The sequence below is a fragment of the Neorhizobium populisoli genome (genome assembly GCF_019430945.1).
Lineage (GTDB): Bacteria > Pseudomonadota > Alphaproteobacteria > Rhizobiales > Rhizobiaceae > Neorhizobium > Neorhizobium populisoli.
Map to the genome: position 1 here is coordinate 281,008 of NZ_JAHYCB010000007.1, position 115,343 is coordinate 396,350.

Genomic DNA, 115,343 nt, shown 5'->3' on the forward strand with positions numbered 1-115,343 from the left:
CGCCGATTTCAGTTTCTCGATCGCCCGGCTTTCGATCTGTCGCACGCGTTCCTTGGAAATGCCAAGTTCCGCCCCGAGCGCCTCCAGCGTCGCGCCGTCATCAGTCAGGCGGCGAGCACGAATAATTTTCTTCTCACGGTCATTGAGCTTGGTCAGCGCGCCCTGCAGCCACCGCAAGCGGCGTTCGCCATCGATCATGCCGGACACCTGTTCATCCGGCAGCGGCTCGGCGCTGGCCAACATGTCTAGACGCTCCCCGCTATCTGCATCGCCGGCTATGGAAGGCGCCTGCAGCGAAGCGTCGTTGCCCGAGAGACGGGCATCCATGGTCTGCACGTCGGCAACGCTGACGCCAAGGGCGACCGCGATCTCTTCGTGGATGGCACGGGCAGTCAAATTGGAATCGCCGCGGGCGAGTTTCGCGCGCAGGCGACGAAGATTGAAAAACAGTGCTTTTTGCGCAGAACTGGTACCACCGCGCACGATCGACCAGTTGCGAAGAATGTAATCCTGCATCGAAGCGCGGATCCACCAGCTGGCGTAAGTGGAAAAACGAACGTCGCGGGCCGGCTCAAACCTTGCCGCCGCTTCAAGCAGCCCTACATAGCCTTCTTGAACGAGGTCGCTCATCGGCAAACCAAAGCCGCGAAACTTCGAGGCCATGGCGATCACGAGACGCATATGCGCAAGAGCGATCTGATTACGGGCATCTTGGTCCTGGTCGTCCTTCCAGCGGACCGCCAGATCGCGCTCCTCCTCGCGGGCGAGATAAGGAGCCGACATTGCGATCTTGATCATGGTGCGGTCTGCGGACATGGCTGTCATCGTGTTCTCCGTGAACGGGCTGATCCAGCAGGAACAACAGGCACAAACTCAACACCGTGCATGGGCCACGAACGGGAGATGATGTTTGGAAGACCTTTTGCCCTTGCTCCCCTCGTTAAGTTACGCGGGGATTCACACCGGCCGATAAGCCGAATATGACGCCCCGCTTTGCTTGTCCCGGAGGCGAGCCGATGCAGCATCAGTTCGCCGTTCCGGCGGGGTAACGCGGCAGGTCGCAAAAAGTTCCAATAAAAAACCCGGCGCTGAGGCCGGGTTTTTTGCATAAGTCCCGAAGGAGTGCGAATTACGCAGCTTCTTCTTCCGGAGCATCGTCTTCTTCTACCGTCTTGCCGCGCTTGGGACCCTTTGCGAGATTGACCTCGACAAGGCGAACGGCTTCGGTTTCGGACATCTTGTTCACGGCAGCGATTTCGCGAGCCATGCGATCGAGAGCAGCTTCATAAAGCTGGCGCTCGGAATAGGATTGCTCCGGCTGGTTTTCAGCGCGGTAAAGGTCGCGAACGACTTCGGCAATCGAGATCAGGTCGCCGGAATTGATCTTGGCATCATATTCCTGGGCGCGGCGCGACCACATGGTGCGCTTCACGCGGGCCTTACCTTGAACAACCTTGAGAGCGCGCTCGACAAAATCCGTCTCGGACAGCTTACGCATACCGATGCTGACGGCCTTGGCGACCGGCACCTTAAGGCGCATCTTGTCTTTCTCGAAATCGATTACGAAAAGCTCAAGCTTCATGCCGGCAACTTCCTGCTCTTCGATAGCAGTAATCGTGCCGACGCCATGAGCGGGATATACAATCGCTTCACCGGTCTTGAAGCCCTGGCGCGCGGGAGAAGTCTTCTTCTGCTGGGTCGTCGTCATTCGTTTTACAAACTCCCTGTTACTCACCCGTTACCGGGCCGGGGGAACCGGGTCTGTCAGGCCCGGATGAGACGGGGGAAACCGTCGGGTCACTCCATACTGGTCCGAAGAACGCGCGCGAAAAAACAAACCCCATCGCGAAACTGCGACCGACAACAGTTCAGTGTTGCAATGTCACGGAGACCGCGTTTGGGTGATCTGTTGCTTTCGTGATGTTTTTTGGGCACGCGAGTGCCGCCTTGTGGAACAGTTCTTATTGTCTACCACAAAAAAGTGCGGAAATCAATAATTTGCTTTTGCATGCGCACAAACGGCAACACCGGCCTTGTGCTCAACAAAAAGGCAGCGCGATTCGAACGGGTTGCCGAGCCATGTGTTTTCGCCGGATCCAGGCGGCCTTAGCGGCGGCCGCTCGATCTATCCTCAGTCGCCCTTGCCGGGCTCGGCGGAGAAATACTGCTCGTACTTGTTTCCGACGCCGTCCATTTCTTTGGCCTCCGGCAGCGCATCACGCTTGACGGTAATGTTTGGCCAGATCTGGGCAAACTCGGCATTTACCTTGAGCCACTTGTCAAGGCCCGGTTCGGTATCCGGCTTGATCGCCTCGGCGGGACATTCCGGTTCGCAGACGCCACAATCGATGCATTCATCCGGATGGATGACGAGGAAATTTTCGCCCTCATAGAAACAATCGACCGGGCAGACCTCGACACAGTCGGTATATTTGCAACGGATACAATTGTCGGTCACGACATAAGTCATGCGGCACCCCAGCGATATCTCGGATCAACGGCACGTCGGCGGAGGAGAGCCGGCACACCGGAAAGCCGGGACAGGCGAAACCTAAACTGTAAAGAGGACAGGAGGCGAGCGATCCGGCTTTTCGACTGTCAGGTAAAGCCTTTGGCTTGGCTTAGCAAGGATAAAGCGTGCCGAAAACTGCCATGCCGCGGGTGATTTTTCTAATCTAGTCGCTATCCGCGTCCGGAAAAAGCAGGTCGATTTCCCGCCGCTCCTTCTTCGTGGGTCGCCCTGCGCCCGGAGCCCGCTGGGCCTGTTCGAAAAGCGTCAGTTTCGCGCGCTCTTCCGGGGGCGGACTCACGTCATCATAGAGAAGCCTGGCTTCCTCGAAAGGCCCGCGCCTTTCGCCACCGGCCTTTACGACCAGAACCACATCGCGTCGCTCGAGTTTCAGCTCGATACGGTCGCCAGTCTTCACATGAGCACTGGGCTGGGAAACGAGTTCGCCATTCACCCGCACATGGTTCGAGCGGATAAGATCCTGGGCGATGGAACGGGATTTCGCCATGCGGGTGAAAAAGAGCCACTTGTCGATGCGCTGGCGTGATCCGCCCGGCAACATCCTTTGTGGCTCCTCTTTCCCCGACATGTTTCCCTTCAGGGCCTCACTTCTTCATCTGCTCCTTGAGAGCAGCGAGCTTTGCGAAAGGCGAATCCGGATCGATCGGCTTTTCCTTGCGCGGCGGCTTGGCCTCGAAGCGAGCGGGCTGCGGCCCTTTGCCGCGATCGTTGCGATCCGGACGGGAACCGCCTTCAGGACGCTCCCCACGGTTCGGCCGGTCGCCGCGATTGTTGTCCGGTCGGCGATTGTTGTCGCGGTTCGGCCGGCCGCCGTCGCGACGCTCCTGATCGCGGTTACCGCTCGGACGGGCGTCCTTGCGATCACCCTCCTTCCGCTCGCCATCACGACGATCGTCACGGCGGCCCTGCGGCGCACCTTCCGCGCCGCCAGCATTGCGCGGCTGGCCGCCATGGCCACGGCGATCGCCATGCTGCGGACGGCCGCCACGCTGGTTGCTTTCACGGCCACCGCCCGGACGCCAGAGAAGAACCGGCTTCGGCTCTTCCGGTTCGGTCGGTTTGACCTCATCGGAAACAGCCGTTTCTTCGGTAGCAACGGCTTCAGCCGGAGCAGCTTCGATCGGAGCGGCCTCGGTCGAAGCATCTGCCTCAACGGGAGCGACTGCTTCCGACGAAGTTTCCGTCGCATCACCTGCATCCGCGTCGTCGCCTTCGGAAGTTTCTACAGCTTCAGCGGAAGGAGCGACGGCGACGACAGCGCCTGCGGAAGCGGCGTCCTGCGTTCCGAGGAACGCCTGCGCTTCTTCAGCCTTCACGCTGTCTGCACGATAACCGAGGCCCTTGAGGATTTCTTCCATATCGTCCGGCGTTGCGCCGAGAATGGAAAGCATTGCGGTCGTCGTCATGAAACGGCGACCGTCATAGGCGCCTTCTGGACGCGACGTCGAACCCGGCTTCCACTGCAGGAGCGGACGAATGAGATCTGCGAGGCGTTCGAGAATATCGATACGCACTGCGCGCTTGCCGAGGAAACGGAAACCCGCAAGCTTGTAGAACATCCGCTCGAAGTTCGGATCGGCGACGACCGACGTGCGGCCTGCCGCAAGCGCCGGGATGAGATCGCCGTAACCCGGCTTGTCGAGACCGTCATTCTTCAGCGCCCAGAGCATCGTGATGAGCTCGGCAGGGGCCGGCTTCAGAAGAAGCGGCATGAAGACATGGTAGGCGCCGAAGCGAATGCCATAACGGCGCATCGAAGCGCGGGCGTCCTGATCCAGCGTCTTGACGTCGTCTGCGACATCGCGACGGAAAAGCACACCGAGATTTTCGACGAGCTGAAACGCCAGTCCCTTGGCAAGACCCTGCAGGTCTTCGGCGCGCGACAGGTCGTCGAGCGGCTTCAGCACGGTGGCGATATGATGATTGACGAAGCGCTCGATGCGGGCCAGCACATGTTCGCGTGCATTGCCCGTCAGCTGCTCGTCGGAAAGCAGGATGACGCGCGGCCGCATGATGTGATCGCTCGCCGAAAGGCGGCCGACCGGCTCGCCCAGCCAGCGCACGAAACCGTCAGACCCGACAGCGAGATCGCTATTGCCGGATGCGTAAAGCCGCGCGGCGCGCGCCTCGAACTCCAGAGCCAGCGCCTTCTGCGCAGCCGTCTGCACGGCCTTGGCATCGGGCCCCTCCGCCCCCGCGACAGGCGTGAACCGGAACCCGGCCAATTGCCCGACGTGATGTCCTTCCACAAAGACATCGCCATTTACACTGATTTCAGCTTCCAGCATCGCATTCTCTCTCAGGCGCTTCATGAGCACAGATGTCCTGCGATCAACAAAGCGTTTCGTCAACCTTTCATGTAGCGCGTCCGACAACCTATCCTCGATTTCCCGCGTCTTTTCCTGCCAGTGTGTCGGATCGGCAAGCCAGCCGGGGCGGTTGGAGACATAGGTCCAGGTTCGAATCTGCGCAATACGGGCCGATAGCGTGTCGATTTCGCCATCGGTCCGGTCGGCACGGCGAACCTGTTCTCCCATGAAATCTTCGTTCACCGTCCCGAACCGCAAAAGATCGGAAAAAAGAGTCGAAATGAGGTCGGCGTGCTGCGCCGGCGTAATACGACGGTAGTCGGGAAGTGCACAAGCCTCCCACAGCTTTTCGACGCGCTCTGGAGTCGTCGCGGTATCCTTTATCTCCGGATATCGTGAAAGATAATCAAAGGCCTGGCTGTCGGTTGCGGGAAGTGCCCGGGCAAGACCTGCCACCGTCGGCGGCGCATCGAGACTGTCGCGCAGCGATCTCAGCGACGAGAAATCGAGATTTTTTGAGCGCCATTGCAGCACTTTCACCGGATCGAAATGGTGGCCTTCGATTCGCTCGACCAGTTCGGGATCGAAAGGATCGACCTGCCCGGTAACGCCAAAGGTGCCATCCCGCACGTGACGACCGGCGCGACCCGCGATCTGCCCGAGTTCGCCGGGATTGAGGTTGCGGAACTGGTAACCGTCGAATTTCCGGTCCTGTGCGAAGGCGACATGATCGACATCGAGATTGAGGCCCATGCCGATCGCGTCGGTGGCAACCAGATATTCGACGTCGCCTTCCTGATAGAGACCCACCTGCGCATTGCGCGTGCGCGGGCTGAGCGCCCCGAGCACAACGGCTGCCCCGCCACGCTGGCGGCGGATCAGTTCGGCAATCGCATAAACTTCTTCGGCCGAAAAAGCGACGATGGCCGAACGTTGCGGCAGGCGGGTGATCTTCTTCTGTCCGGCGTAAAACAGCTGCGACATGCGCGGGCGCTCGACGACGGTTATACCCGGCAACAGCTTTTCAAGGATCGGCCGCATCGTCGCGGCGCCGAGCAACAACGTTTCCTCACGGCCGCGCAGGTGCATGATCCGGTCTGTGAAGATATGCCCGCGCTCGAGATCGCCTGCGAGCTGCACCTCATCGATCGCCACGAAAGCAGCACGCGTATCGCGCGGCATGGCTTCAACGGTGCAGACAGAAAAGCGGGCGTTCGGCGGCGTGATCTTTTCTTCGCCCGTTACCAGTGCCACATGGGCGACACCGACCTTCTCGACCACGCGCGTATAGACTTCGCGCGCCAGGAGCCGGAGCGGCAACCCGATGACGCCGGACCCGTGCGCCACCATGCGCTCGATGGCATAATGGGTCTTGCCAGTATTGGTGGGTCCGAGAACGGCGGTAACGCCGCGCCCGCTGAGCAACATGGGCTGGAAGTTCAAAATCAAATTCCGCACATCAGATAATGCATCCGTCTCCGCCTGGGGCTTAGACGCGAGCCACGCAACACATGGCGATACCTGCACGCAAACGCAAGTCTGAAGATGACTTTTAGGCCCCTCAATCCGCCGAATTCCACCGCTTGAGGCCGCAAATCCTGCCGTTAAGGAACAGACGCGAACGAATCGGCGACGAATCGAAGACTCCAAATGATTCAGTCTTTGTTCACGGCTAGATATTGATGAGAGTCTCCCCTCGGCCACGACATCCTGAATCTGCGTCGGAATCCTTCGTTCATACAATGCGGACTCGAACAGAAGCGCCGATTTCAGAAAGAATCGCGAGAGTCAATGCGTTGATATGGTTAATCATTTTTAACCGGTTACGCCTCTCTGCAAGCTGCCGCATAGCCGACGTTAAGATTCGGGTCAAAGACGGAACGAATCAATGACGAATCGCTGACATCATTATTTTCCCGTTCCGTTCTCACAATATCTAGTGGGTATGTGGGCAAGGCAGGCGCAAGAAAACCGCTCTGTTTCCTTGATCGTCAAGGTGCTTCCATAGCCCGTGTTAACGTTGCCTAACGAACTTTAACCACACGTGAGCGCAACCGTGTTCATTGAAGCGGGAACAAAAATCGACAAGCCACGTTTCCTCGCCAAATCAATGCCGGCCTGATGGAAGCCGGATGATCAAGTGGAGTGGAAACTATGCTCGGAACCGTGTTGCTCATCGTCCTTATTCTGCTACTCCTAGGCGCGTTGCCGAACTGGGGTTATAGCCGAAGCTGGGGTTACGGTCCTTCGGGCGGCTTAGGCCTCGTAGTCCTGATCATCATCATCCTGCTGCTGATGGGCAGGATTTAAAAGTACGGCAAAGCCGTCAGTAACCAGGGAAGGGAAAGTGACATGAAAAAGATTATTCTCGTAGGCTGCATGGTCGGCGCTCTTGCGTCTTGCACCGCGACTGAAAAGGGCACCGCAATCGGTGCAGGCACCGGCGCCGTCATCGGCGGCGCTGTTACCAACAGCTGGGGTGGCGCAGCAGTCGGCGCAGTTGCCGGCGGCCTCGTCGGCGCCGCAATCGGCCATTCGTCGGAACGCCGCGGCTACTGCATCTATCGCGATCGTTACGGCCGCACTTACGAAGCTCGTTGCCGCTAATACCGGACGAGCGGGGAGAAATCCCTCGAACCGGCGCCCGGGTAACCGGCGCCGGTTTTTCTTTGCCTTTCGGCTGTCAAAACTTCGACAAAAATGGCTGGCGTTAACCTCTCGGCCAAAGCCGGAACGAATCGCTGACGAATCGGCGACATTGCTCGTTTCCCGTTTCGTTCACCGCAATATCATGTGTAAAAACAATTTGTTAACCATAGATGGCGACGATCTCGAAGCTGTTTTATCTGCAAGAGCCCTTTGAAAATTAAGCTTTGTAACTGAGCTGGCAAGAGCCACGCAAAAGGTGTGAAATCTCCGAGTTTGAAAGCCGCCTACCAGGCACCTGTCGCGTGCCATTAACGTCTCGGCCAAACCCGGAACGAATCACCGACGAATCGGTGACATCGGGCATTTCCCGTTTCGTTCACCGCAATATCATGTGTAAAAACAATTCGTTAACCATACAAAATAGCTATCTTGGAACCGCTTTCACCGTGAAGAGAGTTTGAAAATTAAGCTTTGAAATGGGCCGGCAATGCCTCGCGAAGCCCGTGACATTTGCGAGCTCGAAAGTCAGGCACACAGCTCCTCGCACCGCGCTGTTAACCTCTCGGTCAAACCCGGAACGAATCGCTGACGAATCGGCGACATCATCTGTTTCCGGGTTTGTTCACCGCAACATCTCGTGGGAAAACAATCTGTTAACCATAAGGGCCGGCTGCCTTTGGCGCAAATTCCCGCACCAAAGGCTTCCAGGAGTTAACGTCGAGATCAACCGGACATGTACTGGCCGCCATTGGCGGTCAGCGTCGAGCCTGTGATGAACCCGGCCTCGTCTGAGGCGAGGAACACGACGCAGCGGGCAATCTCCTCCGGCTCGCCGAGACGACCGACCGGGATCTGCGGGATAATGCGCTCGTTCAGCACCTTTTCCGGCACTGCCTTCACCATTTCCGTGGCGATATAGCCTGGGCAGATCGCATTGACCGTGATGCCCTTGGCCGCGCCTTCTTGCGCCAGCGCCTTGGTGAAACCGAGATCGCCGGCCTTGGCGGCGGAATAGTTCACCTGCCCCATCTGCCCCTTCTGACCATTGATCGAAGAGATGGAGATGATGCGGCCGAAATTGCGGTCGCGCATGCCGGTCCAGACGGGATGCGTCATGTTGAACAGACCGGATAGATTGGTGCCGATCACCTCGTTCCACTGTTCCGGCGTCATCTTGTGGAACATGCCATCGCGGGTAATGCCGGCATTGTTGACGAGGATCTCGATCGGACCAAGCTCGGCCTCGACCTTGGCGATGCCCTCGGCACAGGCCTGATAGCTGGACACGTCCCATTTGAAGACCGGAATACCGGTCTCATCATGGAAAGCTTTGGCCTTTTCCTCGTTACCGGCAAAATTCGCCGCAACGCGATAGCCGGCAGCCTTCAAAGCGATCGAGATCGCGGCACCGATACCCCGGGTGCCACCGGAAACCAACGCAACCCTGCTCATGCTGATCTTCCCCTTTTCGTTTGCTCCGATCCTTCTGCGTGATCGGATACTTACTGATTTTGACAGGCTTTCGTCGAGGAGATAGTCCCGCTGCGCAGTTTGGCAACGGCAGCGGGATTATCCACAACCAATACGGGCTTACATGGCCTCAAGGCACATGGCGACACCCATGCCGCCACCGATGCAAAGCGTGGCAAGACCCTTCTTGGCGCCGCGACGCTTCATCTCGAACACCAGCGTGTTGAGGATGCGGGCGCCGGACGCACCGATCGGATGACCGATGGCAATCGCGCCGCCATTGACGTTGACGATCGAGGGATCGAGGCCGAGATCCTTGACGACGGCACAGGACTGGGCCGCAAAAGCTTCGTTGGCTTCAACGAGATCGAGATCGCCGACCTTCCAGCCGGCCTTTTCCAAAGCCTTGCGCGAAGCCGGGATCGGGCCTGTGCCCATGATCTGCGGATCGACGCCGGCCGTTGCCCAGGAGACGATGCGAACCATCGGCGTGATGCCGCGGCGGGCAGCTTCCGCTTCAGTCATCAGAACGGCGGCGGCGCCACCGTCGTTGAGACCCGATGCGTTGCCGGCGGTTACGGTGCCTTCCTTGTCGAAGGCCGGACGCAGCTTTGTCATCGCATCGATCGTCGCACCGGTGCGGATATATTCGTCGTTCTCGACCGTGACGTCGCCCTTGCGCGTCTGGATCAGGAAAGGGATGATTTCATCCTTGAAGCGGCCGGCAACCTGGGCGGCTTCTGCCTTGTTCTGCGAGGCGACGGCGAACTGGTCCTGCTCGTCGCGGGAAAGCTGCCACTGGCGGGCGATGTTTTCCGCCGTGATGCCCATGTGATAGCCGTAGAACGCGTCGGTCAGGCCATCCTTGATCATCGTGTCGATCATTTTGAAATCGCCCATCTTCACGCCGCCGCGAAGATGCGCGCAATGCGGCGCCATGGACATCGATTCCTGGCCGCCGGCAACGATGATCTTGGCATCGCCAAGCGCGATCTGCTGCATGCCGAGCGCTACGGCGCGCAGGCCCGAACCGCAGAGCTGGTTGACGCCCCAGCCGGTCGCTTCCTTCGGCACGCCCGCCTTCATCGCCGCCTGACGGGCCGGGTTCTGGCCTTCGCCGGCCGGCAGGACCTGGCCGAGAATGACTTCGTCCACTTCGGCCGCATCGACGCCGGCACGCGCGAGCGCGCCCTTGATCGCTGCGGCACCAAGCTCATGCGCCGGAGTGTTGGCAAACGCACCATTGAATGAGCCGACAGCCGTACGGGCCGCGGAAGCGATTACGATGGATGGATTGGTCATTGGACGTCTCCTCTTTTTATTCGGTTGTTGAGTGGAGACTGTCAAAGCTTTGCCGCAGTGTCAAACCTGTGGAGAATGCTTTTGCTGCATCGCACGAAAAGTACCCATTTGCTGCGGGTTTGCTGCGCAACAAGCGCATCGCCGCGCCGCACAATTCGATTGTAACTGTTCCAGATTTAGGCTTACATTCCAGACGGGAGAAGCATGCATTATTCGCTTATAATCAAACCATATTGACGGGAGCAGGAGGCAATCATGGCAAAGACCGAAGGCGAAATCATAATCAAGAAATATGCCAACAGGCGCCTCTACAACACGGGCACCAGCACATACGTGACGCTGGAAGACCTGGCGAAGATGGTGAAGAAGGGTGAGGAATTCACCGTCCAGGACGCCAAGACCGGCGAGGACATCACTCACTCGGTGCTGACGCAGATCATTTTCGAGCAGGAATCGAAGACCGGCAACACGCTGCTTCCGATTTCCTTCCTACGCCAGCTGATCTCCTATTACGGCGACCAGATGCAGATGGTAGTGCCGACCTTCCTCGAACATTCGATGAAGACCTTCAGCGATCAGCAATCCCAGATGCGTGAACAGATGACGCGCGCCCTCGGCGATACGCCGATCGCCAAGAACCTGCAGATGCCAATGCAGCTGATGGAAGAACAGGTGCGCCGCAATACGGAAATGTTCCGCCAGGCCGTGCAGATGTTTTCGCCTTTTACCGGCCAGCCGCAGCAGCCGGTCGCCAAGAAAACCGACGCCAAGGATATCGACGAATTGAAGGAACAGCTCCGCAACCTGCAGAGCCGCCTCGACAACCTTTAAGCCAAAGCGCTGATTACAGCCCGATCGACACGTCGCGGCCCGCAGTGCGGATCGCGACGGCAAAGCCGCCGACGACATCGACGAAAGTGATCGTCATAAGGATGAAGAAGATCTGCGTCGCCGCGTTCCTGACCAGCAGGAACTCCACCAGATAGGCGATGAACACCAGCAGCGACAGCATATGGTTGATCAGCGAGCCCCGCCCGTTGCGGCTCGCCTTCAGGATTTCCACAAAAAGCAGAACAAGCCCGATGACGATCAGAACGTCGCCGAGCGACATGGTCCAGACCGCACCCGAGAGCATTTGCAGCGATGTCACGACATTGGTGAGCGATGCGATACCGCCTCCGCCCATCATGCCAAGCATGGCGATGTTATAGAGGACAAGCGGGATGATCATCAGCGGCAGGGCAACGAGCATGAGCGGCTCCGGACTCGGAAATTATCTGGCCGGACTGTGATGCGTGCCCGCGCGATCCGCAAGGGATGCCAAAGCAAAACAGGAAACAGCGCAACAAAAAAGCCGCCGAAACGGCGGCCTTCATGCAAACCTTCAGGGTCAAACGCTTATGCGTTTTCCTTCGGGGTCAGAACCTGGCGACCACGGTACATACCGGTCTTCAGGTCGATGTGGTGCGGACGGCGAAGTTCGCCGGAGTTCTTGTCTTCGACATAGGTCGAAGCCTTGAGCGCGTCAGCAGAGCGGCGCATACCGCGCTTGGACGGGCTCGTTTTTCTTTTCGGTACAGCCATTTTCGTTACTCCACTTCGTGCAAGACTTGATCCCCGGCCGGAACTGAAGCCGAATTCATCTCGTCTCGATCTCGGAAATTTGCCGGGCTTATACATGCCGGGCAGGGCTTTGACCAGTCCCTGCCGGCTTTTTTTACAAATTTGCGACGCTGATAGGCGCTGGCGCCATCAAGCCTCGTCTTCTGGCACGATCCAGGGCTCAAGCAAAGCCGCTTCCTGCCATTTCACCCAGGCCGGATGCGCCTTCATCGCCGCCATATAGGCGAGCGTGTCCGCATCCGTTACCAGGTCGTAGACATCGAACCGGTTGACCACCGGCGCAAACATCGCATCCGCTCCGGAGAATTCGCCGAACAGGAACGGCCCGCCGGATTTCTGGCGAAGCTCCTTCCATATCGTCGAAATCCGCGCGACATCTACTGCTACTCCGTCCGGCAGAGCGATCTTGCCCTTGGGCCGGCGAATGTTCATCGGGCAGGCACTGCGCAGCGCCCGAAAGCCGGAAATCATCTCCATGGAGATGGCACGCGCCACGGCGCGATCGGCAGCGGCTTTCGGCCAGATACCTTTGTCCGGAAACAGCTCCGCCACGTATTCGATGATTGCCAGAGATTCCCACACACGGACCTCGCCGTGATGCAGGACCGGCACCTTGCCCGTCGGCGAGATCGGCTTGAATTTCGGATTGCCAGCTGGAAAATCGAAAGGGATCACGACTTCCTCGAACGCAACGCCCGCTGCCGTCATGGCGATCCAGGGGCGGAAGGACCAGGAGGAATAGTTCTTGTTGCCGATATAGAGGGTAAGCTTTTCCATTCACGGCTCTCCGGTTGATTTCCTGAGCCTATAGCCAGCACGGCCCCTTAGGACCAATGAAATCGCTGAAACTCAGCCATAAATGCATTTGATATAGTCGCCGGAGCCACGCGCCCGCTGCTCCACGACGCCGGCGAGCCGCTGCATGCTGCGACCGGGTTTACCGGCAACGCGGGTGATCGGATTGGGCAGGGCAACGGCAAGCAATGCCGCCTGCCGGGCGCTGAGTTTCGAAGCCGGGATCTTGAAATGATATTGCGCGGCCGCCTCGGCGCCGTAGATGCCCGGCCCCCATTCCGCGATATTGAGATAGATTTCCATCATCCGCCGCTTGGACCAGACGAAATCCGCCCCCAGCGCCAGTGGCAGTTCCAGCCCCTTGCGGATGAAGGAGCGTCCATTCCAGAGGAAGAGGTTCTTTGCCGTCTGCATGGAGATAGTGCTGGCACCTCGCGTCGCCTCGCCGTCGAGTGCATCCTGCACCACACCGCGCATCTGGTTCCAGTCCACGCCGCCATGGAAGCAGAACTGGCCGTCCTCCGACATCATCACCGAACGTACCAGATTGGGTGAAATCTGGTCGAGGCTCACCCAGCGCCGGTCATAACCGCGCACCAGCAGCAGTTCGGACAGCATCAGCGTCGAGACGGGACGGGTGAAAGGCAGGGCGTAGACGAGGACCAGCAGATAGGGCAGCGCCAGAATGGCAATGACGATCAGCACCACCCGCCGGAGAAAGCTACGGGAAAGCAGGCGGGCGCGCCATCCGGCCTTCACGGGCTCCTCCTGGATGGGGCGTTCGGGGGCTTGCTGTTCGGGTGCGATGTCCAATATGCCGTTCATCCCCTGTTTGAAGTTTCATAACCGCTCAACGCGGCCAAGGCGAGTCCGGCGCCCAAAACTTCCCGTGTACTGGTAAATCGCCGTTGCCAGCCCTTCGGCGGCATGCCAAACAGCCGCCATGACCGAGCTCAAGACCGCATTCGAGATCAGCTTGAAACGGAGCGCCGCCGAAGTGGAGGCGCTGTTGCGTATCGTCCTGTCTGATGCCGCCCTGAGCGACGAAATCACTCGCCCGGCAAACCTGATGGCGGCGATGCGCCACGGCGCGCTGAACGGCGGCAAGCGCCTGCGGCCCTTCCTGGTGCGGGAAAGTGCTGCCCTGCTCGGCGGGACGCCTGAGGCGGCCTTGCGGGTTGGTGTGGCGCTCGAATGCCTGCACTGTTACTCGCTGATCCATGACGACCTGCCGGCCATGGACAATGACGACCTGCGCCGTGGCCTGCCGACGGTCCACAAGGCCTTCGATGAGGCGACCGCCATCCTCGCCGGCGACAGCCTGCTCACCTACGCCTTCGATATCATCGCCGCACCTGAAACCGAAATCTCCGACCGCCAGAAGACGGAGCTGGTTCTGGCGCTAGCCCGCGCCGCCGGTGCCGGCGGCATGGCAGGCGGCCAGGCGCTCGATCTCGCAGCGGAAAAGTCTCCGCCGGATGAAAAAGGGATCGAAACATTGCAGGCGATGAAGACCGGCGCGCTGCTGCGTTTCGCCTGCGAGGCCGGCGCGATCGTTGCAGGCTCGGACATCGAAGACCGCAAGCGCCTGCGGCTCTTCGGCCAGAAGATCGGCCTTGCCTTTCAGCTGGCCGACGACGTGCTCGACCTCACCTCGGACGCAAAGACGATGGGCAAGGCGACCGGCAAGGACGCCGCCCGCGGCAAGGGCACGCTGGTCGCCCTGCACGGCCTGGACTGGGCCGAGAAAAAGCTCGACGAACTGACGGCCGAGGCCGTCGACCTGCTTGCGCCTTATGGAGAAAAGGCGCTTATTCTGCAGGAAACGGCGCGCTTCATCGCCAGCCGGGAAAACTGACGCCTTCGGGAAAAGAGCATGTCGTCCGATATCCTGAGTTACCTGCCCTATATGTGGCCGGCCTATGTCGCCTACATCATCAATGTCGCAAGCCCCGGTCCCGCCAATTTCGCGATCATCGGCGCCTCGATCAGCCAAGGCCGCCGTGCCGGCCTGATTACTGCACTCGGCATAGCCAGCGGATCTTTCACTTGGGCGTGTGCTGCCGCACTCGGGCTTGCTGCTCTTCTGCGCAACTATGCGATCGCACTGGAAATCCTCAAGGTTCTCGGCGGCCTCTATCTGATCTATCTTGCCTGGAAGGCTTATAAATCCGCCCGACTGCCGGATTCGAAGGTCGCGCTCGGCAATGCCCGCACCAATTACAGCGCCCGCCAACTCTGGCTGCGCGGCTACGCCATCCACTTGACCAATCCGAAGGCGATATTCGCCTGGCTCGCCATCATCTCGCTCGGCCTGCCGGAAAACGCTCCGACCGCCGCGATCATCATGATCGTCTCGATCTGCATGGCATCCAGCATCTCGATCTTCACCACCTACGCCGTGGTGTTTTCGACCCCGCATGCGCTGAAGGGCTACAAGGCCGCCCGCCGCTGGATCGAGGGCACGATGGCGGTGTTTTACAGCGCCGCCGGTTTGAAGCTGCTCACCAGCCGCATCTAGTTGCCGGCCTCTCCTCCTTCATCCTCGGGTTTGTCCCGAGAATGACGCCAAGAGAGCGACACCTCCAAAACGCAAAAAGCGCGCAGCCGTGCTACGCGCTTTTCGTTTGTCTAAATTTCCGTATCAGCCCTGGGTTATCGGCGCGATTGCCACTTCGACGCGGCGATTTTGGGCGCGGCCGTCCGGCGTCGCGTTGGAGGCAACCGGCTGCGACGGTCCAAAGCCCATGGTCGACATGCGGCGCTGGTCGACATTACGGCTGCCGAGGTAGTTGGCGACAGAAGCGGCGCGGCGCTCGGAAAGCTGCTGGTTATGCTGCAAGCTGCCGGTCGAGTCAGTATGGCCGTTCACGTCGACGAGGGTCTTGTTGAACTTGTTCAGCACCAGCGCAACCGAATCCAGCGTCCGGTAGAACGGCGGAATGACCTGGTCCTGGTCGGTCGCGAACGTGATGTTCGACGGCATGTTGAGGATGATGCGGTCGCCCTGGCGGGTAACGGAGACGCCCGTGCCCTGCAGCTGTGCACGCAGCTCGGCTTCCTGGTTGTCCATATAAGCGCCGATGCCACCGCCGGCCAGTGCGCCGATGCCTGCGCCGATCAGCGCATTGCGGCCCGCATGGCGTCCGCCCGTCAGACCGCCGGCAAGAGCGCCGAGGCCCGCGCCGATGGCAGCACCGCCGGCCGTGTTGGAAATCTTCTGCTCGCCCGTATAGGGATCGGTCGTGGTGCAGGCAGACAGATAGGTCGCGCAAAGTGCAACGATTGCGATTTTTTTGATCATTTCGATTCGATGTCCCCGTCCAAGGTGGTGACACCTCATTTACCATGAATTGCGGCAATAGCGAGGTGAGAAGGACCGCCATTCGGCAGGCCCTTCTCTCGATGGATCAGGCAAAAGCCGGCGAGCGCTGAGGCAGACGCTGGCCGAGGATCGCGACGACCATCAGGCCGCCCACGACGGTAATGTGCTCGAACACGAACATCATCTCCAGGAAGGCCATCTCCCCCGTCATTGTCCAGAACGGATGGGCGATCGGAATCGTCAGCAGGGTGAAGATGCCGAGCGCGCCGGCTCCCAACCAGACATATCGGCCGGAAATCACCAGAGCCGCACCGCCGAGCTGCACGATGATGACCGCAATCGCCATCGGAGCAGTCGGCACAACGCCGAAATGCTCCATCTCGGCCATGGCCCCATTAAAATCGAAGAGTTTTGCAAGGCCGCTGGACCAGAAAACGAAGGTCAGCACCCCGCGTGCAAAAATGCCGAAAGTCGGCGAGGCCAGAAGTCTTTCAATGATCGGCATGGCTCCGCTCCTCACGCATTTGCCGGAACGGGAATGTCGATCCCGAACCGCGCCGCCGTCGCGACGATCTTCGGTACGTCCGGCGCCTGCATTTCTGGAAACTCCGTCGTGCCGGCCGGCAGCGGATCGCCGATCGCCACGAAAAATGACTCGTGCAGATCTCCCGGGAAGTTGATCAGCAACATACGCGACGGCGTATCGGCGATATTGCGGAAGGCATGCATGACGCCTGGAGATACGTGGACGAATTCACCTGGACCGCATTGCCGCACCTCGTCGCCGACAATGATCTCATAAAGCCCTTCCATCACAAGAAAGGCTTCCTGGTCGGTTTGAGTATGCGGCGGCGGCCCGGCATTCGGTGCGGTCAGCACGTCGATCACAGTAAAGGTCTGCTTCGTGTCCGCATAACGAGCGCGGAAGGTGAGGATATTGCCGAGGAAATGCACGGTCAGCGGCGAGGCTGTACCGGCTGTCGGGGATGCGGAAATGGAGGTCATCGCTTGTGCCCTTTGGCTTTTGTGATACACTAAACTCTTAATGAGATTAATGTCTCATAATGAGGTGCATATGGACAGTCAAGAGAGAAGTTTCGAGCGGGTGAACCAAAAGCGTCGGACGCGCTCCGAATTGCTGCGCGCGGCCCGCGCCATCATTGAAAAGGGCAGCCATCCTTCCGTCGCCGAAGTAGCGGACCATGCCGGCATATCGCGGGCGACAGCCTATCGGTATTTCTCGACGCCCGACGAAATGATCCGTGAAGCCGTACTCGACGGCGTCGCAACCAGCATCACGGTGGAACCGGCCGGCGAAGACGCCGACGCCGCCCAGGTGGCGAAGCGGCTCGACAAGCTGGTCACGGATGTCTTCAAGATGATTTTGGAGAACGAGGCCGTCTTCCGTGCCCTACTGGGAAGCTCGGCTGCCGGTGAAAACCAGAACCGCCGCGGCGGCCGGCGTCTTGCGTGGCTGAAGGAGGCGCTTGGCCCCGTCGAAAGCGAAATGCCCCCTCCCCAGTTTCAGCGGCTGGTCAACGCCCTCTCACTCGTCATGGGGATCGAATCCATGATCGTCATGCGCGATATCTGCGATCTGGACACGGAAGAGGGAGAAAAGGTGCTACGCTGGACGGCAAAAACACTGCTTGCCGGCGCCCTGCAGGGCGCCGAAGACGGCGCCAAATAAAAAGCCCTCCAGGCAACGGCCAGAAGGGCTTTCAATGATTGCTTTCGACTGAATGAAACGGCTTATTCCGCAGCCGTCTTCTGGCCGAAACGGTTCTCGATATAGTCGATGACCAGCTTTTCGAAATCGGCGGCGATGTTCGGTCCCTTGAGGGTCATCGCCTTCTTGCCGTCGATAAAGATAGGCGCAGCCGGGGTTTCGCCGGTGCCGGGCAGCGAAATGCCGATATCGGCATGTTTGCTTTCGCCCGGGCCGTTGACGATGCAGCCCATGACGGCGACGTTCAGCGCTTCGACGCCCGGATATTTCTCGCGCCAGACCGGCATGTTCTTGCGGATGTCGTTCTGGATGTTCTGCGCCAGTTCCTGGAAAACCGTCGACGTCGTGCGACCACAGCCGGGACAAGCGGCGACGACCGGAATGAACTGTCGGAAGCCCATGACCTGCAGCAGCTCCTGCGCCACCTGCACTTCGCGGGTGCGGTCGCCATTCGGCTCCGGCGTCAGCGAGACGCGGATCGTATCGCCGATCCCGTGCTGCAGCACATAACCCATAGCCGCCGACGAGGCGACGATGCCCTTCGATCCCATGCCGGCTTCGGTGAGGCCGAGATGCAGGGCATGGTTGGAGCGCTCGGCCAGCATTGAATAACAGGCGATCAGATCCTGCACCTGGCTGACCTTGGCGGAAAGGATGATGCGATTGCGCGGCAGGCCGATGCTTTCGGCAAGCTCGGCGGAAATCAGCGCCGACTGGACGATTGCCTCGTGCATTACCTGGCGGGCCGAAAGCGGCGAGCCTTCGGCGGAATTACGGTCCATCAGCGTCGTCAGAAGATCCTGGTCGAGCGAACCCCAGTTGACGCCGATGCGGACCGGCTTGTCGTAGCGGATCGCCATCTCGATAATGTCGGCGAACTGCTTGTCCTTCTTGTCCTTGAAACCGACATTGCCCGGATTGATGCGGTATTTTGCCAGCGCCTCCGCACAGGCCGGATGGTCGGCCAGCAGCTTATGGCCGATATAGTGAAAGTCGCCGATCAGCGGCACGTCCATGCCGAGACGCAGCAGGCGTTCACGGATTTTTGGCACGGCGGCGGCACTCTCGTCGCGGTCGACCGTGATGCGCACGATTTCGGAACCGGCTTTATAAAGCGCGGCGACCTGCGCCACTGTCGCATCTATATCCGCCGTATCCGTATTGGTCATCGACTGGACGACGACAGGCGCCCCGCCCCCGACGATGACACCGCCGACATCGACGGCAACGGTGGCACGGCGCGGCTTCGGATCGTATTCGACGGGTGACGACATGGGAGTTCTCGTTGCCTTCAAAAGAGCTTTGGTGCGATGAGCGCCTTTCAGGTGGCGTATGACCGGCGCCTTGTCAACGGGCGCAGCATACACTTTCGCTCGCTGATTATCTAAGCTCTATCAAAGCTGCATTGCGTCTTTTTAGTGATGCGCATTGTCCGCATGCCTGGCGAGCGACGACAGGAACAGCACCACGACGATCAGCACCGAGATGCCCGCAAAAACCGCGGCAAGGCCGGTATGTTCGGCGATGAAACCGATGCCAGACGGCGCGACCAGAATGCCGGAATAACCCATCGTCGTTACTACCGAGAGCCCGACTCCAGCCGCCATGCCCGGCAGGTTGCCGGCCGCCGAGAAGCAGATCGGCACGATATTGGAAATGCCGATACCGGCCAACGCAAACCCGGCGATCGCCATCGGCGCATTTTCGGCAAAACCGATCAACAGCAGGCCAAGGATGGCGATGACGGCGCAGGCGCGAAGCGTGTTGACCGCGCCGAACCGGTCGCGGATGAGATCCCCGGCAAAGCGCATCGTAGCCATGGTGAGCGAGAATGCTGCGAAGGCAAAGCCGGAGAGGGTTACCGAAGCAGCAAGCTCGTTGCGCATGTAAAGCGCACCCCAATCGAGGATCGCACCTTCCGGGATCATGCAGAACAGCGCCATGATGCCGATCAGCCAGGGAAGCGCCGAACGCGGCAAGCGTCGACCGGCAGCGTGCGCCTCGTCATCCGGATGTGGCGCATCGTGGAAAACGAGTCCCCAGCAGGCCGCGACCATCACAGCCGCAACGATCGTCACGAGGATAGCATGCGTTGAAACACCGATATGATCGATCAGGAAGCCGCCGGTCGACGAGCCGATCAGGCCGCCGAGGCTCCAGAACGCATGGCAGGACGACATGATCGACCGGCGCATCTGCTTTTCGACGGATACGGCATTCGCATTCATCGCCACGTCCATGGCACCGAGCAAGCCGCCGAACAGGAAGATCGCTACCGCACCCGTCCAGACCGAGCCGACGAAGGTCAGGAGCAACAGCGTCGGCGTCAGCAACACCGCAGCGAACTTGCTCACCTGGCTGGAGCCGAACCGGGCGATCTGGCTGCCGGCGACCGGCATCATCACGATCGAACCAAGGCCAAAGGTCAGGATCATCAGGCCGAGTTGGCTTTCGCTGACGCCGAGGCGGCTGGCAAATTCGGGGATTTTCGGCGCCCAGGCTCCCACCATAAAACCGTTCATCAGGAAAAGCAGCGCCACACCCACCCGTTCGCGGGTAATGAAGGCACGTGGTCCGGAGGGGCGGGTGGAAGCTTGAGTATCCATGGAATCATTCCTTCAGGTTGCCGCGAACATCATTTAAATCGATTGAAATTGCAACTCGCCGCGGCCTCTCCCGTTTCACAAATTGTATCTGAAGGAAACCTGAACAACCTCCTGCGGCGAGATTGACAGTGCCCAAGAACTCCGGTTTGTGGCATCGAAAATCATTATTCATTTCAGTTCCAACCAAAGTCCGCTTCCTGGCTCGGTGTTCCCGTGAAAACTCCCTATGGCCTCGGCATCCTGCTGGTCACCATTTCCTATTTCATCTTCAGCACTCATGATGCGGTCATCAAACTGCTGGTCGAGCACGTCACCGTCTGGCAGATCCTGTTCTTCCGCAGTGTTACGGTTTTCGTCTCCTGCCTGCTGATCGGCGGACCGCGACTGGCGCGCCGGGCAGCAACGTCCGACATCGTCAAGCCGATGGCGATCCGCAGCTTGTTCCTGATCGGCGCATGGATTTCCTATTACACCGCCGCGAAAAGCCTGCAGCTCGGCGAGCTGACGACGCTTTATTTCGCCGCTCCCGTCGTCGCCATGCTGCTTGCCGGCCCGATGTTGAAGGAGCATGTGACGCCGGCACGCTGGGCAGCCGTTATCGTCGGCTTTGTCGGGGTGATCATCGCCAGCAATCCGATCGGGCTGAAAATTTCGCTGCCGGTTTATCTCGCGCTACAGGCCGCCTGCCTCTGGGCTTTCTCGACTGTGCTTCTCCGCCGCACAGCGTTGCACGAAACCAGCCTGGTGCAGATGACTCTGACCAATTTCTTCTTCATCGTGCTGACGGGCGGCATGCTGATCGTCGAATGGAGCAATGTCGATCTCAGGACCACCGCCATGCTGTTCGGTGTCGGCCTACTCGGCGGAATGGCGCAATATGCCTATTTCGAGGGAATGCGCCGCGCGCCGGTGTCGATCCTCGCACCGTTCGAATATACGGCGCTCATCTGGGCCTTCGTGCTCGGCTTTCTGATCTGGGGCGATCTGCCGGCAGCCAACGTGGCGGTCGGCGCCGTGCTGATCGGCGGTGCCGGTCTTCTGATCATCTTTGGTGAACGGTCCCGCCGCAGGAAAGCCGGCGGAACCGAAGGGGCTGATATCAGCCGCCATAAACGATGAGCAAATCCTTCGCGTCAATCTGGTCGCCGGCCTTGACGAGAACTTCGGCGATAGTGCCGTCCTTCTCCGCATGCAGCGCCGTCTCCATCTTCATCGCCTCGATGGAGAGCAGCACGTCACCCGCCTTGACCGCCTGACCCGTCGTGGCAAAGACGCGCGAGATGACGCCAGGCATCGGCGCGCCAAGATGCGCGGCATTGCCGGTTTCAGCCTTGCGACGCACCGCCGAGCCGGAAGCGCCATGCGCCCGGTCCGGCACCTTGATACGGCGCGGCTGGCCATTCAGCTCGAAGAACACGGTGACGAGCCCCTGTGCATCGGTCTGGCTCATCGCCTGGTTGACGACGACCAGCGTCTTGCCCTTCTCGATATCGGCAAACAGCTCCTCGCCATCCTTCAAGCCGTAGAAATAGGCCGGCGTCGGCAGGACCGAAACCGGACCGTAAGTGTCCGCGGCAAAAGCGAAGTCGGTGAAGACTTTCGGATACATGAGATACGATGCGAACTCGAAATCATCGACCTGGCGACCGAGCTTCTCCTCGATTGCCTTGCGTTCGGCATCGAGATCGGCCGGCGCCAGCAACGAGCCTGGAACTGCAGTATAGGGCTCTTCGCCCTTCAGCGCCTTTTTCTGGATCGCTTCCGGCCATCCGCCCGGAGGCTGGCCGAGATCGCCCTTCAGCATCGACACGACCGACTCCGGAAACGCGATGTCCTTTGCCGGGTTCTCGACATCGGCGACCGTCAGCTCCTGACTGACCATCATCAGCGCCATGTCGCCGACCACCTTGGAGGACGGTGTCACCTTGACGATATCGCCGAACATCTGGTTCACGTCCGCATAGGTCTGCGCCACCTTGTGCCACTTGGTGTCGAGACCGAGCGACCGCGCCTGTTCCTTGAGATTGGTGAACTGCCCACCCGGCATTTCGTGCAGATAGACTTCCGAAGCCGGTCCTTTGAGATCACTCTCGAAGGCGGCGTACTGGTTGCGCACCGCTTCCCAGTAGAAGGAAATCTTGCGGATCCATTCCGGATCGAGACCCGGGTCCCGCTCTGTACCTGCCAGCGCTTCGACGATCGAGCCGAGGCAAGGCTGCGACGTATTGCCGGAAAGCGCATCCATCGCCGCATCGACCGCATCGACGCCAGCATCGATCGCTGCCAGCACCGTCGCCGCCGAGATGCCCGACGTGTCATGGGTGTGGAAATGGATCGGCAGCGAGGTCGCTTCGCGCAGCGCCGTGAACAGCACGCGGGCGGCGGCCGGCTTCAATAGGCCCGCCATATCCTTCAGCGCGATGATATGCGCACCGGCCTTTTCCAGCTCCTGCGCCAGGCCGGTATAATATTTCAGGTCGTATTTCGGCCGCGCGGAATTCAGCAGATCGCCGGTATAGCAGATCGCCGCCTCGCAGAGCCGGTTCTCCTCGTTGATCGCATCCATCGAGACGCGCATGTTCTCGACCCAGTTCAGGCAGTCAAAAACCCGGAATAGATCGATGCCGCCCTTCGCTGCCTGGCGCACGAAGAATTTGACGACATTGTCCGGGTAGTTCTTATAGCCGACGCCATTGGCGCCGCGCAAAAGCATCTGCAGGAGCAGGTTCGGCGCATCCTCGCGGATCATCGCCAGACGCTCCCACGGGTCTTCCGTCAGGAAGCGCATCGACACGTCGAAGGTGGCTCCGCCCCAGCATTCCAGCGAGAACAGGTTCGGCAAAGCCCGCGCATAAACGCCGGCAACACGCGCGATGTCATAGGTGCGCATGCGGGTGGCCAGCAGCGACTGATGCCCGTCACGCATCGTCGTATCGGTCATCAGCACGCGCTTTTCGTTGCGCATCCATTCGCCGAATTTTTTCGGGCCAAGCTGGTCGAGCAGCTGCTTGGTGCCATTAGGGATCGCACCGTTGATATAGGGCAGGACCGGCTTTGCCGCCTGCGCTAGAGGCTCCGGCCGGCCCTTGGTTTCCGGATGGCCGTTGACGGTGACATCCGCAAGATAGTTCAGGAGCTTCGTCGCACGGTCGGCGCGCTTCACCTGCTCGAACAGTTCCGGCGTCGAATCGATGAATCGCGTCGTATAGGTGTTGTTGCGGAATTTCTCGTGGCCGATGATCGCTTCGAGGAAGGTCAGGTTGGTCGCCACGCCGCGGATACGGAACTCACGCAATGCGCGGTCCATGCGGCTGATCGCCTCCTGCGGGCTCGGCGCCCAGGCCGTCACCTTGACGAGAAGCGGATCGTAATAACGCGTGATGATCGCCCCGGCATAGGAAGTGCCGCCATCGAGACGGATGCCGAAACCCGAAGCCGAACGGTAAGCGGTAATACGGCCATAGTCCGGGATGAAGTTGTGCTCCGGATCTTCCGTGGTGATACGGCACTGCAGCGCGTGACCGTTCAGCCGGATATCGGCCTGTGCCGGCACACCCGATTCCGGCGTGCCGATCGCAAACCCTTCCAGGATATGGATCTGCGCCTTGACGATATCGATGCCGGTGACGACTTCGGTCACCGTATGCTCGACCTGGATGCGCGGGTTCACTTCGATGAAGTAGAATTTGCCGCTATCGGCGTCCATCAGATATTCGACCGTGCCGGCACCGACATAGTTCGTGGCATCCGCGATCTTCAGAGAATAGGCCGCAAGTTCGGCTCTTTGCGCTTCCGACAGATATGGCGCAGGCGCCCGCTCGACGACCTTCTGGTTACGTCGCTGGATCGAACAGTCGCGCTCGAACAGATGCACGACATTGCCATGCGTATCGCCAAGAATCTGACTTTCCACATGGCGGGCGCGCTCAACCAGCTTTTCGAGATAGACCTCGTCCTTGCCGAAGGCGGCCATCGCCTCGCGCTTGGCTTCCGTCACTTCCTTGGCGAGGTCCTTCGGATCGCGGATGGCGCGCATGCCGCGACCACCGCCACCCCAGGAGGCTTTCAGCATCACTGGATAACCGATCTCTTCGGCCATCTTGGCAACGGTCGTCATGTCGTCCGGCAAAGGCTCCGTCGCCGGCACGACCGGAACGCCGACCGAAATCGCCAGATTGCGCGCCGCCACCTTGTTGCCGAGCTGGCGCATCGTATCCGGCCGTGGGCCGATGAAGATGATGCCGGCTTCGTTGCAGGCCTCAACGAATTCCGGGCTTTCGGAGAGAAGACCGTAGCCGGGATGGATCGCATCGGCACCGGAAAGTTTGGCGACCCGGATCACTTCCGGGATCGACAGATAGCTTTCGATCGGCCCCATGTCCTTTGAAAGATGCGGGCCGCGGCCGACCTGATAACTCTCATCCGCTTTGAAGCGATGCAGCGAAAGTTTGTCTTCCTCCGCCCAGATCGCCACGGTCTTGATTCCGAGCTCATTGGCGGCGCGGAATACGCGGATCGCAATTTCGGAACGGTTGGCAACGAGAATCTTCGTTATCGGCAAGACGGTCCCTCCCCAGGTGCCATCGAAAAAATGCTGCACTGCAATGTAAGCAGTATCGCTTTATTCGCACAAGCGCAATTTACCGGGGAAGCCAGATGACAAATTTATGTTCTAGAAATTTCAACGGGTTGGATTCTCAATTCGCCAGACCCAGACGAAATGCCGACGCCACGACGTGCTGACGATTCTTCGCCTTGAGTTTTTCCTGCAGCCCGTTGATGTACCAATCCACGGTATGGCTTGAAATATCGAGCGACTTGGCGATTTCGTTCGAGGTCAGTCCATCGGTCAGAAGCGCAATGACTTCCATCTCCCGCCGCGTCAGCTGGGTATCGACCTTGGCGGCGGTTTCTAGTTCTTCGGCCTGTCCGCGCAATTCCATGAACCGCCAGAAAACGCGGGTAGCCAGCGCGCCGAACATCGACATCTCGGCGTGCGAAAGTTCTACCGGCCGGCCACCGACGGTAAAATTGCCCAGGAGGCCGTTGCGCCCATGGATCGGGAACATATAGCCGTCGAGTAGGCCGTAACGGGTACCTTCCTGCATCATGCGTTGCATGCGCTGGCGGTGTGGATCGTTACGAAGCGTCATCACCGCATCGCGCCAGCGAAACGGGCGCTGGGCTATGCCCAGCATCCGAACGGTAGGATCGATCAGCGCGTATTTCCGCTCGACATAAATTTCGCTCCAGCCATCCGGCCAGCGCGCCACGATGACATTCCCCTGCGAACTCTGGTTGGGACGCGACTGCAGCGACAGACTGTAATGGTCGAAACCGTAAGCCTTCAGCAGCGATTCCAGCTGCGCTATCAGTTCGGCCTCGGACTTGGCCTCGCCGGCAAGCACCAGGAGTTGTATGATCAGTTGGACATTCAAGACACTTCCCCTGGCGCGCTCTTCCCAGCGCTTTTCGGCTAAGCCTTAATTTTCAGAGGCTTCTACGATTGATAATCGATTAGCATAGTTATCATTCGTTGAAGGTATACCGCGAAATCTAGCCCTTGACTGATTGTTGAACAGACGACAGCTCAACTTGAAGAGAGGGACTGGCCCAACCTTGCCCTTCGGCAAAGATTTCTGGCAGAAGGATATTTAATCCAGTATCGCCGTCGCGGAATTGCCGTTTCCGATGATTAGTTTAGGAATGCCGCTACAGGCGGTTACAATGCCGCTTTGCGGTAACGATGCCGCCATGCGGTCATTACATGAACGAGGTTGCGCCACTTGACGCTTTTCCAGGTTTACGCACGCGCTCTCAGATATCTGGCGAAAAACAAATGGCGTGTCACCGCCGTCGTCATCGCCAATATCGTGCTGGCGGTCATCACCATTGCCGAACCCATTCTGTTCGGCCGCATCATCGACGCAATCTCTTCGGGCGGCACCGTCACACCCGTTCTCATGCTCTGGGCCGGTTTCGGTGTCTTCAACACCATCGCCTATGTGCTGGTCGCCCGCGAGGCGGACCGCCTTGCCCATGGCCGCCGCGCCTCGCTTCTGACGGAGGCCTTCGGCCGCATCATCTCCATGCCGCTGACCTGGCATCACCAGCGCGGCACGTCGAACGCTCTGCATACCCTGCTGCGCGCCGCCGAAAGCCTGTTCGGCCTCTGGCTGGAATTCATGCGGACGCATCTCGCTACGGCGGTTGCCATCGTGCTGCTCGTCCCCACGGCCATCTCGATGGACTGGCGCCTCAGTATCGTGCTTCTCGTCCTCAGCATCCTCTACTGGATCATCGGCGTCACCGTCATGAACCGCACCAAGGAAGGACAGGCCTCGGTCGAAAGTCACTACCACACAGTATTTTCGCATGTGAGCGACTCGATCAGCAATGTTTCGGTCCTGCATAGCTACGACCGGATCGATGCCGAAACCAAGGCGCTGAAAGCCTACACCAAGGATTTGCTGGCCGCCCAATATCCGGTGCTCGACTGGTGGGCGCTGGCCGGCGCCCTGAACCGTACCGCCTCGACGGTTTCCATGGGCGTCATTCTCGTGATCGGCACCATGCTGGTGCAGCAAGGCCAGATCCGCGTCGGCGACGTTGTCGCCTTCATCGGCTTTGCCAATTTGCTTATCGGCCGCCTCGACCTGCTACGCCAGTTCGCGACCCAGATCTTCGAAGCCCGCGCTAAGCTCGAGGACTTCTTCAACCTCGAAGACTCTGTCGAAGACCGCGCCGAGCCGGCGGATGCCCGCGATCTGGGCAGCGTCAACGGCGAAGTGGAATTCCGCGACGTTTCCTTCGGTTTCGCCAATACCAACCAGGGCGTCCACGACATTTCCTTCGTCGCCAAGGCAGGCGAAACAGTCGCGATCGTCGGCCCGACCGGCGCCGGCAAGACGACGCTGATCAACCTCCTGCAACGTGTCTACGACCCGCAACAGGGCAAGATCCTGATCGACGGCGTCGACACCAGCACGGTGACCCGCAAATCGCTGCGCAGCTCGATCGCCACCGTCTTCCAGGATGCCGGCCTGCTGAACCGCTCGATTAGCGAAAACATCGCACTCGGCCGCGAAGGCGCCACCGACGAAGAAATCCTCAAAGCCGCGGAAGCGGCGGCTGCCACCGATTTCATCGAAAGCCGCTTGACCGGCTACGACACTACCGTCGGCGAACGCGGCAACCGGCTCTCCGGCGGCGAACGCCAGCGTATCGCGATCGCCCGCGCCATCTTGAAGAACGCGCCGATTCTTGTGCTTGATGAGGCGACCAGCGCGCTCGACGTGGAAACGGAAGCCCGTGTGAAGGCGGCGATCGACCGCCTGCGCGAAAACCGCACCACCTTCATCATCGCCCATCGCCTCTCGACCGTCCGCGACGCCAACAGGGTCATCTTCCTCGAAAACGGTCGTATTGCCGAAATGGGAACCTATGACGAACTCAGCAAACTCGGCGGCCGCTTCGCCTCGCTGTTGAGGACGAGTGGTTTGTTGAATGACGAAGAAGAGACAAATCAGCCGGCTTGAGGAAGAGTTACCAGCAGAAGTGACCCTTCTGCTGGAGTGCTCAGTAGACCAATCGCGTCCTGATCGTTCCCGGTATCTCGCGTAACGACCGAAGGATCTCGTCGGCCGCCTCGGACACGCCTTCGGCTTCGATGACTACATAACCCGTATCGCCGTGGGTCTGCAGGAATTCGGACATGATATTCAGCCCGCGCGACGAGAAGATCTCGTTCAGTTGAATGAGCATGCCGGGACGGTTTTCGTGAACGTGGATGAAGCGCGTGCCGTTCGGGCGTTCGGGCAGTTGCACCTGCGGAAAGTTGACGGCCCCCATGGTCGAGCCGATGTCCGAATATTCGACCAGCTTTCTGGAGACTTCCCCGCCGATCCGCTCCTGCGCTTCCTCAGTCGAGCCACCGATATGCGGCGTCAGGATGACATTGCTCAGGCCCTGCAACGGCGTTTCGAACCGCTCCTTGTTCGATGCCGGCTCCTTGGGGAAAACATCGACCGCGGCACCCGCCAGATGGCCGTCTTTGAGGACTTTCGCAAGCGCGTCCAGATCGACCACCGTGCCGCGCGAATTGTTGATGAAGATGGCCCCCTTCTTCATGCGGCGCAGTTCGGTTTCGGTGATCATATTGTGCGTCGATGGCGTTTCCGGAACGTGCATCGTTACATAATCCGAAATTTCCAGAAGCTCGCCGAGTGACGCCATCGACTCCGAATTGCCGCGGCGCAGCCTGTCGGAAAGGTCGAAATAACGCACCACCATGCCCATACTTTCCGCAAGCGCACTCAACTGGGAGCCGATATTGCCGTAACCGACGATGCCAAGCGTCTTTCCGCGCACTTCGCGGCTGCCGACAGCGGACTTCTCCCATCCGCCTTCATGCGCAGATGCCGAGCGTGGAAAAATCTGCCGTGTCAGCATAATGATCTCGCCGATCACCAGTTCGGCCACCGAGCGCGTGTTCGAATAGGGCGCGTTGAACACCGGAATCCCGCGGCGGCGGGCCGCATCCAGATCGACCTGGTTCGTGCCGACGGAAAAACAGCCGACCGCAATCAGCTTCTTGGCGGATTCGAAAATCTCTTCCGTCAGCTGCGTCCGGGAGCGAATACCGATGATATGCGCATCGGCGATATGGCTCTTGAGATCCCTGTCATCCAGAGCCTTCGGCAAGTGCACGAGGTTCGAGTATCCGCACGACGAAAAATAATCCACGGCGGTCTGGCTGATACCTTCGAGCAGCAGCACGGAAATCTTGTCGCGCGTGAGGGAAAGCTTGGGAGACATGGGGAGACTTTCGTTTTCCGAATTGAACAAGCCGGTGTCGTTGAGGCCGTGCGCCGAATTACAACATGGCTTTGCGACCATCCTGCAAACAGTGCAAGCGAAAATCCCGGTATTCTCTGTTTCCATCAGGCGCAGGATTGGCAACGGAAGAACGAAAAAAGCCGCCGTCACAATCATGACGGCGGCTTTTGATTTGATCAGCTACCCGCGGGAGCAGCTTCAGCCCTTAGCCGGCTCCGGCAACGTCTTGGCGCCGGTGCTCGACACCGAGAATTCGCCCTTCTTGTCGGCCGCCTTGCCGTCCACCGTCACCTTGCCGCTTTCGACGACGATCTTGTGGACCACGCCGTCCAGCGTCAGGTCGGCGCTGAAGCCGTCCCAGCCGGTCGGCAGCGAAGGATCGACATGAAGCTTGTCGCCCTGGCGGCGGATGCCGAGGATGCCTTCGATCGCCGCGCGATAGAGCCAGCCTGCAGAACCCGTGTACCAGGTCCAGCCGCCGCGGCTCTGATAGTCACCGGCGCCGTAGACGTCGGCGGCAACCACGTAAGGTTCGACGCGATAGGTCTCGGCCGCATCGCGGGTGAGCGCATGGTTGACCGGGTTGAGGATCTGGAAGCACTTCCAGGCATCGTCACCGCGCTTCAGGGCTGCCAGCGCCATCACGACCCAGATGGCCGCATGGGTGTACTGGCCGCCGTTTTCGCGCACGCCCGGCGGATAGGCCTTGATATAGCCCGGGTCCTTGCGGGTGTTTTCGAACGGCGGCGTGAAGAGGCGGATGATGCCGGCTTCTTCGTCGACCAGCTTCTCCATGACCGCATCCATGGCCTGGGCCGAACGCTGCGGATCGCCGTAACCAGAGAGCACGCTCCAGCTCTGACCGAGCGAATCGATGCGGCATTCGTCGCTGGAGCTGGAACCGAGCGGCGTACCGTCGTCGAAGTAACCACGGCGGTAATATGTGCCGTCCCAGCCGGCCTTCTCGAGCGCCTGCTTCAGCGTCTCGATATGGTCGGTCCAGCGCTGCACGCGCTTGCGGTCCTTGCGCGCTTCCGCATAGGGCAGGAAGTCGCGTAGCGCCGAGACCAGGAACCAGCCGAGCCAGACGCTCATGCCACGGCCTGCGACGCCGACACGGTTCATGCCGTCGTTCCAGTCGCCGCCGAGCATCAGCGGCAGGCCCTTGTCGCCGGTGCGGGCGATCGCCAGATCGAGACCGCGGGCCGCATGCTCGTAGAGGCTTCCCGTCTCGGTCGAGATGGTCGGCTGGATGAAGGCATCGTGCTTGTGTTTTTCAAGCGCCGGACCTTCGATGAACGGTAGTTCCTCGTCGAGCAGCGTAGCGTCGCCGGTCACCGAGACGTATTGATGCATCGCATAGGCAAGCCAGACAACGCCATCGGAGATCTGGGTGCGCACGCCGGCATCCGTGCCCGGAAGCCACCAGTGCAACACGTCGCCTTCCTTGAACTGATGCGCGGCCGCATTGACGATCTGGCGGCGGGCCAGCGACGGCTCGTGCACCAGGAAGGCCAGCGTATCCTGCAACTGGTCGCGGAAACCGAAAGCGCCGGATGCCTGGTAGAAGGCGGAACGGGCCATGAGACGGCAGGCGAGCGCCTGGTAGGGCAGCCAGTAGTTGACCATGTTGTTGAGCGACTTGTCCGGCGTCGAAATCTTCAGGCGGCCGGTAAAGCCGGTCCAGAAGGCCTTCGTCTCGGACAGGATCGGTGCGAACTCTTCCGCGCGGATTTGCGCAACGAGTGCTTCGGCCTCTTCCTTCGTCTCGCCGTCGCCCATGTAGAAGGTGACGGTCTTTTCTTCGCCCGGAGCAAGCTCGAGATCGTGGACGAGTGCCGCACACGGATCGCCGTCGAGATCGAGAGAACCGCTCAGGTTGGACGCCGCCAAGACCGCAGCAGGCATCTGCACGGTGCCGAACCGGCCGATGAATTCACGCCGGCTGACGGTAAAGCCCGTCGGCTGTTCCTTCATCGCCATGAAGGCGAAGCGGCGATAATCGATGCTGTAAGGATTGGTGGCGTAAAGCGCCCCGGTTTCCTCATCGCGGCTCGACAGGATGTAAGGCACGGTGCGCGCCGCATTGCCGCCAAGTACCCATTCCGCATAACCATAGACGCGCAGCTTGCGGGTCTCCGAGCTGCCGTTGCGAATGACGATATGCGACAGCTTGGCCGAGCGGTTGCGATCGACCGTCTGCGTCATCGTCAGCTTCAGGCCGTTCTCCTCGCTGGAGAAGACCGAATAACCGAGACCGTGACGCGCCTCGAAATTCACCTCCGGCTTGCGCGACAGGGCCGCGATCGGGGTCATGACGGCACCGCTGTCGCGATCGGCCACATAGAAGCCTTCGCTCGGGCGATTGAGCACGAGGTCGTTGGTCCAGTTCGTCAGCTGATAGTCGCGCGAATTCTTGGCCCAGGTATAGGCCGAGCCTTCCGCGGAGACGTGGAAGCCGAACTTGTCGTTGGAGATGACGTTGATCCACGGATGAGGCGTCGACTGGCCACCCTTGAGCCGCACGACATATTCGTTGCCCTCCGTCGAGAAACCACCGAAGCCGTTCCAAAATTCGAGATCGTCATGGGTTTCGACTTCCGTCGCAACCTTGAAAATCTCGCCATTCAGCAGCGGACGACGATCGACCTCGATCTCGCGATCTTCCGGCGGCGCGAAGATCGTCGCCGTACGGTTGAGCTGGTCGATGATCCGGCCGTTGCGAGCGTGCAGGACGACGCGCGAGGCGGCGATCATGCCTTCAGCCGAAGCATCGCCCATGATTTCCCGACGCAGCAGGAAGACGTGCTGACGCGAACCTTCCGCCTGGCCGGAACGCCGTGCGTTGGTCGCCATATATTCGATGGCTTCCTGCAGATCCTGCGTTTCTTCAGTGGTCGTACGCTCGTTGAGAATGATCAGGTCGGTGGCGACACCGCGAGACCGCAGATATTCCTGCGCGCCTATGGCCTCCTTGGCGACCGGAACGTCATTCTCGTCGTTGATGCGCAGCGTGAAGATCGGCAGGTCGCCGGAAACGCCCGACGGCCAGAGACCCGACTGCTGTTGCATGCTGGCATTGAGCGTTGCCTGATCGGCGCGCAACTGCATGTCCGGATAGACCATGTAGCGGGCGAGATGCTGGAAGGCCGCTGCATCCTGCGAGGTCACACCAAGATGGCGCATCTGCACCTGCGTGCGGGTCCAGGCCTGTGTCAGCTCGCCCTGGAAGGCATCTGCGTGACGGTAGCGTTCGATCGCGGTATCGAGGTCTTCGCGCTGCGAGGCTGCGATCGTCCAGAAGACAACGCTGACCTTCTTGCCGGCCGGCACCCGCACGACGCGGCGCAGCGACAGGACCGGATCGAGCGAGAAGCCGTCGGTGTTCGACAGCGTCGCGCCCGGATCGAAGGCGGCAGCTTCGGAAAGCGTGCGGCCACGGCCGATGAACTTGCGGCGGTCGGTTTCATATTCGGTCGGGCGCGCCGAACCGGCATTATCGGCCGCCAGATGGGCGATCATCATGTCCGGATCGGTCGGGCTGCGCTTATTGCGCCAGGCGCGGATCACGTCGCCGCGACGGCCGATCTCGGTCTTGACGAACATGCGGGCGAACAGCGGGTGACCGTTATCATCGGCCTCATTGGTCAGCACGGGCTCCATATAGGACGTCACTTCGATGAAGCGGTCCTCGGTGCCCATGTTGAGAAGCGTCAGGCGACGGCCTTCCGCATCGTGCTCGCTGGCAACGATGCATTCGACCGTGCTGGTGAGATCACCGATCGTTTTGTGGAATTCGGCACGCTCGTCCGAGAAGATCGCCTTGGTCTTTTCACCCTCGGCGCGGCGCGGCTCGGACGTGGCAGACCACCAATCACCGGTCGTCGTGTCGCGCAGGAACAGGAACTGGCCCCAACGGTCTTCCGTCGGATCGGCCTTCCAGCGGGCAACGCCAAGATTGTTCCAGCGGGAGTAACCTGTGCCGGCCGCCGTCATCATGACAGAGTAGCGACCGTTCGACAGCAGAACCAGTTCGCGGTCCTTGGTCGCCGGATTGCTGATCGTACGGATTTCCGGACGCATCAGCTCGCCGCCGCCCTTGCCGGGAGTTTCCTCGTGCTTGGCGCTCATGACCGGGATGTCGCGCGGCGCCTTTTCCTGCAGCAGCAGTTCGGCCGCCTCGATCACCGGATCGGCATGGAAGAGTTCGCGCAGCAGGCCGTTCATCACGACGTTGGCAACGGCCGCGATCGACATGCCATGGTGGTGGGCATAGTAGTTATAGACCACCGCGCAGCGCTTGCCTTCCGGCACGCGGGTCGGCGTAAAGTCGACCGCATCGTGGAAGCCGAACTGTCCGAGCGCACCGAGCGAACGAAGCTCCGCCAGGTTTTCAGCAGCTGCAATCGGGTCATACTGGCTGGCAAGGATCGAAGCGTAAGGCGCGATGACGGCGTTCTGGCCGAGACCACGTTTCAGGCCGAGCGTCGGCACACCAAAATTGGTGTACTGATAATGCATCTGGTGGTCGAGCGCGTTGAACGCGGCTTCCGAAATGCCCCACGGCGTGCCGAGACGGCGGCCATGGTTCATCTGCTCCTGAACGATCAGGTTGCTGGTCTGGTTGAGGATGCCGCCCTGGCGCTCCTGCATGACGAGCGGCGGCATCAGGTATTCGAACATCGAACCCGACCAGGAAACCAGCGCACCCCGCGCGCCGATTGGCACGACCTGACGGCCGAGCTTGTACCAGTGCTCCATCGGGAGGTCGCCCTTGGCGATGCCGAACAGGCTGGTGAGACGCGCCTCGGACGCCAGAAGGTCGTAGCAGGCCTCGTCGATTTCGTTGCTTTCGACACGGTAACCGATCGACAGAAGGCGACGGTCCTTGCGGAACAGGAAGGCGAAATCCATCGAGAAGGCAAGATCGCGGGTGCGGTCGCGCAGCGATGCAAGACGTTCGCGCAGGGCTTCGACATTGGCATTGTCGAAGACGCTGTCGGAAATATGTGCCTCGCAGATTGCGACGAGCGAACCGGACCAGCGGATGACGTCCTCGCTCTGCGCCGTGCGGACTTCCTGGTCGAGGTTGATCGCCAGCTTCTGGATGTCGCGGGCAAGCACGGCCAGATTGATGACGCGGATCGACGCGAATTCATGCTCGCGCTTCACCGAGGCCAGCGCATTGCCGAAACCGACAATACGCTCTTCCAGACGGCGGCGCAGCGGACGAACGGTCTTGCGGTCGTCCGGCAGGGCCTTCAGCGTTTCGGCCAGAATGCCGGAAACGTCGCCGATACCATCGAGATTGGCCTGAAGATGCGCAGACGGCGCTTCCGCCCAGACCCGCAGGGCCGAAGAGATGGCGATCAGGTGGCCGGCGAAGTTGCCGCTGTCGACCGAGGAGACGTAACGCGGCATCAGCGGCTTCATGGTATCGATGTGATACCAGTTGAACATGTGGCCGCGGAATTTTTCCGCCTTTTCGACCGTCGAGATCGTCTGCTCGATGCGTTCGATCGTATCGGTGAAGCTGATCCAGCCGAAATGACGCGCCGAGATGACGGATAGCAGATAGACGCCGATATTGGTCGGTGAGGTCCGCTTGGCGACCGACGGGTTCGGCTTTTCCTGGAAATTGTCCGGCGGCAGATAGTTGAGTTCGGCCGTGACGAAGGTTTCGAAATAACGCCAGGTGCGGCGCGCGATCTTGCGCAGCTCGACGGATACCGGTTCCGGCACGAACAGACGATCTTCGGTCTCGGCCGACTGGCTCACATACCAGGCGACGAGTGGCGAGAAGATCCACAGAACCGCAAACGGAATGCCAACGAGGAAAGCGTTGTCGCCCGGCAGTGCAGAGAGGATGATCGACAGCACGGCGATGGTCGGCGCATGCCACATCGCCTTGTAATAGTCCTGCGGGCTGCCCTGCTTGTTCGACTGGATCGACGCGGCGGTACGCCATTCCAGCATCAGCTTGCGGCTGACGAACAGGCGGTAGAAGGAGCGTGCGATCGCATCGGTCATGATGCAGGCGGAATCCGCGATGAACACGATGCGGAGTGCGACCTGCGCATTGGCGGACCGGATATCCGACCAGACCGAATAGAAATGCGCCTGTGGCACGATATCGGTCGAGCTCGGCAGAAGACCGGTGATCAGGCCGATCGTCGGCGCGACGAACAGCGAGAAGATCAGCAGGATCTGCCAGATCAGCGCGCCGAGCGGGTCCATGAAGTACCAGCCGAGCACAGACGCGAAGAACCAGGCGATCGGGGTCAGCGAACGGCGCAGGTTGTCGAACATCTTCCAGCGGCCGAGCGCCGGAACGCCGCGCTTGGCGTCCATGATGTAAGGCAGGAGCTGCCAGTCGCCGCGGGCCCAGCGATGCTGGCGCGACACTTCGACCTCGTAACGGGTGGGGAAGTCTTCGACCAGTTCCACGTCAGTGACGAGCGCGCAACGTGCGAACGAACCTTCGAGAAGGTCGTGCGACAGGACCGAGTTTTCTTCGATCCGGCCCTTCAGCGAAGCCTCGAATGCATCAACGTGATAGAGGCCCTTGCCGGTGAACGAACCTTCGCCGGTCAGGTCCTGATAGACGTCAGAAACGGTGAAGACGTAAGGATCGAGGCCGCGGCCGACCGAGAAGACGCGCTGGAAAACAGAAGCTTCCTTGCCGGTCGTCAGCGACGGGGTGACGCGCGGCTGCATCAGGCCGTAGCCGTGGATGACGCGGTTGGTTTCCGGATCGAGGATCGGCTGGTTGATCGGGTGGTGCATCTTGCCGACGAGCTTGGTGACCGCCTCGCGCACCAGGCGCGTGTCGGCATCGAGCGTCATGACATATTGCACGCCTTCCGGCACCATGTTGGCGCCGGCCAGATAGGTCGTGTCCTGGTCGCCACGCAGCAGCATGTTCAGTTCATGCAGCTTGCCGCGCTTGCGTTCCCAACCCATCCAGACGCCTTCGGCCGGATTGAACAGGCGACGGCGATGCAGGAGATAGAAGCGCGTGCGGCCATCCTCGTCATACTTGGCATTCAGCGCGGCAATTTCGCGCTTCGCATAGTCGAGGATTTCAAGGTCGGCTTCGTTCTCCTCGAACTTGCTGTCACGCCAGTCGCTGAGCAGCGAGAAGTAGATTTCGCCATGCGGATTGGCGAGGTAGTGAACCTCGATATTGCGGACGAGCTCGTCCACCGTATCGCGGTCGGTGATCAGGCAGGGAACGGCGACGAGCGTCTTCGCCTCTTCCGGAATGCCCTCCTTGAATTCGTAACCGACCAGCCGCGCCGGCCGCACCACATAGGTGACCAGCGTATTGTAGAGGCCTGTCGCGCCTTCGGAAGCCGGCAGCGCGAACATCAGCAGGAAGAAGAACACGACCGGCAGCGGAATATCCGCCTGAACCAGGAAATAACCGGTAATCGCCAGCGCCATCAATGTGATGAAGATGACCGGACCAGCGATTGCAAACCAGTTCAGCTTGCGGAACGCCCGCACAAAGCGCTGCACGAACAGCTGGTTGTATCCGACGGCGGCTTCCAGCTCGCGACGACGGCGGCCGACCACAAAGGCGCCGACATTGGTTTCGCGCGGATCAGCCCCTTCTTCGGCAGCAGCCTTCTCGGCAAGCTCGATGGCGATTTCCGCGATCTCGGCTTCGCTTTTGCGGGAATAACGGGCAATCTGTTCGATGCGGTTGCGATAGCTGTTGCGCGAGCCGAAATCGAGCTCTTCGTAGTCCGTGCGATCACGGAACAGCTTGTCGATCTGCGAAACGTCCTCGAACCAGACGCTCCATTCGGTGTCGTCGATTTCGCGCAGGCTCTTGATGATGTTGCCCATCGTCACGTTACCGGACGACAAACGGTTCTGCTCGGACTGCATCACCTCTTCGACGGTCTTGCCGTCGGCTTCCAGGCGCTTTTCCAACCAGGCGACGGCAAAGCCGGTATTTTGGGAGGCATTGCGCAGGCGATAGAGAAACTGTGCGGTGAACGTGTTGTCGCTGGTGACGTCCTCGACGCCCTTGAGAACACCGGCGCTCTGCTCTTCGCTGTTGAGGCGGATGATCTCGTCGGCCGTCTCGTTGGCGCGGCGGCGCATGGTGCGCGAGCGATCGACGCGGGTGGCGATGCGGCGCAGGTTTTCGATCAGCACGAAACGGATGAAGGACGGCAGCGCCCAGATTTCACCGATTTCCAGCGGCTCGGTTTCCTGGAAACCTTCGACCATGGCCGCCAGGCCATCGCGATTGAGGCTGCTATGGGTATGGGCGACATAAAGCCAGGCGAGCACGAGGACGCGCGGCATTTCCTGCCCGCCGACCACCGTCGTGCGCAGCTGCTTGAAGAATTTTTTCGGGAAGTCGCGGCGGACTTCCTGGATCGCCTCTTCGACGATGTAATAGTTGTCGAGCAGCCATTCGGCTGCCGGCGTTATCGAAGCGCCCGCATCGACATCCACCGAGGTTGCCCGGTAGACGCGGAAGATTTCTTCTTCGTTCGCCTTGTGGCGACTGAAGAACTCGAAATCTTGGACGCCCGGTAGGGCGGATGCGCCCTCTCTGCCCAGCTTTTGGCCGCATTCCCTCAAGGCTTCGATGTTGAAATATGTCGCGCGGATCGAATCGTTGTGATCGATCTGCTTGACTTCGGTTTCGCGCGGGGAAGCTGACGGATTATTCAGGGACATGGACACGCTTCTGGGTGAAATCTTCTAGGGTTCAGTCGGCCTCGCCTTACTCGGCCTGCCTCGGCGACGCCAGCCATCATTTGAATTATGGTGACCGGGCCTCAAGGCAAATCTGCGATAGTGGAGATAGAGGGCGGTCGGGATATGGCAAATGACTGACCGAAATCTATTTCCCGCTTCTCGCGGATTAACACAGTGTTCGCCTCTAAAGACCCTCGCCTGAATGGAACCTGAACGGAAGCAGGTCTTTGATAATGCGGAAGATTTCATGTTCCCGCACACGATCGGAATTTCACGCGCGAAGATTGTGGCACTAGCTGAAAATTGATCGAAAACGGGTTACTTCGCGAGCCGCGGCTGCTATGCATGACGGCAATGGCGGAAGGATATTCCACTGCCTGCAACCCAATCTTTTTTCGGTGCTCGAGCGATGACGATCCAGTTTTCCAATTACATGGCCGAAGTCGTGGCCACCCGCCGCTACCTTCACCAGCACCCGGAACTCGGCCTGTCGGAGTTCAACACCTCGGATTTCATCGCCAAGCAGCTCGTTGAACTCGGTTATGAAGTGACCCGCGGCCTCGGCAAGACGGGCATCGTGGCAACGTTGAAGAACGGCGACAGCGGCCGCGCGATCGGCATCCGCGCCGATATTGATGCCCTGCCGATCGTCGAGGAAACCGGCGCAGAATATGCCAGCCAGAACAAGGGCATCATGCACGCCTGCGGCCATGACGGGCATACCGCCATGCTGCTCGGCGCTGCCAAAATCCTCGCAGAGCGCAAGAATTTCGACGGCACCGTCCACCTGATCTTCCAGCCGGCCGAGGAGAATTTCGGCGGCGCCAAGATGATGATCGACGACGGCTTGTTCGAGCGCTTCCCCTGTGATGCCGTCTTCGGCCTGCACAATGATCCGAGCCTCGGCTTCGGCCAGATCGGCGTCAAGGAAGGCCCGATGATGGCCGCGGTCGACGAATGCCGCATCACCGTCAACGGCCATGGCGGCCATGGCGCCGAGCCGCAGGACGCCTCCGACCCGATCGTCTGCGGTGCGAGCATCATCATGGCGCTGCAGACGGTTGCCTCGCGCAACATCCACCCGCTCGACGCCTGCGTCGTCACCGTCGGCGCCTTCCACAGCGGCACCGTCAGCAACATCATCCCGGAACGCTCCGAGATGATCCTGACCATCCGCTCCTTCGATCCGGGCGTGCGCGACGAGCTGGAACGCCGTATCCGCATGATCGCCGAGGGCCAGGCCGCCAGCTACGGCATGAGCGTGACGATCGATTACAATCGTGGTTACGAGGCGACGATCAACCACAAGAACGAGACCGATTTCGTCCGCAACCTCGCCCGCCGCACGCTCGGCGAAGACAAGGTCGTCGACCTGCCGCGCCCGTCCATGGGTAGCGAGGATTTCGCCTTCATGCTGGCGGAGCGCCCCGGCACCTATTTCCTGCTCGGCACCAAGCGCACCGAAAAGGACCCGCCGCTGCATCATCCGCGTTTCGACTTCAACGACGATGCGCTGCCGATCGGCACGAGCTTCTGGGTGGAACTGGCGGAAGCCTATCTACCAACGAAGTGATCCAGATTACCTGAAAAAAACCCTCCCGGCTGGGCGGCAGCCGGGAGGGTTTTTCAGTCTTGGGAAGACCGGATTGCGGACGACTGAATCGTCTTACGGAAACAGGCCGAGCGTCACTGCGCCGACAAACACGAAAGCGGCTGCAACGAGGACCGTATTGGCCGCCAAATGCCACTTGTTGGCAAAGGTGACGCGAACAGGGAAAGACCTTGGATGCTGCATGGATATCTCCCGGGTTCTTCTGGCTCCGCCCTTATCCGGGCGTTTCCTTACTGTATCCTATCTCGAGTAACCCGATAGAGATAATGTTCCTCAGCCCTCGCGGTTCCGTAGAAAATCCTTTTTTCTTAACGCCACATGAACGGAATTAACGGATTGTTATACCCTGCCCCACGGTAAGGCATAATATCGCCCTCATCCCGGAAACTTGTCGAGCGCCAGCTTGAACACGTCTCCGTCGATATTGCCGCCCGAGCAGACCGCGATCACCGTGTCTCCCAAAGTCTCGCCATGGAAGAGCGCGGCCGCCAGCGCCACCGCCCCGCCAGGCTCGACGACGATTTTCAATCGGTTGAACGCCAGTGAAATCGCATGAAGCGCCTCGTCTTCGGTGACGACCAGCCCCGGGCCGCAGAGCCGCGACATGATCGGGAAGGTGATGTCGCCCGGCTGCGGCGAAAGGATCGCGTCGCAGAGCGAGCCTGAAAGCTGCGCATTACGTTCGATCTTGCCGGAGGCGATCGAGCGGGCGGTATCGTCAAAACCTTCCGGCTCGCAGGAATGCACGAGGAAGCCGGGCGCCCTCGCTTCCAGCGCCAACGCGATGCCAGACAACAGCCCGCCGCCACTGACGGGCACCAGCACGTCCGCCTTCTCGACGCCGAATTCCTTTGCCTGCTCGGCAATCTCGAGGCCGACCGTGGCCTGACCGGCAATCACCAGCGGCTCGTCGAACGGCTTGATCAGCGTCAGGCCGCGCTCCTTGGAAAGGCGGTCGCCGATCTCGTCGCGGCTTTCCTTGATGCGGTCGTAAAGCACCACTTCGGCACCATAGGCGCGGGTGTTCTCGATCTTGATGCGCGGCGCATCGGCCGGCATGATGATGACGCTCGGAATGCCGTGCAGCCTGGCGGCCAGCGCCACGCCCTGCGCGTGATTGCCGGAGGAAAACGCAATGACGCCCTTCGCCCGCACGTCCGGAGACAAAGCCGAAATTGCCGACCACGCACCGCGAAACTTGAACGAGCCTGTGTGCTGAAGGCATTCCGGCTTCACGAGGATGCGCCGTCCGGCGATCTCGTCGAGAAACGGGGAAGACAGCAGCGGCGTGCGGCGCGCCTGGCCTTCGAGGCGGACGCGGGCGGCTTCGATCATCGTGATATCGGTCATGGGATTTTCCGGTTCGGAGCGGGACAAAAGAGATCGAAGCCGAACCTATCGGCGGAATTTGCGCCGGTAAAGCGCCGAGACACTTTCAGCCGATTTCCGAAGCGGCGGCAATCGGCGACGAGCCGAGTTTCACAACCGCCTTGATCGGCAGATGGTCGGAGGCGAGCCGCGCCAGCGCAGAATCATGCGTCTCGACCACCTCGATCAGGCCCGGCCGGTTCGCCATGATGCGATCCAGCGCAAGGACAGGCAGGCGGGATGGAAAGCTCGGAACCGCCGCCGGCAGGCCGAACACGGTCGCCAGCGTATTCAGCGACGACCGGTCACCCAGCCGCCATTCGTTGAGATCCCCCATCAGTACGGTCGGGTGCTCCTCACGGGACCGCAGGATGTCGAGGATCATCCGCGCCTGCTGCTGCCGCGAACGATTGAGCAGGCCGAGATGCGCCGCGATGATCCGAAAAGTGCTGCCGTCCTTGAGTTCCAGCTCCGTCATCAGGGCGCCACGCGGCTCAAGCCCCGGCAGCTTCACCTGATGCACATCGCGCACCAGGCCCTCGCGAAACAACACGACATTGCCGTGCCAGCCATGCGCCTTGGAGACGCCGGAGATCGGTACCGGGAAAAGCCCTGTCTCCCGCTCCATCCATGCAAGGTCCAAAAGCCCGCGCCGCTCGCCGAAACGGGTATCGGCCTCCTGCAGCGCAATCACATCGGCGCCGATTTCGCGGATCACATGGCTGGTACGGGCCGGATCGAACCTGCCGTCGACGCCGACGCATTTATGGACATTGTAGGATGCGACCAGCATTCCGGCCGGCCTGTCAGGCAACGCGGCAAAGGCGCCGGCGCCGCGGCTCTTGCGAGCCCGGATCGAGGCTATGATGCTGGCTGGAAGATTAGGGCGCTTTTCCCGCATGGCTCCGAAGGTCGTTCGCAGATGCAAAAACTATAGGGCAATACGCCCCATCTTCCATACACTAGAGGTAGGGCGAACCCAGCCACAATACGCGCTCCACGAGCCGGATGAGGAAGGGTCTCTCTCTTAACCCCTCAAGGGTCACTTCGGTTGCGGAAGAAATTGCCAGATCGATCCTTCTTTCCAGCGCTTCTGCAAAAGGACAGTCGAGAACTTCCAGATCCACCTCGAAATTCAGCCGCAGCGACCGCGGGTCGAGATTGGAGGAACCGACATAGGCCCAGCATCCGTCGATCGCCAGCAGCTTGGAATGGTTGAATGGGCCGGACGCCCGCCAGATGCGGCAATAATTCTTCAGCATCTGGTCGAACTGCGCCGTCATCGCCCGGTCGACGAGGACGAGATTGTTGGAGGTCGGCACGACGATATCGACCCGCACACCGCGCCGCGCCGCGGTGATGAGCGCGGTGATCAGCTCGCGGTCCGGCAGGAAATAAGGCGACACGATCCGGATCGACGAACGGGCAACCGAAAACGCCCCCATCAGCATCTTGTGATTGGTTTCCAGGCTACGGTCGGGCCCGGAGGAAACCGCACGAACGACCACAGCCCGTCCCGGCTCGGTCTCCGGCGTCTGCAACGTCCATGCCTCGCCTTCGATTGTCTCGCCGCTGGCAAACTGCCAGTCCGCCGCCGCGATCGCTACCAGATCGGCAACGACCGGGCCGGTCACCTTGAAATGCGTATCGAAAGAACACTTGCTACCGCTAAGCTCTTTCGAAAAACCCTCGCGAATATTCATGCCGCCGGTAAAGGCGACGCGCCCGTCGATCACCATGATCTTCCGGTGGGTGCGCAGGTTCGCATAGGGCAATCTCAGGCCCATGATGACATTGCCGTTGAAGACATCGACGTTGACGCCGCCGTCCCGCAACATGCCAAGCACGCTCGGCACCGAATACCGCGCGCCGACCGCATCGATCAGCACCCGTACGTCGACGCCGCGCTTGACCGCAGCGCTCAATGCTTCCGCAAACCGGATACCGATCCGGTCTCGGTCGAAAATATAGGTCTCGAGAATGATGCTGCGCTCGGCCTCGCCGATCGCCTTCAGCATCGCCCCATAGGCCTCGTCGCCGGTATCGAGCGCGACAATCGAATTGCCGGTCGTCAGCCGATGGCTCGTCACCCGGTCGCCAAGCGTTTTCAGCGCTTTGAAACGCTGGCCGAACTGGGTGGCGACCAGTTCGTCGCTCGCATCATAGGAAGCAAAGTCTGCCCGGATGCGGCCCTGCAACAGCGCACGCCTGTCGCTGATGACGTTGCGGCGGATGCGGTTGACGCCGGCAATCAGGTAAAGTCCGGCTCCGATGATCGGCGACAATACGATGACACCGACCCAGCCGATCGCGGATCGCACCTCTTCCTTCGTCATCGCCGCATGAATGGCCGCAGCCGTCCCCGCAACGACTGAGATGGTGAACAGGATATGCGGCCAATAGGTCTCAGCGAGGTCGAGCATGATGTGAGATATAGGGGCGACGAGCGTTTCCACAATTGGAGCTGGAACGGGGATTTGGGGGCGGTGGAGAGTTACCTGATATCTGAGTTTGCCAGCCCTCACCATCCTCACAGGCGACAGAGCAATGGAATGCGAAGCGGTGCCGCAGTCTCCATTCTTCCCCCTTGCGGGGAAGATGTCAGCGGAGCTGACAGATGGGGGTGGTGCCACGAACCCGACGGTAGAATGTGCTGAACCACCCCCCTCTGTCGCTTCCAGCGACATCTCCCCCGCAAGGGGGGAGATAGGGAGGATGCCGCACCGCCACGCCTCTCAACCAGCCAGCTGCTTCTGAAACTCATCCAGCGAAGCCTCGAACGTGTCGAAGATCGTATCCACCTGCGCCTCGGTGATGATCATCGGCGGGCACAACGCCATCGAGTCACCGATGGCGCGGGAGATCAGCCCCTTCTCCGTCATGATCGCAAACAGCTTCGGGCCAAGCTGACCAGCTGCGAAACCTTCACGCGGCTTCAGCTCCAGCGCGCCGATCAGGCCGACGCCGCGGGCTTCGATCGCCAGCGGATGGCCTTCCAGCGCCTTCAGCCGCGACTGGAATTTCGGTGCCAGCGCCCGGACGTTGCCGAGCAGATCACGCTCTTCGATGATCGCGATGTTTTCCAGCGCAACCGCTGCGGCAACCGGATGGCCGGCCGCCGTCACGCCATGCCCGAACGTGCCGATCTTGGCGGATTCATCGGCCAGCGGCCCGTAAACGTTCTCGTTGATCAGCAGCGCCGAGATCGGCTGGTAGGAAGACGAGAGCTGCTTCGACAGCGTCATGATATCCGGCTGCATCGCATAGGTCGTCGTGCCGAACATCTCGCCGGTACGGCCGAAACCGCAGATCACTTCATCGGCGATCAGCAGGATATCGTATTTCTTCAAGACCTTCTGGATCGCATCCCAATAACCGGCCGGCGGCACGATGACGCCGCCCGCACCCATTACCGGCTCGCCGATGAAGGCGGCAACGGTTTCCGGGCCTTCCTTGAGGATCAGGTCTTCCAGCTCCTTGGCGCAACGCGTCACGAATGCCGCTTCCGTTTCGCCTTCCTGCTTGAAGGCGCGATAATGCGGGCAGCTCGTGTGGAAGATACCGGCGAGCGGCAGATCGAACGAGCGATGGTTGTTCGGCAGGCCGGTCAGGCTGGCGCTTGCCACCGTCACGCCGTGATAGCCCTTGATGCGCGAGATGATCTTCTTCTTTTCCGGCTTACCCAGCGCGTTCGAACGATACCAGACCATTTTCACAGCCGTGTCGTTGGCTTCCGAACCCGAGTTCGTGAAATAGGCCTTCGACATCGGCACCGGCGCCATCTGGATCAGCTTTTCGGCAAGCTCGATCGACGGGGCGTGACTGCGAGCCGTGAAGGTGTGGTAATAGGGCAGCTTCGCCATCTGCCTGGCCGCGGCCTCTACCAGCCGGTTTTCGCCGAAACCGACACCGACGCTCCAGAGGCCGGACATCGCCTCGATATATTTCTTGCCGCTCACGTCATAGACATAGATGCCCTCGCCGCGATCGATCACCAGCGAACCGTCACGCTCCAGCGCGCGGGCGTTGGTGTAGGAGTGTAGGTGATAGGCCCTGTCGCGGGCTTCGATGGAATTCGGCTGATCAGTCACGGCGGACCTCCTATAAGCGCGGCATTATAGGAAAGTCATAGGCGGAAACGGCGATATTGGACACCCCCAATCGCCGCTTCCTCATCCGTCAAACGTTCAAAATAATTGACGTTTCGATCAATCCGCTTTGTCTATGCCGGATTATTTCTGCGCCATGGCGGCGACCGGCGGTTCGGCGCCCTCGGGAATCGGGCTCTTGTAATCCTGCCCCTTGCGACGCTTCTTCAAATCGGCCCAGGCCGCTTCGCGCAACTGATCGCTTGTCATCGCCGCAATACCGGTCGCAGCCATCGCCTTTGCGGCAGACACCATGCCCTTGTGTGCGAGCGGGCTCTGGCCCTGCGCCACCACCTGCCAGGTGTGAAGCTGCGTACCGACGGCAAGCGTCGCACCATAGGCCTGCACGGTCGGCACCACCCAGCTGACATCACCCACGTCGGTCGAGCCGCCCATCTGGCGATTTTCGTTATGGGCCGGCAGGATGAAATCGGCGAGCGCGATATCCTTCTGCTCCAGACGCTCCTGGTTCCAGCTCGCCGCGATATCTTCCGGTGTCAGCGTCTCGCGGATCTTCTCGGCAAAGGCCTGGTCTTCCGCATCGAACGGCGGCGGGCCCATGCTGTCCCAGACGTCCTGCATCACATCCATCAGCGGTGTGTTGACGACGAGGTTGGAAACGCCGGCGAGAATGGTGCTCTGGACCTTGGTTTCGGTCATCAGCGCTGCACCTTCGGCCACTTTCTTGACACGCTCGATCAGCGTGAACAGGCCCGGCAGGTCGGCGGAGCGGACGACGTAACGCACCTTGGCATGCGCCTGCACGACGTTCGGCGAAATGCCGCCGGTGTCGAGAACCGCGTAATGGATGCGGCTTTCGGACGGCATGTGTTCGCGCATATAATTGACACCGACGCTCATCAACTCGACGGCATCGAGCGCGCTGCGGCCAAGCTCCGGGACCGCCGAGGCATGTGCCGCACGGCCGGTGAACACGAAATCGATGCGGCAATTGGCGAGCGACGTCTCGCGCTGCACGCCGGCGAAATTGCTCGGGTGCCAGCTGATGGCGATATCGACATCCTTGAAGGCGCCTTCACGCACCATGAAGGCCTTGGCCGCACCGCCCTCTTCCGCCGGGCAGCCGTAATAGCGCACGCGGCCGGGGGTTCCGGTCTTTTCCAGCCAGTCCTTCAACGCCGTCGCGGCGAGCAGCGAGGCAGAGCCGAGGAGATTATGGCCGCAGCCATGCCCATTGGCGCCAGCCGTCATTGGATCATGATGATCGACGCCGGCTTTCTGGCTCAAGCCCGCAAGCGCGTCGTATTCGCCGAGAAATGCAATGACCGGACCGCCCTCGCCCGCTTCGCCGATCAAAGCGGTTGGAATGCCGGCGACGTTTTCGGTGATCCTGAAGCCCTGTGTTTCCAGCATTTCACGATGCGCGGCAGTGGAAAGCGTTTCCATGTAGCAGGTTTCCGGCGTCTCCCAGACACGGTCCGCAAGCTCGGTAAACACGTCCTTTTTGCGGTCGATGAAGTCCCAAACGAGGGGGAGATTGGAATTACCGGTCGTCATGAAATCGTTGCCTCTATGCATCTACTCTGTTCGGAAGGCCCGAAACGTACTCCATTCTTCGGTGATGGCAATGCGGCGAAGCGGCAAAATTCGCTGCGGGAAAAATCGGTACAGCAGGAATACGGAAGTGATCGGCACGCGAATCTTAGCATCTCGACAACGACATGATAATCGCTATGCTCCCGCGCCACGGCCCGCAGGCAAATCTTTAAAAACGAGCCGAAAACAAAAAGAACATACGGGGATTTTGCCAATTTTGTGGAATTTTTTCCAAAAATCATTGCGGGCGTGAAATTTCGGTGTTGCCGACAGACTGTCGACCGAAATGAAGCTATAGGGGAAAGCGCGGTTTTTGAGACGAAGCGGACCCGCCAGGAGAAACTGATAAGACAGCGGCTGCAGCGAAAAATCGCCGGCCAGGAGGTGGCAGACAAGACGATCAGGTTCAGGGGCGCAAGGGAGCGCGCCATGACAATTTCAAAACAACCGGCCGAGCCAACAAGCCGGCCAAAGGTCATTGGGAGACCATCATGAAGTACAAACTGACCCTTGCTGCAGCGCTGCTGTCGGCAACCATGTTCGCCGGCGCTGCAAGCGCCAAGACTTTCGTGTACTGCTCCGAAGGTTCGCCGGAAGGCTTCGACCCGGGCATCTACACCGCCGGCACCACGTTCGATGCCTCGGCGCACCCGATCTACAACCGCCTCCTCGAATTCAAGCCGGGCACGACGCAGCCGGAAGCCGCTCTGGCTCAGAGCTGGGAAATTTCCGCTGACGGCACCGTCTACACGTTCAAGCTCCGCCCGAACGTCAAGTTCCAGACGACCGACTTCTTCAAGCCGACCCGCAACCTGACTGCCGACGACGTCGTTTTCTCGATCGGCCGCCAGGTCGATGAAAAGAACGCCTGGAACAAGTACATTTCCGGCGCTTCCTGGGAATATGCCGAAGGCATGGGCTTCCCGAAGCTCATCAAGTCGGTCGAAAAGGTCGACGACCTGACCGTCAAGATGACGCTCAACCGTCCGGAAGCTCCGTTCCTCGCCAACCTTGCCATGCCGTTCGCTTCGATCCTGTCGAAGGAATATGCCGACAGCCTCGAAAAGGCCGGCAAGAAGGAACAGCTGAACCAGCAGCCGGTCGGCACGGGTCCGTTCACCTTCGTCGGTTACCAGCAGGATGCCGTCATCCGCTACACCAAGAACAAGGATTTCTGGGGCACCGCTCCGAAGATCGACGATCTCGTCTTCGCGATCACCACCGATGCCGCCGTTCGTTACCAGAAGCTGAAGGCCAACGAGTGCCAGCTGATGCCGTATCCGAACGCAGCTGACGTCAAGTCGATGAAGTCCGACTCGAACCTCAAGGTTCTGGAGCAGGAAGGCCTCAACATCGCCTACCTCGCCTACAACACGACCCAGGCTCCGTTCGACAAGCTCGAAGTCCGCCAGGCGCTGAACAAGGCGATCAACAAGAAGGCTATCGTCGACGCCGTCTTCCAGGGCATGGCGACCCCGGCCGTCAACCCGATCCCGCCGACCATGTGGTCCTACAACAAGGACACCAAGGACGACACCTACGACCTCGAAGCTTCCAAGAAGATGCTGGCCGATGCAGGCGTCAAGAACCTTTCCATGAAGGTCTGGGCGATGCCGGTTTCGCGTCCCTACATGCTGAATGCACGTCGCGCTGCCGAAATCATCCAGGACGATTTCGCCAAGGTCGGCGTCAAGGTCGAGATCGTGTCCTACGAGTGGGCTGAATACCTCAACCGCTCCAAGGCCAAGGACCGTGACGGCGCTGCCATCATGGGCTGGACCGGCGACAACGGCGACCCGGACAACTTCCTCGACACCCTGCTTGGTTGCGACGCCGTCGGCGGCAACAACCGCGCTCAGTGGTGCAACAAGGAGTTCGACGCCCTCGTGAAGAAGGCCAAGACCGTTTCTGACGTCGGCGAACGCACCAAGCTCTACGAACAGGCGCAGGTCATCTTCAAGAAAGAAGCTCCTTGGGCCACGATCGACCACTCGCTTGCCGTCGTTCCGATGCGCAAGGGCGTGACCGGCTTCACCCAGAGCCCGCTCGGCGATTTCACCTTCGAAGCAGTCGATATCGCTGAGTAAGTCATAGCTCACGACGATTTTGCCGCGGGAAGCGTTGCGTTTCCCGCGGCTTTTTCTTATGAAACGCCAAATTTCGGCGGCGACGCCATAATTGCCGCATCCATGGCTTGACAAAGCCCGGAATCGGCCACGAACCAAAAAACACCGTAAGGTTTTAGAATGTTTGGCTTTCTCTTGCGGCGCCTCGCCGTCTTGATCCCGACCTTCATTGGGGTCTCGATCATCGCTTTTTCCTTTATCCGACTTTTGCCGGGCGATCCGGTCGAGCTTTTGTCCGGCGAACGCGTCATGTCGCCGGAGCGTCATGCCATCATCAGCCATGACCTCGGCTTCGACCGCCCGATCGTCGTTCAATATTTCGATTATCTCGGCGGCGTCATGACCGGCGATTTCGGCACCTCGATCGTCTCCAAGAAGCCGATCCTCGACCAGTTCTGGTCGCTGTTCCCGGCCACCGTCGAACTGTCCTTCTGCGCCATTATCCTCGCCATCGCGCTCGGCATTCCGGCCGGCATGATCGCGGCGATCAAGCGCGGCTCGATCTTCGACCAGGGGCTGATGGGCATTGCGCTTGTCGGTTATTCCATGCCGATCTTCTGGTGGGGCCTGCTGCTGATCATCCTGTTTTCCGGCACCCTGCAATGGTTCCCGGTTTCCGGCCGCATCTCGCTGATGTTCTTCTTCAAGCCGGTCACCGGCTTCATGCTGATCGACAGTCTGATGTCGGGCCAGAAGGGCGCGTTTGCCTCGGCGCTCAGCCATCTGGCCCTGCCGTCGATCGTGCTGGCCACCATTCCGCTGGCCGTCATCGCCCGCCAGACGCGTTCCGCCATGCTGGAAGTGCTGTCGGAAGATTACGTCCGCACCGCCCGCGCCAAGGGTCTATCGCCGTTCCGCGTCGTCGGCATCCATGCGCTGCGCAACGCCATGATCCCGGTCATTACCACGATCGGCCTGCAGATCGGCGTCATGCTCGCCGGCGCGATCCTGACCGAAACCATCTTCTCCTGGCCGGGCATCGGCAAGTGGATGGTCGATAGCGTCTTCCGTCGCGACTACGCCGTCATCCAGGGTGGTCTACTCCTGATCGCCGCCATCATCATGATCGTCAATCTCATCGTTGATCTGCTCTATGGCCTGATCAACCCGAGAATCAGACACTGAACCGGCACGAAGAAGGAGAAAATCCCATGGCCGATACCACCGTTACCAAGACAGCAGAGCCCGTCTCCAGCGCCGCCATGCGCCGCCAGATGCTGCGCGAGTTCTGGTTCTATTTTTCTGAAAACCGCGGCGCCGTCCTCGGTCTGATCGTCTTCGTCCTGCTGGTGATCGTCGCGGTCTTCGCGTCGCTCATCGCCCCGCATTCGCCGTTCCAGCAGTATCGCGATTTCGTGCTGCTGCCGCCGGCCTGGCAGGAAGGCGGCAACCCGTCCTATCTGCTCGGCACCGATCCGGTCGGCCGCGATATCCTGTCCCGCCTGATCTACGGCGCGCAATATTCGCTGTTCATCGGCGTCTTCGTGACGACGCTGTCGCTCGTCGGCGGCATCGTCGTCGGCCTGATCGCCGGTTATTACCGCGGCTGGGTCGATACCGTCATCATGCGTCTTATGGACATCATCCTGGCCTTTCCGTCGCTGCTGCTCGCCCTCGTGCTCGTCGCGATCCTCGGCCCGAGCCTGACCAACGGCATGATCGCCATCGCGCTGACGCTGCAGCCGCATTTCGTGCGCCTCACCCGCGCCGCCGTAATGGCGGAGAAGACCCGCGATTACGTCACCGCCTCCCGCCTTGCCGGCGCCGGCCCGCTGCGGCTGATGTTCAAGACCATCCTGCCCAACTGCACCGCACCGCTGATCGTCCAGGCGACGCTGTCCTTCTCCAACGCCATTCTTGACGCGGCCGCTCTCGGCTTCCTCGGCATGGGCGCCCAGCCGCCGGCGCCGGAATGGGGCACGATGCTGGCCGAAGCGCGCGAATTCATCCTGCGCGCCTGGTGGGTCGTCACCTTCCCCGGCCTCGCCATCCTCATCACCGTTCTTGCCATCAACCTGATGGGCGACGGCCTGCGCGATGCGCTTGACCCGAAACTGAAGAGGTCCTGATCATGGCGCTTCTGCAAATCGAAAATCTTACCGTCCAGTTCGAAACCGCCACTGGCTGGTTCAAGGCCGTCGACGGCGTGTCGATGTCGGTCGAAAAGGGCGAAGTCCTCGCCATCGTCGGCGAATCGGGCTCCGGCAAGTCCGTCGCCATGCTGGCCGTTATGGGCCTCCTGCCCTGGACTGCGAAGATCACCGCCGACAAGCTGCTGTTCGAAGGTCGCGACATGCAGGGCATCAGCGCCGCGGAACGCCGCAAGCTGATCGGCAAGGATATCGCTATGATCTTCCAGGAGCCGGTTGCCAGCCTCAACCCGTGCTTCACGGTCGGCTTCCAGATCGAGGAAGTGCTGCGCGTCCATCTCGGCCTCGACAAGAAGGCTCGCCGCGCCCGCGCCATCGAACTCTTCAACCAGGTCGGCCTGCCGAACCCGGAAGAACGCATGCACAGCTTCCCGCACCAGATGTCGGGCGGCCAGTGCCAACGCGTGATGATCGCCATCGCGATTGCCTGCAATCCGAAACTGCTGATCGCCGACGAGCCGACCACGGCGCTCGACGTGACGATCCAGAAGCAGATCCTCGACCTCATCATGTCGCTGCAGATGAAGACCGGCATGGGCCTGATCATGATCACCCATGACATGGGCGTCGTGGCCGAAACCGCCGACCGCGTCGTGGTGCAGTACAAAGGCCGCAAGATGGAGGAGGCCGACGTGCTTTCCCTCTTCGAAAACCCGAAGAGCAATTACACCAAGGCGCTTCTGGCAGCTCTGCCGGAAAACGCCACCGGTGACCGCCTCACCACCGTTTCCGCCTTCTTCGACGGCAATCCGGAACCGGCGCCGGAGGCACGCGCATGAACAAGAGCACCGACATCATGACCGAAAACACCATGCTCGAAGTGCGCAACATCAAGCGCGATTACGAACTGCCGGGCGGCCTGTTCAAGCCGAAGAAGATCATCCATGCGGTGAAGGGCGTCTCCTTCAAGCTGGAACGCGGCAAGACGCTGGCAATCGTCGGCGAATCCGGCTGCGGCAAGTCTACGCTCGCCCGCATGCTGACCTTCATCGATGAGCCCACTGGCGGCGATCTACTGATCGACGGCAACAAGATGGACACCCGTCCGGGCCACCTGACAGCGGAAATGCGCCAGAAGGTGCAGATCGTCTTCCAGAACCCCTATGGCTCGCTCAATCCGCGCCAGAAGATCGGCGACGTGCTCGGCGAACCGCTGGCGATCAACACCTCGATGACGGCCGAAGAGCGCCGTCACCGCGCCAACGAAATGCTGATAAAAGTCGGCCTCGGTCCGGAACATTACAATCGCTACCCGCACATGTTCTCCGGCGGCCAGCGCCAGCGCATCGCGATTGCCCGCGCGCTGATGATGAACCCGAAACTGCTCGTCCTCGACGAGCCGGTCTCGGCACTCGACCTGTCGGTCCAGGCCCAGGTTCTGAACCTGCTCGCCGACCTGCAGGACGAATTCGGCCTCACCTACGTCTTCATCAGCCACGACCTCTCCGTCGTGCGCTACATCGCCGACGAGGTGATGGTGATGTATTTCGGCGAGGCGGTCGAATACGGCACCCGCGACGAGGTGTTTTCGGATCCCAAGCACGAATATACGCGGACATTGTTCAAGGCGACGCCAAAGGCGGATGTCGAGTCGATCCGGGCACGCGTGGCGAAGAAGAAGGCTGCGGCCGCAGCTTAAGGCGCCTTTCGAGATGGTAGATCACGTCTTCCGGAGATCGGTTTCGGTTTTCGGGAGACATTTGAGGCTTTTGCCTTTCGGCTATTAAGAGAGGTCGTGCCATGGGCACCCCCCTCTGCCCTGCCGGGCATCTCCCCCACAAGGAGGGAGATTGGCTGGGCGCACCGGTTTCCCCAGACAAATAACGTCGCGGCCGTCGCTTCCGTAACAGCAATTCACCGCAACATTGTCGGCGGTAGATGTAGCTGGAAGGCCCCGCCGCGAGTCAATCTCCCTCCTTGTGGGGGAGATGCCCGGCAGGGCAGAGGGGGGTATGGCGGGGTAGATCGTCAAATGCCGGCGACCCTACGACCTACCCGGGGATAAATTGCATCATCGTTCCAACATCTTCAACAACTTAACCTATTCTTCATCCTCACCCTCATCAGCCGTGCCTACAATCCCCCTGCTTCCGCCGCCGGAGTGTTTCGCGAGACGTTCGTGGGCAGGCGGAGGCCGGCGCTTTCATCGGAACCGTAACGTGCGGCAAAGGTGGAAGAGGTGAAAGCCATGGAGCTTCTTCGGAAACGTTGACGTTCCTATCAAGCGTCCCCCTGGCCGCCAGGTCGGGTTCGGTTTGAGCCGTGCAAGCGCTAAGGGAAACCTTGCGTGCAGAGAAGGCGAGGCAATCATCTATAGGGGCCGGAAGCCCCGAAAGAACGCCGAAGGCCACGCGAATGCGGAGCCACCATTACTAAAACTACTTGAGGTTCCGCATTCGTGTGGGCTCTCCGATCTTTGACATGACCATGGCGGGAGACCGCGCATGGGCGGATAGGCATGAGCTTCGAAGCGTCGGCCGGAGGTCTGAGTTCGATGGAGCCGATGTCAGCGACGCTTGCCTGAGCGCGTCCCGTGCGAAGGCCTGGCATGCGTGGACGACATGAGCCACCCCTCTTACGAAGATTGCCGTGCTCAGCGAAGCTCCTGCGCCAGCCCGATGAGAAGCCCTTCAGGCCCGCGGATGTAGCATAGCCGATACGTGTCTTGATAGTTCACCACCTCGCCGACAAGCTCGGCACCACGGACAAGCAGCCTCTCAAGCGTATCGTCGATATCGTCCACGGTGAACATGGCACGAAGATAGCCCAAAGCATTGACCGGAGCATTCCGGTGATCCGCGACGACGGAGGGCCTGATGAAGCGGGATAACTCAAGCCGGTTATGACCATCCGGCGTGCGCATCATGGCAATCTCCACGTGCTGATCGCCTAGCCCGGTGACACGCCCGGCCCACTCCCCCTCGATCGTCGCCCGTCCTTCCAGCTCGAGGCCGAGCTCAGAGAAGAAATCGATGACCGCGGTAAGGTCTTCGACGACGATACCGATATTGTCCATCCGCTTGAGGGCCATGTTTTCATTCTCCAAAGTGGCGTTGTGGTTCCGGGGGTATCGCCCCGTTTGGCAAAGGACGCCTGAGACATCCCAAGGCCGACAGTTATTCAAGCCGGATTTGCTTTTTCTGGATATCGAGGCCTTTCTTGCGCCGGGCTGTCATTCGGTTTCGACCGGTTCTCGAGATGAACATTTAAGGTGTTGGATCGATCGAGCCGTACCGATGCGGGTCGCGAGCAAGGCGTCCACCTTGGGAGCGGAGAGCAAATGCGTTAAGCCGCGAGGGCTTGAACAATATTCTTCTTCGTCGGCTGGCGTTAAGGAGCGGCCGCCGTTTCCGGAGTAATTTCCCCGGACCATTTTGAAGGGCTATGCCGGATCGTTCCAGCCCTCCGCTTGCGCTCCGGACGTTCGTCACTGAAATCGATTCACTGGATCGATTTCTCCGGCTTGCGCCGGATCGTTCCTCACTCAACAAAAATCTTCACGCTTGCAGCTCTTCCGGCTGCATCGATCACCGTCAGCGTCGAATACCCTGCCCCATCCGGTGTCCATTCATTGGTCCGTTTGCGGGACAAATCCGTCAGCGGCCGGCCATTCGCCAGCCAGCGGAACGGCGCTCGCCCGCCCTGCAGCTTCAGCACCAGAGGCGAAATATCCCCGGAACGCGCGCCGAGATCGACCCGTGCGCCCTCCGGCGGATAGACGATCTGCGGCGCCGGCTCCCGCGCCGACGCGGAGATCAGCCCGCTTGCGGTCATCGAGAACCGCCGCTGGCTGATCGGCAGGTCCTTCTGCGCCAGCCGTGTCGTACCCGACGGAGCGGACGGAAACGGGGTGATCGGCACGCCGGATTTCGAAAATGCTTCGAACAGGATCGGCGCCGCCGTCATGTAACCGGCAATGCCCGGCACCGCGCCATTGTCCGGCCGGCCAACCCAGACGCCCAGCACATACCGCCCGTCATACCCGACCGACCAGGCGTCGCGATAACCGTAGCTCGTGCCGGTCTTGTAGGCGATGCCGAGCCGGCGCGCCCCCTGCGGCGGCAGGACGTCGGAGAGGATGTCGGCGATATTCCAGACGGCGCGCGGCTCCAGCAGCGGTTCCGCCTCGATCATGCCCGGCTTGTCCTCGATGCCGTTGCCGAGCCGCACCGGTTCCCCGCGATTGGCAAGTGCCGCATAGGCCTGCACCAGATCCTTCAACGTGATGCCGACGCCGCCAAGTCCGATCGCCAGACCCGGCGCTTCGTTGGCCGGCAGAACCGGCCGCACGTCGGCGCGACGGAAGCGGATCATCAGCCGCGACGGCCCGACCGCATCGAGCAGCCGCACGGCCGGCACGTTGAGCGACAGCTGCAGCGCCTGCCGCACACTGACATCGCCCTGATAGGTCATGTCGAAATTTTTCGGCCGATACCCGAAGAAATCCGCCGGCCGGTCTTCGATGATCGTCTCCTGGCTCACCAGCCCCTGCTCGAAGGCGAGCCCGTAAATGAATGGCTTCAGCGTCGAACCCGGCGAACGCAGCACCCGGGTCATGTCCACCCAGCCGGAGCGGCTCGCATCGAAATAATCCGCCGAGCCCACTTCGCCGACGATCTCGCCGGTCGTGACATCCGCCATCACCATGGCGAGCGACACTTTCGGCGCCAGCTTGACGGCCGCCTCCCGCGCCACCTGCTCCAGCCCCTGCTGGATGTTGCGGCGAAGCGTCGTGTGATACTCCTCGGCCTTCGGCTGCTTGCGGATCGCCGCTTCGGCGAGATGCGCGGCATAAGCCGGCAATTGCAGGCGGCGGATGGGGATGGTGTCGAGCGCCGCCCGCTCGGCTTCGCCCTCGCCGGTCACCTCAGTAACGGCCGAGCGCTGCAGCACCCGCTCCCGTGCCACCTGGGCGGCCTTGAGATGCCGATCCGGACGACGTCCCTCCGGCGATTGCGGCAGGGCCACGAGCAGAGCCGCCTCCGCCACCGTCAGCCGGCGCGGCTCCTTGCCGAAATAGGCAAGGCTTGCCGCCCGCACGCCTTCGAGATTGCCGCCATAGGGTGCATGGGTGAGATAGAGTTCGAGGATCTGCCGCTTGCCGAGCCGCCGCTCGATCTGCATGGCGCGGGCGATCTGCAGGAGCTTGGCCGAGAAGGTGCGGTTTTCCCGCGGCTCGATCAGCCGTGCCACCTGCATGGACAGGGTCGAGGCGCCGGAAACGATGCGCCCATTGGTGAGGAGCTGCAGCGCCGCCCGCCCGATCGCCAGCGGATCGATGCCGCCGTGATCGTAAAAGCGGCGATCTTCATAGGCGACCAGCATTTTGAGGAACCGCGGATCGACATCGTCGAGCCCCGTCCGCAACCGCCAGCGGCCTTCGGGTGTCGCAAAGGCGCGCAGGAGATCGCCATTGGCGTCCAGAACCTCGGCGGACGCGACCTTCGCCTTTTCCAGCGGCGGCGGATAAGCCTTGTCGGCCGCGTCGAGCCCGATCGCCAGCCCAGCCACGAGAGCGAGGCTGATGCCGAGACCGATCGAGATTTTCCGCCTGAGCTTCATGCGATTTATTCTCTTGGTAGGCGCTTAGGCCCCTCATCCGCCTGCCGGCACCTTCTCCCCGCTTGCGGGGAGAAGGAAGCGAGCGGCACCGTCTTCGTCAATCTCAACGTTGAGCGGGGCACGTTCCCTCTCCCCGCGTGCGGGGAGAGGGCTAGGGTGAGGGGCAAACCAATCGACCCGATCGCCGCTTACTGAGCGGCAACCACTTCCATCTTGCCCATTGCGGTACGAGCCGAGAACTGAGGACGATACATATCCTCGACCTGCGCTGCCGGATGGTCGTAGACGCCGGGCGTCACGGCGCGAACCACATAGGCCAGCGAAATCTCGCGATTGTCGCCGGCGCTGCGGTCGAAGGCGGCCACGAAACGGTCGTTGCGGAACTCCATATGCGCCGGCGTCACTTCTTCGATGAAGTCGAAGTTCGAGAGGTTGGCGCTGTTGACGATGCCCGGGTTATCGATTTCGAGACCGGCCGGCAGAAGGTCGGTAACGACGATACGCGACGGCCAGGCATTGCTCTCGGTAATGTTCAGCACCACGACATAACGCTCGTTCTGCTGCGCCTCGCTGACATTCACCTCTTCACCCTGCATGTTGTAATAGGTGCGGGTGATCTGGAAACCGTCGCCGCCGGCCGGCAACGGCTGGGCGGGGGCGGCAACCGTGGTGATCGCGGCGGACAGCGGATCGCCGCTGTCGTTGCGGATCGTCAGCGGCTTGCCGATCAGCGCGTCGCCGGTCATCTGCGACATCAGCGAACCCCGATGCTGGGCACCGTTGACGGTGAGCCGCAGATTGTCGTCGCCGTTCTGCAGGGCGCGGGCGGCAAGCAGCATCCAGGTCTGTTCCTGTGTGCTGGTATATTTCTTGGCGCCCCATTCCTTGGCAACGATGGTCGCCAGCGACGGAACGATCGGCGGGACCGGCTTGCTTTCCGCGGCAAGCGCCAGCACGGCCGCGCCGTCACGCAGCGATGAACCGTAGTCGGAGCGGGCGAGGCTGACCCGGCGGACCTGAGCGTCTTCCGACATTTGCAGCGCAGCGGCGAAAATCTGCCGCGAACGCTGCGCATCGCCGTAAAGCGAAAGGGCAGCGGCGATATGCGCCTTGGCAAGCGGGGTCGGGAAGTCGTTCAACATCGTATCGGCGTAATAACGCAGATCGCTGATCGCCGCCTTGCGGTTGCGGGCCAGAACATAGAGCGCATAGGCGATCTCGTTGCCCTGGTCCTTGATGTTGGTGGTGAAGCTCAGCGAATTCTGCAGGCTTTCGAGCGCCTGCACCAGAGCCTGTTCCGGCACGTCGTAACCCTGTTCGCGGGCACGGGACAGGAAGTCCGTCACGTAGGAATCGAGCCACAGGTCGTTGCCCGCGCCTTCCGGACCCCACAGGCCGAAACTGCCGGCCGAGGACTGGAAGGAGGTGACGCGATAGATCGCATCCTGAACCCGTTTCTTGACTTCGCCGTCTTCCGCAAGCCCGTTCTGCACCGCCATTTCGCTGAGATAGAGAAGCGGCAGGGCACGGCTGGTCGTCTGTTCGGCGCAACCGTAAGGATAACGGCTGAGGCTCATCAGCAAGGCCGGAATGTCGAAAGCGTTGGAACGGCTGACATTCACGGCGATGGACGCACCCGGCAGCATGCTGTCGGCGAGCAGATTGCTGTCCACCGTCAGACTGGCGCCCGGTTTCAGGTCAACGAGACGCCGCGTGGTGATCGGCATGGCGGCCGGCCGCACCGGCAGGTCGAGCTGCTGGTAAACCGACGCACCGGAAACGCTGGAAAGTCGCACGAAAACCGAGCCATCACCCGGCTTGCGGCCGGTCAAAGACATCGTGACATTCGCCTTGCCGCCGGCGGCAAGCTTCACGACCTTCGGCGTGTTCTGGCTGACGCCGACCGCATCGTTGGTCAGGACGGACAGCTGATAGTCGCCGGCCGGCGCATCCGTATTGGCGATATCGAGACGCAGGTTGGCCTGGTCTCCTGGCGCCAGGAAGCGTGGCATGCTGGCGGTCAGCACGATCGGATCGCGGATGATCACGTCCTTGACGCCGTGGCCGACACCGGTCTTCGACCAGGCGACCGCCATGACGCGCGCCGTGCCGTTGAACTGCGGAATGTCGAAGGAGACATTCGCCTTGCCGGCGCTGTCGAGCTTCACGACGCCGGAGAAGAAGGCGACGAGCTTTTCCTTCGGCGGGCTGGTCTGCAGCGCGATGCTGCCGCCGTCACCACCTGTGCGCAGCTTGCCGGTCGCGCCGAGCGAACCGTCGATCAGACGACCGTAGATATCGCGGATTTCGAGGCCGAGGCGGCGCTGGCCGAAATACCAGTCGTCCGGAGCCGGCGGCTGATAGCGGGTCAGATTGAGGATGCCGACATCCACCGCAGCGACGGTGACATAGGCGTTTTCATTGGCGCCGGCACCCGCCACCTGCAACGAGATGTTCAGCGGCTGGCGCGGCAAAGTCTTTTCAGGCGCGGTGATCGACACGGAGAGATCGCGCGCTTCCGGATCGACCTTCAGCCAGCTCACGCCGATCGCCCGCATCGGCATGCGACTTTCCTGCGCTTCGCCCGGACGATAGAGCGTTGCGGTGACATAAGCACCGGCGCCCCATGCGGCGGTGACGGGAATGCTCACTTCGCCGCCGCTGGCGCCGAGGCTCTGCGTCTGTATTGCGATCAGGGTTTCCGAACCGGCGGTGATCATCAGCTCGCCGGCATAACGCGAGGAGATCTTGAGCTTGGCCGTGTCGCCGACCTTGTAGCTCGCCTTGTCGAGCGCGATTTCCAGCGCATCCGGCGTTTCCGTCGAGGTCGCGGCCACGAACCAGCCGGCATCGAACTCGACGCTGGAGGCCGGGCCGCCGATATCGGCGGTTTCCACTTCGAGCCGGTAACGACCCCAGGTGACCGGCACGGTGATCTTGCCGCCATCGGCAGAGGTCACGTTGACGGCACCGCTTGCCGCCTGGCTGGTGCGGGTGACCGGCTCGTACCGCCAGGAAGAACCCTCGCGATACCACTGGTAATCGCGGTCGATCTTGATCAGCTTCCAGGGCAGGCCGCGCAGGTCCTGCTTCTTGCCGTCGGAGCCGACGACGATGACGGTGAAATTGCCAGCTGCATTTTCGGCCAGATCGCCGGTGAATTCCGGCTTGATGCCGATGCGCGGGCCGTCAGACTTGACCGGCAGCGTCAGCGTCCGTTCGATCGCCCGGCCACCGGCTTCCTGCATGCGCACCACGATATCGGCATTGATGAGCTGCGTCGTGGACGGCACTTCGTCGATCAGTGCATCGAAGGTCGCCTTGCCGTCGTCATCCGTCGGCTCGAGTTCGTCGAGCGTGATCCGGGTGGCTTCGGCCTCTTCTTCATCGGCAAGGCCGAACTGGTAACCCGGGAAAGCCTCGTTCTGGCGGGTCGGCTTCAGCGCGATTTCGCCTTCGAGACCAAGGCCGGCGCCCGGCGCGCCATACAGGAAGCGGCCATCGATATTGATCGGAGCCGCGTCACCGACGGTGAGCTGCTTGGCATCGCTCGTCATGTCGAACTCGATGCGATCCGGCACGAAATCGTCGACCAGGAAGGTTTTTTCGCCGATCGACGACCCCTTCGGGTCCGTGAAGATCTGCATCGTCCAGGTGCCGCGCATCGCGGTCTGCTGCAATGGCAGATCCAGCGCATAACCGCCGAGCGAGCCGTTATTGACCACGCGACGATCCACGACGCCATCCGGGCGCATGAAGACGAAGGTCAGCGGCAGGTTTTCGATCGCGGTCGCATCGACATTGCGGGCGAGCGCCGAGGCATGCACCGTTTCGCCGGGGCGATAGATGCCGCGTTCGGTCCAGGACAGGATGTCGATTGCGCCCGGCGCCGGACGGCCGGTGACGCCGCGGTCGGAAAGGTCGAAACCGGCGCGGCTCATGTCGAGGAAGACATAATCCTGACCGTTGTTCTGCGCCGTCAGTACTGCCGGAACCATGCCGGCCGTGCCGCGCATCAGGCCGGCGGTGAACACGGCGCGGCCGTCCTTGTCGGTCTTGGCGGTGCCGAGGATTTCGTTGTTCTTGGCCAGGAGCTGCAGGTCGACGCCGGCCATCGGCTTGGCATTGCCGAGCCCGCGGGCAAAAACGTTCAGGCCGTCGGTACCGGCATAGGTGGAAAGGCCGATATCGGACACCACGAACCACTGAGTGGCCTTCGTGTCGTATTCCTGGTTGGTGCCGTTCGAGGCGGCAGCCGTCAGCACGTAGACGCCCGGCTTACGGGTCGGCAGCGCTTCGTCGACCGGGAAACTCGTCACCACATCCTTATTGATATCGCGGGCAATATCGATCGTGCCCTGCCAGACCAGTTCGCCGCTCGTTTCCTGAATCTGGTCGGCGGTATAGCCATCCATCTGCGTGAGGAACTGCGAATTGGCGAGCAGGCCGGCAATGTTGCGATCACCGACGCGGTAAAGCTTCAGATTGGCCTTTTCGGTATTGACCGAAACGATCGGAATGCCGCGGCGGGCGGTGGACGGCAGGACGAAACTGTCGCCGGTGAAACGAACGGTCGCCGATCGGTCCTTGACGTAGATGTCGATATCCACCTGGGCAACCAGCGGCTCGTCGACCGAAGACGGCAGGCCGCGACGCAGCGATAGCTTGTAGCGCTGCCCATGTGTCAGGCCTTCGACGCAGACCTGATTGTCCTTGGCTTCCATGGCCTTCGGCGCCTTGCCGTCCAGCACGACGAAAGGTGCGTAATCGACGCCGGCCTTCACCAGCGGCTCGGAAAACTGCACGCAGGCGCGCGGATTGGCGCTGTCGTTGTCGACCGTGTTGCCGGTCACGCGGAAACCCTGGCGGTCGCGAAGGTCGTTATAGGCGGCCTGAACGGTGCGGGCGCTTACCAGCGCAAGGCTTGCCTTGTAGGAATTCAGCGCCTGACGATAATTCTGCTGCTTGGCAAGGGCTGCACCGAGAACCGCCAGCGCCTCGGCGCGACGCTGCGTCGAACGCGAAAGTTGGTAACCGTTGATCGCGGCCAGCGTGCCGTCGCCATCGGCGGAACTGTTGTTCTTGGCGGTGCTTGCCGCACGCGCCGTCTCGATCCACAAAGCGCTGTCTTCAGGCGTCAGCGAAAGCGCGCCTTTGAAATTGTAGAGCGCCGTGTCGACATTACCCTTAAGAAGCTCGCCCTGGGCGATCGCCTTCAGGTTCTCGACACCATAACCCTTCTGGTTATCGGCAAGCGTCAGGCCGTCCCTCTGTTCGCGGGCCTGCTGGATCAGTTCGTCGGAGAGGAAGGAGAGCTTTGGCGCAGCACCGATATCCGGCTCGACCGCCACTTCCACGACCTTGCCGGCGACCGCGCCGACAAACGTGTTGAGCGGGCCGTAATCCGACTTCAGGAAGCACCACTTCGCCTTGACGTTATAGGTGAAGGCCTTGCAGCTATTGTCGCCGACGCAGGCGGCTTCGCATTGCGGCTGACTGACATTCTTAACGGTTCTGAGATCGAAACCGGCATAATCGCCATCCACCGTCGTCTCGATGCGCCGATCGGCTGCGCTCAGTGGCGCAGCAGCGACGAATGCGGACAAAATGAGCGCGGAAAGGCCGAGAAACGTGCGCCCAGACAGGTTGAGCCAAGCCATGGAAAGTCCCCTCCCTGCAGCGCGGCGCATCATATATGAGGCGCATCGGTCGCTGCGAAACTTCTGATCTGCCGGAGCACGAAACGTGCGCCCGCGGGCTGCCGTCGGAAAATCGAGTTTTCCAATGTGCGCAGGAACTTGTCAACGAATCTCGGCAGGTGGCCCCACCGATTCCGATGAAGATGTTGTCACAAAGAGACGCCTCTGAAAAAGCCTGTGCCGGATCGGATCACGCCATCAGGCCCGCGGCCGTGAAACCGCCGTCGACCGCCAGAATCTGGCCGGTCACGTAGGACGATTGCCGGCCATCGACGAGGAAGGCGATCGCCGAGGCGATTTCCTCCGGCTGGCCGTAACGACGCATCGGCACGGTGCGGTGCCATTCCTCGCGGGTGACGGCCGTGTGGTTTTCCTTGACCATTGGCGTTTCGATCGGGCCGGGCGCAATCGCGTTGACGCGGATCAGATCATCGGCCAGCTCGACCGCCATGATCTTGGTCAGGGTGATCAGCGCGCCCTTGGAAGCACCGTAGGCGGAGCGGCCGAGATTGCCGGTAATGCCGGAAACCGAAGCGATATGGACGATCGAGCCGCCGCCATTTTCCCGCAGGATCGGGGCGAGCGCCTGCGACAGGGCAAAGGCACCGACCACGTTGATATCGTAGATGCGGCGGAACTGGTCGGCCGTCGTATCGGCAAACCTTACGTTCGAGCCGATGCCGGCGCTGTTGACGAGGGCTTCGAGCGGTGCTGACAGATTGCGGCACTTCTCGGCAAGATCGGCGATCGCCTTCTCATCGGTGATGTGGAGCGCGACCGTCGTCAGGGATGTCTCCTGATTGCCGTGCCGCTCCTGAAGCCGCTCCAGCGCAGCGCTATCCCGGTCGGCGGCGATTACATGCCAGCCGGCGTCGATCAGCAGCTCCGTCGTCGAAAGGCCGATACCCGATCCCGCACCCGTGACGACGACGCTTCGCATGAACAGCTCTCCTATTGCCGGATTTATTGACCCACGATGACCAGTTCGAATGTGACGCCGACCGGGTTGTCGCCCCGGACAAGCCTGCCGTGATAGATCGCGCCGTCCGTATCGACAACCGCCGCATCCAGCGTGGCACGCAGACCGTCGGCAGTCTTTTCGACGACGCCGTTTTCAATGACGATCTCGGTAGCGAGGCAGACGACGCGTCGGCCATCTTCGAAAACCGGCTCGTTGATACTGCCGATGCCGAAGATGCGGGCGTGTTGGATCCCGAGATCGCCGCAGACGGCTTCGATCACCGCCGCGACATCCTCGTTCGGCCTGATCCGCAACAGGATGCCGTTGCCCGGCTCGCTTTCGCCCTTGGCAGAAAACAGCGTGAAATTGGTTTCCGGATCCGGGATCGAATCAAAGGTTGCCGTCTTGCTACCGTAACCGCTGACGCGGATCGGCTCGCTGACGATGCTGTCGAATGGCAGGACATGGCCCATGCGCAAGGCACCTTCACCGGTATCCCAGATGCCGTGGCAATGCAGGAAAGGCGCGCCGTCACGCTCGCCAAAGATCGCGGTGGCGGCCTGGAATCGCCCGCCAGCATCAGGCGCAAAGGTCGCGCTGTACCAGGCTGCATGGTCGTTATCCGGCGAGAAGGCCGGCAACACGTAGCGAAACGGATCGCAGGCGCCACCCTCGATATTGACGAAACCGCCCCTACAGCCGGCTTCGGCAAATACCCGCGCCATGCCAGCAAGGAAGACTTCGCCTTTCTGCAGAACACCATCGACCGGTTTCAGCTCGGTGCGGACCGCTTCGTGGCGCACAGGCACGATCGCCCCCGGATGCACGAGCTGCCGCATCGCCGGTTTTTGATGAGCCGGCTTCTGATCCAGCTCGCCGCGTGCCTGCAGCTCTTCGCGGATCATCTTCTTGGTGATCTTGCCATAGGCGGATTTCGGCAACGCATCCCAAAAGATGAAGCGTTTTGGCATCTTATAGCGAGACATCTTGCCATCGATGAAAGCGAACATCTCCTGCTCGGAGACCGCAACACCCGGCTTGGCGACGCACACCGCATACCCCACCTCGCCCCAGAGCGGATCGGGCACGCCGAGCACCGCCACTTCGCTGATGGCCGGATGCGTCAGCAGCTTTTCCTCGATCTCGCGCGGATAGACGTTCGAGCCGCCGGAAATATACATGTCTGAGGCGCGGCCGGTAATATAGAGAAAACCCTCATTGTCCATATGACCGAGATCGCCGGTGCGGAACCAGCCCTTGCGGAACGACTTTTCGTTGGCCTCCGGATTGTCGTAATAACCGGCAAACACCGCCGGGCCGATGCAGCAGATCTCGCCCGTTTCGAACGGACCGACCTCCTCGCCCTGATCGTTCTGGATCGACACCTGCATGCCGGTGCGTTCCATGCCGCAGGTTCCGATCCGCGCCGCCTCGCCATCTTCAATAGAATGCAGAGCCGGCGGCAGGACCGTGATCGCGCCGGTCACCTCACCGAGCCCGAAATACTGGACGATCACCGCACCAAGCGATTTCAGCGCCCGCTTCTGGTCCTCGCGATACATCGGCGCGCCGGCATAGATGACGTAGCGCAGCGAGGAATGGTCGTATTTCTCGGCGGCCGGATGCTCGATCAGAAGTTTGAGGATGGTCGGCACGGTGAACATGGTCGAAACGCGCCACGTCTCGATCAGCGCCCAGGCCGCGTCGATATCGAATTTTTCGGTCGGCAGCAGGATGGTTTTCACCCCATGCGCGACCTGCGTCAGCTGGTGCACGCCCGCGCCATGCGACAGCGGCGCGACGACCAGCGCTGCGTCTGCTGAAGTGACGCCCGGCATCAGATCGCAGAGATGGTTGTTGATCACGAAGGCCATCTGGCCATGGGTCAACACCGCCGCCTTCGGCCGGCCGGTCGTGCCGGACGTAAAGAAGAACCAGCAGGGATCGTCACGCTCTACCTGTGCTTCGACCGGCTTCTTGCCGGAAAATTCATCGACGATCGCATCGTAAGACTGACCGAACTCCGCCTCGCCGATGACGATCGTAAAACCGATCGCGGCATTCGTCTCACGCGCCACACGGGCGTGATCCGGAAACGACACATTGCAGATCATTCCCGTCGCGCCGCTCGCCTTGGCGAGATAGGCTACCTCTTCCGGCGTCTGACGAAAATTGGTCGGCACCCAGACGGCACCGATCCGGAAACAGGCGAACATGCTCTCGAACATCTGGTTGCAGTTCTGCGACTGGACGAGGATGCGGTCACCCTTCGTCACCCCGAACCGCTGCTGCAGCGCCGTCGCCATCGCGTCGATGCGCGTCTCCAACTCTTCCCAGGTCCAAGTCCGGTCCGCCCAGACGAGCGCCACGCCCTGCGGCTCGCGACGCGTCGCCTGCGTCACGAAACGGGCGAGGTTCATCACCCGTGTCGAGCGGGGCGCGAGCCCGCCCTTCGGGCCGGCCTGATCACCGACCGCAACAGAGGTGATCGCGTTCATTTCGCCCGCTCCAGAATGGAGACGTAATTGGCAACGGCCGCGCCGCCCATGTTGAAGACGCCGGCCATCGTCGCGTTCGGAAGCTGCATCTCGCCCGCCTCCCCGCAGAGCTGCATCGCCGCCATGACATGCATGGAAACGCCGGTCGCACCGATCGGATGGCCCTTGGATTTCAACCCGCCGGACGGATTGACCGGCAGGCGGCCATCCTTGCGGGTGATGCCTTCGCGGATGACACGATAACCTTTGCCCGGCTCCGCCAACCCCATCGCCTCGTATTCGATGAGTTCGGCGATGGTGAAGCAGTCATGCGTCTCGACGAAGTTAAGGTCGTCCAGCGAAACGCCTGCCTCAGCCAGCGACTTCTGCCAGGCCATACGCGCGCCATCGAAAGCAATTGGATCCCGCCGAGACATCGCGAGGATATCGTTGACATGGTTGCGCGCCTTGAACGCGACGGCCCGCTTCAAGCCGGCCGCAACATCCGGTGCAGCGATGACGAGCGCTGCCGCGCCATCCGAAACCAGCGAGCAATCCGTCCGCCGCAGAGGCGCCGCCACGTAAGGGTTCTTGTCGGAAACAGTATTGCAGAAATCGAAGCCGAAATCCTTCTGCATATGTGCATACGGGTTCTTCATGCCGTTGGCATGATTCTTGGCGGCGATCATCGCCAGTTCTTCGGAACGGTCGCCGTAACGCTGGAAATAATGGCTGGCGATGCGGCCGAAGAGGCCGGCGAAACCGCCTTCCACATCCGCCTCTTCCTCGCGATAGGAGGCGGACAGCAGGATATCGCCCGTCTCCTTGGTCGGCAGCGCCGTCATCTTTTCGGCACCGACGACCAGCGCGATCTTGCCGCGACCGGCCGCAATGAAATCCAGCGCCTGGTAAAGCGCCGCCGAGCCCGTCGCACAAGCGTTTTCCATCCGCACCGCCGGCGTATGGTCGAAACCGTCGGCGGCCATCGCCACCAGGGCGCCCTGGAAATCCTGTTTCGAGAAGCCGTTGTTGAATACGCCGACGAAAATGCCGTCGACATCCTTGGCGGTGACGCCGGCATGCTCGAGTGCCGGATTGACCACTTCGGCCATCAGCTCCCGGGTCGAGCCCGCTTCGGACTTGCCGAATTTCGAGTGTGCCCACCCGACGATATGTGCCGTCGTCATGACCTTCTCCCTGTTCTCCGCCATTCCCGGCGTTTCAAACTGTTTCCGGCGTGCGTGACCGCGCGACCTGCGAACTTCTTTTCAAGACCGGCCGGTCGACACTGAAGAGCGTCTTCAGCTTGCCCTGCACCCGGTCGACCTCCTGCCGCATCAGCCCGACAAGCTCGGCACGGCGGGTTTCGCCCATGCGGCTGTCGATCGCCGCGATGGAAAGCGCCCCGGCAAGCCGCCCGTCCGGCAACAGGATCGCCATGCCGATGCCCCAGGAATTGGCGATCACTCGCCCCGGATTGAGTGCATAACCAAGCTCCCGGCTGCGTATTACGTCCTCCCGGATGATCTCTGCCGAATATCCCGGATATTGAGCGCCGATCACGCCATCAATACGGCCGAGAATCGCCTCGACATCCACGTCCGGCAGCGCCGCCAGCATGGCGAGCGACCCGGCACCAACGCCGAGCGGATTCTGGTCGCCGGTCAACAGTGCATGGGTGCGCACCGGATGCGTGCCCTCTTCGCGATGCAGACAGACGGCATAATCGTCACGCCGCATCGACACGAAACTCGTGTCGGCAGAGGCCGCCGAAAGCCGTTTCAGGCTCTCGGCGGCCATTTCAAGCAGGCCATGCCGGCGCGAGGCCAGCATGCCGAGCACGTAAAGTTCGCCGCCGAGGAAATATCGGCGGGTCAGCTCGTCCTGTTCGACGAGCCGCGAGCGCATCAGCGCCATCAGAAGACGGCGTGCGGTCGGCTTGTTGAGGCCGCTCTCGGTCACCACGTCACCGAGAGCCACCCCTTTTTCCGCTGCGCGGCCAACGATGGAGAGAAGCTGCAAGGCTCGCTCCACCGCCTGGGCACCGGACACGGATGCAGGTGCTTCACGAATATCAGAAAGATTTTCGATCACCTGTTCCATGACCTGCTTTCCATATGCTTGGCCGATCAGCCGAGCTTCTTGCCGACTGCTTTTTCGAGGATCGCCCAAGCCTCATCGCCATACTTGGCCTTCCAGTCCCTGTAGAAGTTCGCGGTCTTCAGCTTTTCCTGGAAGAGCGCACCATCCGGCTTGTTGAACTTCATGCCCTTGCCTTCAAGCTCGGCCTGGACCGTGTCGTTCAGCGCCATGACGTCCTTGCGCTCCAGATCGGCGGCGGCATTGAAATGCTTGGCGACAAGCTGCTGCATATCTTCCGGCAGCGCCTGCCAGGAGCGACGGTTGAGCAGAATCCAGAAACCGTCCCACATATGGTTGGTCATCGAGACGAATTTCTGCACCTCGAAAAGCTTTGCCGTGGTCAGGATGGCGAGCGGGTTTTCCTGACCGTCGACGATGCCGGTCTGCAGCGCGGTATAGGTCTCGGCGAAGTTGATCGAGGCCGGCGCCGAACCGAAGGCGGTGAACATCGAGGTCCAGAGCGGGCTCACCGGCACGCGGATTTTGAAACCTTCAAGGTCCTTCGGCGTATTGATCGGCCCCTTGGAGGAGGTGATCTGGCGGAAACCGTTGTCCCAGATTTTGTCGAGCGTCAGAAGGCCTTTTTTCTCGATTTCGCCACGCACATATTTGCCAAGCTCGCCATCCATGGCCGGCCAGACCTGGTCATAGCTCGGGAAGGCGAAACCGACGCCGTTCAGCGAGGCGTTCGGCACCAGAGTCGACAGGATGATCGGCGAAAGGCTGAACATTTCGACGCCGCCGGAACGCACCTGATTCAGCATGTCGGTATCGGCGCCGAGCTGGCTCGACGGGAAGATGTTGATCGCCATGCGACCACCGCTCTCTTCCTGAATCTTTGCGACCGCCTCCTTGGCCCGCACGTTCATCGGGTGCGTCAGGGCCTGGTTGTTGGCGAACTTGTAGGTGAACTCGGCGGCATTGGCCGGCCGCGTGCGGATCGAAAAGGTCGTGGCGATGCCGGTCGTGGCCGCGCCCAAGAGCAGCGTTCTGCGATTGACGTTCATGAAATCCTCCTCCGATTTCTGTTCCCGGTTTTTATTGTTTCAACGGCCTTCAGAGGAAAACCGTCGAGAAATACGGCACGGCTGCGATCACCAGAAGGCCGATCATCAGGGCGCCGATATAGGGCCAGATCGCCTTCATGGCCGCGTCTGGCGAAACATTGCCGATCTTGCAGGCGATATAGAAACCGATGCCGATCGGCGGGGTCATCAGGCCGATATTCATCGCCGTGACGACCACCATGGAATAGTGGATGTCGTTGATGCCGAGCGAGCGGGCGACGGGGAACATGATCGGCGCCATGAGCACGATCGCCGGCAGGCCTTCCAGCACGCAACCGAGCACCATGAAGATGATGATGGTAACGCCCATGAAGGTCATCCAGCCACCCGGCAGTTCCTGCACGGAAGCCACGAGCTGCGCCGCAAAACCGGTCTGGGTCAGCGCCCAGGCCATGGCGGAGGCAGCGCCCAGGATCATCAGGATCGCGCCGGAAAGCGCCGCCGTCTCGACCAGCATGGAATAGAGCTTGCTGAGCTTGATGCCGCCGTAAAGTGTGGCGCCGATGATCATCGCATAGAGGACGGCGATGGTCGAAACCTCTGTCGCCGTCGCAATGCCTTCGCCGACAGCGGTGCGGATGATGAAGGGCAGGACAAGCGCCGGCGCCGCGACGAGGAACGCCTTCTTGATCATCGGAAGCGAAGCCCGCTTCACGCCTGCCATCGATTCATGCCGCGATTTCCAGCGCGCCAGAATGGCGAGGATCAGCAGCAGGACCATCGCGATGGCGAAGCCGGAGGTGAACAGGCCAGCAATAGACACGCCCGCCGCCGAGCCGAGCACGATCAGCACGATCGAGGGCGGCACGGTTTCCGCCATCGCGGCACCGGTGGCGAGCAGCGCGATCATTTCCGGCGGCTTGTGGCCGCGTCGTTTCATTTCCGGAAACAGCGCCGGCGCCACGGTTGCCATGTCGGAAACCTTCGAACCCGAAATACCCGAGACGAGGAACATCGAACCGAGCAGGACATAGGACATGCCGGCCCGCACGTGCCCGAGCAGCGAAGCCAGAACCTCGACGATCGCCTTGCCCATGCCTGTTGCATCCAACACGCAGCCGAGCAGGACGAAGATCGGCACCGAAAGCAGGATGATGCTCGACATGCCCTCGTCCATGCGGCCGATCATCACGAAGACCGGCACCGATGTCGTAAACGACAGGAAGGCGAGCGTCGAAAGGCCGAAACAGAAGGCGATCGGCACGCCGAGCACGAGGAACAGCGCCACGAAGCCGACGAGAAAGATCGGGATATTCCAGTTACCGAGCTGCTTGAGGCTTGGCCCGATCAGCCAGAGAAGACCGGTGACGGCCGCGATCACCACGACCGAAACGACGATCCGCTTCAGGGTCGATCCCCGCAAGGCGTTGGCCAACGCCATGACAAGCATCAGCCCGACGCCGACCGGAAGTGCTGCCGCGCGAAAACTCATCGGAATGTTGAGAGCCGCCGAGGTGATGTAGGATTCCTCGATCGCATATTCATAAGCCGGCCGCAGCATGACGCCGAGGAAAAGCGCCACGAGCAGCATCGCCGCGGTATTGCAAAAAGCCTGCACCCTTTCCGGCAGCATGCCGACGAACAGGGTCAGCCGCAGGTGCTCGCCACGATCGACCGCCATCGCCGCACCGAGCATGGCGAGCCAGAGGAAGGAGATCGAGGCAACCTCATCGATCCAGACGATTGGCAGCGAGAAGACATAACGCGAAATGACGCCGGCGAGCAGCAGGCCGATGATCGCCGTCAGCAGCGCCGCCGCGATCGCCTCCACCGGCCGCATCCAGACCGAACCGGATTGCGGCTGTTGCGAGACCCCTTCGAGACCCGCCAACAACGAGGCCTCATCCATCTGTTCGATCGTATTATTGGCTGCCGTCACGCGCTGTCCTCCTCCGCACGGCGCAAGAAGCGCCGTTCACCAGAGTTATCCTGCGCCAGGAAGTTCGCGAAAATCCGCGATCGGATGAAACGGTCCTCAACGTTTCATCCCTTCCAGAGAGCAGGTTCCTCCAGCCATCCCCAGTAGTCCATGATATGGATCTTATTCTTCTTCGAGTTGCCGGAGTTTGCTTGAGCTTGTTCTGTTAGGCAAGCCTAAAATCACCAGCTCAAGCAAAAAATGCAATTATCGATCCATATAATGGAACTCGTATTTTGGCAAAAAAATGCGAGTTATTGCAGGCTGCCGGATACGGTCACGTGTAACCCGCCATCCACCGGAAGCTCGATACCGGTAATGTATTTCGCTTCATCGGAAGCAAGGAAAACCGAGGCCCAGGCGATGTCCCAGCCGTCTCCCTGCCGTTTCATCGGCGAAAGCGCGTCACGCTTGGCCTTCATCTCATCGGCAGAACCGTAGTAGCCGCTGATCTGCTTCTGGATATGTGGCGTGTCCATCACCCCCGGCAGGACGGCATTGGCGCGAATACCCTTGGCGGCATATTCGATGGCGATTGCCCGTGTGAAGTGGTTGAGCGCCGCTTTCGATGCATAATATGAAACGTAGGGATAACCGGTCCACCTGATGGATGCGAGCGACGAGATATTGACGATCGCGCCGCCTCCCTGACGTTCCATGATCGGCAGAACCGCCTTGCAGGTGAGGAAAGCGCTGGTCAGGTTGACGTCCATCACCTTCCGCCAGCTCTCTTCGGTCGCCTCGGCGGCGCCGCCCGGCAGATTGATCCCGACATTGTTGTGTAGCACGTCGATCCTGCCGAAACGCTCCATCGCGCGCTCGACGACCACGGCGATATCGGCGGATTTGGTGACGTCGGCGACCAGCGCCAGACCGGTGCCGCCCTCGGATTCAATCACATCGAGGGTATTTTGCGCTGCATCGAGATTGACGTCGACGCAGACGACGCTGCCGCCCTCACGCGCATAGGCGACGGCGGCCGCCTTGCCGTTCCCGAAACCCGGCCCGACCGAACCGGCGCCGAACACGAGAACGACCTTGTTTTTCATGCGATCCATAAAATGCTCCTCCAGCCCGCCCTCCCGGCGGACTGGAGCAACTTAGGGTGCAGATTTCGTTCGGTCCACGTTCAAGATCGAACAGAACATGTTCATAAACGTGTATAAGTGGCCAAGAATAGATCAGGCGGCAACGGCCGCGGGCAGTTTCAGGCCTAGAATGCGCACGGCGTTGTCGTGAAAAATCTTCTGCTTCACGGCCGGCGACATTTCGATCTCGCCGAGCAGTTTCAGGCAGACTTCCGGATCCCAGCAGGGGTAGTCCGTGCCATACATGACGTTCTCGACGCCGAAATAATCGATCGCGAACTTCTGGCCGGCCGAATGAGGCGAGACCGTATCGGTGAACATTCGGTGCAGGTAGTGGCTGACCGGCTTCGTGAGACCTGCCGTCTTGGAATTCTTGTCCATGCGGCCGGACTGATAAGGCAGCGCACCGCCAGTATGCGACATGACGACCTTGAGGCCCGGATGCCGCTCCATCATGCCGGAGAGGATGAGGCGGGAAGCCGCCGCACTCACTTCGACCACGCGGCCGAGGCTCAGGTGCAGCGCGTCGTTATAGCCCTGCATCACATCCGCGAAGACCGCATCAGTCGGGTGCAGGAACATCGGCAAACCAAGCTCGGAGACCCGCGCATAAAACGGCTCCAGCCTGACATCGTCGATCATACCGTCCTTGCCGACGCTGCCCGGCAGGTTGACGCCCATCAGACCGAGCCTGCCGACGGCATCCTCCAACACATCCATGGCGATCTTCGTATCGACCAGCGGGATGGCGGCGGACGCCCAGACGCGGCCCGGATAACGTCGCTGCGCCCAGGCCATTTCCTCGTTCCAGGCGATCGCCGCATCGCGGCCTTCTTTGGCCGGCAGTTCGGAGAAATAGATCGACAGCGGGCCGATCGAGCACACCACGGAAATGTCGTGGCCGAGCGTATCCATATAGGCGAGCTGTTCGTCGAGATCGAACCATTCCTTCCAGCTCGCCACCGTGCCGCGTCGATTGTCCGCGCCGTGATAGGTATAGCCGCCGCGCGCATTCACCACCGCCTTCGGGAAGCCTTCGCGCTTCAGAAGCGGCTCGAAAATCGACCGCGGCCACCAGTGAAAATGAGAATCGATGATCTTCATGACACTAACCTTTGAAAATTCAGCGGCCGCTATCGACGCGCCAGGAGTCGGTCTTGGATTCGAGGAATGAAAGGATCTGGGTGAGGATGACGCCAAGCAGGATGACGATGACGATCGACACCATCATCTTGGTCGTCTGCATCAGCTGGCCGTAATAGGTGATCGCATAACCGAGCCCGGCATTGGCACCGAACAATTCGGCCACCACGACACCCGTCAGCGCGCGGCCGACACCGAGGCGAAGGCCGGCCATCATGACGGGTACGGAGCCCGGCAGCGCTACCTGCAGGAAGATATCGAGCGGCTTTGCGCCGAAGGATCTTGCGGCCTTGGCGAGATCGCGGTCGATATTCTTGATGCCCGAAAGCGTGTTGGCATAGATCGGCGTCAGCGCGAAGAGGAAGGCGATGGCAATGATCGTCGGCGTGCCGTACCCCAGCCAGGCGATGAACAGCGGATAGAAGGCCACCGTCGGCGCCGAATATTTGAACCAGATGAACGGTTCGAGTGCGGATTCGACATCCCGGAACCAGCCGGCCAGCATGCCGAGCACGATGCCGACGACGGTAGCCAATCCCATCGACCAGACGAAGCAATAGAGCGTCGCGCCGACATTGGCGGCCACCTGCCCGTCTTCGAACTGGACGAGGAACTCGGTCCAGACCTGGCTCGGCGTCGAGATGAAGAACGGATTGATCAGCCCGGCATCGACGGCGATCTGCCAGAAGACCAGCAGACCGATCATCGACAGCGTGCCTAATATCAGCGCCTGCCGGCGATAGAAGAGTTCGACGATCATTTCGACCTCCAGTCGCGGATCCTGTTTTCGACCGAACGGACGAGGATGGTGAGCGTGTAGCCAAAGGCACTGACGATCAACACATAGACAAGCAGGCGATCGATCCGCATCGCCGAACCATAGAGATTAATCTGGTAGCCGATGCCGGCCTGCGACACGAAAAGCTCACCGACGATCACGCCGAGCACCGCGCGACCGACCGCCAGCCGGATGCCGGTCAACAGCGCCGGCAGGGAACCGGGCACCAGAACGCGCATGAAGATATCGAGCTTGGTCGCACCGAAGGAACGCGCCATGCGCAGGAACCGCGGATCGGCCTCGCTCATGCCGGCCATGGTGTTGAGCACGATCGGGAAGACGGCACCCAGGAAGACGACCGCAATTTTTGGCGCCATGTCGATGCCGAGCCAGATCACCATGATCGGCAGAAGTACCAGCGTCGGCGCGATATAAAGCGCCATCAGCGGCGGATCGATCAGGTAACGGGCGATCTTCGACGTGCCGAGCAGCACGCCTAATGGAATGGACACGATGATCGCAAGCGCGAAACCCGCGACGAATTCCGTCAGGCTGATCCGCGCATGAAACAGGAAATCGTCCTTCCGGAAGACGTCGATCGCCGCGAAGAACACTTCCGTCGGCCGGCTGGTGAAGCGGCCATTCACCCAGCCCATCGACGGCGCGATCTGCCAGAGGACGAGAAAGGCGAGCACCGCCAGTGTCCCGACCACCGCCTCCCGCGACGGACGCAGGGCGGAAAACGAGACCTGCCGTGTCGCTGTCGTTTCAGCGGTCATGTCGGCCATCTCATGCCACCTCCTTCACGAGCTGCATGCTGGACATGTCTTCCGCCAGATGCGCGCGCAGGCGCTTGCGCAGGCTATGGAAATCATCGCTGTCGAGGATCGCCTCGTCACGCGGACGCGGCAGGTCCACCTTGATGACTTCCTTGATATGACCGGGGTTACGGCCCATCACCACGATCTTGTCGGCAAGGAAAATCGCCTCGTCGATATCGTGGGTGACGAACAATGCCGTCTTCTTGTGACGCTCCCAGATGCGCAGCAGTTCGGTGCCCATGATCTCGCGGGTCTGCGCATCGAGCGCGCCGAACGGCTCGTCCATCAACAGCACGTCCGGATCGACAGCGAGCGCCCGGGCGATATTGACACGCTGGCGCATGCCGCCGGAAAGCTGGTGCGGATGATAGTCGGAGAAACGGCTCAAGCCCACGAGCCGGATCATCTGCATGGCCCGCTCGTTAAGGTCGCCGCCGTTCCAGCGCTGCATTTCCAGCCCGAACTTGACGTTGCCGCGCACCGAACGCCAGGGCAGAAGCGACGCTTCCTGAAACACCACGGCGCGGTCGGGACCAGGACCGGTCACCTGCTTGCCGTCGATCTTGATCGAACCGCGCGACAGGTTCACGAGCCCGGCCACCGCCATCAAAAGCGTGCTCTTACCGCAACCGGACGAGCCGACGATGGTGACGAATTCGCCCTTTTCGATCGACAACTCAACGTTATCAACGGCGGAAAACACCTCGTTGCTCTTCGGCTTGCGGTAATCGATCCCGAGATCGCGGATTTCAATCTGCGCCACTTTGTTATTCCTCCTGGAGCGGGTTCCCACCCGCTCTCGCCATACTATCATACAAACAGAAAGCTTACTTGGGTTTCCATTCGTTATAGGTGTCGTGGAACGTGCCGACCCAGTATTTTGCGAGCGGCATCGGCTCCTTGTAGCTGCCGTTCATGATGCCGATGTCCCAGAAGGCCTTCATGCCGGCATCGCTCGCCAGACGGCCGTCTTCGAAAACCTCGTCGATGAAGTCGTCGTAACCGCGGGCGAGATAGGTCTCTTCAAGACCGAGCTTGGAGGCGAGCAGCTTGACCGACTCCTCCTTATGCTCCTTCGACCAGCGCACCGCCTTGGCAAAACCGCGCAGTACGGCCTTGATGGCGTTCGGATCGTTCTTGATGAAGTCCTCGCGTGCATAGAAGCAGTGGAACGGGAAGTCAGGCGTGATCGACTTCTGCTGCAGCAGAAGATTCATGCCGCGATCGGCCGCCATGAATTTTTCCGGCGTCGCGAAGATATTCACCTCGAGCTGGCCGGCTTCCATCGCGGCGAGGCGCGGAACCGAACCGCCACCCTGGACGATCTGTACGTCGCTCTTGGCATTGATGTCCTTGGTGGCGAGCGCATAACGAGTCAGGAAGTCGGTCGAAGAACCGAAGGTCGAGATGCCGAAGCGCTTGCCCTTGGCTTCTTCCAACGTCTTGATCGCCGGCACCGAATACCAGTCGAACACGGCCATGTTGAAGCCGCCGTAGAAGATCTTCACGCCTTGGCCGCTTTCGACGCCGAGCAGCGCTTCGGAAAACGCGCCGACGCCGATATCGACCGAGCCGGCGACCATGCCGCGCACCAGTTCCGTGCCGCCCTTGAAGGCGACGACCTTCACGTTGACGCCCTCTTCCTTGAAGAAGCCCTGCGCGTCAGCGACATAGATCGGCAGCAGAGTCGAGGTGTTGAGCGGCAGGCCGATCGTGATGTCCTTCTTCTCGATCGCCTGAGCGTTTGCCACGCCCCACGACAGCGCGGTCACCGCCGCCGCCGTCGCAAATGTCTTCAGAAATTTCAGCATTCTCTCCTCCTTGTGCGATGCCGCCTCTCCTCCGCGGCATCTGTGGTGTTTGAACTCTTGGCCTTAAGCGGCCTCGCTTTTCGAAGCCGGGGAATTTGTCAGGCTCCGCATCAGGCTGCGCGCTTCGGCAATCGCCACCGGATCACCGCTCGCGAAAGCTTCGATCCGCTGCAGCGTCCGCGCCACGGCCGGTGCCAGACTTGCAATCTTGCGATCGAGCACGGCCTGCGGATCTTCACCGGAATTCTGCGGCCAGACTGCCTCTTGTGTCTGCCCCTTCACCGAGACGACAACCCGCGCGGGCCAACCCTCATCAACAAGGCTTTCATCGGCAGAAACCGTGACCAGTTTTGCGAATGCCAGAACGTCCGCGCCGAACGGCCGGCTACGATCAACATCCATCTGCCGGGCCGGCTCGAATGCGGCTATGCCGAGCTGCAGGCCGAGATGGGCAATGGTCGAAAGACGATCCTCGGCGGTGAGCGGCCGGCTCACCACCGGTACCGCAACCGGCGGCAGGAAGACCTGCGCGCTTTCGATATCGGCCGCATCGACGCCCTTTTGCACAAGGCTGGAAAACGCCTGAATGGCATTGATGCCCTGGCGAGCGGAAACGAAAGGTTTTGCCGTGACCCGCGCAATCGCGCCGGGATCGACATGCCGGGCCTCGAGCGCCACAGCAGCAGTTGCCTGCCCTTTCATCCACCCAGGTGAAAAGAGATCGAGGTCGCCCTTCACGCCTGCCTTGGCGGCAAGCGCCGCGCGAATGCCCTTGAGCGTCGCCTCGCCGATCGCCAACCAGCGGGCCGAGGGCATGCCCGAGGGACGACCGTTACGGCCCGAACTGCCGGCCATCGAAAGCACGAGTGCCTGCGCCACCTGCTCATCGGAAAGGCCCATCGCGATGGCCGCGCTGACAGCCGCCACCGCAGGAGCGGCAAACAGACCCGGCCATGTTTCCGGCAAGGCAGAAACGCCGCCGACCGCTTCGGACAGAGCAACGCCAACGGCGTGACCTGCCGCGACAGCCTTCACATAGGTGGAGATATCCTGCGCAAAACTCAGCGCCGCCGGCACCGCCATCGCATCCGGCGTGGCGCAGGATGGCACATGGATCGCGTCCCATTCCGTAAACCTGATAACCGCCGACGCGCCCGCAGCAAAGGAGACTGCGTCGCCCGCACCGGTCTCGCGATAGAAGTCCAGCAACAATGCGCCTTCCGTCGCGCCGGCACCCGCCGCAAGACATGCGAGCGCGTCGGCGGTATGCAGGGTGACGAGATCGCGGAGACCCTTGTCCCCGCCATCGATCGTCGAAAGAATGGAAACGAGATCGCGTGCGTTCATTCGGCCGCCTCTCGCAGAACTTTTTCGCCGACCCCGACCGGACGGGAAGCGACGATCGTTTCGTCATCCAGCACAAACGCCGTCGTCAGGATGCCGTATGGCACCGGTACGGCAAGGCGTGTCTCGGCATCCGCCACGATCTTCAGCGGCCGCGTGCCATGCGGCGCCTCCAGATGCCAGTCGATCAGCTTGGCGCCGTCGGGGAGATAGAAAGCCGAAATCGACCCGTCGGCCGGCTGGGCGGGAGACGCCCTGTCCAGCGCCGCGCTCACGGAGGAGAGGCGCGCTCCGATTTCGGAAACTGCAGAGAAAGTCTCGATGCGACGAACCCAGACACCGTTATAGGCGATCGAGAGCCGGACCGCGAACGTGCGCCCGAGTTCGGCTTTGCCGCTGCGGATGAAGCGGCGATCTTTCGAAAGATCGGGCGCCACTGCCATGTAGCATTCTTCCGCACCGGCAAGTCGGACGGCCCGTTCGACAGGCCCTGTGAAATCGCCGGCAAATTTCGATGTCACGTCGCCGGCCCTGAAAGCCTCACGAGCGATATCATCCGTCATACGCACGAGGTTCAGTTCCGCACGGTCCAACTGGCTACGAACACCGGTGAACAGCTCGGTCGCATCCGAAAGCTCGAGCGGCAGAACCGAAACGATCTCATCCACCACGCCGCCCGGCATGCGATCCAGCTCGACAACGCCGAGACGTTTTGCACCGACCTTGGCCAGCCGCTCGCCGGCGAGCTTCCCCGGGAAAGGTGAATGCGCCACTTCGAAGGTCGGAGCGACGGACTTCACCCATTCGCCGACGCGCTTCGACAGCGCCGTCAGGAAGATCGGCATGCCTTCGCGCAAAACCAGAACAAGCCCGTCCGACCAATAGGGCGTGAAGCCTGATACCCAGGTGACGCCCGCCGAACGCACATGGTTCGTATAGATCAGCACGCCGTCGAGGCCGGCAGCCGCGATTGCAGCCTGCAGCCGCGCCTGCCGGGCCTTGACGTCGGCGGTGGAAAGTTCGTCTTCGCGCCAGAGGATCAGACCGTGTCTCATGCGGCAGCCCTCTTCGCATCCACCGAGAACAGTTTTCGCGGCGTCTTGGTCAAGATTTCCGGCCCGTCGGCGCGGACGATCAGCGAGTCGCCGTGCACGAAATAACCGATCTCGGGATTGTAGGTGTTCGGATGCACGATCAATGACATGCCTTCCTCGATCACCGTATTCACGTCTTCGAGAATATGCGGCTTGGTGTCGGGGAACAGACCAAGGCCATGACCGCGCACGCGGGTATATTCGCTGGTGACGTAATCGCCCAAACCGTGAGCCCGGAAAATATCGTTCTCGGCGCGGGCGATGTCCGCGGCCGTTACACCCGGCTTCACAACCGCAAGCCCGGCTTCCAGCGCGTCGTTATAGATGCCGAACACCTTGCGCTGCGCCTCGTTCGGTTCGCCGATGACGAGCGTCCGGCAGATCTGGACGTAATAGCCGTTGACGCAGGGGGTCAGCTCGGTGGTCACCAGATCGCCGGGCTTCAGAACCTTGCCGAGCGGCGGCGCCATGCCGCGCACTTCCGGGCCGCCGACGCCTATGATCATGAAATTGTCGTCGACGCCTTCGTTGCGGAAGAAGGATTCGATCTCTGCGATCAGTTCATAGTCCTTCTTGCCGACGGCAGCGGCATTGCGAAAGATCGCATACCCTTCATCGGCGAGACGGGCCGCACCACGGATCGCGGCCAGCTCATCCGCTGTCTTCACCATCAGCAGACGATCGACCAGAGCCGTCGCATCCTCGAAACGAAGATCGCCGCGGCGCGCGGCAAGCCCATAAGGCAGATGCCGCTTAGGGCCGGCTGCGATGCGGCTGTTGCCGAGCCGGCCGATGACGTCGGACACGGTCTCGATCAGGTTATCGGCGACGACGGTCTTGACTTCCGGGCATTCTACTGAAGCCCGCTCGCCTTCCAGTTCGTCGTCAAGATAGAGGGTGACGTCGCCGTCTTTCGTGACGACTGCCAACCCCTCGCCCTCCAGAATGCCAAAATCGGCGGCATAACGCAGGTAATCATTCTGCCAGGCATTGCCGTAGAGCACGAGGCCATCCAGCCCCGCGTCCACCATCGCCTCGATCAATCGCTTCTTGCGGATTTCGCCGATCATGACGCGCTCCTCAGCCGTTCACTGCGATGCGCTGCGGCAGGGCGGCTTCGCCGTAACCATAGTCGCGAGCCGCTGCTTCCGCCGACACGAGACCGTTGGCGATATCCTCTTCGAGATCCGAACGCGAGCGGTTGCGCGGATCGCCGTAGCCACCGCCGCCGGCGGTCAGGAAGGTGATGCGATCGCCGGGCGTGAACTGCACGTCGGTCGCTTTGTGAACCTGCTGGCGCGAACCATCGGCGCGGTCGATGATCGCCATCGAAATCTCGCCCGTCTTGCCGCCGTGCAGGCCCCAGGGCGGGGTGACGGTACGGTCGAAATTGATATTGCCGCGGCAGCCGCGCATGCAGCGATAGGTCAGTTCGATGCCGAGACCGCCGCGATGTTCGCCCGCGCCGCCGGAGTCCGGACGCAGCGCATGGCGCTCGATGATAAACGGATACTTGATCTCCTGCAGCTCGACCGGCGTGTTGCGCACGTCGCCCTGGCAGACGGAAACCGCAGCGGATTCACCGTCCTCATGCGGACGACCGCCCCAGCCGCCGCCGAAGATGTTCATCAGCAGGAAGCGCGAACCATCGTCGTAGAAACCGAAGAAGGAGCAGCCACCCATGTCGCCTTTGTGGGCAGCCGGGATGAGTTCCGGCACGGCCGGCGCCAAGGCTTTCAGGATCGTGTCGATGACGGTCGGCAGCGCGATGCTCCATTGGCCAAGCGCCGCCGGCGGGCGGGCCGAGAGGATCGTGCCGTCCGGCAGATCGACGTTGAGCGCCCGGAAGCAGCCCTCGTTGACGTCCAGTTCCGGCGAAGTGAGCGCCTTGAAGGCGACACGTGCCGCCGCGATGCCACCCGAACGGCCGGAATTCAGCGGGCCATTGACCTGCGGATGCATGCCGTGGAAATCGACGGTGATGGTCGACCCAGAGACGATGACCTTGACGGCGATCCTGAGCGGCGTCGCGAGATCGCGGCCATCGTTGTCGAGATAGCTTTCGGCCGAATAGGTGCCGTCCGGAATACGCTCTATGACCTGACGCACCGCATTGTCGGCGTGGTCCCAGATGGTCTCGACGCAGCTTTCCACCACGCCGCGGCCATAACGGGCGACAAGTTCGGAATAACGCTTCGCGCCGATCTGGCACGACGCGATCTGGGCACGCAGGTCGCCAAGGCTGGCATCCGGATAACGGATATTGTCCTGAATGATCTGGTAGAGCGTGTCGTTCAGCTCGCCCGCCTTGTAGATCTTCAAGGACCGCATCTGCAGGCCTTCGGAGAAGATGTCGGTCGTGGCGTTGGAACCGAAACCCTGGCGGCCGCCGCCGATGTCGACCCAGTGCGCACGGTTGGCGGCAAAGCCGATCAGCTCGCCGTCATGGAAGCAGGGCGCGTAAACGACCACGTTGTTCAGGTGCTGGCCGCAGATATGGCCATGGTTCATGACGAGAACGTCGCCTTCCGCGAAACCCGTGAGACCGTATTTCTTGATACCGTCTTCGACCGCAATGCCGAGATCGGCGAGGAAGATCGGCAGGCCGCCGCGGTTCTGCGAGATCATCCGGCCCGTCGTGTCGATCAGGCCGCAGCAATAGTCGCGGACCTCGTAGATCATCATGTTGTAGGCGGATTTGCACAGCGCCTCGGCCATCTCGTCGCCATAAGCGACGATGGCATTGCGGACGACTTCGACGGTGATCGGATCGTTTTTCTGGAGGGTCATGGATCTTATTCCTCGCTCTGCTTGGCGAGCGTCACCAGGAGATGGCCGGCTTCGTGGACAACGACCTCGTCGCCGGGATGGATCAGGATGGTGGAGTTCGGCTCTTCGATCACGGCCGGACCGGTGAGCTTGAAACCGGCCGGCAGCGCCGGGCGCCAGTAGATGGCTGTCTTGAGCGGCTTCGAGGCATCGTTGAAGACCACGTCACGGCTGCCGACTTCCGCTTCCGCTTCCGGTTCCCACGGACGCGACAGCCATTCCTCTGCGACATTGTCGGTGCGGGCAGCGGTCAGAACGAGGCGCAAGCTGACGACTTCCAGCGCTTCCGTCGGAGCCGACTGGCTATAACGACGGTCGTGCTCGGCATCGAAACGCTTGCGGACTTCGCTCGTATCACCGGAAAGCTGCGCGGTCTCCTCAAGCGGGATCGAGATCGCATGTTCCTGACCGACATAACGCAGGTCGGCGAAGAAGCGATAATCGGCCTCCGTTTCGGAAATGCCGTCGCGCTTCATCTGCTCCTTGGCGCTTGAAACGAGTTCGGCATAAACCTTGTTGACCGTCTCTTCCGAAAGCTCGCCAACGCGGCCGATGAAGGTCTGGACGAAATCCTGCCGCCAAGAGGCCATCAGCATGCCGAGTGCCGAGAACGTGCCCGGCAGTTTCGGGATGATGACCTGCGGAATGTAGATTTCTCGGGCGATAGCGATCGCATGCAGCGGTCCTGCACCGCCGAAGGCGATCATCGCCGTATCGCGCGGGTCGATACCCTTGTGGATCGAGACGGCCCGAACCGAAAGCGACATGGACGTATCGGCGATCTTGGCGACGCCGAGCGCCGCTTCCACCGCATTGAGGCCGAGCCCATTGCCGACCTTGTTCAGCATCGCCCGCTCGGAGGCGGCCTTGTCAAGCGGCATGCCGCCGTTCAGGAAACGCTGCGGATTGATGCGACCGAGGATCAGGTCGGCATCGGTGACAACAGGCAAGTCCGCCCCCTTGCCATAGCAGGCAGGGCCCGGATCGGCGCCGACGCTCTGCGGGCCGACATGCAGGCCACCGGCATTGTCGACCCAGGCGATCGAACCGCCGCCGGCGCCGACTTCGACGATATTGACGACCGGCAGCTGCATCGGCTGGCCATCGGCCTCTTCGCCGATAACGTAACCGGTTTCGATCGCCGGCGCTCCATCGGTGATCAGGCTCGACTTGGCGGTCGTGCCGCCCATGTCGAAGCCGATGCAACGCTTGAGGCCGAGCATCTTGGCAAGCCGACCCGCGCCGATCATACCGGCGACCGGGCCGGATTCCATCATCGAGACCGGCTGTTCCTGCGCTTGCCCGATCGACATCACGCCGCCGTTGGAGCGCATGATATGGATCTTGCCGCCGAAAGCGCCCGAGCGGAGATAGGTTTCGAGGCGCTTCAGGTAACCTCCGACACGCGGGCCGACGAAGGCGTTGAGCGCGGTCGTCGAGGAACGCTCGTATTCGCGGTACTCGCGGAGAATTTCATGCGACAGCGTCACGAAGATATTCGGCAGCGTCTGGCGCAGCATGTCGCCGACGCGGCGCTCATGCGAAGGATTGGCCCAGGAATGCAGCAGGCAGACCGCGACGGATTCAACGCCGGCCGCTTGGATCTCGGAAATGATCGCGATAATCGCCTTCTCGTCCAAGGTTTCCAGAACCTCGCCGGAAGCCAGAACACGTTCCGGGATCTCGAAGGTCAGGCTGCGCGGCACCAGCGGCTGCGGGCGCTTGAAGAACAGGTTGAAAGCCTGGATGCGGTTCGAGCGGCCGATCGCGTAGACATCGCGGAAACCGGTCGTGGTGATCAGCGCCGTGCGGGCGCCCTTGCGCTCCAGCACCGTGTTGATGGCAATCGTCGAACCATGCAGAATTTCGTTCAGCTCGTTAGGATCGCAGTTGGCGAGTTCCAGGCTGCGGGCAATACCCTGGGTCGGATCGGCCGGCACGGTCGAGGTCTTCGACGTCACGATCTTGCCGTCGACATAACCGACGAGATCGGTAAACGTACCGCCAATATCAATTCCGACAATATTCATGCGTCCTCCTGTCCGCATACGAACCGCATGCGGAAAACTGTCTCTGTATGGATTGCGCCGAGACCTCGGCCAGCGATGGCAGGAACACTCCAGCTGACGGTTATCGCGTCAGGCTCCCATTTGGATCGTTCATGCCATTCCTCATCCTCGATCAGCATTTGAGCGTCTCGACCAGTAACTAGCAACGGGTTGGGGGGCTTTAGGTTTGATAGCCTATAGGCTATAGGTTATCACCATGTTCAATGTCACGCTCCGCCGAATGGAAGTTCTGGTTGCAGTGGTCGAGGAAGGAAGCTTCGCGGCCGCGGCGGATCGTTTCGGCATCGCCCAGCCCTCCGTCAGCGCCCATATCATGGCGATCGAGAAGGAAATCGGCGGTCAGGTCTTCATCCGCCGTCGGGGCCGCAAACCACTGCTGACCGAGATTGGCCGAAGCGTGTTGCAACATGCGCGCGAGCTTCTCGAAGAAGCCAATGACATGCGGGCCGAGGTCGTAAAAATTCGCGGCGAAACCGGCCAGCAAGTCGTGCTCTCGTGCCAGCGCAGCCTCGCCAACTTCGTTTTGCGCAAGGAAATCACAGCCTTCGCGCTGGCGCGGCCGGATATCCAGCTGGTTCTGAGAATAGGCAAGCAGGAAGATGTTTTTGCCGAAGTGCGCGACGGCGTGGCCGATGTCGGCTGTTTTCTCGGCAACGAAGACCTGCGCGGCGTGCGCGCCGAGATCATCGGCCGGGAAAAACTGGTGCTGATCGCCGGCCCGAACCATGCGCTCGCCCGCCGCAAAAGGATCAAGCCGCAAGATGTGGCGCGTTACGATTTCGTCGGCCCGCCGCCATCATCGCTTTTCGGCCGAGGCGTTTCGAAACTGCTGGCGGGCGCCGGCATCAATCACGTGAAGGTGGCAGCGCAGGCAACGGAATACCAGTTCCTGCGCGAATTCGTGGTGGCAGGCGTCGGCATTGCCTGTTCGCTGGAGCGAAGCGTGGCGGCCGATATCGAACGCGGCCAGCTTGCGAAACTCGACTTTGCCGGCGACGACCTCCATTTCGATGTCCGCCAGATCGCCTCGATCCGCCGGCCGCTCTCGAAGCCGGCGGCCGACCTGATGGAATATCTCCGCACGCACCACAAGGCTTATGCCTGATCGAAGTCTCGGCTGATCATTGCGGCCGCGCGGAAAGCGCCAGCCGCGCGCCAAAACCGATCAACAGGGACGCGAAAATCCATTTCTGCACCGTTTGCACCAAGGGATGCCGCCTCAAGAACTGACCGAGCGCCGAGCCTACAAAGGATAATGTCGCATCGAAAGCGAAACCCACCGAGACGAGCACGATCCCGAGAAACAGAAACTGGCCGGCCACGCCGCCCTCTGCCGTGTGAATGAACTGCGGCAACAGCACCGAGCAGAACAGCAGCGGCTTCGGATTGAGAAAATTTGTGAGCAGCCCGCGTCCGATATCGCCCTTATAGGAGGCCGAACGGTGTTCGGTGGCAACCGAATGTTCCGGCAGAAGCGAGGCTGCGCGCAGGATGCCGATCCCCAGCCAGACGAGATAGAGACTGCCCACCAGCTTGACGATATCGAAGGCCAGCGGCGACGTGCGGAGCAACGCTGCAAGTCCCAGTGCGGCCAGCGCCACATGTACCCCTCGGGATGCCGCTAAACCTGCTGCTGCCGCCATAGCGTGTGTCGTACCGCGCGCCGTGCCGACCTGCAGAACCAGCACCATATCCGGCCCCGGCAGAAGATAGGCGACGGTCAGTGCGCCTAGAAAAATCCATAGCTCGGCCATGTGTCTTCTCCTTTTCGGCGAGATTTCTACCGCCGAAAGCCGGAGCATGTCCTTGCGAAGACAGCCAAGAAGAGCGAGATTATTGGCATATCAATAACGCAGGTAATTCTATTCGGTGATTTTATGCCAACATTGAAACTTGATGCGATCGACCGCAAAATCCTTGCCGCTCTGCAGCGCAACGCCCGGCTGACCAATGTGGAACTGGCGGATGAAGTTGGTCTTTCGCCTTCGCCATGCCTGAGACGGGTCAAAATCCTCGAAGAGGCCGGCGTTATAAGCGGCTATCATGCCAGCCTCAGCCGCACTGAACTCGGCCTTGGTTTGACGATTTTTGTCGGGGTGCGGGTGGAGCGCCATCATGACACCGCGCCGGATGCATTGAGCGACGCAATCCGTGATGTGCCGGAAATTATCGCCTGTCATCTGGTGTCGGGCGAAGCGGATTTCCTGCTACAGGTCGTTGTCACCGATCTTGCGGCTTACGAGAAGCTGCTGCTCGGTATCCTGCTCAAGCTGCCGGGCGTCGCAGATATCCGCAGCAATTTTGCGATCCGCGCGCTGAAGGAAACGGCTCCGCTGCCGCTCGGCCATCTGCCGAGCTGAGACTATTTGGCCCGGCTTTCGGCCACATTCCGACCGGATGACCGTATCCGCAGAAACTCTTCCTTGATACGGCCCGCAATGCGGATGATGCCGCGCCGGGCAAACGGTTCTATCGTCCGAGCGATCCCCCAGGAGACGAACAGCAGAGCGAAGAGCAAGCCCACCGCCACCAGCCATCGGTTCTGCTCGGTACCGAAATTAGCAAAAGCCGCATAGCCGATATTCTGGTGCAGCAGATAAAGCGGATAGGTAAGTCCGCCGAGGCCGACCGCCACAGCTGGTGAAATCCGAAGTGACGGCAGCAGCGCTGCAAGCGTCATCGCGCCAAGCGCCACCGGCCCAATCAGCGCCAGACCGAAAACACTGCGATCCAGCGCATAGGTTTCGACGAAATCCGGCTGGGTCAGGAATGGGCTGGCGATTGCCCAACAGGCAGCAGCAGCGAGAACACAAAGATTCGCGAGACCCGGCTGCTTCTGCACCTTGTAAAGCGCCAGGCCGAAAGCGAAATAACCGGAATATTCGGTGATCAGCAATTTCTGCACCGCGCCACTGCCGATCATCGTTTCGTTCAGCACCGAGATGGCGAGCCATGTAATGACGGCAATCCGCCAGCCTCGCTCGAACACGCCGGTCGCGATCGCCAGGAAAACCCAGGCGTAGAAGATGATCTCATAGGCGATCGTCCAGTAGGCGCCGTCGAGAAACGGCTGGCCAAGCCCGCGCGAGATGATGACGACATGCGCCAGCCATTGCTTGACGGTGGGCGGATCGAGTGTCGGTACGTGCCAAATGGCCAGAACGGCGGCGGTGATCGTGGCGCAGACGATGAATGTCGGCCAGAGCCGCGCAAAACGCCCGGCCGCAAAGTCATAGGCCGAACGGCCTTCCGCCGACATGGTAATGACATAACCGGAAATCGCAAAGAAGATCAGCAGGCCAGTATCGAACCAGATGGCGAACGGCGCCAATTCCGGAAAGCCGATACCACCGCCCTCGCCGGATATCCGCATGCGGAAACCATAGTGGAACATCAGGACCATCAGCGCCGAGGCAAGGCGGAGAATATCCAGATTGAGCAGGCGGGGCGTCTTGGGAGCAGCCATCCGATCCTCGGCAGACAATGGAAATTCCAGCCAGGATAACTGAACAGCCTTGGGAAATGGTGAATCAGCAGATGACAATCCGAGCGTTTTCAATGCCAAGCCCGTGCAAAAGCTTTCCTTTCCGCCCCAAATAGCGTTTGTTGTCAGTTTAATGACAAAGACTTTTCATCACGAAGGGAGGGTTCGGTGACGGTTTTTCTTTGCAACGCCTGCGGCACATCTTTCGACGCGGGAGACGAGGCGCCGCAAAGCTGCCCGATCTGCGCCGACGAGCGGCAATACGTTCCTCCCCCGGGTCAGAGCTGGACGACGCCTGCAAAGCTCGCCGCCACGCATCGCAATACCTGGCTTGAACTGGAACCGGGCCTTACGGCGATCCAGACCGTGCCCGCCTTCGCGATCAACCAACGCGCGCTGCTGCTGCGCACGCCTGCCGGCAATATCCTTTGGGACTGCATCGCCTTGCTGGATGACGCGACGAAAGCGCTTATCAAATCGCTCGGCGGGCTCAGCGCCATCGCCATTTCCCATCCGCATTATTACACGACCATGCAGGACTGGGCCGTTGCCTTCGATGCGCCGATCTATCTGCACGCTAGGGACCGTGAATGGATTTGCCGTCCTTCGGATCACATCCGGTTATGGGATGAGGATGCGCTCGTGCTTTCCTCTTCCGTCACGCTCGTGCATGGGGGCGGGCATTTCGATGGCGGCACGGTGCTGCATTGGACGGGCGAAGACGGCAAGGGCGTGCTGCTCGCCGGCGATATCGTCCAGGTCACGCCCGGCACCGACCATGTCTCCTTCATGTGGAGCTATCCGAACATGATACCGCTCAGCGCACCAGAAGTGGCAGACGTCGCAGAACGTCTTGCACCCTGGCCGTTCGAGCGCATCTATGGCGCCTTCACGCATCAGAATGTTCGGCAAGACGGCAACGCCATCGTCGCCCGCTCCGCAAAGCGCTACATCGACCGCATATCCAAATGAAAACGCGCGGGTGTTCGAGACCCGCGCGTTTCATCCAAACCTGATGCTGTGATCGTTACTTCAGGCCAAGCAGCTTTTTCGCGTTGCCCTCATAGATCTTTTGACGGGTGGCATCGGAAATGTTCATGTTGTCGAGAACCTTGATGGTCTCGCGAATATACATCGGGCCACCTTCCGGATCGAACGGCGCGTCCGATGCGAAAACGACGCGGTCTTCGCCGAAGAATTCGATCGCATGCTCGATCGCCTTGGTCGAACCGAAGCTCGCCGTGTCGGCATAAAATTCCTTGAAATACTCGAGATGCGGACGCTCCAGCGCCTTCAGCACGGTCGAAAGGTCGCGATCGGACGTGCGCTTGCCCATCTGGTCCCAGCCGGCGCCGACGCGGCCTTCGAAAAAGGGCACCATGCCGCCGGCATGGTGGGTGACGATCTTCAGGCCCTTGTACTTGTCGAACATGCGCGAGAAGACGAGGCGGGCCATCGCGGCCGACGTTTCGTATGGCCAACCGAAAGTCCAGAAGATTTCGTATTCGGAGCGGTCTTCGGTGAGATAGTCCGGGAAGTTCGCGCCGCGCGACGGATGCAGAAAGATCGGTTTGCCGGCCTTCGCCATATATTCGAAAAAGGGTTCGAATTCCGGACGGTCGAGCGGCTTGCCGCTGTAATTGGTAAAGATCTGGATCGCATGCGCGCCGAGTTCCTCGATCACGCGGCGGGTTTCCTTCATCATCCATTCCTGGTTTTCCATCGGCACGGTGGCGATGAAGGCCGGGAAGCGTTCCGGATATTTCTGGCAGAGTTCGGCCATCGAATCGTTACCGATCTGGGCGAGATCCATGGCGCGTTCGATGCCGGCCAGCTTTTCGAGCGGCGGCGAAGCGAGCGACAGAACCTGCTGGTAGTCTTCGCCGTAAAGATCCATCACCTGGAAGCGGCGATCGAGGTCGGTCATCATCGGCACCGCGCCGGAGCGCATGGTGACGTCGGTCATCGTGCCGATATAGCCGATCAGGCGGTCGAAAAACGGTTTTGGCCAGATGTGGTTGAAAATATCGATCTTCTTCATGGGTGCTCCTCCAAGCTCATCCGCGCGGACTGCCGCCCCGCAGACTAAAAATTCCACGCGCGAAAAGGCTGAAGCCAAAGCTCTGCCCCGCTCGCCGCCAAGATGCGAACGCGGGCATTTAAAGTCAACACATTTTCTTGCAATATGAGATTATTGATTAGAAATGTGATGCCGATGAGAGGCCAGCGCAGCACTGATCTCACCGGCGGCGAGTAGAACTTCCCGGCCGATCTCGTCCGAAAGCGCGTCCCGCACCTGGGTTTCCGCCATGGTCATGGAAATGCTGGCAATTGGACTTTGTCCCGCATCGAAGATCGGCGCGGCAAAGCCAACGACGCCCGGCGTCACCTCGCCATGCGCCAGAGCATAGCCGGCTTTGCGGACTGCTTTGAGGGCATCGAGCACCTCTTCAATTGTCTCCCCGACGCCCGCGACCTGCCAATCTCCAAGCGTACGCTTCAGGAGCGGCAGCAGGTGACGGCGCGGCAGGAAAGCGATGATCGACCGGCCGATCGCGCCACGGCTGAGCGGCATCGGTCGCCCGCGCGGATAGCTGGTCAGCGGCTCGCGGCTAGAACTGAGGGAATCGACACAAAGGATCTTGTCGCCATACCAGCGCACCAGTAGAGCCGTACATTCATAGCGGGCGGTCAATTTTTGCAGATAGGGCGCGCCGGACAGGAGCAGGTTGTCGGACTTGCGGAGCAGATAATCCATCTCCACCACGCGCGGCCCGAGCGTGAAGCCCGTGTTCGGCATCGAGGTGAGGAAACCGGTATCCTTAAGGATCTTCAGGTAACGGTAGAGCGTCGGCCGGCTGTAACCCAGCTCCTCCATCAACTCCTCGGGCGTCCATTCCAACCGGTCCTCGGTGAAAACCTCCAGCACCGCCTGCAGGCGTTCGAGACTGTTGACGGCCTTTTTCCTCAAGATGATCCGCTCTCCCTATCGTGCCGGTTCATGTTTCCGGATAACGATAGACGCGAAAAAGGCAATGGCAATAGGGCTTTATTCGGCAGCGTGCAGGGCAGCGAACCGCATGCCCTCCGGCGTGCTGGCCGACTGCTCTGAGACCACGACGCGGCGGACAGCTGCCAGATATTCGGCCTGCAACGCGGTCGGCTGCCAGTTGCGGCGGGTGGTGATACCGATCGAAAGTGGTTTCGCCGGCACCTCGAAATCGAGCAGCGTCAGGAACCCGGCTTTCAGCTCGTGCCGCAGCTGATGGCGTGAGAGAAGCGCCAGCCGATCCGACTGCATCAGCAGGCCGCGTAGCGTCGTAAGCGATCCGGTCTCGACCGTACCCTGCCGCTGTCGGCCTTCCGGAAACCGTGCCGCCAGCGCATCGAACGTATTGCGGTTCGGCGTGCCTTTGCGCGCTACGACCCAGGGGTAATCGGCAAGGTTCGCAACCGAAACATCCGCCCTGCTCGCCAGCGGATGTCCCGCGCCGGCAACGACTGCCAGCCGGAAATCGAACAGCAGCTCCTGATTGAGCGATGGCGAGATACGGCTGCGCAAGGCGCCGATCAGGAAATCAATATGCCCCATCTCGAGATCGCTGAGCAGCTGTTCGTAGCTGCCCTCAATAATTTCGAACCGCGCCAGCGGATAGGTGGAGGAGAGAGATGCGATCGCATCCGGCACGATCGTCGTACGGGCCATCGGCAGCGCGCCGATCGACACCAGACCGTCGAACTTGCCCCGCAGCTCCAGAACTTCTTCCGTAGCGTTGCCGAGTTCTTTCAGCGAAAGGCCTGCCCAGCGGGCCACGGCGCGACCGGTGCCCGTCAGCCTCGTCGCCCGCCCATCCGCCTCGAACAGGTTCGAACCGAGGACCGCTTCCGCGCTGCGTGCGGTCCGCTGAACCGCCGCACCCGACTGTTCGAGAATACGCGCCGCCCCCGGAAAACCGCCCGCCTGCGCAAAAGCCTGCAGTGCGCGGAGATGGGAAATCGTCAGCCGGGCATCAGCCCCGGAACCCCGTTGCGGCACATCGGGGTTAAGCCGCTGACAGCCAGTGCGGATCAATTCCAGCGCACGCAGCGACCGCGCCTGCACCACTCGGCCTTCCGGCGTCGCCATGGCATGGCCGGGCGCCCGCTCCAGAAGCCGGGTGCCGAACAGGTCTTCGAGACGGGAAATGGCTTGCGAAGCGGCAGGCTGGGTCACGCCGACGATATCGGCCGCCTGGGTGAGTGAACCCGTGCGCAGGCAGGCGCAGAAGAGACGAATATGACGCAGATTGGGGTATTCCACGTTCAGTCCTCCCCCGCCGTCCTCCCGGCAGTCGGTCGAAGTGGGAACCGGGCAAGCCTATCACCTGCCCGGCCAATCTCAAAATCAGAGCGCGACGCTCTTTTCGCCGGTCAGCTGCTCATTCATCCATTCCGCGCTGGCGCGAATGCCGCCGAGCGGGAAGACGTGGATCTGCTGGATCAGGCTTTCGGGATGCGCTGCCTTATAGTCGGCGATTTCTGCCAGAACTTCCGTCGGCTCGTAAGGCGTCAACAGCTTGGACAGGTCCATGGCGCGTTTCTGCAGCACGTTGAGCGAAGGGCCGACGCCGCAGGCGATCGCGAACTTGATCAGCGTCTGCAGCTTGGTCGGGCCGGCAATGCCTAGATGGATCGGCAGCTTGACGCCGGCTGCTGCGATACGCTCCGCCCAGGCGATGACCGGCTTGGCATCGAAGGCGAACTGCGTGGCGATCGCCATTTCGGCGCCGGAGCGCTCGGCGAATGCATGCTTGATCCGCAAAGCCTCGTCGACGATCCTGGTGCTGCCGTCGAGGTCGATATCCTTGTTGCCTTCCGGGTGGCCGGCAACATGCAGGCGCTTGAAATGGTACTTGTCGAACAGACCGGAATCGATCAGCTGCATGGAGTTGTTCAGATCGCCAGCCGGCGATGCTACGCCGCCACCGAGCAGCAGCGCCTGTTCGACGCCGGCTTCATTGTGGTAGCGCTTGATCCAGTCCTCGAGCGTCGCAAGCGTCGGAATGATGCGGGCCGGGAAATGCGGCATGACGGCAAAACCGTCATCGGTAAGGCGCTTGGCCGTCGAAACCATGTCCTCGATCGGCGTGCCTTCGATATGGGCGATATAGACGCGCGTGCCCTTCGGCAGCAGCGTCTTGAAGTCTTCGACCTTTGCCGCGGTGCGCGGCATGACTTCGATCGAATAACCGGCAATCAGATCCCTGAAACCGGCGGGCTCGGCGGGTTTTTCTTCCTGTCTGCCCTTGAATAGATTTAACAGTGCCATCGTCTAACCTCCCCCGCTTGACCAATGATGAAACGCCCGATCCAGAGGGCGGAACGGCGTGCGAGAATTGTCTTCTCGCACGCCAAGGCCATTAGAGGGCCTTCTTGGTGCGCCAGCTTTCGGCGTAATTTTCACGTGCTTCCTGTGCGTAAGGCACAGCAGCGACGCGAACGCGGATTTCAGCCTGGCCGTGGTTCTGCTCGACGGAGGTCTTGGACGTGCCGTCATCCGGTTCGCCCCAGATAAGCGTCAGAATGTCGTTTTCCTTGATGTCGGCATCGACGACGCCGAGCGACAGCATGGAACGCTCGTTGTAGGAGTAACCGTTGAACATCGACAGGCCGACCACCTTGCCGTCCTTCATGACCTTGTCGAAGCTCGACGAGGCGTAGTTGGAAAGCGGGAAGTCGATCCACTTCTTGGCCTGTTCACCCGGCTGGAAGGCCGAAGCGATAACCTTGACCACATCGTCGGAATTCCACTCGAAGGTCACCTTGCGGCGCTGCGGAGTAGCCTTCTGCTTTTCGACGGCGGCGCGGCCGACGAAGTCGTGGTCGAACTTGACGTAGACGCCGTAACCCAGCTCGTAAGGGTTCAGGTAATAGTCTTCGATATTGTCGGAAACGAAGCTGCCGCCGATCGAGCCGGACGCTTCGTAGCTCTGGGCCGAAAGCCAGTCGCGGTAACCCTGCAGCTCATCGCCGGTATAGATCGCCGGGAGCGGCGACGGGATCCAGCCGGATTCCAGCGTGTTGGTGGCATAGGCGCGGCTGCCGACCGGGCGAAGGTCAACGCCGGCTTCTTCAGCGGCCTTGATGATGGCGGCGCGGACTTCGTCCTTCTGGTCGTAAGGACCCCAGATTTCCAGACCCGGAGCGCCGGCCATGCCGTGACGCAGGGCCTGAACCTTGCGGCCGCCGACATTGATCCACTCGACGTGGAAGAACTTGATTTCCGGGATCGGGCCGCCGTTCATCTTTTCGAAGACCTTCGGCGCATCCGGACCCTGGATCTGGTAGCGGTAGTGAATGCGGGTGACGAGCTTGCCATCCGGGCGCGACGGCGAGCGCGGGTCATGCGTCAGCTTGACGTTGAACTTGCCGAGCGATGCATTGTAGAGCAGCCAGTTGGCGGTCGGGGCGCGGCCGACGAGAACGAACTTCTCTTCGGTTTCGCGGAAGATGATCATGTCGCCGATGACGTGACCGGCCGGCGTGACCGGAACGTAGTGCTTGGCACGGTTGGTGCCGAAATTGGCGAAGCTGTTGATCGACAGGCTTTCGAGGAACTTCGCGGCGTCAGCACCTTCGACGACGAGTTCGTCCATGTGGTGCGACTGATCGAAAAGAACGGCGCCATCGCGCCATGCAGCCTGTTCGGAACGCCAGTTGGAGAATTCCGGAGCGACGACCGGGTATACATAGATGCCAGTCTTGGAGTTGCGCAGATGCTCGACGGTGTTACCGGCATCCTTCAAAACTTGAGTGAGATTAGCCTGGGACACGGAATTCCTCCCTGTGGTTTGAAGTGTCGTGTATACATGACGACATCAGCGCACAAATGCAAGGGGGAATGTTCGGGTCACTTACGATCGCCCTCGGATGGTAAATCGGGGACTTAACGGCGACAGAAAGGTGGCCAAATCCTAGGAATTGAGGAGCACCAGGCCGGGCACGCTCAGCATCAGCTCAGGATCTTCGAACACCGCGTAATCAAGGTTCTTGCGGGCGATGCGGGCATGTTCGCGACCAATGAACTCGGCCCGCGCGCCTTCGCGTCCGGCGATCGCCTGCACCATTGATCGGTGCTGATCCTGGGCAATATGCAGCGATTGCCGAAAGGCTGCGACATGCGCGCGGCCCGACAAGAAGGCCGAGGGCGAGGCTAAAGGAAGCCGCGTCGCGCGCTCCACTTCGCGCTGGATCACCGAACTGCCGGACAGCTCGACGAGCACGACATGGAACTTGGCGTTCGCATCGGAATAGGCTTCGAGATCCACCTCGTCCGCGCCTTCGCCAAAACAGTCCTCCAAACGTGCCAGCAATTCGCGAAGCTGGTCGAGCCCCGCCTGCGACACTCCGCGCTCGGCTGCCAAACGCGCCGCCGTGCCTTCGAGAACCCCGCGCAGCTCAATTGCATCGACCGCGTCCGCATAGGTGAAGCTGCGCACCACGAAGCCGCCATTGGCGAGGCGATCCAGCAACCCTTCCTCGGCGAGCCGCGACATGACCTCGCGCACCGGCGTGCGGGAAATCTGCAGCGTCTCGGCAAGCGGAACCTCGAACAGCCGCGTGCCGCCGGGATAATCGCCGCTCAGGATTTTCTTGCGAAGCTCCATCAGCGCGCGAGTCGTGTGGGTCGTTCTCGAGCTTTCTTCCAATTCAACATCCTTGCCAGCGGCGAGGCAGCAACCTCAGCCTGTCCATGGCAAATCTTAGCGATAGAAGATGAATTGGCCAAGCCCCATGTATACAGCCGATTTCAGCACCTGAACCGTGGGGTTCAGTGCCTTAACAAGCTAGACCGCGTATACAAGCGCTCAGCTGCTGCGGCGGGCCGCCAGTACGCGAATAACTGTCTCGCGCAGATCGCCTGACGCCTTCACGCCGCTTGCCGCCATCGCGTCCTGAATAGCGGCCGTCTCGCGGGCAATGCCGCCATTCAGGCCCAGTGCGTCGAGCGTCACGCCGCTTTCGCGCATTTCTGCCGCACGGCGGCGGCCATGACGTGTCGTCCGCTCGAACTGGTAGTCCGGAAATTTCGACCAATCGAGACCGGGAAAGCTGCCAGAGAGCGATGCCAGGATCTCTTCGAAACAGCCCGAAGCTTCCGCTGCCAGCAGCGCCTCTACGGTAATCGCCTCAAGCCCCTTTACGAAGACGGATCGCACCATCTTGATCGCCGTCGCCGATCCCACCTTCTCACCGGCGAAATCCGCACTGAAACCGAGACCGCGGAACTGCTCCAGAAGCTCTTCAGCCGTATTGCCCGCCAGTAGAACAGGCGTCGCATGCCCCTTCGGATACACGGGCGCCATCACGGCCATGTCGAGATAGTCCGCACCCGAACCGTTGATCAGCTCGGCAGTCTCCCGTTTGCGGCCCGGAGAGACGGAATTGATGTCGATGAACAATGCGCCCTGTCCAAGATGCTGCGCGATCGACTGCGCTGCGGCAAGGCTCTGGTCGGCCGTGACGGCGCTGAAAATCCATTCGGCATCGGCAAGCCCCGCCGGCGTTTCCACCATCCGGACGCCGCGGCTGGTGATCGCATCCTGCATGTCGGCTGCACTGTCCGCCTTGTCGAGCAGCATATCGTATGCCCAGAACTCGCCGCCATCGAGCCTCGGCGCGAGACTGTCATGGAAGGCTCGGGCCGCTTCGCCGAACCCCAGGAATGCAATTCTCATCGTCTCGTTCCTCGCACTCAGTTGCCGAAAACCATGCCATCAAACAGTTTGCGCGCGGTGCGCAGAACGGCGGCACGATAAACCTCACCATCCTTCATCGTCGCGATGACGCTCATCTCGCCGGTCGGATGTTCGATCGACATCAGCTTCTCGTCGCCACCAGGAATGACTGCCAGTTCGGATGCCGGCCCTTCGGGCAGGAGACATGCCGTCGCGACGCTGACTGCGCCCAGTACACCGATCGCATCGTGGCAGGTATGCGGAATGAAAGTGCGCGTGGAGATCGCTCCGCCCGCCGTCGGCGCCGAGACCATCGTCATCTTCGGCACGGATTTTTTCGTCACATCACCGAGATTCATCATCGGCCCGGCCTTCAAGCGGATCGCCTCCAGCTTGGCGCGCAGTTCCTGATTGGCTTCGATATCCTTCGGGCTTTCGTCACCGTTGATACCCAGCACATCGGCCCGCATCACGACGCAAGGCATACCGTTGTCGATCAGCGTGCAGGCGACGCCGTCGATCTCGTCCACCGCATTGCCGGTCGGCAGCAGCGCACCACAGGAGGAACCGGCGGTATCGGCAAATACGATCGGCACCGGCGCGGAGGTGCCCGGTACGCCATCGATCCGCGCCGTTCCCTTGTAAGTTACCTTGCCGCCGGGCGTCTCGATCGTCGCGATGGCGATCTGACCGGTATTTTCCATGAAGATCGAAACTTCGGTCCTGTCACCTTTCACCGGCACCAGCCCGCGCTCGATGGCGAAAGGCCCGATACCGGCAAGGATATTGCCGCAGTTTTGAGCATCAGTAACAATCGGCTGGTCAACGAAGACCTGCAGGAAGAGATAGTCTATATCGACCCCTTCCCGCTCGGATTTTTTCACGACCGCAACTTTTGACGTGAGCGGATTGGCGCCACCCATGCCATCGATCTGGCGGGCGTCGGGCGAGCCCATGACGCGAAGGAGAAAACCATCGCGATCTTCCGGCAGGTCTTCGGCGAGGAAATATCCGCCCTTGGATGTGCCGCCGCGCATCCACATGCATCGGATGCCGGTTTCTGTGTCAGTCATAGTTACCTCCCTCTTCTCCCCAGCGGGGAGAAGTGCCGAGCGAATGCGAGGCGATGAGGGGGCTACACGGAGCAACACCTACCATTGGCGTTTGAGCGCTTGGCCCCCTCATCCGACCCTTCGGGCCACCTTCTCCCCGCTGGGGAGAAGGGAAAACGGCACCCACCGCTCAAATATACTTCAAACCCTTTTCCGCGAGCTTGCCGCGCATGTCGTAGATATCGAGGCCAAGCTCGCCAGCCGCGAGCCGCTTGCGCTTGTCATCTTCGGCAGCCACACGAGCTTCCGCCTTCTTCGCCACCGCCTCGGCCTCTTCACGAGCGACGACGCAAACGCCGTCATCGTCGGCGATGATCACATCGCCCGGACGCACATAGGCACCGGCGCAGACGACCGGCACGTTGACCGAACCGAGCGTTTCCTTGACTGTGCCCTGCGCGAAGGTCGCCTTCGACCAGACCGGGAATTCCATATCGGTCAGATCGGCCACATCCCGCACGCCGGCATCGATGATCAGACCCTTGCAGCCGCGCGCCAGCGCCGAGGTCGCCAACAGATCCCCGAAATAACCGTCCTCGCAAGGGCTGGTCGGCGCCAGCACCAGAATGTCGCCAGCCTTCAACTGCTCGATCGCTACATGCAGCATCCAGTTGTCGCCCGGCGGCGCGGAGATCGTCACCGCGCTTGCGGCAAGGCGGGCGCCCGAATAGATCGGCCGCATATAGCTGGCGAGCAAGCCCTTGCGGCCCTGCGCCTCATGAACGGTGGCAACACCGCAGGCGGCCAGCCGGTCGATGACCGACTGATCAGCACGCTCGATATTCTGGACGACGACACCCATCGGAGTTCACCTTCCTCAGAGTTCGTCGACGGTGCGCGGAAAGACCGACTGGAAGCCTTCCGCATGGGTCGACTTGCGTCCACTGGCCTGGCCGCCGGAATTGCGCATGAAGTGGTTGCCGCGGTTCTCGGCAACGTTCTTGTAGAAGTCCCAGAGATGTTCCTGGCCTTCCATGCACTGGATGGCCGCCCACTTCTTGTCCCAGACGGGCGAGATGTCGAGAAAGACGTCCGGCTTCCATTCCATCTGTTCGGTCTGGTGCGGCTCGAACAGATAGAGCTGCGGCGCGCCGAGCACTTTCTCACCTGGATTGTGGCCCCAGGCCTGGGCGATCATGCGGGCTTCGATCGCCACCTGCGTCGCATACATGTGGTCGGTATTGTAGTTGTCGACCTTGGAATGCGACAGCATGAATTCCGGCTGCACCTTGCGGATCACGTCGACCAACTTGAACTTGGCGTCCTGATCCACGACTAGCGGATAATCGCCAAGATCGAAGAACTGAATGTCGGTGACATCGAGCGCCTTGGCAGCCGCTTCAGCCTCCTTGCGGCGCTCGGTCTTGACCTTTTCCAGCGTCATGCCCGGATTCTTCCAGAGTTTGGCGCTCTCGCCACGTTCGCCATAGGACAGGCAGATGACGGTGACTTCGTAACCTTTGGATTCGTGCAGCGCGATCGCGCCGCCGCAGCGCCAGACGAAATCCGCCGAATGGGCGCTGATGACCAATGCTGTCTTTGCCATGATATGCCTCGTAATATCTTATTTATGAGCGACCGGCGGCGTGCCGTGCGTGTGGAATGTTTCGATCGTCTTCATGCCCCAGGCCTGGCCCTTCTTGCGGTCCGCCTCGGTCCAGACGACCGGCTTCCAATCCGGCCGCAGGATGAGCCGCGCGCCGGCATTGGCAATTTCGACGCGGTTGCCGGCCGGCTCCCAGACATAAAGGAAGAACGTGCCCTGGATCGCATGCTTGTGCGGGCCGGATTCGATGTGAACGCCGTTTTCCAGGAAGATATCAGCGGCGCGCAGGATGTCTTCGCGCTGGTCGACCGCATAGGTGACGTGGTGGAAACGGCCGTGCGAACCGGTATGGTCTTCCGAGCAGGCAAGGTCATAGGTCTTGTTGTTGATGGTGAACCAGCATCCGCCGATCCGGCCGTTGTCGAGCTGGATCATTTCCGTGACGCGGCTGCCGAGCGCCACCGTCATGAACTCGCGGATTTGGCTAACGTCGGAGGCAAGCAGGTTAACATGGTCGAGGCGGCGCGGGGAAGCGCCGCGGCCGTGATAACGCTGGGCGATGTTCTTCAGCGCCGGTTTCTCTTCCGGCGGCGCCACATATTCCTTGGTATCCCAGTAAAGTTCGAAGAGATGCCCATCCGGGCTCTTGAACTGATAGGCGCGGCCATGGCCGAGATCGCCTTCGCTCCAGCCGACACCCCAGCCCTTGTCCTCGATCACCTTGACACGGCGCTCCAGTGCCTCCGGTGAAGAGGTGCGGTAACCGATGTGGCCGATGCCGGTCGTATTGTGGCGGGTGAGCTTCAGCGTATGGAATTCATAATCGTCGAAGGCGCGCAGATAGACGCTGTTTTCGTCCCGTCCGCTCTCGGTCAGGCCATAGACGCGGGTGAAGAAATCGAGCGTCTCGTCGAAACGGTCGGAATAGAGTTCAACGTGACCCAGATGGGCGACATCGTAACAGTTCTCGGTCATTGCTTTTCCCAAATACTCGACGATCCGGGTCAAGTGATTGGCCCGCAACCGGCTTGAGAACGCCCGGTGGACAGGCTTTCTCCTCCAATTCGAAGCAGGCTTCCTCCACCCGCACCCGGCCGGCAAGTGAGTACCGACGGTTGGAAAAGACATAGGAGGAGATAGGCAGACTGACGAATAGGTTCTTCTGCCGCGTCATAAGTTTTGGTTGAAATAGACCAAAGCCGCCTGCCCGATTCATGGCCGCGACAAACGAAAAAGGCGCGGCAAAACATGCCGCGCCTTCGCAAATTCATCTCGCTGTCAGACAGCGGGCAGAGCTGGTCAGCCCGCCGGAGCCGGTGCCGGTGCGGCGCCATGGCCTCCGAAGAACGGCAACCAGTCGAGCGAACCCGGCCACACGGCATTGGTACCGTTGAGCACCATTTCGATTGCCACGTAGAAGATGATCGCGAGACCGACATAAGCGATCCAGCGGTGCTTGTTCAGCAGGCGAGCGATGAAGCTTGCGGCAAGGCCCATCAGCGCGATGGAGAGGCCGAGGCCAACGATCAGCACCCATTCGTGATGACCGGCCGCACCGGCAACCGCCAGAACGTTGTCGAGAGACATCGAAACGTCGGCGATGACGATCTGCCAGGCAGCCTGGGCAAAGGTCTTCTTCGGTGCACCGGCGGCAACCTTGCCATCCTTGTTGAGGTCTTCGCCTTCAAGCGCCTCGGTCGCTTCCTCTTCATGATGGTGCGGAGAGCGTAGCTCGCGCCACATCTTCCAGCAGACATAAAGCAGAAGGATACCGCCGCCGATCAGCACCATGCCGCCCATGGCGAGCAGCTGCTGGGTGACGGCGGCGAAGAATATGCGCAGCACGGTCGCTGCGATGATACCGACCAGAATGGCCTTGGCGCGGATTTCCTTCGGAAGGCCGGCGGCGGCCAGGCCGATGACGATCGCATTGTCGCCGGCCAGCACAAGGTCGATCATGATAACTTGCGCGAGGGCTGAAAGCGCCTCCGCACTGAAAATTTCCATCATTTGGCACCCGATCTCGAAATAGCAGGAGTGCCGCGTGCCGCGGAGCGTGACGAAACTGAGCCTTGCGACTGGCGTTTAAGCCTGTCGCAGGTCACCGCCGTTTTCGTCGCGTGATTTCCACGAACACCAGGCACCCAAGTTGGACTAAATCCAGTCCGACATCACAGCTCACGGATGAACTGCCAGAGGGGCCCGGTCCTGGTAGCCCGAGATTTAGCGCCATGATTGCGGAAACTCAAGTGAAGACTTCACGAAAGAATGAACGCGGGGCCGCTATTTTGTACGGGATCGTTGACGATCCCTTGCCATTCCTCAGAAAAAGCTGCGCCGGCAACGCGAAATCTGTGCCGGCGCGGCCGTGATCAGGAAACCGTCGGGTCGAGCTTGTCGCGCAGCCAGTCGCCGACGATCGAGATCGACAGCGTCGTCAGCATGATGACGAAGGACGGCGCCAGCATGATCCAGGGCGCGCGGGTCAGATACTCGCGGCCATAACCGACCATGTTGCCGAGACTGGTCATCGGCGGCTGCACGCCGAGGCCAAGGAAGGACAGGCTCGATTCCATCAGGATGATTTCCGGGAAGGTCAGCGTCATCGAGACGATCAGCGTCGAGGCGATGTTCGGCAGGATGTGCTTCAGATAGACCCGCGACGGCTTGGCGCCAAGCTGGGTGACGGCTGACGCATAACCTTGTCCGCTCGCCGCAATCGCCAGGCCGCGGGCGATACGGGCGTAACGCTCCCAGCCATAGAAACCCATCAGGCAGATCAGCAGCGTCAGCGACGAGCCGAAGAACGCAAGCACTGCCAGCGACATGATCAGGAAGGGCATGGCGGCCTGAAAGTCGGCCAGCATCAGCACCAACTGTTCGACGATGCCGCGGAAATAGGCCGCCAGGAAGCCGAGCGTGGTGCCGACGAAAGCGGAGATCAGCGTCGCGCCGAAGGCGATCAGCAGCGAAATCCGGATCGACTCGATCAGGCGGGACATCACGTCACGGCCGAGTTCGTCGGTTCCGAGCCAATGCGCGGGATTACCCATCATCGACAAACGGTTGCGCAGGTCCATTGACGTGATCGCATAGGGGCGGATCCAGTCAGCCGACAATGCGATGACGACCATCGCGACGATCCAGACGACGCCGATAGCGACGAAGATCGGAAATCGGCGCTTCGACTTCATCTTCTGCGTGGCGCCGATAACCGGAGCCGATTGAACAGCGGGGTTAGCCATATCAATTCTCCTTAGTGCCGGGCTTGGTTGTTGCGAAGACGCGGGTCGAGATAGCCGTAGAGAATGTCGACCACGAAATTGGAGATGACCATCGTCGCGGCCACCATCAGCAGGATGCATTGCACGACGGCAAGGTCACGGTTCGAAACCGACACCACCAGCAGGCGGCCGATGCCCGGCCAGGAGAACAGCGATTCCACCACCACGGCACCGGCGATCAGCGTGCCGACCATGAAGCCGGTGATCGTGACGATCGGGATCGCCGCATTCGGGAAAGCGTGTTCCCAGATCACCCGGCGCCACGGCAGGCCCTTGGCGCTGGCGGTGCGCATATAGGGCTGGCCGAGAATTTCGATCATCGCGCTGCGCGAGAAACGGGCCAGAATGCCGGCGCCGCCGATGCTCATCGTCACGATCGGCAGGATGGCATGCATCCAGCTGTCGCGGCCGCCGGAGGGCAAAAGGCCCCAGGTGACGGAGAAAAGCAGCACGAGAATGAGGCCAAACACGAAGCTCGGCATGGTGAAGCCGATAACGGCGCCTGCCATGACGCCGCGATCCACCGCACTGTCGCGATGCAGCGCCGCATAAACGCCCGACGGGATACCGATCATCAGCTTGAGGATCAGCGCCGGCACGGTGAGCTGCAACGTCGCCGGAATGCGGTCCATGACAAGCGAGATCGCCGACTGGCCGTCACGCATGGAAATGCCGAGATCGCCACCGAGGATCGCGCCGAAATAGCTCAGATACTGGATCCAGATCGGCTGATCGAGACCCCAGGCCTTGCGGAAAGCGATAATCGCATCTGGAGGCGCTTCCGGACCCATGATGATCAACGCCGGGTCGCCGGACAGGCGCAGCACGACGAAAGCGAAAGTGACGACCAGAACGATCGTCATGAAAGCGCGCAGCGCCCGGATGAGAAAGAAACGCAACATCGATCAGGTCTCCGAAGTGGCGGGCACGAGATGGCAGGCGGCCTTGCGGCCGGCCTCGACCGAGACGAAGGCGGGAATCTCGACCCTGCACCGCTCCATCGCCACCGCGCAACGCGGATGAAAGGCGCAGCCGGACGGCCGGGCGGCCGGGTTCGGCGGCTCACCCTGCAGGATGATCCGGTCCTTCAGCGCCGTGCCCGGCACCGGCACGCTGGAGACCAGCGCCTGCGTGTAAGGATGCAGCGGCCGGCGGAAGATATCCTCGGACGGCGCTTCCTCGACGATGCGGCCGAGATACATGACCGCGACGCGATCGGAGATATTGCGGACGACCTTCAGGTCATGGCTGATGAAGGCCATGGCGATGCCACGGGTTTCCTGCAGGTCGCGCAGAAGATTGATGACCTGCGCCTGGATCGAAACGTCGAGCGCCGAAACCGGTTCGTCGCAGACCAAGAGGTCTGGATTGGTGGCGATGGCGCGGGCGATGACGACCCGCTGGCGCTGGCCGCCGGACAGTTCGTGCGGATAGCTGCTCGCCTGGTCGCGGCGAAGCCCGACGGATTGCAGCAGTGTCTCGACGCGATCCTTGCGCTCTTTCTCGCTGCCGACCGCGTGAATATCCAGCGGCTCGGCGACCTGGGTGCCGATCGGAATGCGACGATCGAGCGCCGCAAGCGGATCCTGAAAGACCAGCTGCATGCGCGAACGCAGCTGCCGCCATGCATTGCTCTTGAGCTTCGGCATCGGCCTGCCGTCGAACTGCACCTGGCCTTCGCTGGGCTCTTCGAGGCCGAGCAGAAGGCGGCCGGTCGTGGACTTTCCGGAACCGGATTCACCGACGATGCCGAGCGTTGTGGCAGGCGCCACCGACAGTGTCACGCCATCGACGGCGCGCACATGTGTCGGCGTGCCGAACAGGCCCTTGCGGGAAATATAGGTTTTGACGAGATCGTTCGCCTCGATGAGATTGGTCGCGCTCATGCGAATTCCACCTTCTCGACCAAAATGTGGGCTGATGGGCCCGGCGCGCCGGGCTCCTCCAGCGGATGGAAACAGGCGGTCGCCCAACCATCAGTGCCAGAAAGCGTCGGTACCTGATTATGGCAGACTTCGGACGAGTGGGCGCAACGCGGCGCGAATGCACAGCCGGCCGGCATGCGGCCCGCCTGCGGCACCGTGCCGGGGATCGGGATCAGCCGCTCGCGGCCGGCATCGAGCCGCGGGATCGCGTCGAACAGCCCGCGCGTATAGGGATGGCGCGGTGCGCGAAACAGCATTTCGGTGGAACACTGCTCGACGATGCGGCCGGCATACATGACGCAGACGCGCTCGCAGATCTGGCTTACCGCACCGAGATCGTGGCTGATGAAGACGATCGCCATGCCGGTTTCCTGGCGAAGCGAAATGAGCAGATCGAGGATCTGTGCCTGGATGGTCGCGTCGAGCGCCGTGGTCGGCTCGTCGGCGATCAGCAGGTCGGGTTTGCCGGCGAGTGCCATGGCGATCATCAGGCGCTGGTTCTGGCCGCCGGAAAATTCGTGCGGATAGTTGTCGAAACGACGGACGGCATCCGGAATGCCGACGAGATCCATCAGCCGGATCGCTTCCGCACGTGCCGTGGCGCCGCTGAGCCCCTGATGCAGGGAGACGGCCTCGGCAATCTGCCGGCCGGCACGCAGCACCGGATTAAGCGAGCTGGACGGATCCTGGAAGATCATCGCGATGCGACCGCCGCGCACATGTTCCAGCTTTTCGCGTGGCGAACCGACGAGTTCCTCGTCACCGAGTTTTACCGAGCCGGACACCGAAGCCTTGCCCGGCAGAAGGCCAAGCGCCGCAAGCCAGGTCACCGACTTGCCGCAACCGGATTCGCCGACGAGACCGACGGCCTCGCCTTTTTCGATCGTCAGATTGATCCCGTGTAGGACCGGAACGCCGCTGAAAGCGACCCCGAGATTGGAGATTTCGACCAACGGCATGAACCGTCTCCTTGTCTGGGTGGGCGCTTCACTGAAGCGGCGCCGAAAACGGGAAACGGGCCGAAGGTTTCCCTTCGGCCCGCAAGTCAATGGTGGGCTCAGCCCCAGTTGCCGGCGCGGAAGTCCATGGCGAAGGAGGCGGCAGCCTTCCACTTGGTCTTCTTCGACTTGGCGGTAAACACGGCGTTCTGGTGGAGAACCGTGTAGGCCGGGTCGTCGCGTTCGCAGATCTGCAGCATGCGGGCGAAGGCTTCGCGGCGCTTCGCACGGTCGGTGCTGGTTTCCATGAAGTTGGAGAGGGTGTTCATCTCCTCGTTCGTCCACTCGCCGACCTGCTGCTGCTGGCCGTTCGGGCCGTGCTGAGCCACGATCGAAGAGACCGGGTCGGAGAAGTTGGCGGAGTTCGACCAGTCGCGGACTGCACGCGTCGGGGTCTTTTCGAGGATCTGCTGCCAGTTTTCCTTCATTTCGATCTGGACGTTCAGGCCAACCTGATTCCACATCTCGACGAGGACCTGCGCGGTCGGGGTCTGGTTGGTATAGTAGTTGTTGAGCAGGCGATAGGGAATCGGGTCGCCCTTGTAGCCGGCGTCCTTCAGGAGCTTGCGGGCGAGTTCCGGGTTATATTCCGGAACCTTCCAGTCCTTGATCAACATGTCGGCGTAGAAGTCCCACTGCAGGCCTGCCGGAACCTTGGTGCGGCCGGCCCAGAGCGAGTCGACGATCGCCTGGCGGTCGATCGCGTGCGTGAAGGCGCGGCGAACGAGCGGGTTGGCAAGCTGCGGATGCGTCTTGTCGAATACGGTCAGGCGGTGGTTGGTGATCGTGCCGCCGAGAACTTCGAAACCGGCGTTCTTTTCGATGCCCTGGATCTGGTCCGGCGGGATGTCGGAAGCGAGGTCGTATTCGCCCGACAGAAGGCCGTTGATGCGGGACGCGACTTCCGGAACTTCGACGAAGCGGATGCGCTTCAGAGCCGGCAGGCCACCCCAATACTGATCGTGGGATTCATAGATCAGATAGGTGTCCGGCTTGAACTCGGCGACCTTGTACGGGCCGGTGGTGATCGGCTTGCGGGCCCAGTCCAGATAGCTCTTCGACTCGTCCCACGCGCGGCGGCTGGCGATCGCGCTGGCGACAGCGGAAAGGCGGCCTTCCATAGTGACGTCGGACGAACCGTTGACGAAACGGACCGTGTACTTGTCGACGATCTCGACGCCGAGCAGGGCCGGCCAGAAGCGGCGGGCAACAGCCGGGATTTCGACCGGAAGTTCCTTGCTTTCGCGGCCGAGCGGGTTCTTTTCGGTGACGAAAATGGTCTTGCCGGTGGACGGCTGGGTATTGCCGAACATGCGCTCCTTGCTGAAGGAGAAGACGACGTCTTCGGCGGTCATTTCGTCGCCGTTATGGAACTTGACGCCCTGGCGGAGCTTCAGCTCAAGGGTCTTGTCGTCGATGCGGCGCCATTCGGTGGCAAGGCCAGGTGTCGCAGTCAGGTCGGACAGCCACTTGGTGCCGATCAGGGTTTCCCAGAGCGACGAGTTGAAGATGCGGGTGCCGACATTCGACTGTTCGCGCAGCGTGTCGAGCGTGTTGGAGTTGGAGATTTTCTGAACGGCGACGGTGATCGACGGACGCTGGTCGGCCTGGGCGATCGAGAAGCGCGGCAGGATCAGCGAACCGGCAGCGGCGGCACCGAGGCCGAGCGTGCTGCGACGGGTGAAGTTGACCATTGGATATTCTCCTTGGGGGTGGAATTGAGGGTTGGGTTCAGTTTTCGCGCACGGTCAGTCCCTGCGGACCGGAGCGATAGTGGGTAAGGGTTCGGTCCGCATGGACGAGCCGCCAGGAAAGCGCCTTCTGCGCGTAGTCGCGCACCAGGCTTGCATAGGCTGGATCGTCGGCGAGGTTTTCGAACTCGTGCGGGTCTTTCTCGAGATCGAAGAAGAGCGGCGGGAGCGCGGCGAAATGGACGTATTTGTACTTCTCGTCCTGGATGACGCAGAGGCTGGAATTGTCCATGTCGAGACCGAGCACGGCCTGCGGCTCGGAATAAAAGATATCCCGGAAATCGTATTCGTAGTGAAGTTCTGTCCGCCAATCCGCCGGCCGGGTTCCTTTCAGGAAAGGCAACAGAGAAGCGCCGTCGCAGGCGCGCGGAATGTCGCCGCCCAGCCATTCGAGAATGGTCGGCATGACGTCGATGCTTTCGGTGAACGCTTCCTCGATCTCGCCGGCGCGCGGATTGTCGTGCGCATCCTTGACGACGAGCGGAATGCGGAAGCTCTCGTCGTTATAACCGATCTTGCCGAGCAGATGGTGATCGCCGAGCTGTTCGCCGTGGTCGCTGGTGAAGATCACCAGCGTGTCGTCCCACTGGCCGGTCTCGTCGAGATAGTCGAAGACGCGGCCGAGGCAGTCGTCCACTTCGGTGATCAGGCCGCAATAGGTGGCGCGCATCTGGCGCAGTTCCGCCTCGTCCATCGTCGAGCCGGAGCCTTCGGCGCCGTGGAAGAACGAACCGCGCTTGATGCCATCGACATAGAACTTCATCAACGGATGCTGGGCACCTTCGGTCTCCGGGCTCTCGGCCCGGATCGGCGCCGGCATGTCTTCCGGGCTGTACATGGCATGATAGGGCGCCGACGCCACGAAGGGCGGATGCGGGCGGTAATAGCCGAGATGCAGGAAGAACGGCCTGCCCTGACGGCCCTTGAGATAAGTCAGCGCCCGCTCGGTGAAGAAGGTCGAGTCGGAATATTCCTTCGGGATACATGACGGCTTATCGGTCGCGCCTGCCACCGCCTCTTCGCCTTCCGGCAGCCAGATATCCGGGTGATGTTCAGGCAGTTCGAAACCCTGCTGCGCTACCCAGCCGAAATAGCCTTCCATATTCGGCTCGAACGCACCGACGGAGCGGAAACCATCCATCAGGTCGCCAAGGCCGAGGAAGCGCGGATCGTTGACGGAAGTGGTGCGCGGGTCCGGCGTCGTGGTCGTGTAACCGATCAGGGCCGGATCGTAACCGACGGTGCGCAGCGCCTTGCCGAGGTTGAAATGGCGCTGATCGAGCGGCACGGTGTTTTGCACCGCGCGGTGGTTCATCAGGTAAAGCCCGGTCAGCAGGCTGGCGCGCGCCGGACCGCAGGGAACGCAGGTCGTCACGTGATTGCGGAAGGTCACCCCTTCGCGGCAGATCCGATCCAGATTGGGCGTTTTCAGAAAATCCGGCTTGCCGTCGGCGCGCAGGATATGCGGCATGAAATCCGCCCGCCACTGGTCTACGACGATAAGAAGAACGTTCTTTCTGGTCACGGAAAGCCCCCTGATTTGCGGGGGCTATTTGGCGATCCTGTGTATCAGTTCCGTGACGCAATCATTGCAGAAAGATGAAATTGAACACGTATGCATATTTCGCAATTTCGTGGTACAAATGTAATAAGCACGACACAAAATTCCGGCATGACGCACCGCCCGGTCATATTCCGCGGCCTGTCGCACAGCGGCATTTCCCATTGCTTTTAACGGAGTTTTCCATGTCTTCCCTTCCCGTGATCGGCGCGGCCATGCCGCTTGATGGCCTCGAAATGCATCGCGACTGGCTGCTCGAGAAGCAGCGCGACCTCGAACTTCAGGATTTCACCACCGGCGAAGTCCTGAACGGCGACTGGACGCCGCTGGCCGAGCGGGCAAAGAAATTACTCGACGGTTATACCGGCCGCCTCGGCATCCATGGTCCGTTCTGGGGCTTCACCATCGCTTCGATGGATCCGGATGTTCGCGCCGTCGTCGCCAAGCGCATGAAGCAGGGCCTTGAAGTCTGCGCCGCCATCGGCGCTACCCAGATGGTTGCCCACAGCCCCTACTCGACCTGGTCCTACAACAATTTCGACCACAACAAGGGCTCGCGCGAAAAAACCGTCGAATTCACGCATCTGACCATGCGTGACGCCGTCAAGCAGGCGGAAGATCTCGGCGTCGTCATCGTTCTTGAAAACATCGAGGATATCGACCAGCACGCGCGCGTTGCTCTTGCCGATAGCTTTAATTCGCCGGCCGTCGCCGTGTCGATCGACACCGGCCACGCGCATTATGCCCACGGCTCCACGGGCGCTCCGCCGGTCGATTATTACGTGAAGGCCGCCGGCAACCGCCTGCAGCACGTTCACCTGCAGGATGCGGACGGTTATGCCGATCGTCACTGGACGCTCGGTGAAGGCAATATCCTCTGGCCGTCCGTCTTCCGCGCGCTGGCCGATGTCACCAGCAAACCGCGCCTGATCGTCGAGATCAGGGAAAAGTCGCAGATCCCGGCTTCGGTCGAATATCTCGCGTCGCTCGGCCTCGGCCAGTAAGCCTCATTCACGGTCGTGGCTCCGATATGCGGGGCCACGATCGATCATGCCGGAAATTGGTTCATTCCGGGCACATGTCGCGCAGATGCGTCTGGGTGGCAAGAATATCGCCGATCATCATCTCGCGGGCGAGCACCGCATTGCGCTCGCGAAGCGCCGAGACGATCTGGAAGTGATAGGACGAAAAGGGCCTAACGACGCCCTGCTCGAATTCCTTCTCCAGATAATTGGTCAACATCCGCATATAGGAGCCGAACCGCAGCCAGAGCATCTCGATATGCTGCGGCAACACTTCGGATCTCGATAACTCGTAAATGCCGAAATGGAATTCCTGGTTCTTGCGCAGCATGCCGTAGACATCGCCGGCCTTGCCCATGTCCTCGTGCTCCCGCGCCAGCGCTTCGGCACGATCGATGTCCTCGTCGGTCATGTGCGCGCAGGCAAGCTCGGTGGCGAGCCCTTCCAGGGCGATACGGGCCTGGCATACATCGTCCAGCCGCTTGCGCGATACGCTCGGCACGCGTGCCGAACCGTTATGGGCGATCTCCAGCCCGTTTTCGGCCGCAAGCCGCCGCAATGCTTCGCGCACCGGCATGTGGCTAGTGCCGAATTCGTTAGCCAGAGACGAAATGGTGATCGCCTGCGCCGGCGCAAACGATCCCCACATCAGCGCCCGGCGCAACTGCTCGTAGACAGTGTCCTGCACCGTTACACGCGATGTCACCTTCAACAGGCCGTTTTCCGCCATTTTGTCCTCTGGTTTACAAAAAACCACACAACCAGGCCTCGCATAAGAGACCTGTCACTTCAAGTCTTGCCCAGCCGAGCGGTTGATCACACCTGGGTTTTCCCCCTTGATCAAATCCTTGGACCGCAATACAACAGCCAAAGTTTGATCAAATGCTCATATGGGCTTTTCGAACATAGACCGGCGAATACGCTTTGTCACCTGCGGACTCGTCGTCGCAAAGTTGGAAACTGGGGAGATATTCAATGAATACGCACGTCACGGCAGGCGACAATATCGCCAAGGCCTTTCCGGTGGACGAGATCCGGCTGAAGTTTCCGGCGCTGCAGAAATACAAGGATTTCATCTTTCTCGAAAACGCCGGCGGCGCGCAGGTGCCTCAAGCCGTCGTCGATGCGGTCGCGGCCCATCTGGTCGACTGCAACGTGCAGCGCATGGCACCCTATCTGCACAGCCAGGGCGTCGACCGTTCGGTCGCAGCAGGCCGTGAGTCTGTAGGACTGCTGGTCAATGCCTATCGCCCGGAAGAGATTTCCTTCGGTCTCAATGCGACATCCTTCATCCGTCTCGTCAGCCTCGGCATCGCCAAGATGCTTCAGGAGCGCAACGAAATCATCGTCACCGACATGGACCACGATGCCGACATCGCCACCTGGCTGGCGCTGGAAGCTGACGGCGCCAAGATCGTCTGGTGGAAGATGCGCGAAGACGGCACACTGCACACAGAAGACCTGAAGCCGCTTCTGAACGACAAGACCCGCCTCGTCGCCTGCACCGTTACCGCCCATTCGATCGGCACGATCGTCGATGTCGCGACCGTCGGCAAACTCGCCCATGTGGCCGGCGCCGAAGTCTTCCTCGACTGCGTCCATTACGGCCCGCATGGCCTGATCGATGTCCAGGCCTGGGATTGCGACTATCTCGTCTGCTCCGGTTACAAGAACTTCTCGCCGCATATGGGCTTCCTTTGGGGCCGCTACGACGCGCTGGTCAAGCTGCCGACCTTCAAGGAAGACTTCATCCCGGACGTGCCGCCTTACAAGATCGAAGTCGGCACCTTCACCTATGAAAACGTCGCCGGCATGGATGCCGCCGTGCGCTATCTCGAAGATCTCGGCCGCCAGTTTCTGCCGGAAGGCGAACATTCCCGCCGCGATGCGCTCGTTTCCGCCATGAACGCCATCCGCGCCTACGAGCAGACGCTGTCGAAGAAGATGCTTTCCGTGCTGAAGAAGCATGGCGCGACGGTCTACGGCGTTTCCGACGAGGCGCAGGTGGAAAAGCGGGTGCCGACCATCTGCTTCAACATCCCGGGCGTCTCGCCGCAGCACATCTGCGCCGAGCTTGGCCGCAACAATATCGGCGCCCGCGACGGCCACATGTTCGCGCCGCGCCTGATGAAACGCCTTGGTCTGACCATGGAAAGCGGCTGCATGCGCGTCTCCATGGTCCACTATAACAAGGTCGAAGAGGTCGATCGTTTCGACCAAGTGCTCGGCGAGATCATCGCAAAGGCGAAGTAAGCAGAAGCGCTCCGCTCCTACCTAGACGTCATCCTCGGCCTTGTGCCGAGGATCCTAAGCCGCTTCAACATATTCGACATGGACAGATGCTCGGGACAGGCCCGAGCATGCCGGCAGAGAACAGGCTATTCACCTGACATGATGATAGCGGCGCCGGAAATAGATGAGTGCCTCGCCATCGTCACTGCCATGGGCAATTCCGACAACCCGGCAGAACAGCACATGATGCGTGCCGCTTTCGACTGCGCTCTCGACCTCGCAGTCGAAAGACACGATCGCATCCGTCAGCCTCGGCGATCCGGTCGAACCGACAATCCAGTCGCCGACGGCAAACCGCTCTTCCTGCGGCGTCGAACCACCGAACAGCTTCGACATCGCCTCGTGACCGGCCGCCAGCGTATTAACGCAAAGCACTCGGTTCTTTTCGAACATGCCCGCCACCGAACTTGACCGGTTGAGGCAGACAAGCAAGGTCGGCGGCCGGTCGGTGACGCTGGAGACGGCCGACGCGGTAAACCCTGCCAGCCCACCCGGACCGTCAGTCGTCACGATATGCACGGCAGCCGCAAGCCGCGCCATGCCGTCCCGGAAGGAAAGCCGCGTTGCCTCGACCTCGTCATGGATAGGATCGATGCTCATTCGACGCGCAACCCCGCCTTTTTCAGGAGCGGCATGACGCGATCGCAGAAGAACGGCAATTCGTAAGTGTAATTGACGAAGGACATGGCAATACCGGAATACCCCTGTTCGGCGATCGCCACCATATCCTCGACGATCTTTTCCGGCGTGCCGATCAGCGGATAACCACCCGCGCCGCCGGCAAACCGCTTGCGGTAACGATCATAGCTCTCCTTGTCATGCGACTGGGAGAATTCCTTCTTACCGGCCATATGCTGGTCGACGGCCTCGTGATCGGCGAGCGTCACGGCATAACGCTCGTAATAATCCTCCGCTTCCTGCTGGCTCTCGCGGCAGACCACATGGCAGACGGTATAGGCGCCGACATCGCGACCAAGCTTGTCCGCTCGGCCCTTGATGTCCTCGACATGTTTGCCGGCGTCGGCGATCTCAGTGAATGTGGTGAACAGATATTCGCAGTTCTTCGCCGCAAAATCCCGGCCCGGGCCGCCGAAGGCAGCGTTCATCGTCACCGGCCGCGGCGATTGCAGGCTGGCGGGACGGCTCACCACATCCTTGAGCTTGTAATAGCTGCCATCATAATCGAACGGCGCGTCGGAGGCATAGGCTCGTTCCATGATCTCCAGCCATTCGGCGGCCTGATCGTAACCCTTCTCGACCAGCGGCGTGCCGAACATGGCGAATTCCTTGGGATTCCAGCCGCAGACGATGTTGAGGCCGGCACGACCACCGCTGATATGATCGACGGTTGCCAGCGCCTTGGCCGCATAAAGCGGATGCACCAGCGGCACATGCACGGTCATGAAAAGCCCGATCCGCTCGGTGACCGAGGCAAGCCCCGCCGCCCAGGTGAACGTCTCGAACGACCATTCACGCACCCGGTTCTTGCCGCCAAAACCCTTCCAGCGGGCGATCGGCAAGAAGAAATCTAGCCCGCCGCGATCGGCAATCTGCACGGCGTTGAGATTATCCTCCCAGCGCGCCTGCCAGCGCTCCGGCACATCGGTGATCGCCAGCCCGCCATCCGCATTGGCGGAAAAGACGCCAAGTTTGAGTTTGCTGGGACCTTTCAGCGGATGCTGCTTGATGATCATGCGCGTTTCCCTCTTGCCGTCGAACGGCATTTTTCTTTTGCGACTTCAAACTGCAACCCAGCTTGAAGTTCGATCATATGATCCGTATTCCGCTTATTCCAAGTTTCAAGTGTTTTTTGTCGGGTCTTGGCTCCTGCCGGCATGTTCGAGTGGATGTCCACGTCAGAACTTGCTTTGATGCCGGCAAGGCTTTTTCTGTCGCACCATAATGAGGTTGCCATGAACGATTTTCGTCAACGATGCATCGGGTTCGAACGAGTGATCGGCACCTTCGCCGCCATTCCCCATCCTGTGGCAATCGAAGTCGCAGCAGCCTCCGGCCTTGATTTCATCTGCATCGATGCGGAGCATTCCCAGATCGGCCGTGAGCTCACCGAAAACCTCATCCGGGCATCCGACGTCCATCGCGTGCCGGCCATGGTGCGCGTGCCGGGCCACGCTCCGGAATCGATCGCTGGTGTTCTCGATGCAGGCGCTGTCGGCGTGCTGGTGCCGCGTATCTCGACCGCCGCTCAGGCGAAGGCCGCGGTCATGGCGATCCGTTATCCTCCCTTCGGCGAACGCGGCGTCGGACCGGGACGTGCCGCAGGCTACGGCTATCGCATCCCCGATTACCTGAGGAGCGCCAATGAAAGCCTTGTCCTCGCCATCCAGATCGAAACGGCCGAAGGCCTCGCCAATGTCGAGGAAATCGTCGCGGTCGAAGGCACGGATGTCATCTTCATCGGCCCTGGGGACCTCTCCGTTTCTCTCACCGCGGCGGGAGAAGGCGGCGCTGAAAAGCTCGATGCGGCAATCCATAAGATTACCAAGGCAGCCCGCGCCGCAGGCAAGGCAGTCGGCATTTTCCGTCCATCGCCGGACGATGTGGGCAAGTGGTCAGATGCCGGCATCAGCTTCTACCTCCTGGCCAGCGACACCATGTTCCTCGGCGCAAGCCTCGCCGCCGGCGTGACGGCCGCACGGAACGCCTGAATCACCAGCGGAGTAAACATCTTGAAGGCCATTCAATTCAGCGAATACGGTCCGGCCGAGGTGATGCATTATGTCGATCTACCTAATCCGATCCCCGGAGAAGGCCAGATCCTCGTCAGGCTGGAGGCCGCCAGCGTCACGCCCTTTGACTGGAAACTCCGTGCCGGCCATCTGAAGGAACATTTCACGCTGCCCATGCCGAGCGTTCCGGGCCGCGACGGCGGCGGTACGGTCGTCGCCATCGGCGAGGGCGTCGAGGAATTCAAGCCAGGCGACCGGGTTGTCGTCATGGCCGGCGCCTTCGCGCAGGGCGGTTATGCGGAAATGATCGCCGTCGATGAAAAGAATGCCGTCAAGATTTCAGAGAACCTGTCGGTCGTCGAAGCGACGGCGCTCACCAATGCAAGTCTCAGTACCTGGATCGCCGTGCGCACGGCGGAGGTCAAATCCGGCGACAAGGTGCTGGTCCATGCCGGTGCCGGCGCGATTGGCGGCCTTCTCGTCCAGCTCTGCCACCATCTCGGCGCGGAAGTGAGCGCGACATGCCGATCGACGAACCAGGATTATGTGAGAAGCCTCGGCGCCGATCACGCCATCGCCTATGACCTGCAGAACTTTTCGGAGGTAATCCGGGATCAGGACATCGTCTTCGACCTCATCGGCGGAGAGGTCCACGACAGGTCCTACAAGGTTCTGAAAAAGGGCGGCCATCTCGCCTGGCTAGTCGCCGATCCGATTCGGGATCGCGGTGCCGAATTTGGCGTCACTGTCACCCGGATCATGGTCACCGACGACAAGTCGGCACTGCAGGCGATGATGGATCTTGCCGGCGCCGGAATGCTGAAGCCGCAGGTAGCCCGCACCATGCCGCTTTCCGAAGCTGCCGAAGCGCATCGCCTGATGGAAAAAGGCGCCATCTCCGGAGGGCGCCTCGTCCTGGTGATGTGATTGCCTTGCGTATCAGGGCGTGACGATCAGCGTCTCCATCGGGAAATGCGAATTGCCGCCCTCGAATGGCGGGAAGGTCTTGAAATCCTCGCGCATGGCGACCCGTGCCGGCGATTGCAGCGCGATCTGCAAGGCCGCCGGGCTGTCGAACATCACGCGGTTGCGCTGCATATGCTCGACCCGCGCCCAAGGGAGGAAGCCGCACCAGTCGATACGGGAAAGCACCTCGATCTTGCGAATGCCGGGGAAGGTGCGCATGACAGGCGGATGATGGGTCACGTAATGGCGCATCCAGACATTCAGATCCTGTGCCGGCCCTTCGTAATGCACGAGATAGGAGCAGGGATTGCCATTGGCCTCGACATCGAGC

The 115,343-nt window shown here is 60.9% G+C and carries 92 protein-coding genes and 1 pseudogene (2 of these 93 only partly in view); 21 read left to right on the top strand and 72 right to left on the bottom strand.

Annotated features, from left to right (window positions below; all coding sequences use genetic code 11):
- The 5 genes from KX729_RS21460 to KX729_RS21480 all read right to left on the bottom strand — a co-directional run.
- Positions 1–825, bottom strand: partial view of an RNA polymerase factor sigma-32 gene (locus KX729_RS21460; protein ID WP_219744530.1) — the 5' portion only. Its footprint begins 39 nt before the window's first position; only the first 825 of its 864 coding nucleotides appear in the window; it begins with the start codon at positions 823–825; the stop codon falls past the left edge of the window.
- Between the two features lie 304 nt (positions 826–1,129).
- The gene (locus KX729_RS21465; RefSeq protein WP_219744531.1) at positions 1,130–1,708 is read right to left on the bottom strand and encodes a CarD family transcriptional regulator; all 579 of its coding nucleotides are present in this window, start codon (positions 1,706–1,708) and stop codon (positions 1,130–1,132) included.
- A 423-nt stretch (positions 1,709–2,131) separates the two neighbouring features.
- Positions 2,132–2,470 carry a ferredoxin FdxA gene (gene fdxA / locus KX729_RS21470; protein ID WP_219744532.1) on the bottom strand — a complete coding sequence of 113 codons (339 nt, stop codon included), beginning with the start codon at positions 2,468–2,470 and terminating at the stop codon, positions 2,132–2,134.
- A 205-nt stretch (positions 2,471–2,675) separates the two neighbouring features.
- On the bottom strand, positions 2,676–3,098 hold the full coding sequence (locus KX729_RS21475) for an Hsp15 family ribosome-associated heat shock protein (RefSeq protein ID WP_219744533.1): 423 nt from the start codon (positions 3,096–3,098) through the stop codon (positions 2,676–2,678).
- Between the two features lie 16 nt (positions 3,099–3,114).
- The gene (locus KX729_RS21480; RefSeq protein WP_219744675.1) at positions 3,115–6,288 is read right to left on the bottom strand and encodes a helicase-related protein; all 3,174 of its coding nucleotides are present in this window, start codon (positions 6,286–6,288) and stop codon (positions 3,115–3,117) included.
- Positions 6,289–6,993: 705 nt separating this feature from the next.
- Between KX729_RS21480 and KX729_RS21485 the strand changes: the two genes are divergently transcribed.
- Both KX729_RS21485 and KX729_RS21490 read left to right on the top strand, forming a co-directional pair.
- Positions 6,994–7,149 (top strand): DUF3309 family protein, encoded by a 156-nt coding sequence (locus tag KX729_RS21485; protein ID WP_219744534.1) that lies wholly within the window; start codon positions 6,994–6,996, stop codon positions 7,147–7,149.
- Positions 7,150–7,191: 42 nt separating this feature from the next.
- Complete coding sequence (locus KX729_RS21490; protein ID WP_219744535.1) at positions 7,192–7,446, top strand: YMGG-like glycine zipper-containing protein; 255 nt, start codon at positions 7,192–7,194, stop codon at positions 7,444–7,446.
- 765 nt (positions 7,447–8,211) lie between these two features.
- Here KX729_RS21490 and KX729_RS21495 read toward each other — a convergent pair.
- Both KX729_RS21495 and KX729_RS21500 read right to left on the bottom strand, forming a co-directional pair.
- Complete coding sequence (locus KX729_RS21495; RefSeq protein WP_219744536.1) at positions 8,212–8,940, bottom strand: beta-ketoacyl-ACP reductase; 729 nt, start codon at positions 8,938–8,940, stop codon at positions 8,212–8,214.
- 138 nt (positions 8,941–9,078) lie between these two features.
- Complete coding sequence (locus KX729_RS21500; RefSeq protein WP_219744537.1) at positions 9,079–10,260, bottom strand: acetyl-CoA C-acetyltransferase; 1,182 nt, start codon at positions 10,258–10,260, stop codon at positions 9,079–9,081.
- A gap of 255 nt (positions 10,261–10,515) precedes the next feature.
- On the opposite strand from KX729_RS21500, the gene phaR reads away from it, so the two are divergent.
- Positions 10,516–11,091 carry a polyhydroxyalkanoate synthesis repressor PhaR gene (gene phaR, locus KX729_RS21505; protein WP_219744538.1) on the top strand — a complete coding sequence of 192 codons (576 nt, stop codon included), beginning with the start codon at positions 10,516–10,518 and terminating at the stop codon, positions 11,089–11,091.
- A 13-nt stretch (positions 11,092–11,104) separates the two neighbouring features.
- Here phaR and KX729_RS21510 read toward each other — a convergent pair whose 3' ends face one another.
- From KX729_RS21510 to mtgA, 4 genes are all read right to left on the bottom strand, one after another.
- On the bottom strand, positions 11,105–11,512 hold the full coding sequence (locus KX729_RS21510; protein ID WP_219744539.1) for a hypothetical protein: 408 nt from the start codon (positions 11,510–11,512) through the stop codon (positions 11,105–11,107).
- 146 nt (positions 11,513–11,658) lie between these two features.
- Entirely contained in the window at positions 11,659–11,844 is a 186-nt protein-coding gene (rpmF, locus tag KX729_RS21515) for a 50S ribosomal protein L32 (protein ID WP_025603474.1), read from the bottom strand.
- A 168-nt stretch (positions 11,845–12,012) separates the two neighbouring features.
- Entirely contained in the window at positions 12,013–12,660 is a 648-nt protein-coding gene (locus tag KX729_RS21520; RefSeq protein WP_219744540.1) for a glutathione S-transferase family protein, read from the bottom strand.
- Positions 12,661–12,732: 72 nt separating this feature from the next.
- Positions 12,733–13,503, bottom strand: a complete 771-nt coding sequence (gene mtgA, locus KX729_RS21525) for a monofunctional biosynthetic peptidoglycan transglycosylase (protein ID WP_219744541.1) — start codon at positions 13,501–13,503, stop codon at positions 12,733–12,735.
- 118 nt (positions 13,504–13,621) lie between these two features.
- On the opposite strand from mtgA, the gene KX729_RS21530 reads away from it, so the two are divergent.
- Together KX729_RS21530 and KX729_RS21535 are read left to right on the top strand one after the other, a co-directional pair.
- The gene (locus KX729_RS21530) at positions 13,622–14,536 is read left to right on the top strand and encodes a polyprenyl synthetase family protein (RefSeq protein ID WP_219744542.1); all 915 of its coding nucleotides are present in this window, start codon (positions 13,622–13,624) and stop codon (positions 14,534–14,536) included.
- 18 nt (positions 14,537–14,554) lie between these two features.
- Entirely contained in the window at positions 14,555–15,199 is a 645-nt protein-coding gene (locus KX729_RS21535; RefSeq protein ID WP_219744543.1) for a LysE family translocator, read from the top strand.
- Positions 15,200–15,322: 123 nt separating this feature from the next.
- Here KX729_RS21535 and KX729_RS21540 read toward each other — a convergent pair whose 3' ends face one another.
- The 3 genes from KX729_RS21540 to KX729_RS21550 all read right to left on the bottom strand — a co-directional run bounded on the left by KX729_RS21540 (position 15,323) and on the right by KX729_RS21550 (position 17,008).
- Positions 15,323–15,982 carry a YiaD family glycine zipper/OmpA-like lipoprotein gene (locus tag KX729_RS21540; protein ID WP_219744544.1) on the bottom strand — a complete coding sequence of 220 codons (660 nt, stop codon included), beginning with the start codon at positions 15,980–15,982 and terminating at the stop codon, positions 15,323–15,325.
- Positions 15,983–16,088: 106 nt separating this feature from the next.
- Positions 16,089–16,508, bottom strand: a complete 420-nt coding sequence (locus tag KX729_RS21545; RefSeq protein WP_219744545.1) for a DoxX family protein — start codon at positions 16,506–16,508, stop codon at positions 16,089–16,091.
- Positions 16,509–16,519: 11 nt separating this feature from the next.
- Positions 16,520–17,008 carry a cupin domain-containing protein gene (locus KX729_RS21550; RefSeq protein ID WP_219744546.1) on the bottom strand — a complete coding sequence of 163 codons (489 nt, stop codon included), beginning with the start codon at positions 17,006–17,008 and terminating at the stop codon, positions 16,520–16,522.
- Between the two features lie 70 nt (positions 17,009–17,078).
- Here KX729_RS21550 and KX729_RS21555 point away from each other — a divergent pair, with 70 nt between their 5' ends.
- Positions 17,079–17,693 carry a TetR/AcrR family transcriptional regulator gene (locus tag KX729_RS21555; protein ID WP_219744547.1) on the top strand — a complete coding sequence of 205 codons (615 nt, stop codon included), beginning with the start codon at positions 17,079–17,081 and terminating at the stop codon, positions 17,691–17,693.
- Positions 17,694–17,755: 62 nt separating this feature from the next.
- Here KX729_RS21555 and ispG read toward each other — a convergent pair whose 3' ends face one another.
- Together ispG and KX729_RS21565 are read right to left on the bottom strand one after the other, a co-directional pair.
- Entirely contained in the window at positions 17,756–19,006 is a 1,251-nt protein-coding gene (ispG, locus tag KX729_RS21560) for a flavodoxin-dependent (E)-4-hydroxy-3-methylbut-2-enyl-diphosphate synthase (RefSeq protein WP_219744548.1), read from the bottom strand.
- Positions 19,007–19,147: 141 nt separating this feature from the next.
- Positions 19,148–20,338 carry an MFS transporter gene (locus KX729_RS21565; RefSeq protein WP_219744549.1) on the bottom strand — a complete coding sequence of 397 codons (1,191 nt, stop codon included), beginning with the start codon at positions 20,336–20,338 and terminating at the stop codon, positions 19,148–19,150.
- 213 nt (positions 20,339–20,551) lie between these two features.
- On the opposite strand from KX729_RS21565, the gene KX729_RS21570 reads away from it, so the two are divergent.
- Positions 20,552–21,457: a DMT family transporter gene (locus tag KX729_RS21570; RefSeq protein WP_219744550.1), complete on the top strand. Its 906-nt coding sequence runs from the start codon at positions 20,552–20,554 to the stop codon at positions 21,455–21,457.
- Here KX729_RS21570 and pyc read toward each other — a convergent pair.
- Both pyc and KX729_RS21580 read right to left on the bottom strand, forming a co-directional pair.
- On the bottom strand, positions 21,438–24,899 hold the full coding sequence (gene pyc, locus KX729_RS21575; RefSeq protein WP_219744551.1) for a pyruvate carboxylase: 3,462 nt from the start codon (positions 24,897–24,899) through the stop codon (positions 21,438–21,440). The genes KX729_RS21570 and pyc overlap by 20 nt on opposite strands.
- A 136-nt stretch (positions 24,900–25,035) precedes the next feature.
- Positions 25,036–25,776 (bottom strand): LuxR family transcriptional regulator, encoded by a 741-nt coding sequence (locus KX729_RS21580; RefSeq protein ID WP_219744552.1) that lies wholly within the window; start codon positions 25,774–25,776, stop codon positions 25,036–25,038.
- 348 nt (positions 25,777–26,124) lie between these two features.
- Between KX729_RS21580 and KX729_RS21585 the strand changes: the two genes are divergently transcribed.
- A complete protein-coding gene (locus KX729_RS21585; RefSeq protein WP_219744553.1) occupies positions 26,125–27,876 on the top strand; it encodes a glucan ABC transporter ATP-binding protein/ permease in 1,752 nt (583 codons plus the stop codon).
- A gap of 40 nt (positions 27,877–27,916) precedes the next feature.
- Here KX729_RS21585 and serA read toward each other — a convergent pair whose 3' ends face one another.
- Positions 27,917–29,155: a phosphoglycerate dehydrogenase gene (serA, locus tag KX729_RS21590; protein ID WP_219744554.1), complete on the bottom strand. Its 1,239-nt coding sequence runs from the start codon at positions 29,153–29,155 to the stop codon at positions 27,917–27,919.
- Positions 29,156–29,374: 219 nt separating this feature from the next.
- Positions 29,375–37,879 carry a glycoside hydrolase family 94 protein gene (locus KX729_RS21595; protein ID WP_219744555.1) on the bottom strand — a complete coding sequence of 2,835 codons (8,505 nt, stop codon included), beginning with the start codon at positions 37,877–37,879 and terminating at the stop codon, positions 29,375–29,377.
- A 430-nt stretch (positions 37,880–38,309) separates the two neighbouring features.
- Here KX729_RS21595 and KX729_RS21600 point away from each other — a divergent pair, with 430 nt between their 5' ends.
- Positions 38,310–39,473, top strand: a complete 1,164-nt coding sequence (locus tag KX729_RS21600; protein ID WP_246617735.1) for a M20 aminoacylase family protein — start codon at positions 38,310–38,312, stop codon at positions 39,471–39,473.
- A gap of 93 nt (positions 39,474–39,566) precedes the next feature.
- On the opposite strand, the gene KX729_RS34270 is transcribed toward KX729_RS21600, so the two are convergent.
- From KX729_RS34270 to KX729_RS21625, 6 genes are all read right to left on the bottom strand, one after another.
- Positions 39,567–39,695 carry a hypothetical protein gene (locus tag KX729_RS34270; RefSeq protein ID WP_281423250.1) on the bottom strand — a complete coding sequence of 43 codons (129 nt, stop codon included), beginning with the start codon at positions 39,693–39,695 and terminating at the stop codon, positions 39,567–39,569.
- A gap of 192 nt (positions 39,696–39,887) precedes the next feature.
- A complete protein-coding gene (locus KX729_RS21605; protein WP_219744556.1) occupies positions 39,888–40,862 on the bottom strand; it encodes a threonine ammonia-lyase in 975 nt (324 codons plus the stop codon).
- A gap of 85 nt (positions 40,863–40,947) precedes the next feature.
- Positions 40,948–41,781, bottom strand: a complete 834-nt coding sequence (locus KX729_RS21610; protein WP_219744557.1) for an endonuclease/exonuclease/phosphatase family protein — start codon at positions 41,779–41,781, stop codon at positions 40,948–40,950.
- A 61-nt stretch (positions 41,782–41,842) separates the two neighbouring features.
- Positions 41,843–43,303 carry a phospholipase D-like domain-containing protein gene (locus KX729_RS21615; RefSeq protein ID WP_219744558.1) on the bottom strand — a complete coding sequence of 487 codons (1,461 nt, stop codon included), beginning with the start codon at positions 43,301–43,303 and terminating at the stop codon, positions 41,843–41,845.
- A gap of 312 nt (positions 43,304–43,615) precedes the next feature.
- Positions 43,616–44,971, bottom strand: coding sequence for an aspartate aminotransferase family protein (locus KX729_RS21620; protein ID WP_219744559.1), 1,356 nt, complete (start codon positions 44,969–44,971; stop codon positions 43,616–43,618).
- Positions 44,972–45,112: 141 nt separating this feature from the next.
- Positions 45,113–46,546: a M20 family metallopeptidase gene (locus KX729_RS21625; RefSeq protein WP_246617736.1), complete on the bottom strand. Its 1,434-nt coding sequence runs from the start codon at positions 46,544–46,546 to the stop codon at positions 45,113–45,115.
- Positions 46,547–47,076: 530 nt separating this feature from the next.
- Between KX729_RS21625 and KX729_RS21630 the strand changes: the two genes are divergently transcribed.
- From KX729_RS21630 to KX729_RS21650, 5 genes are all read left to right on the top strand, one after another.
- Complete coding sequence (locus KX729_RS21630; RefSeq protein ID WP_219744560.1) at positions 47,077–48,672, top strand: ABC transporter substrate-binding protein; 1,596 nt, start codon at positions 47,077–47,079, stop codon at positions 48,670–48,672.
- A 159-nt stretch (positions 48,673–48,831) separates the two neighbouring features.
- Positions 48,832–49,836, top strand: coding sequence for an ABC transporter permease subunit (locus tag KX729_RS21635; protein ID WP_219744561.1), 1,005 nt, complete (start codon positions 48,832–48,834; stop codon positions 49,834–49,836).
- Between the two features lie 26 nt (positions 49,837–49,862).
- Entirely contained in the window at positions 49,863–50,780 is a 918-nt protein-coding gene (locus KX729_RS21640) for an ABC transporter permease subunit (RefSeq protein WP_219744562.1), read from the top strand.
- A 2-nt stretch (positions 50,781–50,782) separates the two neighbouring features.
- On the top strand, positions 50,783–51,640 hold the full coding sequence (locus KX729_RS21645) for an ABC transporter ATP-binding protein (protein ID WP_219744563.1): 858 nt from the start codon (positions 50,783–50,785) through the stop codon (positions 51,638–51,640).
- Positions 51,637–52,500, top strand: coding sequence for a dipeptide ABC transporter ATP-binding protein (locus KX729_RS21650; protein WP_376776031.1), 864 nt, complete (start codon positions 51,637–51,639; stop codon positions 52,498–52,500). Before KX729_RS21645 ends, KX729_RS21650 begins: the two co-directional genes overlap by 4 nt.
- 954 nt (positions 52,501–53,454) lie before the next feature.
- Here KX729_RS21650 and KX729_RS21655 read toward each other — a convergent pair.
- The 21 genes and pseudogenes from KX729_RS21655 to KX729_RS21750 all read right to left on the bottom strand — a co-directional run bounded on the left by KX729_RS21655 (position 53,455) and on the right by KX729_RS21750 (position 83,625).
- The gene (locus KX729_RS21655) at positions 53,455–53,892 is read right to left on the bottom strand and encodes a VOC family protein (RefSeq protein WP_219744564.1); all 438 of its coding nucleotides are present in this window, start codon (positions 53,890–53,892) and stop codon (positions 53,455–53,457) included.
- A 449-nt stretch (positions 53,893–54,341) separates the two neighbouring features.
- Complete coding sequence (gene pbpC / locus KX729_RS21660; RefSeq protein WP_219744565.1) at positions 54,342–56,423, bottom strand: penicillin-binding protein 1C; 2,082 nt, start codon at positions 56,421–56,423, stop codon at positions 54,342–54,344.
- 188 nt (positions 56,424–56,611) lie between these two features.
- A complete protein-coding gene (locus KX729_RS21665; protein ID WP_446692523.1) occupies positions 56,612–62,068 on the bottom strand; it encodes an alpha-2-macroglobulin family protein in 5,457 nt (1,818 codons plus the stop codon).
- 244 nt (positions 62,069–62,312) lie between these two features.
- Complete coding sequence (locus tag KX729_RS21670) at positions 62,313–63,062, bottom strand: SDR family NAD(P)-dependent oxidoreductase (RefSeq protein ID WP_219744567.1); 750 nt, start codon at positions 63,060–63,062, stop codon at positions 62,313–62,315.
- 23 nt (positions 63,063–63,085) lie between these two features.
- On the bottom strand, positions 63,086–63,922 hold the full coding sequence (locus KX729_RS34560) for a PCC domain-containing protein (RefSeq protein WP_376776036.1): 837 nt from the start codon (positions 63,920–63,922) through the stop codon (positions 63,086–63,088).
- Between the two features lie 27 nt (positions 63,923–63,949).
- A pseudogene (locus tag KX729_RS21675) lies at positions 63,950–65,581 on the bottom strand (acyl-CoA synthetase); the annotation flags it as partial.
- Complete coding sequence (locus KX729_RS21680; RefSeq protein WP_219744569.1) at positions 65,578–66,747, bottom strand: acetyl-CoA acetyltransferase; 1,170 nt, start codon at positions 66,745–66,747, stop codon at positions 65,578–65,580. The gene KX729_RS21680 and the pseudogene KX729_RS21675, both read right to left, overlap by 4 nt.
- 34 nt (positions 66,748–66,781) lie before the next feature.
- Complete coding sequence (locus KX729_RS21685) at positions 66,782–67,663, bottom strand: IclR family transcriptional regulator (protein ID WP_219744570.1); 882 nt, start codon at positions 67,661–67,663, stop codon at positions 66,782–66,784.
- Positions 67,664–67,689: 26 nt separating this feature from the next.
- Positions 67,690–68,709, bottom strand: a complete 1,020-nt coding sequence (locus tag KX729_RS21690) for a TRAP transporter substrate-binding protein (RefSeq protein WP_219744571.1) — start codon at positions 68,707–68,709, stop codon at positions 67,690–67,692.
- A gap of 49 nt (positions 68,710–68,758) precedes the next feature.
- Positions 68,759–70,618, bottom strand: a complete 1,860-nt coding sequence (locus KX729_RS21695; protein ID WP_219744679.1) for a TRAP transporter large permease — start codon at positions 70,616–70,618, stop codon at positions 68,759–68,761.
- A gap of 323 nt (positions 70,619–70,941) precedes the next feature.
- Positions 70,942–71,745, bottom strand: a complete 804-nt coding sequence (locus KX729_RS21700) for an SDR family NAD(P)-dependent oxidoreductase (RefSeq protein ID WP_219744572.1) — start codon at positions 71,743–71,745, stop codon at positions 70,942–70,944.
- A 123-nt stretch (positions 71,746–71,868) separates the two neighbouring features.
- Positions 71,869–72,879 carry an amidohydrolase family protein gene (locus KX729_RS21705; RefSeq protein ID WP_219744573.1) on the bottom strand — a complete coding sequence of 337 codons (1,011 nt, stop codon included), beginning with the start codon at positions 72,877–72,879 and terminating at the stop codon, positions 71,869–71,871.
- A gap of 19 nt (positions 72,880–72,898) precedes the next feature.
- Complete coding sequence (locus tag KX729_RS21710) at positions 72,899–73,678, bottom strand: ABC transporter permease (RefSeq protein WP_219744574.1); 780 nt, start codon at positions 73,676–73,678, stop codon at positions 72,899–72,901.
- Positions 73,675–74,484, bottom strand: coding sequence for an ABC transporter permease (locus KX729_RS21715; protein ID WP_219744575.1), 810 nt, complete (start codon positions 74,482–74,484; stop codon positions 73,675–73,677). The genes KX729_RS21710 and KX729_RS21715 overlap by 4 nt, the downstream gene beginning before the upstream one ends.
- A gap of 1 nt (position 74,485) precedes the next feature.
- Positions 74,486–75,280, bottom strand: a complete 795-nt coding sequence (locus KX729_RS21720) for an ABC transporter ATP-binding protein (protein WP_219744576.1) — start codon at positions 75,278–75,280, stop codon at positions 74,486–74,488.
- 64 nt (positions 75,281–75,344) lie between these two features.
- Positions 75,345–76,328: an ABC transporter substrate-binding protein gene (locus tag KX729_RS21725; RefSeq protein ID WP_219744577.1), complete on the bottom strand. Its 984-nt coding sequence runs from the start codon at positions 76,326–76,328 to the stop codon at positions 75,345–75,347.
- Between the two features lie 63 nt (positions 76,329–76,391).
- Complete coding sequence (locus KX729_RS21730) at positions 76,392–77,675, bottom strand: MmgE/PrpD family protein (protein WP_219744578.1); 1,284 nt, start codon at positions 77,673–77,675, stop codon at positions 76,392–76,394.
- Complete coding sequence (locus tag KX729_RS21735; RefSeq protein ID WP_219744579.1) at positions 77,672–78,727, bottom strand: aminopeptidase P family N-terminal domain-containing protein; 1,056 nt, start codon at positions 78,725–78,727, stop codon at positions 77,672–77,674. The genes KX729_RS21730 and KX729_RS21735 overlap by 4 nt, the downstream gene beginning before the upstream one ends.
- Complete coding sequence (locus KX729_RS21740; RefSeq protein WP_219744580.1) at positions 78,724–79,836, bottom strand: M24 family metallopeptidase; 1,113 nt, start codon at positions 79,834–79,836, stop codon at positions 78,724–78,726. Before KX729_RS21740 ends, KX729_RS21735 begins: the two co-directional genes overlap by 4 nt.
- A gap of 10 nt (positions 79,837–79,846) precedes the next feature.
- Positions 79,847–81,556, bottom strand: coding sequence for a hydantoinase B/oxoprolinase family protein (locus KX729_RS21745; RefSeq protein WP_219744581.1), 1,710 nt, complete (start codon positions 81,554–81,556; stop codon positions 79,847–79,849).
- Between the two features lie 5 nt (positions 81,557–81,561).
- Entirely contained in the window at positions 81,562–83,625 is a 2,064-nt protein-coding gene (locus tag KX729_RS21750) for a hydantoinase/oxoprolinase family protein (protein ID WP_219744582.1), read from the bottom strand.
- 235 nt (positions 83,626–83,860) lie between these two features.
- Here KX729_RS21750 and KX729_RS21755 point away from each other — a divergent pair, with 235 nt between their 5' ends.
- A complete protein-coding gene (locus tag KX729_RS21755) occupies positions 83,861–84,769 on the top strand; it encodes a LysR family transcriptional regulator (protein WP_219744583.1) in 909 nt (302 codons plus the stop codon).
- 16 nt (positions 84,770–84,785) lie between these two features.
- Here the strand turns inward: KX729_RS21755 and KX729_RS21760 are convergent, their stop codons facing one another.
- Positions 84,786–85,418 (bottom strand): LysE family translocator, encoded by a 633-nt coding sequence (locus KX729_RS21760; protein WP_219744584.1) that lies wholly within the window; start codon positions 85,416–85,418, stop codon positions 84,786–84,788.
- 123 nt (positions 85,419–85,541) lie between these two features.
- Between KX729_RS21760 and KX729_RS21765 the strand changes: the two genes are divergently transcribed.
- Complete coding sequence (locus KX729_RS21765; RefSeq protein ID WP_219744585.1) at positions 85,542–86,024, top strand: Lrp/AsnC family transcriptional regulator; 483 nt, start codon at positions 85,542–85,544, stop codon at positions 86,022–86,024.
- Between the two features lie 2 nt (positions 86,025–86,026).
- Here the strand turns inward: KX729_RS21765 and KX729_RS21770 are convergent, their stop codons facing one another.
- Entirely contained in the window at positions 86,027–87,130 is a 1,104-nt protein-coding gene (locus KX729_RS21770; RefSeq protein WP_219744586.1) for an acyltransferase family protein, read from the bottom strand.
- Positions 87,131–87,316: 186 nt separating this feature from the next.
- Here KX729_RS21770 and KX729_RS21775 point away from each other — a divergent pair, with 186 nt between their 5' ends.
- Positions 87,317–88,120, top strand: coding sequence for an MBL fold metallo-hydrolase (locus KX729_RS21775; protein WP_219744587.1), 804 nt, complete (start codon positions 87,317–87,319; stop codon positions 88,118–88,120).
- Positions 88,121–88,175: 55 nt separating this feature from the next.
- On the opposite strand, the gene KX729_RS21780 is transcribed toward KX729_RS21775, so the two are convergent.
- The 18 genes from KX729_RS21780 to pehA all read right to left on the bottom strand — a co-directional run bounded on the left by KX729_RS21780 (position 88,176) and on the right by pehA (position 108,006).
- The gene (locus KX729_RS21780) at positions 88,176–89,189 is read right to left on the bottom strand and encodes an amidohydrolase family protein (protein ID WP_219744588.1); all 1,014 of its coding nucleotides are present in this window, start codon (positions 89,187–89,189) and stop codon (positions 88,176–88,178) included.
- A 150-nt stretch (positions 89,190–89,339) separates the two neighbouring features.
- A complete protein-coding gene (locus tag KX729_RS21785; protein WP_219744589.1) occupies positions 89,340–90,119 on the bottom strand; it encodes an IclR family transcriptional regulator in 780 nt (259 codons plus the stop codon).
- A 78-nt stretch (positions 90,120–90,197) separates the two neighbouring features.
- On the bottom strand, positions 90,198–91,448 hold the full coding sequence (locus KX729_RS21790; protein WP_219744590.1) for a LysR substrate-binding domain-containing protein: 1,251 nt from the start codon (positions 91,446–91,448) through the stop codon (positions 90,198–90,200).
- Positions 91,449–91,532: 84 nt separating this feature from the next.
- Positions 91,533–92,456: a methylenetetrahydrofolate reductase gene (locus tag KX729_RS21795; protein ID WP_219744591.1), complete on the bottom strand. Its 924-nt coding sequence runs from the start codon at positions 92,454–92,456 to the stop codon at positions 91,533–91,535.
- 91 nt (positions 92,457–92,547) lie between these two features.
- Entirely contained in the window at positions 92,548–93,960 is a 1,413-nt protein-coding gene (ligM, locus tag KX729_RS21800; protein ID WP_219744592.1) for a vanillate/3-O-methylgallate O-demethylase, read from the bottom strand.
- 141 nt (positions 93,961–94,101) lie between these two features.
- Positions 94,102–94,794 carry a GntR family transcriptional regulator gene (locus KX729_RS21805; protein WP_219744593.1) on the bottom strand — a complete coding sequence of 231 codons (693 nt, stop codon included), beginning with the start codon at positions 94,792–94,794 and terminating at the stop codon, positions 94,102–94,104.
- A 201-nt stretch (positions 94,795–94,995) separates the two neighbouring features.
- On the bottom strand, positions 94,996–95,865 hold the full coding sequence (locus KX729_RS21810; protein WP_219744594.1) for an NAD(P)-dependent oxidoreductase: 870 nt from the start codon (positions 95,863–95,865) through the stop codon (positions 94,996–94,998).
- Positions 95,866–95,882: 17 nt separating this feature from the next.
- Positions 95,883–96,938 (bottom strand): 4-oxalomesaconate tautomerase, encoded by a 1,056-nt coding sequence (locus KX729_RS21815; protein ID WP_219744595.1) that lies wholly within the window; start codon positions 96,936–96,938, stop codon positions 95,883–95,885.
- 169 nt (positions 96,939–97,107) lie between these two features.
- The gene (ligK, locus tag KX729_RS21820) at positions 97,108–97,779 is read right to left on the bottom strand and encodes a 4-carboxy-4-hydroxy-2-oxoadipate aldolase/oxaloacetate decarboxylase (RefSeq protein ID WP_219744596.1); all 672 of its coding nucleotides are present in this window, start codon (positions 97,777–97,779) and stop codon (positions 97,108–97,110) included.
- 15 nt (positions 97,780–97,794) lie between these two features.
- Complete coding sequence (locus KX729_RS21825; protein WP_219744597.1) at positions 97,795–98,523, bottom strand: PIG-L deacetylase family protein; 729 nt, start codon at positions 98,521–98,523, stop codon at positions 97,795–97,797.
- 18 nt (positions 98,524–98,541) lie between these two features.
- Entirely contained in the window at positions 98,542–99,498 is a 957-nt protein-coding gene (locus tag KX729_RS21830) for a VOC family protein (protein ID WP_219744598.1), read from the bottom strand.
- Positions 99,499–99,822: 324 nt separating this feature from the next.
- On the bottom strand, positions 99,823–100,530 hold the full coding sequence (locus KX729_RS21835; protein WP_219744599.1) for a TerC family protein: 708 nt from the start codon (positions 100,528–100,530) through the stop codon (positions 99,823–99,825).
- Positions 100,531–100,895: 365 nt separating this feature from the next.
- Positions 100,896–101,717, bottom strand: a complete 822-nt coding sequence (locus tag KX729_RS21840) for an ABC transporter permease (RefSeq protein ID WP_376776037.1) — start codon at positions 101,715–101,717, stop codon at positions 100,896–100,898.
- A 62-nt stretch (positions 101,718–101,779) separates the two neighbouring features.
- Positions 101,780–102,709: an ABC transporter permease gene (locus KX729_RS21845; RefSeq protein WP_219744601.1), complete on the bottom strand. Its 930-nt coding sequence runs from the start codon at positions 102,707–102,709 to the stop codon at positions 101,780–101,782.
- 3 nt (positions 102,710–102,712) lie between these two features.
- Positions 102,713–103,693, bottom strand: coding sequence for an ABC transporter ATP-binding protein (locus tag KX729_RS21850; RefSeq protein WP_219744602.1), 981 nt, complete (start codon positions 103,691–103,693; stop codon positions 102,713–102,715).
- A complete protein-coding gene (locus KX729_RS21855; protein WP_219744603.1) occupies positions 103,690–104,691 on the bottom strand; it encodes an ABC transporter ATP-binding protein in 1,002 nt (333 codons plus the stop codon). Before KX729_RS21855 ends, KX729_RS21850 begins: the two co-directional genes overlap by 4 nt.
- 98 nt (positions 104,692–104,789) lie before the next feature.
- Entirely contained in the window at positions 104,790–106,424 is a 1,635-nt protein-coding gene (locus tag KX729_RS21860) for an ABC transporter substrate-binding protein (protein ID WP_219744604.1), read from the bottom strand.
- A gap of 37 nt (positions 106,425–106,461) precedes the next feature.
- Positions 106,462–108,006: a phosphoric/sulfuric ester hydrolase PehA gene (gene pehA, locus KX729_RS21865; protein ID WP_219744605.1), complete on the bottom strand. Its 1,545-nt coding sequence runs from the start codon at positions 108,004–108,006 to the stop codon at positions 106,462–106,464.
- 221 nt (positions 108,007–108,227) lie between these two features.
- Here pehA and KX729_RS21870 point away from each other — a divergent pair, with 221 nt between their 5' ends.
- Positions 108,228–109,046, top strand: coding sequence for a sugar phosphate isomerase/epimerase family protein (locus KX729_RS21870; RefSeq protein WP_219744606.1), 819 nt, complete (start codon positions 108,228–108,230; stop codon positions 109,044–109,046).
- A gap of 61 nt (positions 109,047–109,107) precedes the next feature.
- Here the strand turns inward: KX729_RS21870 and KX729_RS21875 are convergent, their stop codons facing one another.
- Positions 109,108–109,794 (bottom strand): GntR family transcriptional regulator, encoded by a 687-nt coding sequence (locus tag KX729_RS21875; RefSeq protein WP_219744607.1) that lies wholly within the window; start codon positions 109,792–109,794, stop codon positions 109,108–109,110.
- A 245-nt stretch (positions 109,795–110,039) separates the two neighbouring features.
- Here KX729_RS21875 and KX729_RS21880 point away from each other — a divergent pair, with 245 nt between their 5' ends.
- Entirely contained in the window at positions 110,040–111,317 is a 1,278-nt protein-coding gene (locus tag KX729_RS21880; protein WP_219744608.1) for a cysteine desulfurase-like protein, read from the top strand.
- 129 nt (positions 111,318–111,446) lie between these two features.
- Here the strand turns inward: KX729_RS21880 and KX729_RS21885 are convergent, their stop codons facing one another.
- The 3 genes from KX729_RS21885 to KX729_RS21895 are packed head-to-tail and all read right to left on the bottom strand — an operon-like array spanning position 111,447 to position 113,271.
- Positions 111,447–111,956, bottom strand: a complete 510-nt coding sequence (locus KX729_RS21885) for a flavin reductase (protein WP_219744609.1) — start codon at positions 111,954–111,956, stop codon at positions 111,447–111,449.
- Positions 111,953–113,047, bottom strand: a complete 1,095-nt coding sequence (locus KX729_RS21890) for an LLM class flavin-dependent oxidoreductase (RefSeq protein WP_219744680.1) — start codon at positions 113,045–113,047, stop codon at positions 111,953–111,955. The genes KX729_RS21885 and KX729_RS21890 overlap by 4 nt, the downstream gene beginning before the upstream one ends.
- Entirely contained in the window at positions 113,047–113,271 is a 225-nt protein-coding gene (locus KX729_RS21895; RefSeq protein ID WP_219744610.1) for a hypothetical protein, read from the bottom strand. Before KX729_RS21895 ends, KX729_RS21890 begins: the two co-directional genes overlap by 1 nt.
- On the opposite strand from KX729_RS21895, the gene KX729_RS21900 reads away from it, so the two are divergent.
- Both KX729_RS21900 and KX729_RS21905 read left to right on the top strand, forming a co-directional pair.
- Entirely contained in the window at positions 113,270–114,025 is a 756-nt protein-coding gene (locus KX729_RS21900) for an HpcH/HpaI aldolase family protein (protein WP_219744611.1), read from the top strand. The two genes, KX729_RS21895 and KX729_RS21900, sit on opposite strands and share 2 nt — an antisense overlap.
- A gap of 21 nt (positions 114,026–114,046) precedes the next feature.
- The gene (locus KX729_RS21905; RefSeq protein ID WP_219744612.1) at positions 114,047–114,973 is read left to right on the top strand and encodes an NADP-dependent oxidoreductase; all 927 of its coding nucleotides are present in this window, start codon (positions 114,047–114,049) and stop codon (positions 114,971–114,973) included.
- A gap of 12 nt (positions 114,974–114,985) precedes the next feature.
- Here the strand turns inward: KX729_RS21905 and KX729_RS21910 are convergent, their stop codons facing one another.
- Positions 114,986–115,343, bottom strand: partial view of a hypothetical protein gene (locus KX729_RS21910; protein ID WP_219744613.1) — the 3' portion only. 347 nt of this gene lie beyond the right edge of the window; the window shows 358 of its 705 coding nt (coding positions 348–705); the start codon falls outside the window, past its right edge — the gene reads right to left on this strand; it ends in the stop codon at positions 114,986–114,988.

Coding starts and splice junctions, on each gene's coding strand:
- KX729_RS21465 (WP_219744531.1), bottom strand. CDS start 1,708: ATGACGACGACCCAGCAGAAGAAGACTTCTCCCGCGCGCCAGGGCTTC.
- fdxA (WP_219744532.1), bottom strand. CDS start 2,470: ATGACTTATGTCGTGACCGACAATTGTATCCGTTGCAAATATACCGAC.
- KX729_RS21475 (WP_219744533.1), bottom strand. CDS start 3,098: ATGTCGGGGAAAGAGGAGCCACAAAGGATGTTGCCGGGCGGATCACGC.
- KX729_RS21485 (WP_219744534.1), top strand. CDS start 6,994: ATGCTCGGAACCGTGTTGCTCATCGTCCTTATTCTGCTACTCCTAGGC.
- KX729_RS21490 (WP_219744535.1), top strand. CDS start 7,192: ATGAAAAAGATTATTCTCGTAGGCTGCATGGTCGGCGCTCTTGCGTCT.
- KX729_RS21495 (WP_219744536.1), bottom strand. CDS start 8,940: ATGAGCAGGGTTGCGTTGGTTTCCGGTGGCACCCGGGGTATCGGTGCC.
- KX729_RS21500 (WP_219744537.1), bottom strand. CDS start 10,260: ATGACCAATCCATCCATCGTAATCGCTTCCGCGGCCCGTACGGCTGTC.
- phaR (WP_219744538.1), top strand. CDS start 10,516: ATGGCAAAGACCGAAGGCGAAATCATAATCAAGAAATATGCCAACAGG.
- KX729_RS21510 (WP_219744539.1), bottom strand. CDS start 11,512: ATGCTCGTTGCCCTGCCGCTGATGATCATCCCGCTTGTCCTCTATAAC.
- rpmF (WP_025603474.1), bottom strand. CDS start 11,844: ATGGCTGTACCGAAAAGAAAAACGAGCCCGTCCAAGCGCGGTATGCGC.
- KX729_RS21520 (WP_219744540.1), bottom strand. CDS start 12,660: ATGGAAAAGCTTACCCTCTATATCGGCAACAAGAACTATTCCTCCTGG.
- mtgA (WP_219744541.1), bottom strand. CDS start 13,503: ATGAACGGCATATTGGACATCGCACCCGAACAGCAAGCCCCCGAACGC.
- KX729_RS21530 (WP_219744542.1), top strand. CDS start 13,622: ATGACCGAGCTCAAGACCGCATTCGAGATCAGCTTGAAACGGAGCGCC.
- KX729_RS21535 (WP_219744543.1), top strand. CDS start 14,555: ATGTCGTCCGATATCCTGAGTTACCTGCCCTATATGTGGCCGGCCTAT.
- KX729_RS21540 (WP_219744544.1), bottom strand. CDS start 15,982: ATGATCAAAAAAATCGCAATCGTTGCACTTTGCGCGACCTATCTGTCT.
- KX729_RS21545 (WP_219744545.1), bottom strand. CDS start 16,508: ATGCCGATCATTGAAAGACTTCTGGCCTCGCCGACTTTCGGCATTTTT.
- KX729_RS21550 (WP_219744546.1), bottom strand. CDS start 17,008: ATGACCTCCATTTCCGCATCCCCGACAGCCGGTACAGCCTCGCCGCTG.
- KX729_RS21555 (WP_219744547.1), top strand. CDS start 17,079: ATGGACAGTCAAGAGAGAAGTTTCGAGCGGGTGAACCAAAAGCGTCGG.
- ispG (WP_219744548.1), bottom strand. CDS start 19,006: ATGTCGTCACCCGTCGAATACGATCCGAAGCCGCGCCGTGCCACCGTT.
- KX729_RS21565 (WP_219744549.1), bottom strand. CDS start 20,338: ATGGATACTCAAGCTTCCACCCGCCCCTCCGGACCACGTGCCTTCATT.
- serA (WP_219744554.1), bottom strand. CDS start 29,155: ATGTCTCCCAAGCTTTCCCTCACGCGCGACAAGATTTCCGTGCTGCTG.
- KX729_RS21595 (WP_219744555.1), bottom strand. CDS start 37,879: ATGTCCCTGAATAATCCGTCAGCTTCCCCGCGCGAAACCGAAGTCAAG.
- KX729_RS21600 (WP_246617735.1), top strand. CDS start 38,310: ATGACGATCCAGTTTTCCAATTACATGGCCGAAGTCGTGGCCACCCGC.
- KX729_RS34270 (WP_281423250.1), bottom strand. CDS start 39,695: ATGCAGCATCCAAGGTCTTTCCCTGTTCGCGTCACCTTTGCCAACAAG.
- KX729_RS21605 (WP_219744556.1), bottom strand. CDS start 40,862: ATGACCGATATCACGATGATCGAAGCCGCCCGCGTCCGCCTCGAAGGC.
- KX729_RS21610 (WP_219744557.1), bottom strand. CDS start 41,781: ATGCGGGAAAAGCGCCCTAATCTTCCAGCCAGCATCATAGCCTCGATC.
- KX729_RS21615 (WP_219744558.1), bottom strand. CDS start 43,303: ATGCTCGACCTCGCTGAGACCTATTGGCCGCATATCCTGTTCACCATC.
- KX729_RS21625 (WP_246617736.1), bottom strand. CDS start 46,546: ATGACGACCGGTAATTCCAATCTCCCCCTCGTTTGGGACTTCATCGAC.
- KX729_RS21630 (WP_219744560.1), top strand. CDS start 47,077: ATGAAGTACAAACTGACCCTTGCTGCAGCGCTGCTGTCGGCAACCATG.
- KX729_RS21635 (WP_219744561.1), top strand. CDS start 48,832: ATGTTTGGCTTTCTCTTGCGGCGCCTCGCCGTCTTGATCCCGACCTTC.
- KX729_RS21640 (WP_219744562.1), top strand. CDS start 49,863: ATGGCCGATACCACCGTTACCAAGACAGCAGAGCCCGTCTCCAGCGCC.
- KX729_RS21645 (WP_219744563.1), top strand. CDS start 50,783: ATGGCGCTTCTGCAAATCGAAAATCTTACCGTCCAGTTCGAAACCGCC.
- KX729_RS21650 (WP_376776031.1), top strand. CDS start 51,637: ATGAACAAGAGCACCGACATCATGACCGAAAACACCATGCTCGAAGTG.
- KX729_RS21655 (WP_219744564.1), bottom strand. CDS start 53,892: ATGGCCCTCAAGCGGATGGACAATATCGGTATCGTCGTCGAAGACCTT.
- pbpC (WP_219744565.1), bottom strand. CDS start 56,423: ATGAAGCTCAGGCGGAAAATCTCGATCGGTCTCGGCATCAGCCTCGCT.
- KX729_RS21670 (WP_219744567.1), bottom strand. CDS start 63,062: ATGCGAAGCGTCGTCGTCACGGGTGCGGGATCGGGTATCGGCCTTTCG.
- KX729_RS34560 (WP_376776036.1), bottom strand. CDS start 63,922: ATGCGGCAGCTCGTGCATCCGGGGGCGATCGTGCCTGTGCGCCACGAA.
- KX729_RS21680 (WP_219744569.1), bottom strand. CDS start 66,747: ATGACGACGGCACATATCGTCGGGTGGGCACACTCGAAATTCGGCAAG.
- KX729_RS21685 (WP_219744570.1), bottom strand. CDS start 67,663: ATGGAACAGGTGATCGAAAATCTTTCTGATATTCGTGAAGCACCTGCA.
- KX729_RS21690 (WP_219744571.1), bottom strand. CDS start 68,709: ATGAACGTCAATCGCAGAACGCTGCTCTTGGGCGCGGCCACGACCGGC.
- KX729_RS21695 (WP_219744679.1), bottom strand. CDS start 70,618: ATGGATGAGGCCTCGTTGTTGGCGGGTCTCGAAGGGGTCTCGCAACAG.
- KX729_RS21700 (WP_219744572.1), bottom strand. CDS start 71,745: ATGGATCGCATGAAAAACAAGGTCGTTCTCGTGTTCGGCGCCGGTTCG.
- KX729_RS21705 (WP_219744573.1), bottom strand. CDS start 72,879: ATGAAGATCATCGATTCTCATTTTCACTGGTGGCCGCGGTCGATTTTC.
- KX729_RS21710 (WP_219744574.1), bottom strand. CDS start 73,678: ATGATCGTCGAACTCTTCTATCGCCGGCAGGCGCTGATATTAGGCACG.
- KX729_RS21715 (WP_219744575.1), bottom strand. CDS start 74,484: ATGGCCGACATGACCGCTGAAACGACAGCGACACGGCAGGTCTCGTTT.
- KX729_RS21725 (WP_219744577.1), bottom strand. CDS start 76,328: ATGCTGAAATTTCTGAAGACATTTGCGACGGCGGCGGCGGTGACCGCG.
- KX729_RS21730 (WP_219744578.1), bottom strand. CDS start 77,675: ATGAACGCACGCGATCTCGTTTCCATTCTTTCGACGATCGATGGCGGG.
- KX729_RS21735 (WP_219744579.1), bottom strand. CDS start 78,727: ATGAGACACGGTCTGATCCTCTGGCGCGAAGACGAACTTTCCACCGCC.
- KX729_RS21740 (WP_219744580.1), bottom strand. CDS start 79,836: ATGATCGGCGAAATCCGCAAGAAGCGATTGATCGAGGCGATGGTGGAC.
- KX729_RS21745 (WP_219744581.1), bottom strand. CDS start 81,556: ATGACCCTCCAGAAAAACGATCCGATCACCGTCGAAGTCGTCCGCAAT.
- KX729_RS21750 (WP_219744582.1), bottom strand. CDS start 83,625: ATGAATATTGTCGGAATTGATATTGGCGGTACGTTTACCGATCTCGTC.
- KX729_RS21755 (WP_219744583.1), top strand. CDS start 83,861: ATGTTCAATGTCACGCTCCGCCGAATGGAAGTTCTGGTTGCAGTGGTC.
- KX729_RS21760 (WP_219744584.1), bottom strand. CDS start 85,418: ATGGCCGAGCTATGGATTTTTCTAGGCGCACTGACCGTCGCCTATCTT.
- KX729_RS21765 (WP_219744585.1), top strand. CDS start 85,542: ATGCCAACATTGAAACTTGATGCGATCGACCGCAAAATCCTTGCCGCT.
- KX729_RS21770 (WP_219744586.1), bottom strand. CDS start 87,130: ATGGCTGCTCCCAAGACGCCCCGCCTGCTCAATCTGGATATTCTCCGC.
- KX729_RS21780 (WP_219744588.1), bottom strand. CDS start 89,189: ATGAAGAAGATCGATATTTTCAACCACATCTGGCCAAAACCGTTTTTC.
- KX729_RS21795 (WP_219744591.1), bottom strand. CDS start 92,456: ATGGCACTGTTAAATCTATTCAAGGGCAGACAGGAAGAAAAACCCGCC.
- KX729_RS21805 (WP_219744593.1), bottom strand. CDS start 94,794: ATGGAGCTTCGCAAGAAAATCCTGAGCGGCGATTATCCCGGCGGCACG.
- KX729_RS21810 (WP_219744594.1), bottom strand. CDS start 95,865: ATGAGAATTGCATTCCTGGGGTTCGGCGAAGCGGCCCGAGCCTTCCAT.
- KX729_RS21815 (WP_219744595.1), bottom strand. CDS start 96,938: ATGACTGACACAGAAACCGGCATCCGATGCATGTGGATGCGCGGCGGC.
- ligK (WP_219744596.1), bottom strand. CDS start 97,779: ATGGGTGTCGTCGTCCAGAATATCGAGCGTGCTGATCAGTCGGTCATC.
- KX729_RS21825 (WP_219744597.1), bottom strand. CDS start 98,523: ATGGCAAAGACAGCATTGGTCATCAGCGCCCATTCGGCGGATTTCGTC.
- KX729_RS21830 (WP_219744598.1), bottom strand. CDS start 99,498: ATGACCGAGAACTGTTACGATGTCGCCCATCTGGGTCACGTTGAACTC.
- KX729_RS21835 (WP_219744599.1), bottom strand. CDS start 100,530: ATGGAAATTTTCAGTGCGGAGGCGCTTTCAGCCCTCGCGCAAGTTATC.
- KX729_RS21840 (WP_376776037.1), bottom strand. CDS start 101,717: ATGAAGTCGAAGCGCCGATTTCCGATCTTCGTCGCTATCGGCGTCGTC.
- KX729_RS21845 (WP_219744601.1), bottom strand. CDS start 102,709: ATGTTGCGTTTCTTTCTCATCCGGGCGCTGCGCGCTTTCATGACGATC.
- KX729_RS21850 (WP_219744602.1), bottom strand. CDS start 103,693: ATGAGCGCGACCAATCTCATCGAGGCGAACGATCTCGTCAAAACCTAT.
- KX729_RS21855 (WP_219744603.1), bottom strand. CDS start 104,691: ATGCCGTTGGTCGAAATCTCCAATCTCGGGGTCGCTTTCAGCGGCGTT.
- KX729_RS21860 (WP_219744604.1), bottom strand. CDS start 106,424: ATGGTCAACTTCACCCGTCGCAGCACGCTCGGCCTCGGTGCCGCCGCT.
- KX729_RS21870 (WP_219744606.1), top strand. CDS start 108,228: ATGTCTTCCCTTCCCGTGATCGGCGCGGCCATGCCGCTTGATGGCCTC.
- KX729_RS21875 (WP_219744607.1), bottom strand. CDS start 109,794: ATGGCGGAAAACGGCCTGTTGAAGGTGACATCGCGTGTAACGGTGCAG.
- KX729_RS21880 (WP_219744608.1), top strand. CDS start 110,040: ATGAATACGCACGTCACGGCAGGCGACAATATCGCCAAGGCCTTTCCG.
- KX729_RS21885 (WP_219744609.1), bottom strand. CDS start 111,956: ATGAGCATCGATCCTATCCATGACGAGGTCGAGGCAACGCGGCTTTCC.
- KX729_RS21900 (WP_219744611.1), top strand. CDS start 113,270: ATGAACGATTTTCGTCAACGATGCATCGGGTTCGAACGAGTGATCGGC.
- KX729_RS21895 (WP_219744610.1), bottom strand. CDS start 113,271: ATGGCAACCTCATTATGGTGCGACAGAAAAAGCCTTGCCGGCATCAAA.